At 44.4% G+C, this 112,411-nt stretch carries 71 protein-coding genes (1 of these 71 running past the window's edge); 49 read left to right on the top strand and 22 right to left on the bottom strand.

Translation table 11 applies throughout. The features are described from left to right. The first annotated feature begins 253 nt into the window (after positions 1-253). Both rfbA and rfbB read left to right on the top strand, forming a co-directional pair. Positions 254-1,126, top strand: a complete 873-nt coding sequence (rfbA, locus tag DXD78_RS10650) for a glucose-1-phosphate thymidylyltransferase RfbA (RefSeq protein ID WP_009037988.1) — start codon at positions 254-256, stop codon at positions 1,124-1,126. 87 nt (positions 1,127-1,213) lie between these two features. Beyond that, positions 1,214-2,356, top strand: a complete 1,143-nt coding sequence (rfbB, locus tag DXD78_RS10645; RefSeq protein ID WP_005827045.1) for a dTDP-glucose 4,6-dehydratase — start codon at positions 1,214-1,216, stop codon at positions 2,354-2,356. 46 nt (positions 2,357-2,402) lie between these two features. Here the strand turns inward: rfbB and menA are convergent, their stop codons facing one another. Then, positions 2,403-3,314 (bottom strand): 1,4-dihydroxy-2-naphthoate octaprenyltransferase, encoded by a 912-nt coding sequence (gene menA / locus DXD78_RS10640; protein ID WP_005827044.1) that lies wholly within the window; start codon positions 3,312-3,314, stop codon positions 2,403-2,405. A 70-nt stretch (positions 3,315-3,384) separates the two neighbouring features. On the opposite strand from menA, the gene DXD78_RS10635 reads away from it, so the two are divergent. Further along, positions 3,385-4,452 (top strand): metallophosphoesterase, encoded by a 1,068-nt coding sequence (locus DXD78_RS10635; protein WP_034529640.1) that lies wholly within the window; start codon positions 3,385-3,387, stop codon positions 4,450-4,452. A 1-nt stretch (position 4,453) separates the two neighbouring features. Here the strand turns inward: DXD78_RS10635 and DXD78_RS10630 are convergent, their stop codons facing one another. Beyond that, on the bottom strand, positions 4,454-7,423 hold the full coding sequence (locus DXD78_RS10630; RefSeq protein WP_009037990.1) for a PEP/pyruvate-binding domain-containing protein: 2,970 nt from the start codon (positions 7,421-7,423) through the stop codon (positions 4,454-4,456). A gap of 125 nt (positions 7,424-7,548) precedes the next feature. Here DXD78_RS10630 and DXD78_RS10625 point away from each other — a divergent pair, with 125 nt between their 5' ends. The 7 genes from DXD78_RS10625 (at position 7,549) to DXD78_RS10595 (ending at position 21,314) form a co-directional block, all read left to right on the top strand. Next, complete coding sequence (locus DXD78_RS10625; RefSeq protein ID WP_009037991.1) at positions 7,549-11,481, top strand: hybrid sensor histidine kinase/response regulator transcription factor; 3,933 nt, start codon at positions 7,549-7,551, stop codon at positions 11,479-11,481. A gap of 130 nt (positions 11,482-11,611) precedes the next feature. After that, a complete protein-coding gene (locus DXD78_RS10620; RefSeq protein ID WP_005833057.1) occupies positions 11,612-12,553 on the top strand; it encodes an ROK family protein in 942 nt (313 codons plus the stop codon). A 22-nt stretch (positions 12,554-12,575) separates the two neighbouring features. Continuing rightward, complete coding sequence (locus DXD78_RS10615; protein ID WP_005833056.1) at positions 12,576-13,307, top strand: 6-phosphogluconolactonase; 732 nt, start codon at positions 12,576-12,578, stop codon at positions 13,305-13,307. A gap of 53 nt (positions 13,308-13,360) precedes the next feature. Next, positions 13,361-14,626 (top strand): MFS transporter, encoded by a 1,266-nt coding sequence (locus DXD78_RS10610; RefSeq protein WP_008665144.1) that lies wholly within the window; start codon positions 13,361-13,363, stop codon positions 14,624-14,626. Positions 14,627-14,641: 15 nt separating this feature from the next. Then, on the top strand, positions 14,642-16,366 hold the full coding sequence (locus DXD78_RS10605) for a glycosyl hydrolase family 18 protein (protein WP_034529528.1): 1,725 nt from the start codon (positions 14,642-14,644) through the stop codon (positions 16,364-16,366). A 253-nt stretch (positions 16,367-16,619) separates the two neighbouring features. After that, positions 16,620-19,730 carry a TonB-dependent receptor gene (locus DXD78_RS10600; protein ID WP_009037993.1) on the top strand — a complete coding sequence of 1,037 codons (3,111 nt, stop codon included), beginning with the start codon at positions 16,620-16,622 and terminating at the stop codon, positions 19,728-19,730. 21 nt (positions 19,731-19,751) lie between these two features. Beyond that, a complete protein-coding gene (locus DXD78_RS10595; protein WP_005827028.1) occupies positions 19,752-21,314 on the top strand; it encodes a RagB/SusD family nutrient uptake outer membrane protein in 1,563 nt (520 codons plus the stop codon). 584 nt (positions 21,315-21,898) lie between these two features. On the opposite strand, the gene DXD78_RS10590 is transcribed toward DXD78_RS10595, so the two are convergent. Both DXD78_RS10590 and DXD78_RS10585 read right to left on the bottom strand, forming a co-directional pair. Further along, positions 21,899-22,702: a ThuA domain-containing protein gene (locus DXD78_RS10590; protein ID WP_008665150.1), complete on the bottom strand. Its 804-nt coding sequence runs from the start codon at positions 22,700-22,702 to the stop codon at positions 21,899-21,901. Between the two features lie 41 nt (positions 22,703-22,743). After that, positions 22,744-25,209, bottom strand: a complete 2,466-nt coding sequence (locus tag DXD78_RS10585; protein ID WP_009037996.1) for a glycoside hydrolase family 9 protein — start codon at positions 25,207-25,209, stop codon at positions 22,744-22,746. A gap of 231 nt (positions 25,210-25,440) precedes the next feature. Between DXD78_RS10585 and DXD78_RS10580 the strand changes: the two genes are divergently transcribed. From DXD78_RS10580 to DXD78_RS10545, 8 genes are all read left to right on the top strand, one after another. Next, a complete protein-coding gene (locus tag DXD78_RS10580; RefSeq protein WP_005827019.1) occupies positions 25,441-27,105 on the top strand; it encodes a DUF6377 domain-containing protein in 1,665 nt (554 codons plus the stop codon). Positions 27,106-27,311: 206 nt separating this feature from the next. After that, positions 27,312-30,272 (top strand): SusC/RagA family TonB-linked outer membrane protein, encoded by a 2,961-nt coding sequence (locus DXD78_RS10575; protein ID WP_005827017.1) that lies wholly within the window; start codon positions 27,312-27,314, stop codon positions 30,270-30,272. Positions 30,273-30,304: 32 nt separating this feature from the next. Further along, on the top strand, positions 30,305-32,098 hold the full coding sequence (locus DXD78_RS10570; protein ID WP_005833034.1) for a RagB/SusD family nutrient uptake outer membrane protein: 1,794 nt from the start codon (positions 30,305-30,307) through the stop codon (positions 32,096-32,098). 22 nt (positions 32,099-32,120) lie between these two features. Then, positions 32,121-33,299, top strand: coding sequence for a hypothetical protein (locus DXD78_RS10565; protein WP_005833032.1), 1,179 nt, complete (start codon positions 32,121-32,123; stop codon positions 33,297-33,299). Positions 33,300-33,609: 310 nt separating this feature from the next. Next, positions 33,610-34,947 carry an alpha-amylase family glycosyl hydrolase gene (locus DXD78_RS10560; protein ID WP_008665154.1) on the top strand — a complete coding sequence of 446 codons (1,338 nt, stop codon included), beginning with the start codon at positions 33,610-33,612 and terminating at the stop codon, positions 34,945-34,947. Positions 34,948-34,950: 3 nt separating this feature from the next. Beyond that, positions 34,951-37,098 (top strand): glycoside hydrolase family 97 protein, encoded by a 2,148-nt coding sequence (locus DXD78_RS10555; protein WP_008665155.1) that lies wholly within the window; start codon positions 34,951-34,953, stop codon positions 37,096-37,098. Positions 37,099-37,476: 378 nt separating this feature from the next. Continuing rightward, the gene (gdhA, locus tag DXD78_RS10550; RefSeq protein ID WP_005827003.1) at positions 37,477-38,814 is read left to right on the top strand and encodes an NADP-specific glutamate dehydrogenase; all 1,338 of its coding nucleotides are present in this window, start codon (positions 37,477-37,479) and stop codon (positions 38,812-38,814) included. Between the two features lie 138 nt (positions 38,815-38,952). Beyond that, on the top strand, positions 38,953-40,116 hold the full coding sequence (locus tag DXD78_RS10545) for a Xaa-Pro peptidase family protein (protein ID WP_117652724.1): 1,164 nt from the start codon (positions 38,953-38,955) through the stop codon (positions 40,114-40,116). Positions 40,117-40,318: 202 nt separating this feature from the next. On the opposite strand, the gene DXD78_RS10540 is transcribed toward DXD78_RS10545, so the two are convergent. Both DXD78_RS10540 and ruvA read right to left on the bottom strand, forming a co-directional pair. After that, positions 40,319-41,311, bottom strand: coding sequence for a DUF3843 family protein (locus DXD78_RS10540; RefSeq protein WP_117652720.1), 993 nt, complete (start codon positions 41,309-41,311; stop codon positions 40,319-40,321). A 19-nt stretch (positions 41,312-41,330) separates the two neighbouring features. Continuing rightward, positions 41,331-41,933, bottom strand: a complete 603-nt coding sequence (gene ruvA, locus DXD78_RS10535) for a Holliday junction branch migration protein RuvA (protein WP_117652719.1) — start codon at positions 41,931-41,933, stop codon at positions 41,331-41,333. A 196-nt stretch (positions 41,934-42,129) separates the two neighbouring features. On the opposite strand from ruvA, the gene DXD78_RS10525 reads away from it, so the two are divergent. Beyond that, positions 42,130-43,029: a diaminopimelate dehydrogenase gene (locus DXD78_RS10525; protein ID WP_009038003.1), complete on the top strand. Its 900-nt coding sequence runs from the start codon at positions 42,130-42,132 to the stop codon at positions 43,027-43,029. Between the two features lie 132 nt (positions 43,030-43,161). On the opposite strand, the gene rseP is transcribed toward DXD78_RS10525, so the two are convergent. The 7 genes from rseP to tsaB all read right to left on the bottom strand — a co-directional run bounded on the left by rseP (position 43,162) and on the right by tsaB (position 49,985). Further along, positions 43,162-44,493 carry an RIP metalloprotease RseP gene (rseP, locus tag DXD78_RS10520; RefSeq protein ID WP_117652718.1) on the bottom strand — a complete coding sequence of 444 codons (1,332 nt, stop codon included), beginning with the start codon at positions 44,491-44,493 and terminating at the stop codon, positions 43,162-43,164. A 112-nt stretch (positions 44,494-44,605) separates the two neighbouring features. Then, positions 44,606-45,751: a 1-deoxy-D-xylulose-5-phosphate reductoisomerase gene (locus DXD78_RS10515; RefSeq protein ID WP_005826984.1), complete on the bottom strand. Its 1,146-nt coding sequence runs from the start codon at positions 45,749-45,751 to the stop codon at positions 44,606-44,608. A gap of 36 nt (positions 45,752-45,787) precedes the next feature. Beyond that, entirely contained in the window at positions 45,788-46,645 is an 858-nt protein-coding gene (locus tag DXD78_RS10510) for a M23 family metallopeptidase (RefSeq protein WP_117652717.1), read from the bottom strand. After that, complete coding sequence (gene rimM / locus DXD78_RS10505; protein ID WP_005826980.1) at positions 46,642-47,178, bottom strand: ribosome maturation factor RimM; 537 nt, start codon at positions 47,176-47,178, stop codon at positions 46,642-46,644. Before rimM ends, DXD78_RS10510 begins: the two co-directional genes overlap by 4 nt. A 1-nt stretch (position 47,179) precedes the next feature. Continuing rightward, the gene (murA, locus tag DXD78_RS10500; RefSeq protein ID WP_005833020.1) at positions 47,180-48,487 is read right to left on the bottom strand and encodes a UDP-N-acetylglucosamine 1-carboxyvinyltransferase; all 1,308 of its coding nucleotides are present in this window, start codon (positions 48,485-48,487) and stop codon (positions 47,180-47,182) included. Positions 48,488-48,578: 91 nt separating this feature from the next. After that, positions 48,579-49,199 carry a DUF4290 domain-containing protein gene (locus DXD78_RS10495; protein ID WP_005826977.1) on the bottom strand — a complete coding sequence of 207 codons (621 nt, stop codon included), beginning with the start codon at positions 49,197-49,199 and terminating at the stop codon, positions 48,579-48,581. A gap of 93 nt (positions 49,200-49,292) precedes the next feature. Beyond that, entirely contained in the window at positions 49,293-49,985 is a 693-nt protein-coding gene (gene tsaB / locus DXD78_RS10490) for a tRNA (adenosine(37)-N6)-threonylcarbamoyltransferase complex dimerization subunit type 1 TsaB (RefSeq protein WP_117652716.1), read from the bottom strand. Positions 49,986-50,076: 91 nt separating this feature from the next. Here tsaB and DXD78_RS10485 point away from each other — a divergent pair, with 91 nt between their 5' ends. The 5 genes from DXD78_RS10485 (at position 50,077) to DXD78_RS10465 (ending at position 54,720) form a co-directional block, all read left to right on the top strand. Further along, entirely contained in the window at positions 50,077-50,961 is an 885-nt protein-coding gene (locus DXD78_RS10485; protein ID WP_117652715.1) for a YicC/YloC family endoribonuclease, read from the top strand. Positions 50,962-50,997: 36 nt separating this feature from the next. Then, positions 50,998-51,561, top strand: a complete 564-nt coding sequence (gmk, locus tag DXD78_RS10480; protein WP_016272958.1) for a guanylate kinase — start codon at positions 50,998-51,000, stop codon at positions 51,559-51,561. Then, positions 51,558-51,794: a hypothetical protein gene (locus tag DXD78_RS10475; protein WP_005826972.1), complete on the top strand. Its 237-nt coding sequence runs from the start codon at positions 51,558-51,560 to the stop codon at positions 51,792-51,794. Before gmk ends, DXD78_RS10475 begins: the two co-directional genes overlap by 4 nt. A gap of 22 nt (positions 51,795-51,816) precedes the next feature. Beyond that, positions 51,817-52,395 carry a nicotinate (nicotinamide) nucleotide adenylyltransferase gene (gene nadD, locus DXD78_RS10470; protein ID WP_117652714.1) on the top strand — a complete coding sequence of 193 codons (579 nt, stop codon included), beginning with the start codon at positions 51,817-51,819 and terminating at the stop codon, positions 52,393-52,395. A gap of 120 nt (positions 52,396-52,515) precedes the next feature. After that, entirely contained in the window at positions 52,516-54,720 is a 2,205-nt protein-coding gene (locus DXD78_RS10465; RefSeq protein ID WP_117652713.1) for a beta-N-acetylglucosaminidase, read from the top strand. A 95-nt stretch (positions 54,721-54,815) separates the two neighbouring features. On the opposite strand, the gene DXD78_RS10460 is transcribed toward DXD78_RS10465, so the two are convergent. Next, positions 54,816-56,030 (bottom strand): GTP-binding protein, encoded by a 1,215-nt coding sequence (locus DXD78_RS10460; RefSeq protein WP_117652723.1) that lies wholly within the window; start codon positions 56,028-56,030, stop codon positions 54,816-54,818. A 36-nt stretch (positions 56,031-56,066) separates the two neighbouring features. Then, positions 56,067-56,795, bottom strand: a complete 729-nt coding sequence (locus DXD78_RS10455; protein WP_009038010.1) for a GntR family transcriptional regulator — start codon at positions 56,793-56,795, stop codon at positions 56,067-56,069. 158 nt (positions 56,796-56,953) lie between these two features. Here DXD78_RS10455 and DXD78_RS10450 point away from each other — a divergent pair, with 158 nt between their 5' ends. The 11 genes from DXD78_RS10450 (at position 56,954) to DXD78_RS10400 (ending at position 78,985) form a co-directional block, all read left to right on the top strand. Further along, complete coding sequence (locus tag DXD78_RS10450; protein ID WP_009038011.1) at positions 56,954-58,681, top strand: class I mannose-6-phosphate isomerase; 1,728 nt, start codon at positions 56,954-56,956, stop codon at positions 58,679-58,681. A 33-nt stretch (positions 58,682-58,714) separates the two neighbouring features. After that, entirely contained in the window at positions 58,715-59,818 is a 1,104-nt protein-coding gene (locus tag DXD78_RS10445) for an ROK family protein (RefSeq protein WP_117588442.1), read from the top strand. Positions 59,819-59,890: 72 nt separating this feature from the next. Next, entirely contained in the window at positions 59,891-63,028 is a 3,138-nt protein-coding gene (locus DXD78_RS10440) for a GH92 family glycosyl hydrolase (RefSeq protein WP_199600412.1), read from the top strand. A gap of 33 nt (positions 63,029-63,061) precedes the next feature. Next, positions 63,062-65,413, top strand: a complete 2,352-nt coding sequence (locus tag DXD78_RS10435; RefSeq protein ID WP_009038014.1) for a GH92 family glycosyl hydrolase — start codon at positions 63,062-63,064, stop codon at positions 65,411-65,413. Positions 65,414-65,423: 10 nt separating this feature from the next. Next, entirely contained in the window at positions 65,424-67,013 is a 1,590-nt protein-coding gene (locus tag DXD78_RS10430; protein ID WP_117652711.1) for a sulfatase, read from the top strand. Positions 67,014-67,038: 25 nt separating this feature from the next. Continuing rightward, on the top strand, positions 67,039-68,214 hold the full coding sequence (locus DXD78_RS10425; RefSeq protein ID WP_117652722.1) for a sugar MFS transporter: 1,176 nt from the start codon (positions 67,039-67,041) through the stop codon (positions 68,212-68,214). Positions 68,215-68,724: 510 nt separating this feature from the next. Then, positions 68,725-72,210 carry a glycoside hydrolase family 38 C-terminal domain-containing protein gene (locus DXD78_RS10420; protein WP_117652710.1) on the top strand — a complete coding sequence of 1,162 codons (3,486 nt, stop codon included), beginning with the start codon at positions 68,725-68,727 and terminating at the stop codon, positions 72,208-72,210. Between the two features lie 31 nt (positions 72,211-72,241). After that, positions 72,242-75,325 (top strand): TonB-dependent receptor, encoded by a 3,084-nt coding sequence (locus DXD78_RS10415; RefSeq protein WP_117652709.1) that lies wholly within the window; start codon positions 72,242-72,244, stop codon positions 75,323-75,325. Positions 75,326-75,337: 12 nt separating this feature from the next. Beyond that, the gene (locus DXD78_RS10410; protein WP_227740927.1) at positions 75,338-77,296 is read left to right on the top strand and encodes a RagB/SusD family nutrient uptake outer membrane protein; all 1,959 of its coding nucleotides are present in this window, start codon (positions 75,338-75,340) and stop codon (positions 77,294-77,296) included. Between the two features lie 24 nt (positions 77,297-77,320). Continuing rightward, positions 77,321-78,052 (top strand): DUF3823 domain-containing protein, encoded by a 732-nt coding sequence (locus DXD78_RS10405; RefSeq protein ID WP_009038031.1) that lies wholly within the window; start codon positions 77,321-77,323, stop codon positions 78,050-78,052. A 90-nt stretch (positions 78,053-78,142) separates the two neighbouring features. Then, positions 78,143-78,985: an endonuclease/exonuclease/phosphatase family protein gene (locus DXD78_RS10400; protein WP_034529535.1), complete on the top strand. Its 843-nt coding sequence runs from the start codon at positions 78,143-78,145 to the stop codon at positions 78,983-78,985. 214 nt (positions 78,986-79,199) lie between these two features. Here DXD78_RS10400 and DXD78_RS10395 read toward each other — a convergent pair whose 3' ends face one another. After that, complete coding sequence (locus tag DXD78_RS10395) at positions 79,200-80,537, bottom strand: NADP-specific glutamate dehydrogenase (protein WP_009038033.1); 1,338 nt, start codon at positions 80,535-80,537, stop codon at positions 79,200-79,202. 363 nt (positions 80,538-80,900) lie between these two features. Further along, entirely contained in the window at positions 80,901-83,189 is a 2,289-nt protein-coding gene (locus DXD78_RS10380; RefSeq protein WP_117652706.1) for an NADP-dependent malic enzyme, read from the bottom strand. A 175-nt stretch (positions 83,190-83,364) separates the two neighbouring features. On the opposite strand from DXD78_RS10380, the gene DXD78_RS10375 reads away from it, so the two are divergent. Continuing rightward, positions 83,365-85,869 (top strand): family 20 glycosylhydrolase, encoded by a 2,505-nt coding sequence (locus DXD78_RS10375; RefSeq protein ID WP_009038037.1) that lies wholly within the window; start codon positions 83,365-83,367, stop codon positions 85,867-85,869. A gap of 64 nt (positions 85,870-85,933) precedes the next feature. On the opposite strand, the gene DXD78_RS10370 is transcribed toward DXD78_RS10375, so the two are convergent. Next, positions 85,934-87,214: an O-acetylhomoserine aminocarboxypropyltransferase/cysteine synthase family protein gene (locus DXD78_RS10370; RefSeq protein ID WP_009038038.1), complete on the bottom strand. Its 1,281-nt coding sequence runs from the start codon at positions 87,212-87,214 to the stop codon at positions 85,934-85,936. A 137-nt stretch (positions 87,215-87,351) separates the two neighbouring features. Here DXD78_RS10370 and DXD78_RS10365 point away from each other — a divergent pair, with 137 nt between their 5' ends. Beyond that, positions 87,352-88,368, top strand: coding sequence for an N-acetylmuramoyl-L-alanine amidase (locus tag DXD78_RS10365; protein ID WP_009038039.1), 1,017 nt, complete (start codon positions 87,352-87,354; stop codon positions 88,366-88,368). Between the two features lie 6 nt (positions 88,369-88,374). Here the strand turns inward: DXD78_RS10365 and DXD78_RS10360 are convergent, their stop codons facing one another. Then, positions 88,375-89,271: a DMT family transporter gene (locus DXD78_RS10360; RefSeq protein ID WP_009038040.1), complete on the bottom strand. Its 897-nt coding sequence runs from the start codon at positions 89,269-89,271 to the stop codon at positions 88,375-88,377. Positions 89,272-89,613: 342 nt separating this feature from the next. Then, a complete protein-coding gene (locus DXD78_RS10355) occupies positions 89,614-90,471 on the bottom strand; it encodes a GyrI-like domain-containing protein (protein ID WP_034529538.1) in 858 nt (285 codons plus the stop codon). A 193-nt stretch (positions 90,472-90,664) separates the two neighbouring features. Here DXD78_RS10355 and DXD78_RS10345 point away from each other — a divergent pair, with 193 nt between their 5' ends. Further along, a complete protein-coding gene (locus tag DXD78_RS10345) occupies positions 90,665-91,372 on the top strand; it encodes a TIGR02757 family protein (RefSeq protein ID WP_009038042.1) in 708 nt (235 codons plus the stop codon). A gap of 4 nt (positions 91,373-91,376) precedes the next feature. Here DXD78_RS10345 and ung read toward each other — a convergent pair whose 3' ends face one another. Further along, entirely contained in the window at positions 91,377-92,039 is a 663-nt protein-coding gene (ung, locus tag DXD78_RS10340; RefSeq protein WP_009038043.1) for a uracil-DNA glycosylase, read from the bottom strand. A gap of 213 nt (positions 92,040-92,252) precedes the next feature. On the opposite strand from ung, the gene DXD78_RS10335 reads away from it, so the two are divergent. Then, positions 92,253-92,603, top strand: a complete 351-nt coding sequence (locus tag DXD78_RS10335; RefSeq protein WP_009038044.1) for a helix-turn-helix domain-containing protein — start codon at positions 92,253-92,255, stop codon at positions 92,601-92,603. A 169-nt stretch (positions 92,604-92,772) separates the two neighbouring features. Here the strand turns inward: DXD78_RS10335 and DXD78_RS10330 are convergent, their stop codons facing one another. After that, positions 92,773-93,066 (bottom strand): YtxH domain-containing protein, encoded by a 294-nt coding sequence (locus tag DXD78_RS10330; protein ID WP_009038045.1) that lies wholly within the window; start codon positions 93,064-93,066, stop codon positions 92,773-92,775. Positions 93,067-93,232: 166 nt separating this feature from the next. Between DXD78_RS10330 and DXD78_RS10325 the strand changes: the two genes are divergently transcribed. The 10 genes from DXD78_RS10325 to DXD78_RS10280 form a co-directional block, all read left to right on the top strand. After that, positions 93,233-93,508, top strand: coding sequence for a putative quinol monooxygenase (locus DXD78_RS10325; protein WP_005826936.1), 276 nt, complete (start codon positions 93,233-93,235; stop codon positions 93,506-93,508). A gap of 78 nt (positions 93,509-93,586) precedes the next feature. Beyond that, entirely contained in the window at positions 93,587-95,446 is a 1,860-nt protein-coding gene (locus DXD78_RS10320) for an SLC13 family permease (protein WP_005832990.1), read from the top strand. Positions 95,447-95,534: 88 nt separating this feature from the next. After that, positions 95,535-98,276 (top strand): heparinase II/III family protein, encoded by a 2,742-nt coding sequence (locus DXD78_RS10315; protein ID WP_009038046.1) that lies wholly within the window; start codon positions 95,535-95,537, stop codon positions 98,274-98,276. Between the two features lie 91 nt (positions 98,277-98,367). Continuing rightward, a complete protein-coding gene (locus tag DXD78_RS10310) occupies positions 98,368-101,160 on the top strand; it encodes a two-component regulator propeller domain-containing protein (RefSeq protein WP_009038047.1) in 2,793 nt (930 codons plus the stop codon). A 191-nt stretch (positions 101,161-101,351) separates the two neighbouring features. Next, positions 101,352-101,867, top strand: coding sequence for a sigma-70 family RNA polymerase sigma factor (locus DXD78_RS10305; RefSeq protein WP_009038048.1), 516 nt, complete (start codon positions 101,352-101,354; stop codon positions 101,865-101,867). A gap of 46 nt (positions 101,868-101,913) precedes the next feature. Beyond that, entirely contained in the window at positions 101,914-105,000 is a 3,087-nt protein-coding gene (locus tag DXD78_RS10300; RefSeq protein ID WP_005832982.1) for a TonB-dependent receptor, read from the top strand. Positions 105,001-105,026: 26 nt separating this feature from the next. Then, on the top strand, positions 105,027-106,865 hold the full coding sequence (locus tag DXD78_RS10295; RefSeq protein WP_005832980.1) for a RagB/SusD family nutrient uptake outer membrane protein: 1,839 nt from the start codon (positions 105,027-105,029) through the stop codon (positions 106,863-106,865). A 99-nt stretch (positions 106,866-106,964) separates the two neighbouring features. Beyond that, positions 106,965-108,563 carry an alginate lyase family protein gene (locus tag DXD78_RS10290; RefSeq protein WP_005832978.1) on the top strand — a complete coding sequence of 533 codons (1,599 nt, stop codon included), beginning with the start codon at positions 106,965-106,967 and terminating at the stop codon, positions 108,561-108,563. Positions 108,564-108,623: 60 nt separating this feature from the next. After that, entirely contained in the window at positions 108,624-110,555 is a 1,932-nt protein-coding gene (locus tag DXD78_RS10285; protein WP_005832976.1) for a glycoside hydrolase family 97 protein, read from the top strand. A 26-nt stretch (positions 110,556-110,581) separates the two neighbouring features. Beyond that, positions 110,582-112,411 carry the 5' portion of a GH92 family glycosyl hydrolase gene (locus DXD78_RS10280; RefSeq protein ID WP_034529654.1) on the top strand. The gene runs 537 nt beyond the window's last position, so the window shows 1,830 of its 2,367 coding nt (coding positions 1-1,830); the start codon lies at positions 110,582-110,584; its stop codon lies off the right edge, out of view.

Below are 112,411 nucleotides of genomic sequence, written 5' to 3'. Positions count from 1 at the left end.
TAGTAACACATTTATTAGTTTGTAAATGTGTCTACCTATATCAGGATAAGACATGACGGCCGTTACGCACTGAAGTAAGCAAAACAATGTACCGGAGTAAGCAAAGCAATGAAGTAAAAAGATGAAACCAAGCCTTCACTTAATCGAATTTTTCCATTATCTTTGTACCCGAATAGCAAGTAGAGCCGTGGGGCATCGTCCTCCTTCTTATTTTATTCTCCATTTTGAAGTATCACCGAAAAAGAACTGAAATATGAAAGGAATTATTCTTGCAGGTGGCAGTGCCACTCGTCTCTATCCGTTGTCCAAGGCTATCTCCAAGCAGATAATGCCCGTCTACGACAAGCCGATGATATACTACCCGCTCTCTACACTGATGTTGGCGGGAATTCGCGAAGTGCTTATTATCTCTACTCCACGTGACTTACCCATGTTCCGCGAGCTGCTGGGAACCGGCGAAGAACTCGGTATGTCCTTTTCCTATAAGATACAAGAGAATCCCAACGGACTGGCACAAGCCTTTGTGCTGGGTGCAGAGTTCTTGGACGGCGGACCGGGCTGCCTTATTCTGGGCGACAACATGTTCTACGGTCAAGGCTTCTCCGCCATGCTGAAGCGTGCCGCTTCCATAGACAAGGGTGCCTGCATCTTTGGTTATTACGTCAAGGACCCCCGTGCCTACGGTGTAGTGGAGTTTGATGCCAACGGCAAAGCCGTCTCGCTGGAAGAAAAGCCTGTCAATCCTAAAAGCAACTATGCCGTCCCCGGACTGTACTTCTACGACTCCACCGTGACAGAGAAAGCCGCCTCCTTGAAGCCCTCTGCTCGCGGCGAATACGAAATTACCGACCTCAACCGTCTCTATCTGGACGAGGGCACGCTGAAAGTGGAGCTCTTCGGCCGTGGCTTTGCCTGGCTCGACACCGGCAATTGCGACAGCCTGCTGGAAGCCAGCAATTTTGTCGCCACCATCCAGAACCGTCAAGGCTTCCGCGTGAGCTGTATCGAAGAGATTGCCTGGCGCAAGGGCTGGATAGATGTAGACCAGCTGTATCGCTTGGGTGAACAGCTTGGCAAGACCGAATATGGCAAATACCTGATGGAACTGGCTGAATCGAAGCGATGAACTCTTTGTTCCCCAAAAAGAGAAGGAGAATAGTTCTCCTATAAAGGCCCGCTGACTTTAATTTTTAATTTATAATTTTTAATTCTCATGAAGACTTATCTCGTAACCGGTGCCGCCGGTTTTATCGGCGCCAACTATATTAAATATATCCTGGCAAAACATAATGATATTAAAGTGGTGATACTGGATGCCTTGACCTACGCAGGCAATCTGGGCACCATTGCCAATGACATTGACGATGAACGTTGCTTTTTTGTAAAAGGTGACATCTGCGACCGCGTGCTTGCCGACGAACTGTTTGCCAAGTATAAATTCGATTACGTAGTGAATTTTGCTGCCGAGAGCCACGTAGACCGTAGCATAGAGAATCCCCAGCTTTTCCTGATGACCAACATCCTGGGTACACAAAACCTGCTCGATGCCGCCCGCCGTGCCTGGGTCACGGGTAAGGACGAGTCCGGTTATCCCACTTGGCGCAAAGGCGTTCGTTACCATCAAGTGTCTACCGACGAAGTTTACGGCTCACTTGGTGCCGAAGGCTACTTCACAGAGCAAACCCCGCTCTGCCCGCACAGCCCTTACAGCGCCAGCAAGACGAGTGCCGATATGGTAGTGATGGCCTATCACGATACCTATAAGATGCCCGTCACTATCACCCGCTGTTCCAACAACTACGGTCCTTATCACTTCCCCGAAAAGCTGATTCCGCTTATCATCAAGAATATTCTCGAAGGCAAGAACCTCCCCGTCTATGGCGACGGCAGTAACGTGCGTGACTGGCTCTACGTGGAAGACCACTGCAAAGCTATCGACCTGGTTGTCCGCGAGGGTGTGGAAGGCGAAGTCTACAACGTAGGCGGTCACAACGAAAAGACCAATCTTGAAATCGTGAAGCTGACTATTGCCACCGTCCGCCGCTTGATGGAGGAAGAACCCCGTTACCGTGCAGTGCTGAAGAAACAAGTAAAAGCCGCCGACGGCACGATTGACATCAGCTGGATAAACGAAGACCTTATCACCTTCGTCAAAGACCGCCTAGGTCACGACCAGCGTTATGCCATCGACCCCACAAAGATTACCAATGCCCTGGGCTGGTATCCGGAGACGAAGTTCGAGGTCGGCATCGTCAAGACCATTGAATGGTACCTGAACAACCAGCCGTGGGTGGAAGAAGTGACCAGCGGTGATTATCAGAAGTATTACGAACAGATGTATGGAGGTAGAGGTTAAGGTTTAGGGATTAGGGTCTAACCGCTAATCCTTAACCTCTAACCTCTCAATTCAGCGCCACCGCTAACAGTAATCCTAAGAACAGCATATTGCGCGACGTCTCGCCCAGTATGCTGTTCAGCTTTTTACCGCTACCTATCTGTATCATTTTGCGCCACGTCAGTGCGTGCATATAGAGATAGACGCAGGGAGCCCAGATAAATTCCAGCGGAGTCAGCTTGCCCGTGTAGACAAACCAGAAGCAGAGCAGCACGGCGGCGATGCCCAGTGCCAGATACATATTCTCACCGAACTTCTTGCCGTAGCGTACCACCAGCGTACACTTGCCGCTCACGGCATCCTGCTCGCGGTCGCGATAGTTGTTCACCATCAGCAAGGTGTCTATGGCGAGGCCACTGACGAGCGACAGCACCACCACATCCATATTCAGCGTATAGGCCTGCACGTAGTAGGTGCCGCATACGGGCACGAAGCCGAAGAACACCAGCACCAGTACGTCGCCCCAGCCCCGATAGGAGAGCAGCGTGGTATAGAGGAAAGCAAACAGTATGCACACCACGCCCAGCACCACCAGTTCCCAGCCTCCGTGGGGCAGCTGCCCCCAGACGGTGAACAGCACTGCCAGCCCTGCCAGGCACGACAGTGTCAGTGCGATGCCGATGCCGGTTTTCATGGCTGCCGGCGTAATCCAACCTTCGGCGCAGGCGCGCTGCGGCCCCAGCCGGTCTTCCCGACGGTCGGTCCCTTTCTGGAAGTCGAAGAGGTCGTTGATAAAGTTGGCGGCAATCTGCATGCCGCAGGCAAAGAGGGCGCACAGCAGGGCGGGTGCGGTCTTGAACTGTCCGTCGCTGAAGGCAAGGGCACTGCCCAGCAATACCGGGATGATGGCTCCCGTCAACGTCTTGGGGCGGGCGGCGAGAAACCATGCGTAGGGTGAATTCTGTTTAATCTCGTTCATCGTAGTTCCAATTTAGTTCGGCATCTGCCAGCAAAAATACTGAAAATCCCTATATTTGTACCCACTTATGATGAAGAAGTTAGTCTACATATCCATTCTTTCTCTGCTGCTCTTGTCTTCCTGCCGTTCCAAGCGGATGATTACCGTGTCGTTGCCGCAGCCAGTCATGCAGGCAGACAGCACGCAGCTTGGCGATACTATCGGGTTGCCTGCCCGCCTTTCGCCGATGTTCACCTTTGACCAGTCTGATTTGCGTAATGTCCGCCGCCAGCCGGCGAAGGGCGAGGTAAAGAAACAGCAGATAAAGAAAACGGCACCGGTACAAAAGGTAATTGTGCAGCGAGGTACAAGAATCACATCGAAAACCACCCACGTAGGCTCGGCCTATAAGGGCGTCAGCCGCATTAAGACGTACGACTTCACGCATCGCGACGTGCCTGCCGCCTTCGAGGGCTTCCGCATCGCCTTTGTCTCCGACCTGCACTACAAAAGCCTGCTGAAGGAGGAGGGATTGAAGGACCTGGTCCGCCTGCTCATAGACCAGAAGGCCGACGTGCTGCTGATTGGCGGTGACTTTCACGAAGGCTGCCAGTACGTGCCGCCCGTCATGGCTGCCCTGGCGCAAGTGAAGACGCCGTTGGGCACCTATGCCGTGCTTGGCAACAATGACTACGAGGCTTGCTATGACGACATCGTGCGCGAAATGAGGCATTATGGCATGCATCTGCTGGAGCATAAGGTGGACACCCTGCGGCGTGGCGGTGAGCGGATTCTTGTGGCGGGCGTGCGCAATCCTTTCGACTTGGGCAAGAACGGCACATCGCCCACACTCGGCCTTTCGCCCGACGATTTCGTAATCCTGCTGACGCATACGCCGGACTATGCCGAGGACGTCCCGGTGACAAACTCCGACCTCATCCTGGCCGGACACATGCATGGCGGGCAGGTGACGCTGTTCGGGCTTTATGCACCGATAGTCCCCTCGCACTACGGGCAGCGGTTCCTCTCCGGGCTGAAGTACAACTCAAAGAATATCCCGATGATTGTCACCAACGGCATCGGCACTTCGCAGAAGGCCATCCGCATGTTTGCCCCCGCAGAGGTGGTGATGATTGTGCTGCACCGGCTGACGGACTGATTTATTCTTCGGGCATCAGCACCACTCCCAGTTTCTTCTTGCCATCCATCTTTACCACCATCGGCTGGCGGAAATGTACATGCCGCAGGTACCTCGTCTCGTGTACGGCAGGCTGTGCATTCAGGAATTCCTGGTTGTATACGCCGTCATTCATAAAGGCGTTGATGGTAAAGTATCCCACTCCAAAGGAGGTCAGGTTCTGGAAGAAGTGGGTTCCCTGGCTGGGGTCTACCCGGTAGTTGGTCAGTCCGGCTTCCACTATCACGCGGGCAGCGCTGATGTGCGGCCACTTCACGGGGATGCCGAGCCAGGTGTCACTGCTACCCCAGCGTCCGGGACCTACAAGGACATAGTTGCGGCCTTCGTCCAGGAACTGCTGGTTCAGCTTCTCTATCTCCCAGGCAATCTCCTGGTTGTGGGAGGCACTATAGTCGTCTGTCTTCACATAGATAATGTCATGTATCTCGTTCATGATGCCATGTCCCAATGAGTTGTTGGAACGGAGCAGTACCTGGTCGTCCGGAATGGCGGTAAGGTCTTCATCCAGCATCTCCTTGGTGTCGACTATCGGGCGGATTTGCAGCAGGTAGAAGGTGCCGGTTTTGTCCTTCTCACGGCTCATGGTGGCGGCAAACTCTATCTCTACGGGACGGCGCATCTCCTGCTCTCCGTATTTCAAAGCCAGTTGCAGGATGCGTGGCAGGGGGAATACGTCGTGTTGCAGGATGTTGGCAAAGGTGATGACTTTGCGTCCACCGGGATAAAGCCCGTCGCGGATAATCTGGTCGTAAGGGTCGTAGGTGGAGGCTATGTAGTTCAGTGCTCCGTCCTTTTCCGCTTCTTTGACGTGCAGTTTCAGCAGGTTGAAGCCGTCGTCGATGGAGAAGTCGTGACCGGCATTGCGCAGGTCGAGGGCATAGAAGCGGGTCTGAGTCTCTTTGAGGGCAATCTCCATTTCGCTGGTTTGCAGCACCTGGTTGGGGTGATAGGGCGAGAAGCGGAGCGTCATGCCGCCGTCCACAATATATTTGCCCAAGCCGAGTGCCAGATTGACGATACCTTCTTCCGCCTTCTCGTCGCCGATGGGGTAGTAGTTGAGCGAACGTGCCACGCCGGACATGCTGGGGTAGTAGCGGTCACCATACTGGTTGCCCACTACCTCTTGTAGGATGACAGCCATCTTTTCCTGGTCGATAACATTGCTCGTTGCCTGCATGTATGCCTTCGAGTCGCGGAAGTAGACCGAAGCATATACTCCCTTGATGGCATCGCTCAGCATGCGCAGCATCTCGTACTTGTCGTCCAGATAGGGAATCATATAGGTGTTGTAGATACCGGCGAAGGGTTGGTAGTGCGAGTCTTCCAACAACGAGGACGAACGGATGGCAAGGGGCGACTTCACCACGTCGAAGAAGGTGAAGAAGTCCTCCACCAGGCGGTCGGGCAGCTTTGCTTTGAGGAAGTAGCGCAGGATGACGTCATCGTCGGCATCGGACAAGGCTATCTGATACAGATTGTTGGTATCCATAAACTCGTCGAACACATCGGTACAGAGCACGATGGTCTTGGGGATGGCGACACGGGCATTCTCAAACTCTTCGAACTCGGGGTGATGCTTCACCAGGTTGTCGATGAAAGCCAGTCCGCGCCCCTTGCCTCCCAGCGAACCGTCGCCAATACGGGCAAAGTTGGAGTATCGGTCAAAGCGGTCGCGCCTGAAGACTGCCACTACTCCCTGGTTTTTCATCTTGCGGTATTTCACGATAGCCTCGAAGATAATTTTACGGTGGGCATCCACGTCTTGCAAGCTATTCCAGGTGATGGGCCGCAGGAACTCTGCCACGGGAAACATGGCACGCGAGTAGAGCCAGCGGCTGACGTGGTTGCGGCTGATGTGGTAAAGGAATGATTCTGCCGGAACAGCAAAAAGAATGTTCTGCAGCTCTTTGAGATTCTTTACGCGGGCAATCTCTTCCAGCGTGTCCGGGTTGCGGAAGATAAAGTCGCCGAAGCCGAAATTGTCTGATACAATACGGCGCAGGTCCACATCCATCTTTTTGGAATTCTTGTCGATGAAGGCGGCATCGTATTTGGCTGCATACGCTACGTTGTCCGATTCGCTGGACTGTATGATAAGGGGTACAAACGGGTCTTCCTTGCGGATGGCGGCACAGAGCTTGATACCGGCCAGTCCGTCCTTCTCGCCCCGTTCTACGCGGGGGAAGCGTACGTCGGTGATGACACCTAATATATTATTCTTATATTTTTGGTAGATGCCAAAGGCTTCTTCATAGGTACGTGCCAGTACAATTTTGGGACGTCCCCTCATGCGCAGTGTGCGCTGGTGGGCATTCAGTGCTTCAGTAGAGAATTCCTGGCTCTGCTTCAATACGAATTTATACAGATTGGGCAGGATGGAGGAGTAAAAGCGGATGCCGTCTTCCACCAGCAGGATGAGCTGCACACCCACTTCGTTGACGTCGTGCTCCAGGTTCATCTTGTCCTCTATCAGCTTGATGATGGAAACCAGCAAGTCGGTGTTTCCCAGCCAGCAGAACACATACTCAAAGGGACTGAGGTCTTCATTGGCAATACGCTTGGTGATGCCGTGGCTGAAAGGGGTAAGTATCACCATCGGAATCTGTTCATACAGGTTTTTGATGTATCGTGCCACGTCGAAGCTGTCGTTGTCTCCCGTGCCCGGCATGCAGATGATGAGGTCGAAAGAGATGGAGGACAGCTGTGTCAGCGCCTCCTCGCAAGTGGAAACCTGCGTGAAACGGGGAGGGTAGCGCAAGGAGAGCGAAGTGTATTCATTGAATATCTTTTCGTCGATGCGGCCGTCATCTTCCAGCATGAAAGCATCGTAAGGATTGGCTATCAGAAGGACGTTGAAAATGCGCCGTGTCATGAGGTTGGCAAACTGTGTGTCCTTGAAATAGAGCTGGTTTAATTTGAACTTACTGAGCATGGCTTCTCATGATTTGTTGGTTTCGGAAGGCAAAAGTAATAGAAATCGAACCTATTCGGATAGTTTTTCGACCGTTTTTTTTATATTTATGCGTAATATTGCATCCGAAAAACAATATATGACCTATGTCTGCTCCATATCCGTTTCCATATAAATCCGTTACATGTACATTTTTGCTGTTATGGGTGTTCGTTTTTTTGTCCGCTGACTTGTTTGCCGGTTCATTCCGCACCTTGGGTATCAAGGAGGGATTGGGCAGTCGGCAAGTATTCCAGATAAACAAGGATTCAGCCGGATTTGTCTGGGTGTATACTCATGTCGGGATAGATCGTTATGACGGGAATGAAATCAAGCATTACAAGCTGGACGGAATGATTGATTCCAGGGACAATATCCAGTCTTCCACTACCATGATGTGTGATAAGGAGGGTATTGTCTGGGTTGCATTGAAGAATGGAAAAATCTATGCATACAACAAACTGACGGACTCTTTCCAATTGCGTGTGGACTTGGCCGATTACCTGCCTTCTCCGGTATTGTATAATATGCTGTTTGATGACGAAAACCGTTTGTGGTTGTGTATGTCGAAGGGGCTTTATTCTTGGGAAGAAAGTGCAGGACTGTCTTTTGCCGGATTGAAGGGGCAATCTGTCCGTTGCATGGTCCAAATGGAAGATGAAGTGTTTTTTGCAGGCACCGACAAGGGTGTCTTCCGGCTGACGAAGGCAGGAGCGGCAGGTTCTTCGTCTTTTGAGACGAGGCCGGTTGACCTGCATACAGAGATGCATGTGGAATCGCTCTATGTCTTCGGAGCGAAGCTGTTCATCGGTACCTTTTCAAACGGCGTATTTGTGCTTGACGGTCCCGAAGGGCAAATACATTCCTTGAATGACCGGATTCCTCATGTACCTATCCGTTCGTTTGCAAAGACAAAGGATAATTTGCTGCTGGTGGGAGCCGACGGTGCAGGTGTTTTTTGCATGGATGTCGCTACCGGAGAACTTTTGAACCATTATATGAATAACGGGGATGATGACAAAAGCTTGAGTGGTAATACGGTATCCGATATTTGTGTGGATGAATCCGGAGTTGTATGGATTGGCACTTCTACGAATGGCATCAGCTATCTGGATCTGGAGATGCCGGATGTCTATAGAATCAGGCACGAACGCAATAATGATAATTCCCTGAAGTCGGACCATGTAAATGTGATGTTTCAGGACTCGGAGGGAGATTATTGGTATGGTACAAACAACGGCGTCAGCCTCTATCAACCTCGGTCACGCAAATGGACCCACTATCTGGACGGTACGGAATATAGTGGCAAAGTGGTATTGGCACTTGCCGAAGACTCCGGGGGAAACATCTGGGTAGGTGGCTATGGTATCGGTGTCTATTGTATTCATAAACAGACCGGACGGGTACAGAAGAAAGAGAAAAGAAATGCACATCCGGAGAAGGGAATGGCCACCGACTATGTTTATGCCATTTATGCGGAAGGGGATTATGTCTGGTTCGGTGGTATTGAAGGAGAGTTTACCCGTTACGATATACGGACGGATACTTATACATATTACCCGATTGATTGCATAGGTGACATAAAGCCGGGTAAGGGGGGCTCATTACTGATTGCCGGTTGCAGCGGGTTGGCCGTCTTTGATAAGAAGTCGGGAGACACGCAGTGGCATCAGACGTTTGGAGACATCTCTCTGCATTATCCTGTCCGTTGCCTGATGCAGTCCTCATCCGGCGATACCTGGCTGGCTACAGACGGGGAAGGCCTTATACGTGTTGGGCCGGATGGGAAAGAGGCGCATGCCTATACCGTAGATGACAATCTGGTTTCCAATTCCATCAACAGCCTGCTGGAGGATAACGAAGGGCGTATCTGGTTCAGTACGGAGAAGGAATTGTATTGCTTGGACTGCTCCCGGGATATTATCATCAGTGCCAATGATTTTTTGGATGTCAGCTGGGGATATTACAATCCGAATGCTGCCCTTAAGTTGAAGAATGGATGTCTTGCTTTCGGCACCGCAGAAGGGGTTCTTTCCTTTCTCCCGTCTTTGGACTTGGGGACTCATGCACCCGTTGAGCTGATTCTGACAGACTTTAAACTGCTTTACGAATCGGTCAAAGCGGGAATGAAAGGCTCTCTTTTGCAAACGAATATCAATGATACCCGGAAAATAGATTTGAAGTATAATCAAAACTCCTTCTCAATTTCCTTCTCTGCCATCAACTTTGCAGTCCCGCATCGTATTAGGTATGAGTATAGGCTCGAAAATCACAATGAAGAGTGGGAACACTCCAATTCAGTGCGGAACGTGAGCTATATGAATCTCTCGTCCGGTAAGTATGTATTCCGCTTGCGGGCATTTGATAAATACACCGGGCAGCAGGTGGGAGAAAGAAGTCTGGACATTGTCATTCATAACCCTTACTGGGTTTCGTGGTGGGCGCTGCTCATCTATTTCATCTTGTTGTCTGTCTTTGTGTACATGTTTGTGCAGTATAGGAGGCATAAGGTGAACGAGGGGCGTATAAGGGACAAGATACGTTCCTTTATCAGTATAGCCCATGATATCCGTACACCGGTTACTTTAATAAAGGCTCCGCTGAGCGAGCTCGAAGCGCAGGAGGGACTTCCGGAGCAGGGTAAGAAAACCGTTGCGGTGGCTATGAAGAATGTGGAAAAACTGATGGGAATGATTACTCAACTGCTTGAGTTGCAGAAAACGGAACTGCATGCCGAGGAGTGTCTGAAGGTTTCTCCATACGACATTAAGGCTTATCTGGAGGAAAAAATGGCGGAGTTTCACTTAGCTGCCATGCAGAAGAGCGTCGGGATAGAGTTGGAGGTGGAGCCGGATATGCCCAAGGTTTGGATTGACCGGGAGAAGATGGATCATATCATAGACAATCTGCTCTCCAATGCCTTGAAGTATACAGAGAAGGGGGTCATTCACATACTGGTGAAGACTGCAAGAAAGAAGTGGACTATTGAAGTGAAGGATACGGGTATCGGCATTCCGAAAGAGGAGCAGGGCAATATTTTTCACGAATATTATAGAGCCCAGAATGCCATGAACTTTGAGGAAACCGGTTCGGGTATCGGTCTGATGATTACGCGCCGCATTGTGAAACAGCATCACGGCACCATCTCTTTCAGTAGCGTGGAAGGGCAGGGAACTACGTTTACGGTAACTTTCCCGCAGAGGATAAAGGCGAGCGTGGCGGTGGAAGCGAAGGCTGACGGCCAGGAAGAAGCTCAGGCCGCTACCGGGGCTGTGCATGAAGAAACGGAACGTGCCAGGAAGAATGTCCTTCTTCTGGCGGAGGACGATGCGGATATGAGGGAGTATCTGGTGGACAGCTTGTCTTCCGAATATAAGGTAGTTGCCGTGCCCGACGGCGGAAAGGCATTGGAGACGGCAAGGGAAATCAATCCTGATATCATTATCTCGGACATTGTGATGCCGGTACTGGAAGGTGATGAATTGTGCCGGATTCTGAAATCATCGGTAGAAACAAGCCATATACCTATTATATTACTGACCGCACTGAGTGAGAGGGAAAATATCATCTTCGGACTGGAGGCCGGTGCCAATGACTACATCATCAAGCCTTTCGACTTGTCTGTGCTGAAAGTGCGTATCAGGAATATTCTTCAGAATAGGCAGCATTTGCGCGAAACCGTGTTGGCGATGGATGCGCAGCCCGAAGAGACAGACTATACCAGCCAGTTGGACAAGGAGTTCCTGGACAAGGTTATGAAAGTGATTGAGGAGGAGTTGTCCGATTCGGAATTCTCCATCAATGACTTCTGCCGGATGCTGGGCATGAGCCGCACTTCTGTCTACAATAAGATAAAGACGCTGACCGGGCAGGGACCGAATGACTTCATCCGCATTGTCCGTTTGAACAAGGCAAAAGAGCTGCTGGTTTCCCGGAAATATTCGATAGGGGAAGTGGCGAATATGGTCGGATTTTCTGACCCGAAATATTTCAGTACATGCTTCAAAAAGCAGTTTGGCACCAGTCCCAGCAAAATTTAGAGCCATGAAGACTGCTTTTGAACCACCGCTGACAAGTATTAAACCTTTTTTGTCAGAGAATAAACCCTTGTCTCCCTGATAGTGCGTAATATTGTGGACAGTAAACAATATTAAAAAACGCATATAAAAAATGGAAACGTATTTAGGTCTTGATTTAGGAGGCACGAAGTTGCTGATTGGCGAAATGGATAGCCGTGGCAACATTTTGAGGTATAAGAAATATGACTCCGGTTACTTTAATCAGCAGGCTGCACTGGAAATCATCAAGTCGTCGCTCGATGATTATATCCGTACCGTGGGCTGGTATGACCAGAAACCGGTAGCGATGGGTGTTGGGCTGATAGGGCGTGTAGATCCCAACGAAGGTGTCTGGCTGCAGATTGACCCGAGCAGGACACAGCGGATTGAGTTGGCAAAGGAACTGTCGGACATATATGGCATGCCTTGCCATATAGACAATGATGTGAAGAGCGCTACAAGAGCCGAACGTGTCTGGGGATTCGGACAAATTTCCAAAAACTTCATATACGTAAATGTAGGTACAGGCATTGCCGTGGGTACGGTGATAAATGGGAGACAAATCCGTGGCAGCCATTTCAATGCCGGCGAAGTGGGACACGTGCGTGTAGGTGTGAACATAGGCATTAAATGCGGTTGTGGACGGATGGACTGTGTGGAGGCGATTGCTGCCGGCATAGGTTTTGACAATTGTGCCCGTCTGCTCCGCAACCAGTATGAGACCGGCCTGCATATTCCGGCTGAAAAAGGGGAACGGGTGATTGTGAGTGAGGTGTTTGCACTTAGTCAGAAAGGTGACCCTCTCTGTACGGTGCTGGTGGAGAATGCAGCTGAGGCGCTTGCCAATCTTATCATGAATCTGGTACGTGTGATTGACCCGGACACGGTGGTGTTGGGTGGAGGTATTGTGGCCGACGGGTATATGCACGAGAAGATTCTGGAGAAACTTCATCCTACGACCATGCGTTTTGTCAGCAACGGGGTTGTCATTACGAAACTGAATCCCGGATTTATCGGGCTTCTGGGGGCCGGTGCGGTGGCGATGAATATGTGATTAGGAATTAATGATTAAGAATATGAAAATAACAATAACAAAGAATGAAAAGGAGTTTGACTGCACGGCTGCATGGCGCATCATCGGGCAGATGTTGAATGAACCGGAGAGTGTGATAGGACTTTCGACGGGACGTACTACCGGCAATCTTCATCGGTTGGTGGGAGAAATCTATACTAAATATCCGTTTAAGGTGGATACCGTTACTTTCTTCGGATTGGATGAGGTAACGAATGTGCCGCGCGAATATGCCGGAGCATGCTACACGATGCTGAAAACGGAGTTGATGGATACATTGGGCATCAAGGAAGAGAATTTTTTGATGCTGCCTACCATTTCTGGTGATTTTGAACAGTCATGCAGGGATTTCCAGCAAGAAATTGCGAACCGTGGCGGCATTGATTTGCTGATTTTAGGGTTGGGTGAGAACGGACACTTGGGATTCAACCAGCCGGAATCTCCCTTTGGCGGTGAAGCATGGGTGACCCGGATGAATGTGGAACTGGAAGAACGCATCCGTAGAGAAACGGGTACTCCTCCCGATAAAGAGTTGGGAGGGGCTACTTTGGGAATAAAGAACATTATGCAGGCACGCCGGATTGTACTGGTTGCCAAAGGGACTAATAAAGCGGATATTGTCAAGCGGATGCTTGAAGGGCCTGTGACAACAGATGTTCCTGCTTCCATCCTTCAGCTTCATCCCAACTGTGAATTTCTGCTGGATGAGGCGGCGGCAAGCATGCTTAACTGCTAAGTCGCCTTGCAGGCGGCTGATAACTAATTATTTGAATTAATAATCAAAATACTATGACACAACAAGAAAAACAAATAAACTATATGGGGCCATTCATCACGATGGTGTTCTTGTTCTTTATTGTAGGTTTCCTTACGACTGCCAATACTCAGTTTCAGGGTCCTCTGAAAGAAACTTTTCTTTCGGAAGTGGGCGGGTTGAAAAATACTTTTGCTACTTTGATTACTTTCTCCTGGTTCCTTGCTTATCCGGTTTGTGGAGGGGTAGGCTCGTCGTGGATTAGCAAATACGGATATAAAGGAACATTGATGCGTGGATTGCTGGTGATGATTGTGGGGCTTGGTTTGTTCTTTGCCTCTTCCTATTTCACAGTACACTTTCCTGAAGCGAATTGGCATGCAGGAAATAATGTTATCCCTGGAGGGTTCTTGATTTTCTTACTGGGTTCTTTCGTGGTAGGGGCTTCGGCCACCATTCTGCAAGTGGTTATAAATCCTTATCTGACGGCTTGCCATGTCAAGGGTACCCAGTCCATTCAGCGTTTGGCTATAGGCGGTTCCGCCAATTCTGTGGGAACTACGCTTGCTCCTTATTTCGTGACTGGTGTCGTGTTTGGCGGTCTGTCTATGGAGGACATTCAGATTGACCAGCTGATGGTTCCGTTCCTGGCATTGATGGCTGTTATTTCTTTGATTGTATTGTTGTTGATGAAATTGTCTTTGCCCGATATCCAAGGAACCAGGGTAGAGAAGGGAGAAAAGCTGGAAAAAAGTGTATGGTCCTTCCGTCATCTGACATTGGGCGTGGTGGCTATCTTCTTTTATGTAGGAGTGGAAGTCTGTATCGGGGCCAATATCAATCTGTATGCCATCGAGATGGATTATGCTTCTCCGGCACTGATGGCTACGCTCTATTGGGGTGGTATGCTTGTGGGCCGCCTGGTGGGGAGCAGCCTGAGCAGGATTTCTCCCCGCGTGCAGTTGACGGTTACTACGGTATCGGCAGGACTACTCGCCCTACTGGCCATTCTTCTGAATAATCCGTGGCTGCTCACGGCAGTAGGTCTGTTCCATTCCATCATGTGGGGAGCTATCTTTACTTTGTCCGTTGCCCATTTGGGAAAATACACTTCGGTGGCTTCGGGTGTGTTCATGATTGGAGTGGTAGGCGGTGCCATATTGCCCTTGTTGCAAGGAGTGCTTGCCGATGTTCTTGGAGGCTGGAGATGGTCATGGCTCATCGTTCTTTTTGGAGAAGCGTTTATGCTGTATTATGCATTGATAGGTTCACGGGTCCGTCAGACCTGCGATAATTTGTAATTAAAGATAGTACTTATGAAAAAAATTAGAATGATGATGGCTGCCGCTTTGGGCGTATTGGTTTCATGCGGTAGCGTTAAGTCGGGAGAAGAGGTCGTTGCGGCTTCTCGCGATTCAAAGGTTGTGGTTGCTTATGTCACTTCGTGGAGTGAGGTGATGCCCGACCCGCAGTACATGACGCATATCAACTATGCGTTCGGTCATGTAAACGAGAGCTTTAACGGTGTCAAGATTGATAATGAGGAACGTTTGAGACAGATTGTTGATTTGAGGAAACAGAAGCCGGAGCTGAAAGTGCTGCTTTCCATCGGCGGCTGGGGAAGCGGACGTTTCAGTGAGATGGCTGCCAATGATGAATATCGCCGTGCTTTTGCCGCGGACTGTGACCGTGTGGTGAAGGAGTTCGCTTTGGATGGCATTGACATCGATTGGGAATATCCCACCAGCTCTATGGCAAATATATCCTCGTCACCGGACGATACGGAGAATTTTACACTTCTGATGCAGGATATCAGAGCTGCCATCGGCAATGAAAAGGAACTGACACTTGCCACCGTAGCTTCTGCCCGTTACATTGACTTCAAGGCTATCTTGCCTTCCGTCGATTTTGTGAATATCATGGCTTATGACATGGCTTCTGCTCCCAAGCACCATTCGGCGCTTTATCCGTCAGGACATAGCGGTGACATTACTTCGGACGGTGCCGTTACTGCACACTTGAAAGCGGGCGTACCGCCTTCCAAGCTGGTGATGGGTATGCCCTTCTATGGTCGTGGAGGTGACGGTTATCCCAGCTTCCAAGACTATAATAAGGTAGGGAATACGGATACCCAATATACTGAAAAGTGGGATGAGGTGGCTCAAGTGCCTTATCTGGCCGATAAGAATGATACGTTGGTATTTGGTTTTGAGAATCCCCGTTCACTTGCCATCAAGTGTCAGTATATTCTGGATAAAGATTTGCTGGGAGGCATGTATTGGGATTATAGCGGAGACAATGAGCAGGGTGATTTGCGCCGTACGGTAGCAGAAAACCTATTGGGCAAGCCGCACAAGGCGAAGGTACTGGTGTTGACGGAACGTGGCGGACAGCACGGAGGATTTACGGATGCCGGTTTGAGGTGGTTGGCGGCCGAAGGTGTAAAGGGGAATTTCAGTATTACCGAGATAAACAATGCCAGGAACATAACGGAGGCTTACTTGTCGCAGTTCAGCCTGGTTATTCAATTGGATTTCCCGCCTTATACTTGGCCGAAGGAAGCGGAAGATGCGTTCGTCAAGTATATAGAAGAAGGCCGTGGCGGCTGGATAGGTTTCCATCATGCTACTTTGCTGGGCGAGTTTGACGGTTATCCCATGTGGCAATGGTTCTCTGATTTCATGGGTGGTGTACGTTTCAAGAACTACATAGCTCCGCTGGCCAACGGTACGCTGATTGTGGAAGATAAACAGCATCCGGTAATGAAAGATGTTCCGGCCTCTTTCGTGGTGCCCGATGACGAGTGGTATACTTATGACAAGAGCCCGCGCCCCAATGTACATGTACTGGCCAATGTAGACGAATCGAGCTACACGCCTGCATCGGACATCAAGATGGGCGATCATCCGGTGGTTTGGGTCAATGAAAGCAAAAAGGCACGCAATGTTTATTTCCAGATAGGGCATAGCAGCAAATTGTACGAAACGGAAGGGTTTACGACCATGTTCAGAAATGCCATTAACTGGACTTTAGAAAGGTAATACTTTTTATAATCAATGGATTTGGAAGAAAACGGGTACGTACAGAAACGTATCCGTTTTTTTATGGGTTTAAACTTTATCACTTTAAGTTTAAAATAAAACGTTTTTTATGGATGTGTTAGTAAATGAACTCCTTATGAGAAATATTCAACTTCCATTTCTTGTTTAGTACGTAATTTCGCTTATCGAAGTATTGGAATTTGTATCAATACAATATGAATAACTTCCTATTTTATAAACTAATACTATTATCATGAAAAGAAAAAGAGTCCTTTTGCTGCTTTGCATTCTCAGTTGCACTTTGCAGCTCTTCGCACAACAAATTAATGTGCAGGGTGTCGTTTATGACCCTTCCGGAGAAACGGTTCCGGGTGCTAATGTCAGTATGAAAAGTAATCCGGCTGTGGGTACTGTGACGGACATTGATGGGAATTTCAGTCTGAAAGCTTCTGTGGGTGATGTGTTGGTCTTCACTTTTATTGGTTATGAGCCTATTGAGTATAAACTGACTGCTGCAGATACAAATCTGAAAGTCCGTTTTACTGATTCTTCTGAGTTGCTGGACGAGGTAGTTGTAGTAGGCTATGGTGTACAAAAGAAGAGTGTACTTTCGTCTGCTGTGAGCCGTGTTACCAGTGAAGAGTTGGATAAAGGTAATCCTACAAATATTCAGAATGCCTTGAAAGGTAAAGTTTCCGGTGTACAGATTATCTCTAATTCAGGTCAGCCCGGTGCGGAATCAAAGATTCGTATTCGGGGTACCGGTACGGTCAACAACTCCGATCCGCTTTATATAGTAGACGGCATGCCGTCTGAAAGTGGTATCAGTCATTTGAATCCTTCTGATATTGAGTCTATTGAAGTGTTGAAAGACGCAGCTTCCGCCGCTATTTACGGAGCCCGTGGTGCTAATGGTGTTGTACTGATTACTACGAAGAAGGGTACTAAAGGAAAGGCTACTTTGAACTATGAATTTACGTATGGTATTCAGAATCCTTCCAAGAAGGTGGATTTGCTGGGTAGTGCGGATTATCAGATGTTGATGAATGAAATGGCTGCCAATGCAGGTAAGGACCCTTATTTCCCGACTGTTTCCAGCGTCAATACCGACTGGCAAAAGGAACTACAGAACAAGAATGCTCCTATTATGAACCACAAGGTTTCGTTGAGTGGAGGTACGGACAACTCTACCTATTATGCTTCTTTCGGTTATGTAAAGCAAGAAGGTATTTATGCTAAAGGACATGCTGATTATGAACGCTACAATGTACGCTTGAATTACAATAATGTATTACTGGACACGAAATCACGAAATTGGTTGAATAAGATTAGTTTTGGTGCAATTGCAAGCTATTCCAAGTCAATCCAGACTGGTAATACTATTGGCAATAGTGAAGCAGCAGGCTTGATTACTTCCATGAATATGTTGCCTCCTACCGAGCCGGTTTATCAGACCGACCCTGCTATACTGGAGCAATATGCCGTAACTTATCCAAATCATGTCATTGCTCCCAACGGCTTGGCATACAATATCATTGAGATGCGTGAAATAAACAATCCCCTGGCTGCCATGCAGGTCAACCACAACCAGAGGACTATGCCGCAGAATTTCGGTGCGAACTTTAACCTTGATGTCGACTTGTTGCCGGGCTTGAAGTTCAAGACTACCTATGGTGCGGAATGGGTATTCAATTCCATCAAGAATGTAACTCCGGTTTACGAGCTGAATGCTACCAGTAAGAATGCTACTTCCAAAGTAGAGGATAAGAAAAGGGAGTCTTCCTACTGGCAGTGGGAAAATGTGCTGTCGTATACGAAGTCTTTCGGCCGTCATAATATAGGTGCACTGTTCGGTACGAGTATGTCTTCCTACCATTACTCCAATTTGGAAGCGGAAGATTATAATCTGCTGGTGGTGGATATAGACAAGGGATATATAGACACGGCCACAGCGCCCGAAGAACAGTCCAAAGTATGGGGTGGGGCGGAAGATCACCGCATTGCATCCATATTCGGACGTATCAATTATAATTATGATGAAAAGTATTTGTTCGAAGCGGTAGTGAGACGGGACGGTTCGTCAAACTTCAGTCGCGAGCACCAATATGCTACATTCCCTTCGGTTTCTTTGGGTTGGGTGTTGACTCGTGAGAAGTTCATGGAGAACAGACCTTCCTGGTTGGATTTTGCCAAGATACGTCTAAGCTGGGGACAGAATGGTAACGAACGTATTGGCTCCTTTGCCTATACAAGTATGATGAGTCAGGGTAAGAATGCAGTCATAAATGGAAAGGTATATACGGGCATGCTGCCCAGTGGCTATGCCAATGCCGATTTGAAATGGGAGACCTCCGAACAGACCGACTTGGGTATTGACTTGCGTTTCTTCAACAGTGCATTGACATTCTCTGCCGACTATTTCGTGAAGAAGACGAAGGACATGCTGCTTTCCATGCCGATTCCTCTTTATACCAGTTATGGCAGTATGACGGTCAATTCGGGTACAGTGAAGAACGAAGGTATCGAGTTCGAAGCGTCCTATCGCTTTAAGGTGGGTGAAGTGAATCTGGGTATCAATGGAAATGCTTCTTATGTGAAGAATACCGTAACAGACCAGGGCCCCGACCGTGTCGGTCTCAATAATATCGGCGGTGGTATGGGCGGCCAGGTCAGTTGGAGAGAGAACGGGCGTCCGTACGGCTTCTTCTACGGTTACTTGCATGATGGTATTTTCCAGAATCAGCAGGAGATAGATAGCTATACCTACGTAGATTCTAACGGAAAGACTCAGTTGATACAACCGAATGCCAAGCCCGGAGATATCCGTTTTAAAGATTTGGACGGTAAAAATGGTCTTAATGGCGATGACCGTACTATGATAGGTAAGCCGAATCCCGACTGGACATATGGATTTACGCTCTCTGCCGATTGGAAGGGGCTGGATTTCAGTGCATTCTTTCAAGGAAGTATCGGAAACGATATTTATAAACTGTACAGACGTTCCAACGTGACTTTTGGTAACTACGACAAATCCTGGTTGAACCGTTGGCACGGTGAAGGAACTTCCAATTGGGTACCACGTGTGATAGATGGTGACAACAATAACTATCAGGTTTCAAACTTTTTTGTGGAAGATGGTTCGTATATGCGTTTGAAAGTGTTGCAGATTGGCTATAGTCTGCCCGGACAGATGTTGCAGCGTGTCGGCGTCAAGGGGCTGCGTTTCTTTGTGCAGGGCGAAAATCTGTTTACAATTACCAACTACAGCGGTTATGATCCTGAAGTGGGAACACGTGATGGATTTGACGGGGGAACATATCCGCAAGCACGTACTTATACTATCGGTGCGAATATTACATTTTGATTAACCTAAAAATTAGATACAATGAATAAGATATTAAAGGTATTGGCTTTGGGTGCGATGGCTTTGTCGACCACAGCTTGTTCAGATTTTCTGGAAGTGAATCCGAGAACTCAGGTGTCGGAAACCGAATTCTATAAGACGGAAGACGATATGATGAAGGGCTTGTATGCCGTGATGAATGAAATGCAGACCCGTATGCCGGAGGTTTGGTCTTACTCTTCTTTGCTGGGTGATGAGTCCGAAACCGGCGGTGGTATCGGTGAGGGGTCTTACAAGACGAAATGGGATACTTTTACCTATGACGCGACTTCTTGTTTCGGTGCATGGGGATATGGTTCTTGGTGGAATGAGTGGGATTTTGGCTTGTTCAATGGAGTCATTGCTGCCAATCTGTTGATTGACAAATTGGCCGGATGCAACCTCAGTGCAGACTTTGTCAATTCCATTTCTGCCGAAGCGCGCTTTTACCGTGCCATTTTCTATTACCATCTGTTTATGGGGTATGAGCAATTCCCGCTTATCAAACATTATCTGGCAGCCAGTGAAATGTATAGCGTTGCCAAAGGAACCCGTGAAGAAATTTATGAGTTTATGATGGGTGACTTGGATGACGAAGTGACTAAGTATCTGCCCCAGCGCAGTGCTACACAGCAGGGACGCGTTTGCCGGGATGCTGCCAAGCTGCTTCGTGCCAAAATTATTTTGTTCCATCGTGATGAGACTAAATATCAGGTGGCATTGAATGACATGAAAGAAATAATCACCAGTGGAAGATACCGGTTGAACCCTGATTATCAAAACTTATGGGTGAAAGACGGAGAATGGTGTGCGGAATCTATCTTTGAGGTATGTTATGCCGGCAATAACTCCGGTGAAGGGTTTGGGCTTGCACGTTCTTTGGGCGGTCGTAACATTGTTGACCCGAGAAGTGCCGAGCAGGGCGGCTTGGGCGAAGGTTATGGGCAGAATACCATGCCGAGTACTGTTTACAACATGTTTAAGGAAGGTGATACGCGCCGTGAGGGAACAGTCATTGTCTATGCGGACGAGGCTAAAAAAGTGGCAGAAATGGTGGCCAAAGGTGAACTACCGGCAGGAAGTGCTTTCCAAGTCAGTGACCAGCAGGAAAATTACGAGGGTCTGGGGCACTATAAGATTCATCCGAGAAAGGAGACGACGTCTACGGTGAATCCTACGGATAACTATTATAACTCTTGGCGTATTTACCGTTATGCCGATGTTTTGCTGCTGGCTGTGGAGCTTGATGTACGCATCAACGGAACTGCCAGTGCCGATGCGCAAGGCTGGTTCGACCAGGTCAGAGACCGCGCTTTCAAAGACAAAGAGCATCGTATCAACTTGGCCGGAAAGAGCAAGCAGGAGCTGTTGGATATTCTTTTTGAAGAGCGTGGGTATGAGTTTATGGATGAAATGCAGCGTTGGTTTGATATTCTGCGTTTCGATAAAGGAACAGAGATTTTAGGTAACAAAGGTTGGACGGAGAAGTTCAGATACTTTCCAATTGACCAGTCGGAAATGGATAGAGCTAAAGGTGGCTTGACACAGAACCCTGGCTGGTTATAAGTTTTGATTGTTTTTTTCTGAAGAGTCCCCGGTATTTCCTTGTGAATAATACCGGGGATTTTTTGTTCCTTCACAAAGTTTGTTTTGGCAAAACATCTGTCATGCTATCACGCAAATGGGTGTATTGTTTTGATTATAAATCAATTAAAGCGTGATAGATACCCGTGACAGATAAAAAACGTTACAACCATCTATCACGCTTTCCAATCTTTCTAAAAGATGATGCCTCCTATTTATTGGGTGAATCGTAAAAGTGGCTATTGTCTTAGTTCTCAACATGAAACTTTTAGTTTTGAGACTAAATACGAGAAGTTTTGATTGGGAAAATAATTGGTTTCATTAAGGGAAACCTTTAGTTTCCTTTCGTAAAACTAAAAGTTTCAGCAAGTGAAACTTTTGGTTTCAACGATATGAAACTGTCATTCCGACCCGTTGGGAACCGGCAAGGGTATCTATATAAAACGACCGAAACAGATACTTTTCGAAGGAAAAGTATCTGTTTCGGCATAAAAACGTAGTGTTAACATAGGAAATAGGGGAATTATCCCCTATTTATTCTCTTGATTGCTGTTATGGAAACCGTTTTATTTGAGGAACGGGTTGCCGCTTTTGTCTTTGCTCACTACCCAGCGGAAAGCATTAACCAATAGCAGGTTCTGTGTACCGTCGATAAACTCTTCGTCACCATGCCCCATATTCAGGTAAATCATTCTGTAATTCTTGTTGGACCATACGATGGGGAAGTCGCCAAAATTCACTACATCCTTGATACCCAGTGGATAGTTCTTGGGAGATAGGGACAAGAGTACCTCTACGTCCTTGTTCTGGCGGGGGCTGGGAGTCCATTGGTACCATTCGCTGGCGGGAGCCACGAATGATGCAGGCAGATTCTTGGTAACGGGATGTTCTTCGTTGTCGACTTCGACCAATACCGGCTGGGGAGGCCAGTTGTTGCAATAGAACACCCCACCACCAAGAAACTTAACGAACCAGGGCCAATGCGTGTTTTTGTCGTTGTAGGCAGCTGCGTGGAAACCTACCCAACCGCCTCCGTTTTCCATGTATTGCTCAAAAGCATCGCGTTCGGCCTTGGTGTTGGGGGATGTGTTAAGCATGATAATGACATTGTATTCTTTCAGTTTCTCGTATGGGTATTTTGAAAAATCGGTAGTAATATCCAGAACAAAGCCGTCACCGTAATTGAGCTTCTTGAAGAAAGTGGTTGCTTGTTCTGCAAATTGTACGTGTGCTTCTTCCGCATGTTGCGTGTAATAAATCAAGGCCTTGAAGCGAGGAGCTTTGGCATAGTTTGCCGGATAACCTTCGGGGACTTGTGCGTACGTCAGCAGGGTGCAAGCCGTAAACAATAAAATAAACAGATGTTTCATAATTTGTAATTTATAATTTATAAGTATTAATTCTTCATTATCTAATATTCCGCAATCAGAGACAGCCATTTGCCTGCCGAGGTAACCCATACCTCTTTATAACAGGCATTGTTGGTTTGCGGCCAATAGGGGACATCGTCGTTGCCCAGGGTACGGATACCGACGGGCATCTCTCCTGTCATTTCTCCCGAAGAGAAGGTGTTCAGTTGCGGATAGTTGTGTCCTTCTCCATAAATCAAGGATTGTCCGAAAGGATTCTTGCCTACGGTCCAGTACAACTGTTCCAGACCGATGTTGAGCAGTTCCTTGTCCTTCAGGAAGTTTCCGCAGATGGCGGCGGACTTTCCGTTGGAAAGATGGATGGCGGTATTGCCGTTGAAAATGTTGAACCACACGGGGAAACGTTTCATGTAGTGCTCTTTGTCCAGTTGTACTCCTCGTTTAATCTGTTCCGTGTACAGTTCCTTGGCATTGGCAGGGGGAAACAGATGGAGGGCGTAGAAGTTGGTGGTATCCTTATATTCCTCTGCATGGTAAACACCGCTTGGAATCATACCGTAGGGATGGGTATACTTCATCATTCCTTTCAGATAGTCTCCATATAGTTGTATGGAATTCACCCATTTAGGGTAATCGGGGTGCTCCTTCTGGGTTTCGCAAAGCATCACCATAGCCTGCATATAGACCTGCTCGCGCGACTGGTGTATGTAATGTACGATGGATTTGCGGGATTTGTCCCGGTAGAAGAATCCGCGTGTCCCGTCTTTGTCTTTCAGCGGTTCCGTGCGCTGGCAGTCGAGGGTGTAGCGGATGTATTCGGCGGCGATGTCCGCATAAGAAGGTTTTCCGGTCAGCTTGTATAATTGGCTTGCCGACCAGGAGATGGTAGCCATATACTGACTTTTCGAAGTGTTGTAACTGTGTTCGTAAGGCTGGACGAACTGGTCGAAACCGTCTTTCTTGAATTTCTCCATGGCGAAAGCGAAATCTTCTTCGGCCACGCGCAGAAGATATTCCTGCTGCATCGGGTCGTTGTCCAGCGTCATGGAGGCATACGCCTCATATCCGGCATAGAGGAAATTGTCGAATGCCATGTTCTGCACGCGTACAGAAGATATGTCGTCCAGTGTGTTGAATACACCATCCTGCCAGATTAGCAATCCCATGCTGCTGGCGCGGTAGCCGTCTCCATAGCGGTTCTTTAGTATAAACTCCACTCCCCATTCCGCTTCTTCGCGCAGGCGGGCGGCGAGGGTGGGGTTGGTGTTTCTTTGTTTATTATAGGCTTCGAGCAGGGCAAAAGCCACATCTCCCGTCTGCAGGGTCTGCTGGGACAAGTCGCCCGCATCGTGCCATCCACCAGAGTAGGAGATACTGCGTCCGTCATGCCGGGACATCAGGTCTGCGTGGCAGGAGGCATGCTTGCCGGGAACCGGATGTCCACAGCGCTGGCAAAAGATGAAATTCAGAACTTTCCATTGTGAATCTTCCCAAAGTCTTTCTCCAATCCGGAAGGTGGGAGTTAGCGATGTTCCGACCTTCAGCTGATACTCTCCGGGATTATTGAAGGAGGTGAAATCAATAAGGCCAAATTCTCCGAGAGTGGTTTTCTCTTTTCGGATGTCTCCTTCGTAAGCTATTTCTCCGGTTGGGGTAAGCAGTTGGAAGCGCTTTCCGGCGTCTATGGTGAGGTTTGTGTTGATGAGGGCGGTTTTGGGGTGGTTGACGGCATAGCCGGTTGTCGAGTAGGAGATTTTTCCATCGGCAGGTATCCATCCGCTGACTTTCTCAGGGGCTTTCACCGTTTGCAGTTGTAGATTGTCCAGGTAGTAGATAGCTGAATCTCCTGTAGTCCGGTCTTTGCCTTTGAGGGCTGTGCTGAAGGTGATGGATATCACCTTGTCGCGCTGATACTCGTCTATTTCGAGGAAGCATTGGTTCCACTTCTTATTAATAAGGTTAATGAGGTGTGAACCCGAAGGCTGATTATATCCTTTCTTGGCAGGAGTATCTGCATTGCGAAACGTGAGGTTCATGTTGACGATGCGCGCGCCGTCGCAATCGGGATAGATGGAGAATACGATGCGGTTGTACTTCTCCAGATTGGCGCCGTCTAGATGATAGGTAACACTGCTGTTTCCGTAGGTGGCATAGTCTGGGTCGGAAGGAGAGCCGGTCGCCCTTTTCCCGGTGAATGTGGGGAATTGCAGTTTGATGCTGCCTTTGCCGGAAACGGTCTTTTCCGTACTGAAGGACATGCTTCCTGCGCCGGAATGACTCCATCCCTCTGTACCTGCCGAGCGGGTGAGAGGAGCGCTTTGCAAGACCTCCTTTTTCCATCCGTTGGTTTCGAAAGAGTTTTCAATATCCAGGGGGAGGGGTTGATGTATCAGTCCGCTTTCGTGGAGTTGTCGTTCCAGTTTGGGGTCTTGGGTCAGACGTGTCTGACCGTATGCGGCAATACTGCCGAGAGATAAAAGGTATAAAAATAATAATGTCTTTCTCATGTTGATGTCAACCTTTGGTTTCGGTTGCAATGTTAGCCATTATTAGGCAGAAGGAGGTTTGAAAACTGCCATAAAAGCTTTAAAAGCTATCCGAAGTAGAGGAAATATGAATTTCGGTAGATGTATAATCCCTATGATGTACGACTTATAATGCCAAAGAAAATACTAAAATCGTATTTTCATAACAGAAGAAAATTGTAACTTTGCGAAGTTATGTCACAATGTTAACCTATGATGCGTATCTTGATTTTAATAATAATGCTGTTGCCATGTTCGCTTGGTATGTATGCATCTGCAATAGATAGCCTTTTGTCTGTTCTGGATAAGACTATCGTAATGCGTAGACAATACGAGGAAGAAAAAGAACGGTATATTTCTTTGATAAAGGATGAGTTGAAGCAAGGGAGGCTTACTGACATGGAGCGTTATCTGATACAAAATCGTCTTTTTGCCGAATATAATTCTTATATTAGTGATTCTGCATTACATTATATAAATGAAAATATTCTTATTGCCACACGGCTAAATAATAGGCAATGGATAAATAGTTCTATATTAAATAAAGTACATATTCTAAATACTTCGGGCCTTTTTGTTGAAGCAATGGAATTGCTGAAATCGCTTCCTCGTAACACGTTGGAGGGTGAAAATATAGTGGACTATTATGTATGTTTTGAAAACCTATATCTCTATCAGGCAGAGTACGCCACTGATCGGAACTACGTGAACAATTATCTTCGGATAGCAAATTTGTATAGGGATTCTATAATCAGCCTAGTACCGGAAGATACTTATAGATATGTAGTCGTGCATGCACCTCAGCTCATTGACCAGGGAAAAAGTCAGGAGGCTATATGTTTATTGAAGAATTTTTTACCTCGGTTGAAATCCAATACGCGTGAGTATGCAGTAGCTACTTCAATTCTGGCTTTTGCTTATCATGTCGTGGGGAACAAGCAGAAAGAAATGGAAGCACGTATTAGCAGTGCCATTGCTGACATTAGGGCAGTGGTGAAAGAAAATTATTCTTTGTGCGCATTAGCGGAATTACTTTATGGAATGGGCGATTTGGAACGTGCTAATCACTATATCAAGATTAGTATGGAAGATGCTAATTATTATACTACTCGGTTGCGTAGTTCGCAGAATTCCAAGATGCTTCCGCTCATAGATCGTGCTTATCAGCAAGAAAAGGAAATACAGCAACAGCGGCAGAGAATGTTTATTACAGGCATATGTATCCTTTCTGTTTTCCTTCTATTGACAGTACTGTGTGTGCTATGGCAAATGAAAAAATTGTCTTATGCCCGTAAAAAAGTTGTTGCTGCCAATTCCCAATTGAGTATATTGAATAGTGAATTGAAGAAGCTGAACAAGTCTCAACATGAGGCTAATGAACGATTATTGCATACTAATCAGACTCTTACGGAAGCCAATCATATTAAGGAAGAGTATTTGGGACGTTTCCTCAGTTTAAGTTCCTCTTATATAAGTAAGATGGAAGAATATCGCCGCATATTGAACAAGCAGGCTGCTGCCGGTAAACTTGAGGAGTTATATCGTACATTGAAGTCCGACCGTTTCATAAATCAAGAGTTGAAAGAGTTCTATCACAATTTCGATGTATCTTTTCTTAAGATATTCCCTAACTTTGTAGAAGAATTTAATCGTTTGTTGCCAGTTGAAGAACAATTGCATCCTAAAAATGAAGAATTGCTTGTTACCGAACTGCGCATATTTGCACTGATTCGTTTAGGTATTACAGACAGTGCGCGTATTGCAGAATTTTTGCGTTATTCCATAACTACCATCTATACTTATCGTTCCAAGCTAAAAAACAAGTCTCTTTGTAAAGAGGACTTTGAAGAACGAGTGATGAAAATAACTTCTTTTTGATTTTATCCTCCTTTTGAGGCTTTCTTCTGCCTTAAAAAGTTTAGAAATGATTTAGAAATTAGTAGCAATAGCATTTTTGTAATGCGTTGTATTATAGTTGATTGCCTGTTGCAGGACTTTAGATTTTTATCTCAGCCCAAATCGTGCGTTTGTTTTGATAATACATTTGCATCAATCTATTTATTGTTTAACTAATTTCTAATAAGATGAAAAAGAAAAGTCTAAAGAGATGCCTTAAAAAGCGCATGATCCTTTTACTGGGTTTTCTTATGATGACTGGTGTTGCTGTTGCGCAACAACTTCAGGTACAAGGAAAGGTGACCGATGCAACGGGTGAAGGTCTTATCGGTGCAAGTGTATTGGTAAAGGGTACAACTTCGGGGGTGATAACTGACATTGACGGTAACTATGTGTTATTGAATGTCAATCCTGATGCAATACTTATTTTTTCTTATGTAGGTTACCAAACGCAGGAACTGAACGTATCCGGTAGAAACAAGATTGATGTTGTCTTGCATGATGACCAGCAGGTGTTGGAAGAAGTTGTAGTAGTGGGTTACGGTTCATTGAGTAAAAAAGAAGTTTCCAGTTCCATTGTACAAGTGGATAAGAAAAATTTTAATTTGGGGGCTATGAATAACCCGATGGAAATGGTATCGGGAAAAGTCGCGGGCTTGAATGTCAATACGCAGGCAGCTGCCAATCCTAACTCCAGTTCTTCATTACAAGTACGTGGTGCAACATCTGTTTCTGCAAGTAATAGTCCTTTGATTGTCATAGATGGTGTGGCAGGTGGCGATATCCGTAACATCGCTGCACAGGATATTGAATCTATTACGGTATTGAAAGATGCGGGTTCAGCTGCTATTTACGGAACGCGAGGTGCTAATGGTGTGATTTTAGTTACAACGAAACGTGGCTCGGGTGAAGCTGGAAAAACGGTAGTCACATATGACAGTTACATCGCTTTTAATGTAGCCAAGCCCTCTCCGGATATTCTGTCGGCTGATGAATTCCGTCGTTCGAGACGAGGTACAGACTATGGAGCCGACACTGACTGGTATGGACTGATTACTCGTGATGTAGCATACGACACAAACCAATATATATCTATTGATGGTAGCACAAAGAATGGTTTCTATGGTGCTTCCTTCAATTACAAAAGTGCCAATGGACTTGACATCGTGAGTGGTCGTGAAGAATTTGGAGGTCGTTTTTCTATGGAACAGCGTGTACTGGAGAATCGCTTACAATTCAACGGTTCGTTGAGTGCACGTCGTGTAAATGAAACCTGGGGAAATGATGGTTTCTTCGATAGGGCACTCACAATGAATCCTACAATGCCGGTATATAATGCAGACGGTTCGTATTATCAGCCTACTTCTCCTACGGGTGCAACCAATCCGGTTGCGGAGCTTGCTTTGAGAGATAACAACGGCCAGCGTATGTATTTGTTGGGTACGGCTGAGGCTAAACTGAATATTTTGCAGACAGAAAAGCATTTGTTGAATACAACATTAAGTTACTCATTGCATTACAATGACATGAAGCAACAATATTATGCTTCGTCTGCCGGTTCGGAGTCCTATTGGAATGGTTATAAAGGACGTGCGGAAATGAAGTATCAGAAATGGTACACCAATCGATTGGAGTGGTTGGGAAATTATGCACTGAACTTGGGCGACCACAATATTAAGGCTGTAGTGGGCTATACTTATGAGAAGTCTATCTGGGAACAGATTGGTGGTAGTAACAACGACTTCTCTTTTGATAATACGAAATATTGGGATTTGGGCAGTGGCTCTTATCTGAAGGATGGTTTGGCAAGTTTATATAGCGGTCGCTCTGAATCGACACTTATTGGCTTCTTTGGTCGGTTGAACTATAATTGGAAGGATATGCTTTTTGCATCGGCTTCGTTGCGCTATGAAGGCTCTTCCAAATTTGGTGCTAACCAAAAGTGGGGGTACTTCCCAGCAGCTTCTTTGGCTTGGGAAATGATGGAGATGGGCTTTATGAAGAATACCCGGAAAGTGTTGACCAGTTTGAAACCGCGTGTTTCTTTCGGAATTACCGGTCGTTCGGATTTTGATGCTTATAAATCACTTTCTACTTACAATACCAATGGTAGTTATCTCTTTGACGGGCGTTGGGTAACGGGCTATGCTCCCTCTAGTAATGCTAATCCGGATTTGGCTTGGGAAAAGAGCGTTGCGATTAATCTGGGTGTTGATTTTGTTCTATGGAATCGTTTACGTGGTTCAGTGGAGTATTTTGACCGTAGTTCTAAAGACTTGCTTTATACGTACACGGCACCTCAACCGCCTTTTGTCTATTCCACTATTTTGGTTAACGTTGGAACAACGAAAAATACCGGTATAGAAGTATCTTTGGATGGTGACATCCTTACTAAAACAGCAGTGAAGTGGACGAGCGGAATCAATTATTCTTATGGGAAGACTAAGTTGACCAAACTTTCTAACGATATTTACAAGGCATCTTATCTCGACCTTTACTTAAAACCGGGTACTGGCTCCAGCGAATATTTCTTCCGTGTGCAGGAAGGGGGAGAGATAGGGCAGTTCTACGGTTATGAATATGCAGGTGTTGACGAAAATGGCAATATGCTTATTTTGAATGATAAAGATGAGCAAATACCGATTTCTCAGGCTGATGCCAAGTATAAACGTTATATTGGCAATGGTGCTCCCAAGCACTTCTTGTCTTGGAGTAACAACCTGACTTGGAGAAATTTTGATTTGAGTGTATTCTTCCGCGGTACATTCGGTTTTGATGTATTCAATATGCGTAAATATGGTATGGGGCTTCAGGGATGTGGTACAGATAATGTTCTTCGCTCTGCGTATCTGGAAGATAAGAATATCCGTACCGGTGGTGGAGTAATATCTTCCTATTTCCTGGAGGATGGTAGCTTCATAAAACTGGAAAATGTAACCTTGGGATATAATTTTACTCCTAAGAACCGTAAGTTACTGGATAATATGCGCATATATCTGTCTGCCAAGAATCTGTTTACCTTGACCGGATATTCTGGTAATGACCCTTCAATTATAGACGTGAATGGTATCCAGCCGGGAGTAGATAGTAATAGTGCTTATCCTACAGCAACTCAATTGAGTTTAGGTGTGACTCTTCGCTTCAAATAAATGAGAAACAAATTATTAAAAATATGAAAGATATGAAATATATAAAATGTCGTTGGTTATTGGCGATGATTATGTCATGTTCACTTTTCTCTTGTACTAATTTGGACGAGGAAGTGTTCGATCGTGTGGATGCCGGAATTTATTATCAAGATGAGACGAGTGTTCAGGGGGCAGTGGCAGCCATCTATTCGAAAGCTGCATATAGTTATTTGGAATACTTCTGGTATTTGCAGGAGTTTTCTGCCGACCAGGTGGCATGGCGCAGTTGGAACGGTGGACTTTGGGGATGGGATGAGGCATTGAAGTTTGCTTTGTCTTCACATACCTGGACGTCAGAATCAACCATTATTCGCCAAACTTGGGAGAATGCGTGGACCACTATTGGGCTTTGCAATACGCTTATTACAGATTTGCAGGCAATCAGCCCCGCATCTATACGCATGACTGAGGATGCTTTGAATAGTTATATTGCCGAAGTACGTACCCTGCGTGCTTGGGCATACTACAATATCTTTGAGATTTGGGGTGGAGCACTTCCCTTGAACATTTCTTCGGGTGCGGAAATCCCTGGTTCTGCAGATACTGATTTTGATAAGGGGTGCAAGATTATCTACGATTTTATCAGTCAGGAATTAGATGAGTCAGTTACAGATCTTATGAAAGAAGATGGTTCTGGAAAGACTCGCAACCGCATGAACCAAGCTGCCAATCGTATGATTAAGATGCGCTTGTTGCTGAATTCTGAGGTGTTTATCAAACAAAACAGTTATAATGAGTGTGCCACTCTTTGCCAAAAAATTCTGAATGGCGATTATGGTACTTACAGCATTACCGATGACTATCGCGATATTTATTCGATAAACAATGTAGAATGTCCGGAAGTTGTAATGGCATTGGCGATGGAAGTCGGTCAGGTCAATACCGGTTGGATGCGTAACATGCCTTTCATGCCTTACAATTGTTGGGATTACTTTGGAGGTACATACAGCCAGAGCGGATGGAATTGTGTATGCTTGGCACCTTCATGGGATAATTCTGGAAATGTACAGCCGTATGGTGGTACTGACAATCCTAAGAGCTTTCTTACCGACTACGGTGATAAGTTAGGAGCAGTTTATGAACGTTTCCACGATAAAGATATCCGTAAGCAGAACTATGTGTATAATGAAACAACAGGAAACTATCAAGGCATTTTTTTGAAAGGGGCTATTAAAGCCAACTATGGTAAGGGTGCGGCTTTGAAAGCAGATGCCGACCGTGACGGTCAGGATTTGGTTTATGTGGATCAGGTGGGTACATTCCTTAATTTAGGACGTAATCTGGAGACTGTCATGTCACCTCGCTGGGGTGAAACGAATTCAGGTGTCCGTTTGGTAAGATATCCGGTTTATCCGGAGAGTGCAGGCATTGATTTCCAAAACATCGATGAGGTGGAATTCCGTTTGAGTGAAGTGGTCTATACTCTTGCTGAATGTAAAATGCGTGCAGGTGATACGGAAGGTGCTAAAGAACTGGTATATAGAGTTAAAACACGCTATTTTACAGATAAATCGGCTCTCGAACAGCCCGGTCCTGGTTTTACATCCTTTGATATGGATTGGATGTTGAGTGAATGGGGACTTGAATTCTTGGGAGAGGGGCGTCGTCGTCGTACAGACTTGCGTCGTTTCGATAAGTTTACGCAAGGGCAATGGTGGTTCTTTGGCCGTGCCACGGACGACGGTTTAAGCTATCCGGCTAAACGTGACCGCAAATACGAGTGGTATCCCTTGCCCCAGTCTGCCCTTATGGTAAATCCGGGACTGGTACAGAATCCTAATTATTAATCATCCTATAATAATAGTAACAATGAAAAAATATATATGTAATCCGCTATGGCTTTTGTTGCTTTTTGTAGCTTTCATCAGTAGTTGTGACAAGGAGGAAATTGTGTTTGACCATGAGTTGCCGCAATTTGAACTTCGTAGCGATGCTATCTTGCTGGAGGTGATTATGCCCCAAGGAACTGGTGCCGATGAAATAATTTATATTGCAGGCGATTTCAATGGAGGTCAGGATGCTGCTTCCGGAGACCTTAAGTGGCAGATGGAGAAAGCTGCAAACAATGATGTTAAATGGGGCATATACCTCTATCCGGAAGATTTTGTTAATGGAAAGACACTTGCCGATGGCTTTTATTTCGTTTCTAAGACACAAGGTATAGAGCGTACTTTGCAGAATGGGGATGCTTTACATCAAATTTCGGCTAAGGTAGGTACTCGCACTGATATAACGGTAACCCGCTGGAATGCTTATTTTGAGGAGCCGGAAGACCCAAGTGAAGTGACCCATGACGGTTATGCTGTGTTCGTGATGGACAATACAGGTTGGGATGCACTGACACTTTATGCGTGGGGAAATGATTTGCCGGAACTTTTTGGAGGTTGGCCCGGTATTTCACCTACTGGTAGCGTTGAGATAAAAGGAATTACCTATAAATACTTTGATACAGGTGAAGCAAATAAGGGATTGGTTTACAATTTGATATTTAACGATAATGGAGTAGGTTCACAATTTGATGGACCACAGAACTTTACTCTTGACCGTGACATATATTTGGAAATCACAGAAAGCGGTTGGACGGAAATAGATCCGGATGCAGTGGTCATCCATGATGGTTATACCATTTTTATTGAAGACCAGTCCGGATGGGCAGAAACAACCATATATGCGTGGGGAAATGATATACCGGAACTCTTTGGCAGTTGGCCAGGAATATTACCAACCGGTAGTGTTGAGATAAAAGGTGTCACGTATAATTATTACGATACAGGTGAAGCAAATAAGGGATTGACTTACAATCTGATAATGAATAATAACAATGGAGGCTCACAATTTGACCTCGCAGCAGTGACGCTTGATCGAGATTATTATTTCCGTATTACGGACATAGCTGGTGAGGAGATTGACCCTAACAATCCGGACGGAGACTCTGAACCGGAATCTGAAGCGGCTTTTGTTTCTAATCAGAATAATTTCTTGAAATGAGTTTTGTATAGTAATGAAGATGTTAAATGACCTATTGGTGGAATGAGATTGGGGATAGGATATCTCTTTTCAATCTTGCGGATATATGTCCCAAGGCTTGGTTTTTCTATCCCAAGTCTTGGGATAGAAAAACCAAGCCTTGGGAAAAAGTTATCTCTTAGCTCTTTTGTTTTTTAGTATTGGCTTCCGGGATTTTTAGTATTAAGGCTTAGTATCTTTTCTGCCAATGCCCATTACTGGAGAGTTTGGATGCTCCTTTTGCAGATATCAGTTCCGCCAATGAGTATAAGTATAGATAAAAAGTAGAAATATGAAAAAAGTAATAATTGCGACACTGCTCTTTACGATGCTACATTCTTGTATGGGGTGTAGTGATAGTCAGAGTGACATGGAACCGATTCCCGTCCCACAGGAAGAATACATGGCTTCGGATATGGTGATTTATGAGGCAAATCCCCGCATTTTTGCCGAAGAAAATGCGTTCTCTGCCATCAAAGCAGAGCTTGACCGTATTCAAAGCCTGGGAACTACCGTGCTTTGGCTGATGCCTGTAAATGAGCCGGGAGTACTGAAAAGTGTGAATTCACCTTATTGTATAAAGGATTATAAAAAGCTGAATACACGTTACGGAACAAAAAAAGACTTGAAAGAACTGGTAGATGCTGCCCATGCCAAAGGAATGAAAGTGATTCTTGACTGGGTTGCCAACCATACTTCGTGGGACAATGCTTGGGTGACTGAGCATCCGGATTGGTATACACAGGATGCAAATGGCAATGTGGTACAACCTCAAGAACAGCCTTGGGCGGATGTTGCTGACTTGAATTTTGACAACGAAACCATGCAGCAAGCCATGATTGATGCCATGAAGTATTGGGTAACAGAAATTGGTATTGATGGATACCGTTGTGATTATGCCGAGGGGGTACCAGATGCTTTCTGGAAGAAAGCAATCGCCGAGCTCCGTACACTTGACAATAATTTGCTGATGCTTGCCGAAGGCGGAAAAACGTCTTTAATGAACAATGGTTTCAATCTGCTCTACGGCTGGAACTTCCATAGTAAACTGAAAGACTATTATGCCGGTAAATGCTCACTTACTGACCTTTATGCTATGAATACTTCCGAATTGGAGGGAATGCCGAAGGGTACGTTACGGTTACGCTATTCTACTAATCATGACCAGGCAAGTGAGGCTTCACCGATAGAATGTTATGGCGGTGAGCGTGGTGCCATGTCTGCTTTTGTATTGACGACTATGCTCGAGGGGATACCTCTTATTTATAGTTCGCAGGAAGTAGCCTATCCGCGGTCACTTAACTTTTTCAATTACGGAGTTATAGACTTGAAGTCCAATGAAGTCTTTGCGCAAGAGATGGCAGAAATCATCAGAGCCTATAAAGCTACGAGCAGTGTACGTGGTGGTGAACTGGAAGTTTATACTACCGGAGATGTCGCTTCATTTTATCGGGCAGCAGGCAGTCATGGCATGTTGGTCATGGTGAATACTGCCAATGAGTCTGTACAAGTGAAAGTACCTATGGAGCATGCTGGCAAGACCATGACCGATGTGATTGCCGGTGTGGATGTGGAGTTGCCTACAGTAATGACGATGGAACCTTATCAATATTTTATATATCAACAATAACGGATGTATATGAAACATGTATTATTAACAGTTGTATTTCTGGGAATTGCTTGTGTGGCGATGGCACACGAATTGTCATCTCCCAATGGGAATCTGAAACTCAATGTTGTGCTTGATTCCGAGGGGGGGCCGGTCTATAGCTTATATTACAAAGGAGAGCCGGTTGTAGAACCTTCTGCCTTGGGAATACTTATGGAAGAAGCGGATTTGTCAAATGGCTTCCGGATTCTTGATGCAACAAATTCTACTTTTGATGAAACTTGGATGCCTGTATGGGGAGAGTATGAAAAAGTCCGTAACCATTACAATGAACTTACTGTCACTCTCTCACAACCGGCAAAGCACGACCGTATGATGATTGTACGTTTTCGATTGTTTGACGATGGACTCGGATTCCGTTATGAGTTGCCGGAGCAGAAAACCATGAATTATCTGACGGTAAAAGACGAACTGACGGAATTCAATCTGACCGGTAATCATACACTCTATTGCATTCCCGGTGATTATGATACGAATGAGTTTGCCTATACTACTGCGGCCATTTCCGAAGTGCGCGAAGCTATGGAACGTAATCTACGTAAAAAAGGATATGAAGCTAAAGCGACTTCATTCACAGTACAAACACCCCTTATGATAAAGACTACCGAAGGACTTTATATCAATATTCATGAAGCTGCCTTGGTAGATTATTCTGCCATGTTGCTGAATGTGGATGATAAAGAGTTTAACTTTTCTGCTCATCTTACTCCCGATAAATTAGGAAAGAAAGGATATCTGCAATTACCGTTGCATACCCCGTGGCGTACAATTATGGTTAGTGACGATGCACGTAGCATCCTTGCTTCTCAGTTGATTCTTAATCTGAATGAACCTTGTAAGCTGGAAGATACTTCTTGGATTAAGCCACAGAAATTTATCGGTGTCTGGTGGGAGATGTTTACTGGTGGAGGAGGTACATGGGCATATAGCGACTATTATAAGGCTAAACCCGGCATAACCGACTATTCAAAGTTAACTCCTAATGGACATCATCCGGCCAATACTGAACATGTGAAAGAGTACATAGACTTTGCGGCGGAGAATGGTATTGATGCGGTATTGGTTGAGGGCTGGAATGAAGGTTGGGAAGATTGGGCATCCTATCGTAAGGATCGTCAGTTCCTTTTTGACAAACCTTATCCGGACTTTGATGTTGCGGTACTACATGCCTATGCCAAATCAAAGGGAGTAAAGATTATCATGCATCATGAGACGGCTGCTAATGCTGCCGACTATGAGCGGCAGCTGGATGTAGCCTTTCAATTTATGGTAGATAATGGCTATAATTCTGTAAAGACCGGATATGTGGGCTCAATCATTCCCCGTAGTGAATATCATTCCTCACAATGGATGAACAATCATTATATACATGTGGTGAAGCGTGCTGCTGATTATAAGATTATGGTAGATAGTCACGAGGCTGTTCGTCCCACCGGCTTGTGCCGTACCTGGCCCAACTGGGTAGCGCAAGAATCTGCCCGTGGTGGTGAGTTTGAATCTATGGGGGGCAATGATCCGGATCATACTTGTATCTTGCCGTTTACTCGGTTGAAGGGTGGTCCGATGGATTACACTCCTGGTATTTTCCAGACAAAACTTTCGTATTATAATGGTTCGAAACCTAAAGGTCAGGCGGGTACTACATTGGTAAAACAATTGGCTCTATATGTAACGATGCCCTCTCCGTTACAGATGGCAGCAGACCTGCCGGATAATTATCGCCGTTTTCCCGATGCGTTTCAATTTATTAAGGATGTAGCGGTGGATTGGAGCAATTCTTGGTATCTGGAAGCCGAACCGGGTGATTATATCACAGTGGCTCGTCAAGCCAAAGGAAAACAAGAGTGGTATGTAGGTGCTATTACCGACGAACATCCTCGTACGGCAACTATTCCTTTCTCTTTCTTACCCGAAGGAAGGAAATATATTGTTACCGTTTATGCAGATGGTCGGGATGCAGACTGGAAAGATAATCCGCAGAGCTATGACATCCGTCGTGGCATAGTAACGTCAAAGAGTGTGCTGCGTCAACCTCTGGCAAGTAGTGGAGGGGTGGCTATCAGTGTTCGAGAAGCAACAAAAGAAGAGGTAAAAGGATTGAAGAAATTATGAAGCTTGTCCGTACATAGTAATTATTATGTTGCGGATTTAATACAAGCATTTAAGAATTAAAGTTAGCAATTGGAAAGGCATAGTCCGTGAGGATTGTGTCTTTTTTCGTAAATTATTCGTCATTTCTTATTTTCTTTATTATAATTTTTTCTATATTTATGCCGTTATGGCGAATTGTTGACAGAATAGGAAAAGAATAGACCATTTAGGTATGAATAGAGAATGCCGGGGATTTGACATTTTATCATTCTTTAATCAAAATATAACCGTAAAATTTAGCTGTTTTGAAAAGTTTTCTTATATTTGCGGTGTTATTCATTGACATTTTGTTTGAATAGCGTGAAGTCAACAAGGTAATAACCTTTAAAACGTAATATTATGAATATCGAACGTATCATGGCCTCTTTAGAGGCAAAGCACCCCGGCGAGTCTGAGTATCTTCAAGCCGTAAAGGAAGTTCTTCTTTCCATCGAAGATATCTATAACCAACATCCTGAGTTCGAGAAAGCGAAAATTATAGAACGTCTGGTTGAACCTGACCGTATCTTTACTTTCCGCGTAACGTGGGTGGATGATAAGGGTGAAGTTCAGACGAACCTTGGTTATCGTGTGCAGTTCAACAATGCCATTGGCCCGTACAAAGGCGGTATTCGTTTCCATGCTTCCGTAAATCTTTCTATCCTCAAATTCCTGGGATTTGAGCAGACTTTCAAGAATGCTTTGACTACATTGCCTATGGGCGGTGGTAAGGGTGGTTCCGACTTCTCTCCGCGCGGAAAGAGCGATGCTGAAATCATGCGTTTCTGTCAGGCCTTCATGCTGGAATTGTGGCGTCACCTCGGTCCGGATATGGATGTTCCTGCCGGTGATATCGGTGTAGGCGGTCGCGAAGTGGGCTATATGTTCGGTATGTATAAGAAGTTGACTCGCGAATTTACGGGCACATTTACCGGTAAAGGATTGGAATTTGGCGGTTCGCTGATTCGTCCTGAAGCAACAGGATTTGGTGGCTTGTATTTCGTAAACCAAATGTTACAGACAAAAGGCATTGACATCAAGGGCAAGACCGTGGCTATCTCCGGTTTTGGAAATGTGGCTTGGGGTGCTGCTACCAAGGCTACCGAATTGGGTGCCAAGGTGGTTACCATCTCCGGTCCCGACGGTTACATTTACGACCCGAACGGTATCAGTGGCGAAAAGATAGATTATATGCTGGAACTCCGGTCATCGGGCAACGATATCGTAGCACCGTATGCCGACGAATTCCCCGGCTCTACTTTCGTGGCAGGCAAACGCCCGTGGGAAGTGAAAGCGGACATCGCTCTGCCTTGCGCTACCCAGAACGAGCTGAACGGCGAAGATGCACAACACCTCATTGACAACAAGGTGACATGTGTAGGCGAAATCTCCAATATGGGATGTACGCCCGAAGCTATCGACCTTTTCATTGACAACAAGATTATGTATGCACCGGGTAAGGCTGTCAATGCAGGTGGTGTGGCTACCAGCGGACTGGAAATGTCGCAGAACGCCATGCACCTCAGCTGGAGTGCAGCCGAAGTGGATGAAAAACTCCACGCCATCATGCACGGAATTCATGCTCAATGCGTAAAATATGGGACAGAACCTGATGGCTACATCAACTACGTGAAGGGAGCGAATATCGCCGGCTTCATGAAGGTGGCTCATGCCATGATGGGTCAGGGAATTATCTAAGAGAGAAACTTTGTTTAGTTGTATTTGTATTTGTGGTTTGTGCTGCCCTACGCCTGTGAAGGTATGGGGCAGTACTTTTTTTATTCTCAATTAAAAAAGTTGTATCTTTGTATCCGAGAAACCATAAATGACAAAGAGATGTTACTACCTGAATTGAAACTGAGACGTGATAAAATACGCTCTCTCATGGCTCAACAAGAGATTGATGCCGCTCTTATCGCTTGCAATGTAAACTTAATCTATACGTACGGACGTGTCGTCAGCGGTTACTTGTATCTGCCGTTGAATGCTCCCGCCCGTTTATTCATCAAACGTCCTAACAATATTGAAGGGGAACATATTCATCCTATCCGTAAACCGGAACAACTGCCTGACTTACTAAAGGAATGTGGTTTGCCCATACCTGCGAGGTTGATGCTGGAGGGAGATGAGTTGTCTTTTACGGAATATAACCGTTTGGCTGCGTGTTTCCCTGAAACGGAGGTGCTTCCTTGTGGTACGGCACTTATCCGGAAGGCCCGAAGTGTCAAGACTGAAATAGAGATTGAGATGTTCCGTCGTTCCAGCATTGCACATGCTAAAGCTTACGAACAAATACCCTCGGTTTATAGACCGGGAATGACAGACCGCCAGTTATCCATCGAAATAGAGCGCCTGATGCGTCTGGAAGGTTGTCTGGGTATTTTTCGTACCTTCGGACAAAGTATGGAGATTTTTATGGGAAGTCTGCTGGCAGGAGACAATGCCACTGCGCCTGCCCCCTATGATTTTGCTCTGGGAGGCGAAGGACTTGACCCGTCACTGCCTATCAGTGTGAACGGTGCACTGTTGCAACCCGGCCAGAGCTTTATGGTTGATATGGGGGGTAACTTCTATGGCTATATGGGAGACATGAGCCGTGTATTCTCTATCGGAAAGTTGCCGGAAAAGGCATATGTTGCCCATCAGGTTTGCCTGGACATACAAGAGGCTGTTGTAGAAAAAGCGAAACCGGGTGCTGTTTGTGAGGACCTTTACAATCTCGCTATCGATATTGTCACCAAAGCGGGCTTTGCCGACAACTTTATGGGAGCCACTCAAAAAGCCAAGTTTATCGGTCATGGCATCGGACTGGAAATCAATGAAATGCCGGTGCTGGCTCCACGCATGAAGCAGGAGCTGGAACCGGGCATGGTCTTTGCTTTGGAACCGAAGATTGTTTTGCCAGGCATTGGTCCCGTCGGTATCGAAAACTCTTGGGTTGTAACAGCGGAAGGAGTGGAGAAACTGACGTTGTGTAAGGAAGAGATTGTGGAACTTTGAAAATTGATAATGGATAATGGATAATGGAAAATTGCCATGCGGTTTCAATAAATACGCTGCACTGTTTGTTTTTCCATTATCCATTTTCCATTATTTCACCCTTCTGTTAAGCTGATTATTCGCTTTCGAAGGTTTGGATTTACCAATCCGTTTTCCGGTTGGCTTGGCCTTGTTGCTCCGTTTGGGCTTTATGCCGGAATGGTTACTCGCCTTCATAATATTCACATAAGTAGTAGCGGGCTATAAAGTCCCAATATTGATGCAGTGTTTCTTTTCCTTTCAGGAAGGGAAGTTCCACATCGGGTAGAATTCCTTTGGCCATTCCGTATTTCAGCAGGTCGAACGGACACTCTCCAGGTTGGCAGAACATCTTGTAACCCTCTGCAGCAGCGCGTTTGGCATCGTACATCGGGTTATGTTCTTCACAGAAATAGGCGGCCACGTTGTGGGCTACGAGCATACCTTTGGCGTTGGCATAAATCACGAACTCTTTTTTGTATTCCAGGTCGGGCAATAATGCGGACCGTTTGTTTTCCCATCCCAAGACATCGACAAAGAAAGTGCAAAGCTCCTTGTAATCGGTGAAGTATAGCAGCGGTTTCCCCTGGCTGTATTCCAGACAGCGGGCGGCATCTTTGCTCAGTTTGGTTTCCGGAGTGACTTCCGGCAGCGGAGTAATGGGCATATCCAGTAAATCAAGTCCCATTACCCAAAGGAAGGAAGATTCTTCCTCGCTGATGGGAGCTTCTTCGAAACGTGCATCCATCAGTTCATAGGCGCTTTGGCTTAATGCAAGCAGGTCTTTGTCATAAGGACTGAACAAGGTGTATTCCTTGTCAAAAATACTGAATTGTGATTTCAATGTCCACAGTACGAATGCAATGTCTTCCTGATTTATTTCATCGGGCGTATAATCGTCACCCAGTGGATAGAACGGTAGGTAAGTTCCGTATACTCCCTGAAAGGCTTCGGAGAAAAGTTTCCAGCCTCCGCTTTGGGCAATGGCGTCTTGAAAGTACATGCCGAGGGAGATGGCTGCGTCAATTTGGGTACGCAGGTCTTCCTTGTTGAACAAGGGAGAGGTCTTGACGAGGGGCAGGATGCTTGTGGCAAAGTCGAGGTACCATTTGTCCGTTGGCAGTACGTGGGTGCGTTCATTGGCCCCCAACCAATATTGCATGTTGATTGTTGTCATGATTTGTTTTAGATAAATATTATAGTCTTTTTAATGCCAATTTGATGACTTGTTCCACCGGTGCGCTTGGTTCTTCCTTCAAAATGGCAAGCACTACTTTTTGTGAGGGGGCTTGTGCAAAGCCCAGCATGGTAAGGGCGGCTACGGCTTCTTCTTGTACTTGTACGTTGGCTGCCGATACCAGTGTACCTATGGTCCCTGCGTTGCCGGTGGCAACGCTGCCGGTCTTGATTTTGTCTTTCAAATCCACAATCACCCGTTGTGCTGTTTTTAGCCCGATACCCTTGACTGTTTTCAGTAGAGTGGCGTTTTCCGTGCTGATGACATTTATCAGTTCGGATGGCGAGAGTGCCGAGAGAATCATGCGGGCTGTATTTCCGCCGATGCCTGACACGGAGATGAGCAGCAGGAATAGTTCGCGTTCCTGCTTGTCGGCGAATCCGTAGAGGACATAGGCGTCTTCACGGATAGCTTCGTATACATATAATTTGCATTCTTTTTTACCCTGGATGGCAGCATACGTGTTCAATGAAATATTGACACCGTATCCCAGTCCGTTACAGTCTATTATTGCAGTTGCCGGACTTAGTTCGGCAATTCCGCCTCTGATGTATTCTATCATAATTCTTTTACTTGTTGGCCCAAAATGCACCTTGCGCACATATCATCTGCGAATGTATGAATTATTATTGGACTTTCACTCACTAAAAAAAGAAAAAACTGTGTAAAACAGCAGTGAGTTCTGCCGGTATAATAAATTAAAATGCTTACTTTTGCGCCGATAAAGTAGAAAACTGATAAATAAACTCATAAAAAGAATGAAAAAAGTAAGAGCAGCCATTGTTGGCTATGGCAATATCGGGCACTATGTGTTCGAAGCCCTGCAAGCAGCTCCCGATTTCGAAATTGCCGGTGTAGTGCGCCGTGCCGGAGCTGAAAACTGTCCTGCGGAACTGGGTGCATATCCCGTTGTGAAGAATATCAAGGAACTGAAAGACGTGGATGTTGCTATCCTTTGTACGCCTACCCGCAAAGTGGAAGAGTATGCAAAGGAGATCCTTGCTTTAGGCATTCATACTGTGGACAGTTTCGATATCCATACGGGTATCACTGCCTTGCGCCGCACACTGGATGCAGAGGCTAAAAAGCATAATACGGTATCCATCATTTCTGCCGGCTGGGACCCGGGTAGTGACTCCATTGTCCGCACCATGCTGGAAGCCATTGCTCCGAAGGGCATTACCTATACTAATTTTGGTCCGGGCATGAGCATGGGACATACGGTGGCTGTAAAGGCCATCGAAGGTGTGAAAGCCGCCCTTTCCATGACTATTCCCACGGGAACCGGTATTCACCGTCGTATGGTGTACATCGAGTTGAAGGATGGCTACGAATTTGACAAGGTGGCTGCAGCCATCAAAGCCGACCCGTACTTCGTGAATGACGAAACACATGTAAAATTGGTTCCGAGTGTGGATGCACTGCTCGATATGGGTCATGGGGTAAACTTGACCCGTAAGGGTGTGTCCGGCAAGACGCAGAACCAGCTATTTGAGTTCAACATGCGTATTAACAATCCTGCCCTCACGGCACAAGTGCTGGTATGTGTGGCGCGTGCCGCTATGCGTCAGCAGCCGGGTTGCTATACAATGGTTGAAGTTCCGGTAATAGACCTGCTTCCGGGCGATAGAGAAGAGTGGATCGGCCATTTGGTATAAGACACAGAAAAAACAGATGATGTGTTTGGCTCAAACGCATCGTCTGCTTGCCCCGAACACATCATCTGTTTGATGTAAATGCATCATCCGTTCTACTGCGAATGGATGATGCGTTTTTTTATGTCTTGTTCTTTAAAAGAAATACCTCAGTATATCGTTGAAGTTTGCCCAAATCAGCAAACCGAACAAGAGGAACATGCCCACCATCTGCGCACGTTCCATAAACTTGTCGCTGGGCTTGCGGCGTGCAATGATTTCGTAAATGAGGAATAACACATGTCCGCCGTCCAGTGCGGGGATGGGCAGAATATTCATAAAGGCAAGGATGATGGAGAGGAATGCCGTCATGTACCAGAACTGGTGCCAGTCCCACGTGGCGGGGAAAATACTGCCGATGGTTCCGAAACCTCCGAGTTGCTTGGCTCCTTCCTTGGAGAAGAGATATTTCATCTGGCCTACGTAGCCTTTCAGAGTCTTTACCCCCAAAGATACGCCGGCAGGGAAAGAGGAAAGGAAACTGTATTCCTTGCGGACAACGGGCAGCAGTTTGTCGGTTGCCGTACGTGCTGCTACGCCTATTTCATAGTCGGCATTGGTCATCATGCTCAAGGTGTCTGTCACACCGTTACGGACGTATGTTAAGGTTACCTCATGGGATGCATTGGCTTTCTTGCGCTTCAGCATCTCTTCTTTGAAGTCGTAGTAGCTTATTGACTTTCCATCCAAGTGGGTGATGCTGTCGCCCACTTGCAGACCGGCGGAAGCGGCAGGGTATCCTACAATCAGGCTGTCGACTACATAAGGGAAACGGAAACTGGCGAAACGCACGCTGTCTGCCAGCAAGCGGTTCATCATGTCTTCGGGGATGTAGACTGAAGCAGCTTCCCCATCACGCAATACGCTTACCTGGCGAGCATCGACAATACTGGTCAGCAGGTCGCCATCATAGCGTTCGAACGGTACCCCGTCGGCAGATATTAGGATATCGCCGTCGCGGAAGCCTATGGCTTTGGCTGTTTCGTTAAAATCCATACCCAATGGGGCTTTTTGTACTGGTATATATTCGTCGCCCCAAGTAAAAAGTATCATGGAATAGATGAACAATGCGAGCAGGAAGTTGAACAATACACCGCCTACCATAATCAGCAGGCGTTGCCATGCCGGTTTGGCACGGAACTCCCATGGCTGCATGGGTTGCTTCATCTGTTCGGTATCCATAGATTCGTCTATCATACCTGCTATTTTTACATAACCACCTAAGGGTAGCCACCCGATACCATATTCCGTGTCACTGTGTTTGGGCTTGAACTTGAATAATGTGAACCAAGGGTCAAAGAATAAGCAGAACTTTTCTACCCGCGTCTTGAACAGACGCGCAAAAAGGAAGTGCCCCCCCTCATGAACAATAACGAGCAACGAGAGGCTCATAATGAGTTGCAGGGCACGAATCAAGAATGTTTCCATCTAATTATTTGCTGTTTTACGATTTTTATAATTTTCGCAAAGGTACGTTTTCTTATTTAACGTATCAAATGAGTAGATGTTTTTTATAATTCTTTTCATTCCGGTGTATCTATCAAATCAGCTCTTCTGCTATCCGTCGGGCTTCGGCATCCGTAGCCACATAGTCTTCATAGGTGGGCTTCTGTAAGTAGGATACGCGCGACATGGTCTTTTCTATTACTTCACTCATGCCAAGGAACGAAATTTTGTCCTGCAGGAAGGCAGCTACCACCACTTCATTGGCGGCATTGACAATGCAAGGCATATTGCCTGCACGATGTAGCGCTTCGTAGGCCAGGGCGAGGTTACGGAAACGGGTGGTATCCGGTTGCTCGAACGTCAGTTCCGTGCACAGCTTGAAGTCCAGGCGCGGGAAAGAGGCTTTCAACCGGTCGGGATAGGAGAAGGCATATTGGATGGGCAGGCGCATGTCCGGCATTCCCAGTTGTGCTTTCACGGCACCGTCCTCAAACTGTACCATGGAGTGGATGACGGATTGCGGGTGTACCACGACTTCTATCTGGTCGGGACGTACACCGAACAGCCATTTGGCTTCGATTACCTCGAACCCTTTGTTCATCATGGAAGCAGAGTCTATCGTGATTTTGGCGCCCATGTCCCAGTTGGGGTGTTTCAGTGCTTGCGCTTTGGTGACGGTTGTTAGTTGCTCCATAGTGCAGGTGCGGAACGGACCTCCGGAGGCAGTCAGTATCACTTTTTCTATTTGGTTGCCTATCTCACCGGCCAGGCACTGGAAAACGGCGGAGTGCTCGGAGTCGACGGGTAGGATGGGGACACCGCTGAAGCGTGCCAGGTCATTGATGAGCTCTCCCGCCACCACCAGCGTCTCTTTGTTGGCAAGGGCTATCGGCTTACGGGCTCGGATGGCATTCATGGTGGGCTTCAGCCCTGCATATCCCACCATGGCGGTCAATACCATATCAATGGGATTTTCGGTCACAATCTGGCAGAGGGCATCTGCGCCGGCATATACCTTGATAGGTAGGTCGGCAAGCGCTTCTTTCAGTTGCGTGTATTTCGATTCGTTGGCTATTACCACTGCCTCAGGCTTGAATCTGCGTGCCTGGGCTATGAGTTCCTCTACGCGGTTATTGGCGGTCAATACGTATGCTTCGTACTGGTCGGGATGTTCTTCGATGACCTGCAACGCTTGTGTACCGATGGAACCGGTAGAACCGAGTATGGCAATCTGTTTCATTTACTATTATGCTATTTACAATTTACTATTTGGAGACTAAAATACGATGTAAAGCTCGGGATTTACGGCCCTGCCCTTATGCCACAGCTCGAAGTGAAGGTGGGGACCGGTGGACAGCTCGCCGGTGTTTCCTACCAGTGCGATGGCTTCACCCCCTTTCACCGCATCGCCTTCCCGTTTCAGCAGAGAGCCGCAATGCTTGTAGACTGACACGAAGTCCTGGTTGTGCTGTATTTCTATCAGATAACCCGTCTCGGCAGTGTAGGTACTCAGTATGACGGTACCGTCTAAGGTGGCCAATACGCTTTCGCCCGGATTGGCGGCAATGTCCGTGCCGAAGTGTTTTGTTTCGGCATTGAAGGGAGATGAAATCATGCCGCGTGTGGGGCGGTAGAAAATCAGTCCGTCTATTTCGGGGCGGGCGGTGATGCTCGTCAGGTTGTACTTTTCTGTCTCCTCGTACTGCTTGCGGAATTCGGCTTCCCGTTGTGTACGTTCCATGAGCGAATCTTCGCGCAGGTGGGTCAACGAGTCGATGGAATGTATGGTATCTGCCTTTATCTTGCCCCGGAAGATGTCCTGGATATTCATGATATAGAGGTTCTGTCTGTTCACCAGTTGCTGGAGGGAATCTACGCGCAAGGCATTCTCCACTACCTGGGCACGGATTTCACTGTTCATATATCCCGGCAGGTAGTTGCGCAGTGGGGTAAAGGCTACGATCAGGGAGGCGATGAGAAACAATACGAACAGCACGGAGAGCAATACGGACAGCCCGTTCAGCTTGGATACGCGCAACGTGATGATATCCTCAAGGGTATTCTCGTTCGTAATCGTCAGTCTGTACTTGAACTTGATGTTACTCCAAAATGCTTTTCTTCGTTTCTTTTTCATACCTCTTCTGTTTCGTCCAAAGCTATCAAACCTTCCGGCAGGTCTACGGTGATGACCTTGTGCTTCTGGTCAATGTCTATGATAAACTCTTCTTGTGCCGGCACCAGCAGTTCTTCTCCCTGATAATCTACCACAAACAGTGTGTTGATGGTCGATGTGTCCACGTCCGTCACTTCTCCCAGCGTGCCGTGATGTACTTCCTCCATACGAAAACCGACGAAGAAGTCCCAACTCAGTTCACCTGGTCCTGCCTCTTCTGCATGTTTTACGGGGAAGTAGACCTCAATATTAGTGAACATGCGGGCGCGTTCTGCTGTGTCCACGCCTTCCAGTTTGACAAGGGCGGTGGTGTCGGAGCGGAAACGGTATTCTTCCAAGAAGAAAGGCACAAGTATACCATCCAGCAGGCAGATTAGGTATTCGGCTTCCACCCGGTCGAAGATGTCATCCGTAAAAGTGAACGATAGTTCTCCGTGAATGCCGTGGGGCTTGTTGAATATACCTATCTTATATACTTCTTCTCTCTTTATCATCTTATTCTATTCTTGTTATTCTTGCTCCGAGCGCATTCAGTCGCCCTTCGATGTTCTGATACCCACGGTCTATCTGCTCTATGTTGTGGATGCGGCTGATGCCGTCCGCACTCATGGCAGCTATCAGCAGGGCGATGCCCGCACGGATATCGGGCGAGGTCATGTTGCCGCCACGTAGTTTAAAGCCGTGGTCATGACCGATGACAACGGCGCGGTGCGGGTCGCAGAGGATAATTTGCGCTCCCATATCTATCAGCTTGTCCACAAAGAACAAACGGCTTTCGAACATTTTCTGATGAATGAGTACACTGCCTTTTGCCTGGGTGGCAACCACCAGCAGCACACTGAGCAAGTCTGGTGTCAGTCCGGGCCAGGGTGCGTCGGCAATGGTCATGATGGAGCCGTCGATAAAGGACTCTATCTGGTACGTCTCTTGTGCGGGCACGTAAATGTCGTCTTCCCACTGCTCCATCTTGATGCCGAGTCGACGGAAACTGTCGGGGATAATTCCCAAGTTCTCGTAGGAGACATTCTTGATGGTCAGTTCGCTACGGGTCATGGCTGCCATGCCAATGAAACTGCCCACTTCAATCATGTCGGGGAGGATGGTATGCTCGGTTCCGTGCAGCTCGTCTACTCCTTCGATAGTCAGGAGGTTGGAGGCGATGCCTTCTATCTTAGCTCCCATCCGGTTCAGCATTCTGCAAAGTTGCTGCACGTAGGGTTCGCAGGCGGCGTTGTAGATGGTGGTCTTGCCTTTGGCAAGGACGGCTGCCATTACGATATTGGCAGTTCCCGTAACAGATGCCTCGTCGAGTAGCATATAACTGCCATGCAGTTGTTTGGCTGAGATTTCGTAGATGCCACGCTCCTCATTATAGACAAAGTCGGCTCCTAAATTCTGGATACCGATAAAGTGTGTATCCAGACGGCGGCGTCCTATCTTGTCTCCGCCCGGCTTGGAAATCATGGCCTTGCCGAAACGTGCCACCATCGGCCCCACCAGCATGACGGAACCGCGCAGGCTGGAACATTTTTTCAGGAACGCGTCACTTTCCAGATAGGCGAAATCAATGTTGGCAGCTTGAAAGCTGTAAGTGTCAATGCCTTTTTTAGATACGCTGACTCCCATATCCCGCATCAATTGGATAAGGTTGTTGACGTCCAGTATGTCCGGGATATTGTGCACAGTCACCTCTTCGGCAGTGAGCAATGTGGCGCAGATAATTTGCAACACCTCGTTTTTTGCTCCTTGGGGGTAAATGTCACCGGAAAGTCTGTGTCCTCCTTCGATTACAAATGATGCCATGAAATTAGTGATTAGGGGTTGGTGATTAGTGATTAGTGGTCTGCATGGTGATGCCGCATGGCATTAATCACTAACCACTAATCATTCAATTTTAGTATTTCCGTTTATTGTTCCGGTTGTTGTTCCGGTTATTCTGGTTGTTCACTTTCGGACGGTAGTTCTGGTCAATACGTTCGGCCATGAGACGGACGATACTGTCTGTCATTTGCAGTTTTCCGTCAGAGAGTTCGGTGAGATCATCTGAAATCTTACGGTCATCGACGGTATCTTTGTTCCATGCCATGTAGTCTTTCTTCATGTGGTTACAAATGAGCGCTATCAAGTTCTGCTTCTCTTCTCCTTCCGGAAATTCGATGGCTTTCTTTATCAGTACTTCCAGTGTACGGCCATAGTGGCGGTAGCGGATTTTGGTACTGGGGTAGGGGATGCTCTCCGGCTTGGTATTCAGATTGTCCTTGCGGATAATTTCGTACGGATAATCTATATCCAATTGGAAGTTGGCCATGATGGCAAGGTGGTCCCATAGCTTATGTTTGAAGTCGGGCACATCGCGCAGATGGGGAAACATGTTTCCCATGATGTTGATGATTGTGTTTGCGCAACGCTGGCGTTCTGCACGGTCTTCGATTGTCAGCGCGTGGTCTACCATATTCTGGATGCTGCGACCATATTCGGGCAGGGGCATCCGTTTTTGTTGAGTGTTATATTGCATCTTTAATTAGTGATTAATGTTCAACGATTAGTGGTTAGTGATTAATGGGCTACGTAGTGATACCGCATGGTATTCATCCCTAATCGCTAAACCCTAAATAAGTTTCTTTGGCGTGCCGGCTACGAATTCCTTCAAATAGAAGGGTTCGAAATAGGCCACATCCTTGAAATCTTGTTCGGCTATTGCCTTTTCTGCCAACGGGAACATCATGCCGGCAAGCGGGCGGATGCCGTCGATGAAGTGTGCATTGGGATGCGTGATTTTCTCTTTGCATTTGGCTGCACCGTCACCGAAGAAATAGACGGGATGTTGCTCTAAAAATTCCAGGTAGGAGTTTTCGTCCACAATATCGGCTGCAATGTCGCGCACCGATTTCAAGGCACGGTCGTAGATGGCAGCATAGACTTCCATACGGCGGGCGTCAATCATCGGGCAGAGTAATGCGTCGTTGGGCAACTCATCGTGGTAGAGCAATACCGGTACACACTGAACTTTCAGGGTTTCCAGCCCGATAAGTGGTAGGTTACGTCCATAGCAGACACCTTTTGCCATCGACACGCCGATACGCAACCCGGTATACGAACCAGGGCCGCAGCTCACGGCGACTGCATCCAACGGCATGGCATGGCTATCGGCAAAGGATAGCGCCTCGTCCACAAAGACTCCCAATGAAACGGCGTGTGAAGGGCCATTCAGGTCCTCTTTCTTGAAAACGTTCTGTCCGTCCTCGCTCACGGCTACGGAGCAGGCAGAAGTGGACGTTTCAATATGCAAGATACATGACATAACTTTTATTCTTGATTTTATTGTGGCAAATTTACGTGATTATTTTCACTAATTAAAATAATCGTGTAATTTTGCGCAAAACTATAACATTATGATACAATCCATGACAGGCTACGGCAAAGCAACCGTCGAACTGCCTGATAAGAAAATCAACGTTGAAATAAAGTCGCTCAATAGTAAGGCAATGGACCTATCTGCCCGCATTGCTCCGCTTTATCGTGAGAAGGAGATGGAAATCCGTAATGAAATATCACGGAAACTGGAGCGCGGAAAGGTGGATTTCAGCCTTTGGATAGAAAAGAAAGAGAGTGCGGAAAGCGTCACTCCCATCAACCAGACATTGGTGGAGGGATATTACAAGCAGATTTGTGCTATATCAGAAAATCTAGGAATACCTGTGCCGGATGCGACGGACTGGTTTGCCACGTTACTCCGTATGCCGGATGTGATGACTAAGAATGATACGCAGGAACTGAGTGAGGAGGAATGGGCTGTGGTTTATTCGGCTGTGGAAAAGGCTGTCGGTGCGCTGGTGGACTTCCGTAAGCAGGAAGGAGCTGCCCTTGAAAAGAAGTTCCGTGAGAAGATCGCCAATATCTCCCATTTGTTGGAGACTATCGCTCCCTACGAGAAAGAGCGTGTGACCAAAGTGAAGGAGCGTATTACCGATGCACTGGAAAAGACCTTGAGCGTGGATTATGACAAGAACCGTCTGGAGCAGGAACTCATCTACTACATCGAAAAGCTGGATGTGAACGAAGAGAAACAGCGTCTTGGCAATCATCTGAAATATTTTATCAATACGCTGGAAACCGGAACCGGACAAGGCAAGAAGTTAGGGTTCATCGCCCAGGAGATGGGACGCGAAATCAATACCTTGGGCAGTAAGTCCAATCATGCGGAGATGCAGAAGATTGTCGTTCAGATGAAAGATGAATTGGAGCAAATCAAGGAACAAGTATTGAACGTCATGTAGTATCAAATAGTAAATCGTCAAATCGTAAATAATTCGATGGCAAAACTTATCATATTTTCAGCCCCTTCGGGCTCTGGCAAGTCAACGATTATCAACTATCTGCTGACTCAAAATCTGAACTTGGCATTTTCCATCTCAGCGACCAGCCGTCCGCCCCGCGGAACGGAGAAAGATGGAGTGGAGTACTTCTTTCTGACTCCTGACGAGTTCCGTCGTCGCATAGCCAATGATGAATTCCTGGAGTATGAAGAGGTATATCAGGACCGTTTTTACGGAACACTGAAGGAGCAGGTGGAAAAGCAATTGGCTGCCGGACAGAATGTAGTGTTCGATGTGGATGTAGTGGGTGGTTGCAATATCAAGAAATTCTATGGTGAGCGTGCTTTGTCTGTTTTCATTCAGCCACCTTCAGTGGAGGAATTGCGCAAACGCTTGGTGGGGCGCGGAACAGATGCTCCCGAAGTGATAGAGAACCGCGTGGCGAAAGCCGAATACGAACTGGGCTTTGCACCGAAGTTCGATACCGTGATTGTGAACGATGACCTGGAGACAGCCAAAGCGGAAGCATTGAAAGTAATCTCTCAATTCTTGAACGAATGAAACAACGTGGAGGAGTGTACAACCAGTTGGCACCGAGGAGGAAGAATAGCCCGAAGCTGAACAAGGCATTGCTAATTATTAATAGCGTTCTGTTCGTCTGCTCCCTTGTTGTGGGTGTATTGTATATACATCATGGCGAGCCTCGTTCCAGTATTTCAATGTTTCTTATCTCTGTAGTGACGATTTTCAATGCTTGGGCTGCCTGGCGTGCGTTGCAAAGACGTCCTTTGTAAGGTTGTATATGAATAAGAATAAATGAATATAGGAATCTTCAGCGGCTCGTTCAACCCGATACACATCGGACATTTGGCCCTCGCCAACTATCTTTGCGAATACGGGGACCTGGACGAAGTGTGGTTTATGGTCACCCCCCACAATCCGCTGAAGGAAGAAAACGAACTGATGGATGACAAGTTACGTTTGAAGCTGGTGCAGCTAGCCACTGAGGGTTATCCCAAGTTTCGCACTTCCGATTTTGAATTCCATCTGCCTCGGCCTTCTTATACTGTTCATACGTTGGACGCACTGAAACGGACTTATCCCCAACACACTTTCCATCTTGTCATTGGTTCGGACAACTGGAGGCTGTTCCACCGTTGGTACGAGTCGGAACGCATTATTGCCGAAAATCATCTTCTGGTTTATCCCCGTCCCGGCTATCCGGTAGAGGCCACCTTTTTACCGCAGAATGTGCGGACAGTTTCTTCTCCGGTATTCGAAATCAGCTCCACTTTTATCCGTCGGGCCATAGAGGAGGGAAAAGACGTACGCTACTTCCTGCATCCGGCTGTGTGCGATGAACTCAAACGGATGCAGAATGAATCTTTAAACTGAAATAAATGTCTGTATTTGTACGTGTTTTCATATTTATTTCTTATTTTTGAACGTATCAACCTTGAATGCATGGAAGAGTTTTCTTAATACATAGATATTCCTTAATTTAATAATCCGCTTATGAGAAAAGAACTACTGTTACTGGGAGCATTCGGTATGCTGACGACAGCGACGCTTTGTGCGCAAGAGTTTCATTTGCAACCTACTCCCCAAGAATATATTACGCAAAAAGATTCTGTTGATATTCCCCGACAATACCAGATCCTTTCCGGCAATTCCGTGCAGGACGGACCTGCGTTGCCTTTACTCCGTTCATTGATGCCGGAAGAGGTGCTTGGCGCTTCTTTCCGTGTATATATAGGAGTGAAAGGAGATAAGATTATTAAGAAATACCAACATCGGATTCCACGCAAATCCGAAGGTTATTTCCTGAAAATAGAAAAAGACTGCATCGTCATAGCCGGTGCTGACGAACGGGGAGCGTACTATGGTGTACAGACTCTTGCGCAGTTGCTTGCTTTAGACAAGCTGCCTTTGGTTGAAGTGACGGACTATCCTGATGTTCCCTATCGGGGTGTGGTAGAAGGTTTTTACGGTGCTCCCTGGAGTCAGGAGGCGCGTATACGCCAGCTTGATTTTTATGGTCGGAACAAAATGAATGTCTATATCTATGGACCAAAAGACGATCCTTATCACCGGACTCCCAACTGGCGCAAGCCTTATCCTGCTCGAGAAGGAGAAGAGTTGAAAGTATTGGTGAATAGGGCGAAGGAGAACAATGTTATTTTCTATTGGGCCATTCATCCGGGTCAGGATATTCGCTGGAATGAAGAAGACCGCTCGTTATTGTTGCAGAAGTTCGAAAGCATGTACCAGTTGGGTGTGCGTGGTTTTGCCGTTTTCTTTGATGATATTTCGGGTGAAGGGACAAAGGCGGACAAGCAGGCTGAACTGTTGAACTATATTGATGACCATTTTGTAAAAGTCAAGCGGGATGTTGCGCCGTTAATACTGTGTCCCACGGAGTATAACAAGTCATGGACTGATGTGGAGGGGGGCTATCTCACTACGCTTGGTGATAAGTTGAACGAGGGTATCAAGGTGATGTGGACCGGTGATATGGTAGTTGCTACTATAGATAAGTCTACGCTGGACTTCGTCAATCCGCTGCTGAAACGTAAGGCGTACATTTGGTGGAATTTCCCCGTTTCGGATTATGTACAAGACCATTTGCTGCTAGGGCCGGTTTATGGAAACGGGCTTGATATAAAAGATGATATGTCTGCTTTTGTTTCCAATCCGATGGAACATGCCGAGGCTTCCAAAATCTCTCTGTACAGTGTAGCTGATTATACTTGGAATATGGAGAATTATGATAGTGAAACTTCTTGGAAACATGCAGTCAGAGACCTTATGCCACTTCATGCCGAATATTTGGAAATCTTCGCTGCTCATAATTCCGACCCGGGACAGAATGGACATCGCTTCCGTCGTGAAGAGTCCGTTGCCATTCAGCCTGCTCTCTCTGCCTTGTTGAAAGCCTATCAAGAGAAAAACGAGATAGATGAAGATGCCTATCGGCAGGTAGCTGAGGAATGCCGGAAGATAATCGTTGCCGCTGATGGATTGCTTGCGTCGGGAAATGAGAATCGTCCATTGATAACTGAAATAAGGCCTTGGCTCATTCAGTTCAAACAAGTGGGAGAGTATGGTGCGGAGGTGCTGAACATGATACGCCTGCGCCAGCAGAAGGATGCATTTATAGGTAGCTACGAACACGCCCGCGCCCTGCTGGTGCTGATGGGTGAGACGGATGCCCAATATAAAGCGGGCATAAAGAGCGGCAGCCTGCATCTGATGCCTACTTTCAATGCTTTGTTCGAAGCGGCGACAACGGGCTATAATGCAGCGTTCCATGCCGGGCTTGATACAAAGGCTGTTTATTCTCCCTACACGTTGAAGAGCGACGTGAATCAGTTGGCTTCGCTTCCTATTCAGCAGAAGGGAAAGGTGAATACAATTATTCCGTCCAATGAAGTCATCAACTGGCAGGCAGGCGGTGTGCTGACCATTTCGATGGATTATGCCCGCCAGTTGAGTTCGGTGCTTATCGATTTGGGAGATGCGGAGGTTGCTGATTCGAAGTTTAAACTGGAAGTAACTTCGGATGGCACAAACTGGCAGGCGGTGGATTTGAAGCCGGGATACAGAACGCAGGTGAAGGCATCTCTCAAAGATTTGAGCGTTGCGAAGATGAGGCTGGTGAATGTATCCGACACAGAGCAGAAGGTGTATTTCAAAATGTTCCGTTTTACGGAGAATTGATATGGTTCTTGATTCTTAAAATAGAGTTACGCGTCTGGGACGATGCTCCCCGTTGTTCTTAAGATCGGAATGACGGGGAGCACTTTTTTAGGAAGTTATTCAAGGCATTTGTCCAAGTCGCGGATGATTTGCTCTTTATCCATATTTTGTCCGATGAATACTATCTTCAGCATGCGGTCGCCGTATTGTTCGTCCCAGTCTCTTAGCAATCCCGGTTCTTGGCGCATCAGTTCTATCATGTCTTCTTCGGGAGCGGTGGCATACCATTGTCCGGCTTCAGTTATTTTCTTCTGTATACCTGCTTGTTCAAAGAGGAAGGACATGTCGCGGTTGTGGCTGAAGTAGCAGACACCCTTGGCGCGGATAACGCTGCGGGGCCATTTGGTAGCGACATAGTGGTCGAACTTATGAATGTCGAATGCAGGACGGCGGTAGTAGACAAATGTGCCAATACCGTATTCTTCTACTTCACCTCCTTCGTGATGGTGGTGATGACATTTCTCGTGATGATGTTCGCTTTCATGATGATGTTCATCTTCGTGATGGTAATGCGCCCCTTTTTCCTCCTCTTCGCTTACTTGTTGCTCTATGCCACGAATCCATCCGGCGGAAGTTGCGGCACGTTCAAAGTTAAAGAGGTGGGTATGGATAATCTTATCCAGGTCTACATCTGCATAGTTGCACTCTATAATTTGGGCACCGGGTTGCAAGGTGTGGATAATCTGCCTGATACGTTTTAATTCCTCGGGCTGTACTTCTGCTGCTTTGTTCAGCAGGATAATATTGCAGAACTCAATCTGCTGAATGATGAGGTTTTCTATATCTTCCTCATCAATGCCTTTGCGTGTCAAATCATCTCCGCAAGAAAATTCACTTTGCAGACGTAAGGCGTCCACCACGGTGGTAATGCAGTCTAAGCGGCAAATACCGTATTTAGTATACGCTCCTCCCATATGAGGAATGGAGCAGAGTGTTTGGGCAATAGGCTCCGGTTCACAGATGCCACTCGCTTCAATCACGATGTAGTCGAAGCGTTGCATCTTCATGATTTCGAACATCTGCTCTATCAAGTCTGTCTTCAGCGTACAGCAGATACAGCCATTCTGCAGAGCTACCAGGCTGTCGTCTTTCTTTCCCACCACGCCACCTTTCTGTATAAGGTCTGCATCAATGTTCACTTCGCCTATGTCATTGACGATAACGGCAAACTTAATGCCACGTTTATTAGAAAGGATGTGATTTACCAACGTCGTTTTGCCACTACCCAGATAACCGGTCAACAGCAGTACGGGGATTTCTGTTGTATTCATAGTCATTTCTGTTATAGATTAAACTTTCTTGTATATTTATCTTTCTGCCTCTATGGTGTAGGTAAAGCTGTCTGCACGATAGTATCCTATATTGTATTCAATGGGAGTTCCATTGATATCATAAACAAATCTTTTCCTTATTAATATAGGGTCGCTGGATTTGATATCCAGTTTTTCTGCGATATATTCTCCGGCCAACCGTGCGGATACTTCCTCTTTACTGGTTTTTACGATGATGTCATATTTATTTTCAAGTATTCCATAAAGAGGTTGGGTGAAGTCCTCATCACCGGTCAGTGGTATACTCGGATTGAAATAAGAGATGAAGGAGACAAAAGGATATTCTTTATTACCGCGTACTCTTTCCAATACCATACATTTTGTTCCCTTTTCAGGGTCTATATTGAAAAAGGTACATATTTCTTCGGATGCTTTCTTAAAACTGACATGCAATTCGAAGTTTTTAATTTCGATACCTAGCATTTTCATTTCTTGTGAGAAGCTCAACCAGTTCTTTACTCCTCCTATAATACCTTTTTTTACAACCTTTGTACCATGCCCTTTTTTTCTGACCAATAATCCCTCGAATACCAGTTTGTTGATTGCTTGGCGAAGTGTATTTCTCGATATGTTTAATTGTTCAGACAATAAAACTTCATTGGGAAGAAGTTTCCCATTTTTGTATTCCTCTGATTCTATAAGTTTTCTCAGCACTTCTTCTGCTTGAATGTGAAGAGGTTTTTCTGAGTTTGGGTCTAATTTCATGGTTATACTTTTTCTGTTATTTTTTTTAATATTGCAAAGATAATTCTTTTTTTATCAAAAAAATATGAGAAGATTCTTTTATTTTATTTTTAAAGAGTATATATTTGCACAAAATACTAATATGTTCATACATATAATAAAATCAAGTATATATAATTATGAGAAAAGTAAATTACGACAAGTTCCCTTCTACAAAGATTTCGGGAACGATTCTTCGGGGATGGAATGATATTCATACCTTACTGATGGAGTGTTTTAAGAGTAGAAAGGTACTAGCTGTTGAACTCTATGCAGGAGTGCGTGAAGATGAAGTTATAAATGAATTGAAATCGCTGTCACCTACCTTACTTATTAATACACGTGACTTGATGAAGCCGGAGAATGAGATTAAGGAAATGACAGAGCGTTTTATGACAAAGGATGTTCTTTTTGGTTATGTGACGAACCTATCTCTGAAAGACTACTTTGATGCAGGTAAGCTGGAGGTAGCCCGGAAGCAGGTAGCGGCAAATGATAGAGTGATTGTGGTCGGTTCGGGTGCTGCTATGATAGCTCAGGCAGAAGCAACGCTGGTGTATGTTGATATGGCCCGTTGGGAGATACAACAGCGTTTTCGTGCTCACGAAGTAAAGGCTTTGGGAGTGGATAATCGTGAAGATGCTGTGTCTTTACAATATAAGAGAGGGTATTTTAATGATTGGAGAGTTCTTGATAAGTATAAGGAAGGCTTGTTTGATAAAGCCGATTTCTGGTTGGATACGCACATTGCAAACGATCCGAGAATGATTGATAGGGAGACTTTCTTTAAAGGAATAGAAGAAACAATTAAGACTCCTTTTCGCGTAGTGCCTTTCTTTGACCCGGCACCATGGGGCGGACAATGGATGAAAGAAGTGTGTGGATTAAATCCTGAAAAAGAAAATTATGGTTGGTGTTTCGATTGTGTGCCCGAAGAGAATAGTCTTTATTTTGAGGTGAACGGTGTACGTTTTGAATTGCCGTCGGTAGATTTGGTTTTGTTGAAATCTAGAGAGCTTTTAGGTGAACCGGTAGAAGCGCGTTTTGGTAAGGATTTCCCGATTCGTTTCGATTTCCTAGATACAGTAGGTGGTGGAAATTTGAGTGTACAAGTGCATCCTACCACACAGTTTATCCGTGAAAACTTTGGTATGTATTATACTCAGGACGAAAGCTATTATCTGCTGGATGCTAAAGAAGGAGCTTCGGTCTATCTTGGTTTGAAGAATGGTATTAATAAAGATGACATGATTCGTGATTTGCGTGAGGCTCAGAAAGGTGAAATCGTTTTCGATACAGAAAAGTATGTAAATAAACTGCCTGCTAAAAAACATGATCATTATTTGATTCCGGGAGGTACGGTGCATTGCTCAGGTTCGGAGGCACTTGTATTGGAAATCAGCTCAACACCCAATTTGTTTACATTCAAACTCTGGGATTGGCAACGTTTGGGGTTGGATGGCAAACCGCGCCCCATTAATGTGGAAAGAGGTAAAGAAGTAATAGACTGGAAACGTAATACGGAATATGTAAAAGAATATCTGGCAAATCATTTCACTCAGATTGCCGAAGGAGAAGGATGGAGCGAGGAGCGTACTGGATTACACCCGAATGAATTCATTGAAACACGCCGTCACTGGTTTTCCAAATCTGTTACACATCATACGAATAATAGTGTGAATGTACTGAATTTGGTGGAAGGTGAAGAAGTGGTTGTTGAAAGTCCGACAAGCGCTTTTAAACCATTTGTGGTACATTATGCTGAAACCTTCATAGTTCCGGCAAGTGTGGGTGAATATACAATAACTCCTTGTGGCAAGTCTGTGGGAAAAGAGTGTGGAACCATCAAGGCTTATGTGAGGTTTTAACCGGAAAATGGTATTAATTAAATCTGATATAATATGTATAGACATGACCAACGTACAGTAATGACCTTGGATGCAGGAGGCACGAATTTCGTTTTTTCAGCTATCCGGGGAAATCAGGATATTGTGGAAACTATTTGTTTGCCAGCGGTTTCGGACAATTTGAATGGATGTCTGACTGTTTTGAAAAAAGGCTTTTCTGCAGTGAAAAGACAATTGGAAAATGAGCCGGTAGCTATCAGTTTTGCATTTCCTGGTCCAGCAGACTATAAGAATGGTGTGATAGGCGATTTACCGAACTTTCCGGTTTTTCGTGGAGGTGTGGCTTTGGGAGCTTTTCTGGAAGAAGAATTTGGTATTCCGGTATATATAAATAACGATGGTAACTTGTTTGCTTACGGTGAAGCGTTGGCCGGAATATTACCTTCCATTAATGAGGAACTTAAGGCTGTCGGTAATCCTAAACGTTATAAAAACTTGTTAGGCATTACGTTGGGAACCGGTTTTGGAGCAGGAGTGGTGATTGATAATTGCTTGCTGACCGGTGATAACGGCTGTGGTGGTGATGTCTGGATTATGAGAAATAAAAAATATACCGACTTGATAGCCGAAGAAAGTGTCAGTATCCGTGCAGTACGCCGTGTGTACGGAGAACTGAGCGGTGAGGCGGTTGATAATCTGACTCCAAAGGATATATATGACATTGCCGAGGGCATACTCACGGGGAATCGTGAAGCGGCTGTGCGGAGTTTTGATGAATTAGGTGAAATGGCGGGTGCTGCCATTGTCAGTGCACTTCATATTGTAGATGGTATGGTGGTTATAGGAGGAGGAGTTGCTGGTGCAGCTAAATATATTCTGCCAGGTATGATGCGTGAAATGCGTCGTTCCATATCGACTTTCTCCGGACGGGATTTCGATTGTCTGCAGATGGAAGTTTGTAATTTGATGGAGCCGGACGAATATAAGAAGTTTTTAGAAGATACAAGTTCTTGGGTTGAGGTACCTTTTACTGACAAGAAAGTATCCTATGATTGTACTAAACGTATAGGGGTGGCGATTTCAACTTTAGGAGCAAACAAGGCTATTGCACTGGGAGCATATGCTTTTGCTTTACAACAGATAGACAAGAAGATATAAGGGTTAGTTTGCTTTTTAAGTAGATAAGATTGTTTTCACGGATAACAAAAAATAATAAGACTCATTATGAATATGAAAAAAATAATATCTTTTTTTATCGTTGCTTGTTGCGCTATGTGTGCAACTGCTGCAAAAGTGGTATGGCAAATTGGCGTTGCGGATAATTCCGGAACAGAACTGGCTTTGGGCCCTTCTGAGTATAAAAAGTTCCTGGCTCATGATTTTGGTTATGAAGATCGTTACTTTTTAGTGGGGACTTCTGTTGACAAAAATGATTTCCCTTATGTGTTGCCAGGGCCTGATGATACTTGGGGAGGTACATGGAGTACTTCCGGTTGGAGAACTCATGATGCAAATATATTGTTTGGCATTAAAAAATTGCCGAAACATGGCAAATGGAAATTGGTGGTAGACTTGGTGGATGCCAATCCGAGCCGTTCGGTGGTTAAAGTTATGGTGAATTCTGCCGAAAAGAAGTTTGAAATTAAAGGGCATTCGAAAGGAGTACTGGAGGGTAATCTTCAAGATGCCAAGGAACAAATTCTTGAATTTCCAATTTCAGCCAATGATTTGAAAAAAGGTGGAAATATGGTCACTGTTTCTGTTCTTGAAGGGGGCTGGATTGTTTTCGATCAGATACGTTTGGAAGGTGCTGACGAACTTGTTCTGGAAAAGAATAATGAATATGCTTTCTTGCGCAATGTGGCTCCGGCAGAATATGAAATGGAAATGGATGGAGCAAAAATACAGCCTTTATTGGTTGATGTAGAGCATCTATCCGGTAACCCGAAATTGAGTGTAAAATTAGACGGTATAGATGTTTTTTCTGCGCAGTTGGACACGGCACGTTATGTATTTGAAGTACCTATGCCTGCTGTGAAAAAAAGTAGAAAGAGTGAATATCAAGTGTTTGTAGATGGACAATTGCTGGAAAAGGGTATTATTATACGTTCTCCGCAAAAGATACAGACATTTGCTGACTATGTAGATACCAAAATAGGTACGGCACATTCTCGATGGATGATTGCACCGGGACCTTGGATGCCTTTCAGTATGGTGAAGCTGAGTCCGGACAATCAAAATATGGGCTGGCAGGCCGGTTATCAACCAACTTTTGAAACTTTGGGTTGTTTCAGTCATATCCATGAGTGGACAATGGGCGGATTAGGGTTAATGCCTACTAACGGCAAGTTGTTTACTCAGGTTGGCGATCAGTTCCGTCCAGATGAAGGTTACCGTTCGCGTATTGACAAGAGGACAGAAGAAGCTCCGTTAGGATATTATAAGGTCTTCTTGACCGATACAGAAATCTGGGCGGAGGTGACAGCTACAGAAAGAGCAAGTTTCCAGAAATATACCTTCCCGAAAGATAAAGATGGACGTGTAATGATTGACCTTCATGTGCAAGCTGAATATGATTATAATCTGCTGGATGTAGATATTAAGAAGGTAAGTGATTATAGAATTGAGGGACGCTCTCATCAGATTTCTCCTCGTCCTTATGTGTGGAGTAATGACGCTGATCAGGAATATGTAGTGAACTTCGTAATAGAGTTTGATGCACCGATTAAGAAAGTAGGTGGCTGGAAGAATAAGCAAATATTGGATGGAGGCCATATATTTGGTAAGAACTTGAAAGATGCAGGACTTTATGTCGAATTTGATACGAAAAAGCATCCGGTGGTGCAGGCTCGTGCCGGTATTTCGTTGGTGAGTATTTCAAATGCTTCTGAAAATCTGCAAAAGGAAATCTCTGATAGATTTGGTTGGGATTTTGATGCGGTAGTGCAAAATCAGAAAGATGTATGGAATGGTATTTTCAACCGTCTGGATATAACTACCAATGACCGTCTGGAGAAGGTGCGCTTTTACACTAATATGTATCGTGCACTTTGCCGAAATTTGTGGAGTGATGTGAATGGCGAATGGGTGTCTCCGGACGAAAAGGTACGTAAATTTACAAATCCTGAACATGTAGCTTTAGGATGTGATGCTTTTTGGAACACTTTCTGGAATTTGAATCAGTTCTGGAATTTAGTGACACCCGAATGGAGCTCCAAATGGGTGAACTCTCAGTTGGCATTGTACGATGCAAACGGGTGGTTGGCAAAAGGTCCTGCCGGAATGGAATATATTCCGGTAATGGTGGCCGAACACGAAATTCCACAGATGGTATCTACCTATCAGATGGGTATTCGTGATTATGATGTGGAAAAGGCATTTGAAGCCATGAAAAAAATGCAGACTACTCCAGCTACACATGTTGCAGGTGGTTTTGCCGGTAATCGCGATTTGGTGTCTTATATGAAATATAAATACGTACCTATTGAATTGGGACGTTTTTCTAATACATTGGAGTATTCTTACGATGATTGGACTGTGGGACAGATGGCGAAAGCATTAGGTAAATTCTCGGAATATGCTACATTCAATGATCGCGGATATTGGTGGAAAAATGCTATTAATCCGGAAAATGGATATGCTCACATGCGTGATTCGGTCGGTAACTTTATCCCTGATTTTGATGCATTTCAAACCGGACGTAATCACCACTATGTAGAAGGTAATTCTTGGCAGCTTAGCTACTTTGTGCCTCAGGATGTACCGGCCTTGATTGACATAATGGGAGAAAAATCATTTGTGGATCGTCTGAACTGGGGTTTTGAAGTAAGTGAACCTTGGAGATACAATGCTCCCAATGACCAATATTGGGATTATCCGGTGGTTCAGGGCAACCAGCAGTCCATGCATTTTGCTTTCTTGTTCAATTGGGCCAATAAACCTTGGCTGACACAAAAATGGTCCCGTTCCATTATTGATAGATATTATGGTTGTGGCGTTGCCAATGCCTATTTGGGTGACGAAGATCAGGGCCAGATGAGTGCTTGGTTTGTGATGGCGGCTTTGGGACTGTTTCAGACTGATGGCGGTTGCAGTGTCGAACCTATTTATGAAATTGCCAGTCCATTGTATGAGAAAGTGGTTATTGATTTGGGCAAACGCTATAATCGTGGTGAAACATTTACAATTGAGGCTAAAAATGTATCCAGAAAAAATAAGTACGTTCAGAGTGCCACTCTGAATGGTGAGAAGTTGGAACGTTTCTATTTCCCCGCTGCAGAATTGCTAAAAGGTGGAGAATTGATACTGGAAATGGGTGATAAACCGAATAAGTCATGGGGGATTGCTCCATGCTCGGAAAATAAATAATGTTAGTGTCTACCGTCTTAATAAATTAATATCATGAAACGACTTTGTTTTTTGGTGATATGTATGAGTATCATTATGGGGTGTTCAACAAGTACTTCAAGCACTAAAGCTTTGGTGGACTATGTAGACCCAAACATTGGAACTGCGCATTGTCGTTGGTTCTTTTATACACCGGCTGCTATTCCGTTTGGCATGGCAAAACTGGCTCCTTCTACCGATGCGCATTTGGGAAATCCCGGTGGTTGGCAAGCAGTGGGGTATGATTTTCGTCATACTTCCATCGAAGGCTTTGCCAATTTTCACGAGTTCCAGGTAGGCGGTGTCGTATTTGCACCGACTGTCGGAGAATTGCAGACAGTACCGGGTGAGTTGGAAAATCCGGATGGCGGTTATCGTTCACGTTTCGATAAGAAAGATGAAGTGGCAGCTCCCGGGTACTATTCTGTTTTGTTGAAGGACTATGGAGTAAAGGCTGAATTGACTGCTATGAAACGAGTGGGATTTCATCGTTATACCTATCCCAAAACAGAACTGGCAAACCTTATCTTCGATATAGGTAACAAGCAAGGAGAAAGTGGTGAGGTGAAAGATGCCGAAGTACAATATTTTGAAGATGGCCGGGTGGAAGGTTATGTAATCACTTCCCCCGTATATGTTAATATTTATCAGAAAGGGGCAGATGTACGTATGTATTTCTCGGCTGTTCTTAATAAGAAGCCGGTTCAGGTAGGTACTTTTGTAAAAGATGTGGTTAATCCGGGTAAACATCAGGAAAAAGGACCAGGCGCGGGTCTTTACATGACATTCTCTACAGAAGAACAAGAGGCTGTGGAAGTCAAAGTGGGCCTATCCTATACTTCCATAGAGAATGCTCGTTTCAACCGGGAAACCGAGGCTGCGGATGTTACCTTTGACCAAGCCAAGAAGAATGCAACAGATGTGTGGAATGAATCTCTGAGCAGGATTTATGTGGAAGGAGGGAAGGAAACTGATAAAGTGAAGTTTTACACCGGATTGTTCCATGCGCTTTTGGGGCGTGGATTGGCTAGTGATGCAAATGGATATTATCCTAAAAATAATGGAACGGTCGGTCGTATTGCTCTTGATGAAGAAGGTAATCCGGTACATCAGCATTATAATACGGATGCCATTTGGGGTGGTTTCTGGAATCTGACGCAATTATGGTCATTGGCTTATCCCGAATATTATTCTGATTGGATAAAAAGTCAGTTGTTGGTTTATCAGGATGCCGGTTGGTTGGGTGATGGCATCGCATGCAGTAAATATGTGTCTGGAGTAGGGACGAATTTTACTAGCTTGGCTATTGCTGCTGCATATAATTGCGGTATTCGTGATTTTGACGTACAGCAGGGATATGAAGCTGCTTTGAAGAATGAAGTGGAATGGCGTGGAAGACTTGAAGGTGCAGGTAAGATGGATGTACGTCAGTTTGTGGAACGTGGATATTCTCCTTATGAAAAACGGTTTGATATGGTGACTCGTGAGGAAGGATCTGGGTTTGGTGCTTCACATACAATGGAATACAGTTTCAGTAGTTTTGCTGTGTCCCAATTTGCCAAACATTTGGGTAAAGAGGATGACTATAAGTTACTCTCTGATTTGTCGAATGGCTGGAAGAATCTTTATGATCCGGAGACCCGTTTGATTCGTCCCAAGGATACTAAAGGAAATTTTCTGGAAGATTTTAATCCATTGGCTCCTTGGAAGGGATTTCAAGAAGGAAATGCCGTGCAATATACATTTTATGTTCCTCACCAGATAGACGAATTGGTAGATTTGGTAGGGCAAGAAACGTTTAATAATCGTCTGGATAGTATCTTTTTGCTTTCACAGAAAAATATTTTTGGAGGTGGGAAAGAAGTGGATGCGTTCGCCGGATTGAAGACGGTGTATAATCATGGTAATCAGCCTAATTTGCATATTTCTTGGTTGTTTAACTTTTCGGGTAAACCATATCTGTCTCAAAAGTGGGTACGTGCTATTTTGGATGAGTTCTATGGCCTCGAAGGTATACATGGCTATGGTTATGGACAGGATGAGGATCAAGGACAATTGGGGGCTTGGTACGTAATGTCTGCATTGGGCTTATTTGATGTAAAGGGATTGACGGAGATTGATCCGAAATTCCAGATAGGTGCCCCTTTGTTTGACAAAGTCACTGTCCGTTTGAATAAAGATTATTATCCGGGAGAGAAATTTGTAATCGAAGCTAAGAAGCAGGCGGTAGGTGATTGTTATTTGCAGGATATATCTTTGAACAACCGTCCGCAAGATACTGTACAATTGCCCTTTAGTGAGGTCGTAAAAGGAGGAAAATTGGTTTTAGGTTTGGGAGCTTCACCTAATGAGGAATTGACTCACTGAGAAATATGTTATGAAAAATAATCTGTTTTCCACTTCTATGGTTGTACTGCCGATAATATCGGCAGTACAACCTATTTGGGCCCAGAAAGTGTCCAATAAACCGTTGAATATTGTTTGTATTTTTACGGATGACCATGCTTTCCAGACCATAAGTGCTTACGGACATCCTATTTCAAAGTTGGCTCCGACACCTAACATTGATCGTTTGGCTGGGAATGGCATGCTTTTTACGCAATCTTTTGTAGAGAATTCCATTTCAGCTCCAAGCCGGGCGACCCTTTTAACGGGCTTGTATAGTCATCAGCACGGACAGACGAGGTTGGGGTGCTGTTTGAATCCACAGAAACAATGGTTTACCGAGCTGCTACAAAAAAAAGGATATGTAACTTCAGTCTTTGGAAAGTGGCATTTGAATGTTGAGCCGAAGGGGTTTGACCATTATGACATTCTTTTTGATCAGGGTGAATACTATAATCCCAAGTTCCGTCGTCCTGATACAAACGGAGAATATATAAAAGAAAAAGGATATGCTACCACGTTGATAACCGATCATGCCATAGAGTGGTTGGAGAAAAACATCTCCGATGAGAAGCCTTTCTGTGTCCTTGTAAATCACAAGGCACCTCATCGTAATTGGATGCCTGACTTTCCCAATATGCATTTATTTGAGGATGTGGATTTTCCAGAACCTGAAACGCTATTTGATGACTATACGACACGTGGTCCGCAGATGAAAACTCAGGAGCTGACAATTGATCGGCACATGGGGTATGCGTTCGATTTTAAGGTGAGAGAATTGAAGAACGAACCTACATTGCAATATATTAGAGACAGTTGGCTGATGGCAATGGCTGAGATGGATAGCAAACAGCGTGCCACATGGGAAGCTATTTATGACAAGAAAAATGAAGAATTCCTGAAAAATCCTCCGGTTGGAAAGGATTTGCTTCGGTGGAAATATCAACGGTATGTAAAAGAGTATTGTCGGACTATCCGTTCGGTAGATGAACAAGTGGGCCGTTTGCTTGATTATTTGGAAGAAAAAGGAGTTCTGGATAATACAGTGATAGTTTATACCTCTGATCAAGGTTTTCTGTTGGGAGAGCATGGACTGTATGACAAGCGCTTTATGTATGAGGAGTCTTTCCGTACACCTCTGATTATTTCGTGCCCTTCTTTAGTCAAGAAACATTCGGTATGCAAAGAGCTGGTGCAGAATATTGATTTGGCACCGACTTTCCTGAGCCTTGCAGGAGTGGAGGTGCCGAAAGAGATGTCTGGGCGCTCTTTATTACCGTTGTTTAAAAATGGAAAGGCGGAAAATTGGCGAAATGAGTTATACTATCATTTTTACGATTATCCGGCAGTGGGTAGTGTACGCAAACATGATGGCATTCGCACTAAACGCTACAAATTGATTCATTGGTATGGAGAGGGTAGTGGGAATGATGAAGCTATTGACTTTTGGGAATTGTATGATTTGAAAAAAGATGTGATGGAGGTCAATAATGTATATGATAACCCGAAGTATGTAAAAGTACGGGAAGCACTGACTGTTCAATTGGAAAAACTGCGTAAAGACGTGGGAGTGACAGAATAGATATTTTATATAAAAATCCATGAAAATGAAAAAACAAAACTCTATAATGACAGCCTTTCCGGTACTTTTCGGTTTCTTTGTGATGGGCTTCTGTGATATTGTCGGTATTTCATCAGACTATGTTCAGCGTAGTTTTAACTGGTCACCTATGATGACCGGGTTTGTACCTTCAATGGTGTTTGTTTGGTTCTTGTTTTTAGGAATTCCGATAGGTAATCGGATGAATAAATGGGGACGTAAGAATACCGTACTTGTTAGTATGGTGATTACAATTGTAGGTATGATTCTGCCATTATTGGCGTATGATGGTGTAACTTGCATGGTGGCTTATGCCTTGTTGGGTATAGGAAATGCTATTTTACAAGTTTCTTTAAATCCGTTGCTTAATAATGTTATAACTAACAAAGCTTTCCTGACAAGTAGTTTGACAGTTGGGCAGGTAATAAAAGCGGCTTCTTCTTTAGTCGGTCCGGAGATTGTATTGCTGGCTGTCCATTATTGGGGGATGGATAAATGGTATTATTGCTTCCCCATTCTTGGCTTCATCACTTTATTGTCGACAGTTTGGCTGATTGCAACCCCTATTGAACGGGAAAGAAATGTTGTGTCGAACAGTGATCTTTCCATGAGGAATACGTTTGCTTTGTTGAAAGACCGGACTATTCTATTACTGTTTTTAGGAATTTTCTTTATTGTAGGCGTGGATGTGGCGACAAACTTTATTAGTTCGAAACTTATGTCTATCCGTTTTGGATGGTCTGATGAGCAAGTAAAATTTGCTCCTCAAGTCTATTTCCTTAGTCGTACGATTGGTGCTTTGTTAGGGGCGTTCTTGTTGACCCGTATTGCAGAAATGAAATATTTCCGTATAAATATTGTAGCTTGTGTCGTTTCGCTGTTAGTTTTAATGGGAGTGGAAAAGGATGTGGTGAATATAGTTTGTATTGGTGCAGTAGGCTTTTTTGCTTCATCTGTTTTCTCTATTATTTATTCAATGGCTTTGCAGGCGCGTCCGGAGAAGGCAAATCAGATTTCCGGTCTGATGATTACAGCGGTTGCCGGAGGTGGAGTGGTAACTCCAGTTATCGGTTTTGCCATCGGTACTGTAGGTATTATCGGTGGTGTTGTGGTGACGTTGGCCTGCGTATTATATCTAACGTATTGCGCTTTTGGTATAAAAGTAACTTCTTGTGTAAAGTGATTCGTTTTTTGATACTATTAATACATCATCATTTTTATTTTTTAAGCGTCTTCGAAAACGAAGACGCTTTTTTGTGTTGTATGGTTTCTTTGGTATGATGATTTAATGAAAATATAATTTTATACCTTATAATTAATGTGTGAACATTGAAGTGTGTTGTGTAATCATTTTGATAAATACGGGCTTTGCTGGGATGTTATTCTTTGAAATGTTTGTTTTTTAATATTGTAGTTAAAGATGTTTTTAAACATAATTAGTTAATTATTAGTAGTTTAAGTTTTAATATGTATTCTTTTATAAATAATTTAGTGATAAATTAATTTAAGTTTAGTTTGACTTTTAATTTATTACATCTCATTTTTTTATAAAAAAAACTTTGTTTTACTTTTGCTTTTTGAATTTATTATATATATTTGCTGCATCTATATGTTCATACATATAATGAGGTTTGTTTTTGTTGAGACTACTTTATATGTTTAGCAGTTTTATTAAAAACTAATATTTTGTGGAATGAAAAAAATCATTACCGTTATTTTGTTATTAATGATGTTCATTACCGGATATGCACAACGTATTGTTGTGTATAAACAGTTGGATGAGAGCTTAATTAAAGTATCTGCCAGTAGCGAATTGAATAAAGGAACTATTTGTTCCGTAGTTAATGGAGATGGAATGCAGGGGTGCTATCATGTGGCTAATAACCTGGGACATGGCATGTGGTTGTCTGAAGTTTCTAAAAAGCCAGTTCGTTACAATAAGTCTACTCATGAAGGAGTTGTCTGGTTTTTGTGTGATTTTGGTAAAAGTAGAAAATGTCCTGAAGTAGATTTGATTCAGATATGGAACTATAATCAGAATGAGCATACTCGGCGTGGACTCAATAAGGTATATATAGAGTACTCAGAGGATGGGAATAAATGGCAATTACTAAAGAATGGTGATTTGGAATATTATTTAATTCCTGAATCGGTAGGACGTAATCCTGGATCCGTGGATTTTTCTTTGGATACTAAAGGTATAAAAGCACGTTATATATGCTTTACGGCTGCGTTGGATGGAGAAGGTAATCATTATGATCGTAAGAATCCGGTTGTGATACAGGAAGCTGCTGATATGCATCAGAATGTGGATTACTATGGTTTGAGCGAAATTCGTTTTTATAAAAAAACAGTGGTTTCAGTACAATCATTGGGAAAGCTTGATGATATTTCTTTTGTGGCTGGGCAAGGCTATCTAAAGAGTGCTGAAGGTCCTAAACGAGAATTCTTATTACGTTTTAATACTCCATTGTATGCTGGGGCTACCTTAACGTGTCAATTAGGTGATAAAATATGGAATGCTGAAATAGAGGCTTCAAAGACTGGGGTGGATGAGTACAAAGGATATTTCCCTGCTGGATATATGGAAGAGACCTCTTCTTTGGAGATAAAGGTGAATAGCCGTCAAGGTTGTGTGAAACGTAAATATGAAGTGCCAGGAGCAAGAAAGTGGACTGTTTGCTTTTTTCCGCATTCTCATTTGGATATCGGATATACACATCGCCAGGATGATGTGATGAAACTTCAATGGCGTAATTTGGAACGCGCACTCGATTTAGCTGAGCGTACTAAAGAATATCCGGAAGGTTCACGTTACTGTTGGAATACGGAGGCTACATGGGCAGTTGCTGCATATTTGAAAAAATATGCAGCAACTGAAAAGGCTGAACGTTTGAAGCAGGCCATTCGCGATGGTATTATTAATGTTGATATGTCTTTGGGAAGTATTTTGACTGGGATTAGCCGACAAGAAGAATTGATGCATATTTTTGATGATGCACATTGGATTAGTGATGAAGTGGGAGTAGAGCTGAATACTGCAATGATGAGTGATGTGCCTGGGCAAGCTTGGGGATTGGTCACTGCAATGGCTAAGAATGGAGTGAAATATTATTCACCCGGACCAAATTATGTACCTTTTTATGGGAGGATAGGAAATGACCGTGCTGCTGCTTTACATGTCAGATGGGGTGATAGACCTTTTTATTGGCAATCTCAATCAGGTACTGATAAAGTACTTGTATGGCAGGCAGGGCGCGGTTACTCATGGTTTCATGGCTGGTTGGCTAACCGTATCGGAGTTTGTGGACTTGAGCCAATCTGGGACTATTTAACAGAATTAGAAACTGAGGAGTTTCCATATCAAACTTGTTATTTACGTTATACAGTTCATGGTGATAACGGCCCTCCCGATCAATCAATGTCTGATGTAATCCGTGAGTGGAATGAACGTTATGAGTCTCCTCAATTCCGTATATCAACTGCCCGTGAGTTCTTTATGAAATTCGAAGAACAATATGGCGCTGAATTACCCGTCTTTGCTGGTGACATGACTCCCACTTGGGAAGACGGAGCGGCTTCTACTGCTTGTGAGACAGCAATGAATCGTACTACTGCTGCACGCTTGGCACAGACTGAAACTATTTGGAGTATGCTTCATAAAACAGACGCTTTCCCAGATAAAGCTTTTAAAGAAGCATGGAAAAATGTGATACTGTTTTCTGAGCACACTTGGGGGGCTTCTGCTAGTGGAACTGACCCGCATTCTAAATTTACAAAAGATTTGTGGGAAGGGAAAAAAGCTTATGCTGATAATGCAAGTAATCAGTCTCAAATATTATATAAACAGGCTTTAAGCCCATTGCATGTCGACAAAGGTGGGGATTTTGTACATGTGCTGAATACAAATCTTTGGAATCGTACGGATGTAGTGTTTTTGGATTCAATGGTCAATTTGAATGAAAAAGAATTGATAACCAGGACTGGTGAAAAAGTAGAGACACAGCGTCTGTATGATGGCCGTTGGGCTTTTGTTGCTGAAAATATACCAGCACTTTCTTCTGAGGTATATCAAATCGTCTCGAAGAAAAAGAGTTCAAGACGTTTCGTTTCCATGATTGCAGAGAATAAAATATTAAATAATGGAATTGTACGCGTTGAAATTGATGAGGTGAAAGGTACAATTAGTTCTTTCAAAAGAGTTGGTGACTCTTATGAATATGCTTCGAATAGCGGTTTGAATGATTATTTATATACTGGAAGATATGCTTCTGACCCACAGGGAATCGAACAGATATTAAATATAAGAGTGTTGGATGATGGAGCGGTTGCTGCTACACTGCGTATAGAGTCTAAAGCTCCAGGATGTAATACTTTATGGCGTGATGTGACAGTTTACAAAGGGATAGATAGGGTAGATATTTGTAATACGTTGGATAAGCAGGATATTTTAGATTTTGAAAATGTGCGTTTTGTTTTTCCATTCAATATTCAGCAACCTGAAATTACAATGGATCTTGCCATGAGTGAAATTCATCCTGAGCGTGAGCAACTGGAGGGAGTAAACAAACATTATTATTCATTGCAAAACGGATTGGCTGTGGGAGATTTGGAGCATGCAGTCTGCCTGACCACCGTTGATGCGCCTTTTGTTGAACTGGGTTCGCCCTCAGGGCTTGATTATCGCCTGAATCCCCGTCATGGATATGGCTGGTGGCAGTCTGCCAAGATATCGCCGATTGTCTATTCATGGGTAATGACGAATACATGGAGGACTAATTATAAAGCATCACAAGGAGGCACAGCGAAGTTTCGCTATTCTTTGCAGCCTTGTAATCCGCTTGACCTGAAATTGAAACAGCGAGGAGCTGAACGTGAGATGGAATTGGTGGCTGTAGCCAGTCGTTCTTCTCAGAATATAGAGCAGTTGTTTCGGTTGAAAGGACGCCATCGTATTGCATTATCCAGTATCAAACCTGCTGACGATGGAAAGGGGTATATTGTCTGCCTGCACAATATGGGTAAGCAGAGTGTTTGTTCATCATTTGTTTGGGGTAGTATAAGGCCGCGTGAAGTAAGTGTATGTGATTATCGTCAGAAGGCCTTAAGACCTTTTAATGACGAGATGTTTTGGATGAAGCCTTATGAATATATCATGTTGAAAGTAATAATAGAATAATCATCAAATTGCAATTTTAAATTTAATAAGTATGAAAAAGTTAGTGGTACAGAATCTTTTAAAGGTTTGGTTGTGTGCAATGGTGTCGTTCATGACAGTGACGTTGTATGCACAAGGGAACTCTTTTAAGGTATCGGGTACAGTAAAGGACAACACCGGTGAGCTGGTGATTGGCGCGACTGTCATTGATACCAAGACAAAAAATGGATGTGTGACGGACGTTGATGGAAACTTTTCTTTAGAGGTGACGTCAAATTCGTCGATTAAAGTAAGTTTTATCGGATATAAGTCACAGACGATTGCCATCAAGGCAGAACAGAAGGTTTATAATGTCATCCTTCAAAGTGACAATGTTTTGATTGATGAACTGGTAGTGGTAGGCTATGGAGTGAAAAAGAAACAGACATTGACCGGTGCTGTGTCTGCCGTAAACACGAAGGACATTGTTTCTACAAAAAATGAAAGTTTACAGAATATGCTGACTGGTAAGATTGCCGGTTTACGTGTGGTTCAAAATTCAAGTGAGCCGGGAGCTTTCAATACATCGATGGATATCCGTGGACTGGGGAATCCACTGGTGATAATTGATGGTATTCCTCGCGATAATATGGCACGCGTTGATCCGGAAGATGTTGAGAGTATTTCTGTTTTGAAGGATGCCTCTGCTTCTATCTATGGTGTGCGTGCTGCCAATGGCGTGATTCTTATTACCACCAAAAAAGGTGCGCAAGGGAAACCGGAAATTAATTATTCGGGTAGCTTTACTTGGCAAATGCCTTCCAATTTCCCAGATTTGGTTACTTCACAAGAATGGATGACATTGGCTAATGAAAAGGGACGTCATAATGTAGATGGTGGGGGAGCTTCTTATTCTGATGAAGAAATAGCCGCTGCACAGACTACAGATTGGAAATCAGCAGTATTACGTGGTTCTGCGCCTCAGACACAACATTCCATCAATATTTCAGGTGGGACGGAACGTGTAAATTATTATGCGAGTGTTGGCTATCAAGCGCAACAAAGTTTCTTGCAGACAGATGATATGAATTACGATAAATGGACAATGCGTAGTAATCTTTCTGCCAATATTACTAAGAATCTGAAATTGGATGTTAATCTTTCAGGTTTGATGGATGAGCGTAATACACCGCATTATGGTGCTTATGATATTATTCGTGGTCTTTGGTTGATGCAGCCGATGGATCCCATTTATCAGGAGAATGGCGGTTTTACCCAGCCTTCAAACTCTACTTTGATGAATCCGGTGGCGATGATGGATAAGGATGTTGTAGGATATAAAACTTATAAGAGCAAATGGTTTCAGTCAAGTTTTTCATTGAGTTATGATGTACCTTGGGTAGAAGGATTGAAACTAAAGGGGTTATATAGTTACGATTATATAATGAATGATAATAAGGAGTTTGAAAATACTTGGAAATCATATCGAGATAATCAGGTATGGACGCGTAATGATCCTCCTAAAGTAGGTCGTACATTCTATTCAAAAGATAATACTTTATGGCAAGTACAAGCTAATTACTCTCGTGAGTTTAATGGGCATAATATTGATGCGATGCTGCTGTTTGAGGAATCGACTTATAAGGGGGATAACTTTAATGGTAAAAAGGAACTTTCTATTCCTATAGATCAAGTTTTTGCCGGAAATGCTGATAACCAGCAATTTGGACAGAGTACTGCTGCTTCTGCCTTGTTTGATAATGCCAATCAAGCATTGGTAGGGCGTGTAGCTTACGATTATAAGTCCAAATATCTTATTGAATTTGCTTTCCGTTATGAAGGTTCTTCAAAATTCCCTGCAAATTCACGTTGGGCTATGTTTCCTTCAGTGTCAGGGGGATGGCGTGTCTCTGAAGAAAAGTTTTGGAAAGAATCTTCTTTGAATTTCATTAATAACCTTAAAATACGTGCTTCTTGGGGTAAGATGGGTGACGATGGTGCTTTAGCGTATCAGTTCCTTAATGGTTATACGTATCCGGTAGGTGGGGCAGCATATGCGATGCCGGGTGGTGCCATTTTTGATGGCTCATTTGTCAATGCTTCTGCAACAAAGGGATTGGCTAATCAAAGCATCTCATGGATTGAAGCTAAAACTTTTGATATAGGTTTTGATTTGGAAGCATGGGATGGTCTATTGGGATTGACTGTTGATTATTTCCGACGTGATCGTGATGGATTACTGACCACTCGGGCAGCGAGTCTTCCGGGAGTAGTGGGAGCCGCATTGCCACAAGAGAATCTGAATGGAGATATGACCCGTGGATATGAAATAGAAATAAGCCACCGTAATACCATCAATGAGTTCAGTTATGAGATAAAAGGAAATTTTGCGTATGCCCGTTCAGAAAATAAACATGTGGAAGGTGCGCGGAAAGGTAATTCTTATTTGAATTGGAAACAAAATTCAAACGATCGTTTTACAGATCTTTGGTGGGGATATGGGGCCGGCGAACGTTTTACTTCATGGGATCAAATTTATTACAATTCTATTTATATAGGACGTGGTTCTGTACTCGGTGATTATAACTATGAGGATTGGAACGGTGATGGTTGGATTAATGAATTGGACGAACATCCTTTGACGAACACGGGAGACCGTCCTTTGATAAATTTCGGTTTGACGTTTAATGCAAGTTGGAAAGGTTTTGATGTAAGTCTGTTGTTGCAAGGAGCTGCCAAACGTCATATCTCTTATGATGAGTTGCTTTACAATCCATTGTGGGCTAATACAAATGCTTTGGATCAATTTATGGATCGTTGGCGTCCTGCTGATAGTCATGCAGATCCTTACGATCCGGCAACTAAATGGATTAGCGGTCATTATGCTTACACTGGTTCACTGCCGAACCGGAATTCAGAATTCAATATGCAAAATGCTGCTTATCTGCGTTTGAAAACAATTGAAGTGGGATATAGTCTTCCTAAATCATGGTTGACTAAAATTGGTGTACAAGGGCTGCGTGTTTATTTAAGCGGTTATAACTTGTTTACCATTACCGGATTGAAATATTGTGATCCTGAATTCCCGTCAGGAAATTATGGATATAACTATCCTTTAAATAAAACAGTTACTATTGGAGCAAATCTTAAATTTTAAATGAATATCAACATGAAAATTAAAAAATATATCTTCGCATTTGCATTATGCATGGGGTCATTGACTTCTTGTGTAGATCTGGACATCCCACCAATGAATATTGTTGGTGATAATGATATTTTTGGAAGTACGGCGGGGGTTACAAGCTATATGGCCCGTTTGTATAGTACGTTGCCTGTAGAAGACTTCCGCTATTCGCATGTAAACATGTTCTTTTCGGGAGGTTCTAATTTTGCGCAACCTTCTTGTTTGACTGGTGAAGCTATTAGCCGTGACACGAAGGGGGCAGAGGTTGAAACAGCAAACTATTGGGATGCTGCGTATGCCTTAATACGTGAAACGAACTATTTTATAGAAACACTTCCCAAATATGCTGATTCACATTCTGCTGCTGAAATTGAAAGTTTGTTGGGCGAAGCGTATTTCATTCGTGCTTATACTTATTTTGCATTAGTAAAGCGTTATGGTGGTGTACCTATTGTTAACACAGTAATTGATTATCCGGCTACAGTAAGCATTCCTGAAACACAATTGTTCCGTGATTCGGAAGAGGCTGTCTGGGATTTTATTTCCAGTGATTTGGACTACGCTATTGCGCATTTGTCTGCAAAGAACCAAAAAGGACGTGCCAATAAATATGCAGCTGCAGCTTTTAAATCGCGTACTATGCTTTATGCCGGAAGTATTGCCAAATATAATGATGTGAATGAAGTTTATAATGATGCGCGTATTTGCGGAATTCCAGCAAATCGTGCTGCCGATTATTTTAAACAGGCTTATGAAGCATCGAAGATTGTTGATGAAGGAGGTTATGCTCTTTACAAAGGGGACTGGGCAACTAATAATAAAGATGCACAATATACTAATTTCGTGAATATTTTCTTGAAAGATACGGAAGAGAATATTTTCGTGAAATATTTTGATTACCCGGACTGTGTACATTCATATGATTGTTTTGCACAGCCTACGCAAACCTCTACCGGTGGTAGCAACACAGAAATTTGTCCTACATTGGATTTTGTAGAAATGTTTGAAGGTTTTGAGAAAGATGCCGATGGGCATTTTGCCAACATGAACACGGAAGGTTATTATAAATTGTATGAAACAACAATGGAACCTTTCAAGAATGCCGAACCTCGTTTGCGTGCTACTGTATTGCTGCCGGGTGACGAGTTCAAGGGTGAATCCATTGAAATCCGTCGTGGTATTTGGGTTGGAGAAGGTGATAAAATTTCTCCTCTTCTTCCTTCAGAAGATACCTATGGCTTTTATGATGATTATAGTGCTTATGCTAACGATGCGACGAGTTTGCTGAAATTGGCCAGTCGCGAATCGCAAAATACGGATGCTAATGCAATTCAGTTAAAGGATGGTACAATGATGAAGCGTGCAGGGAAAAGTGGTACAGTGAAGAATCAGGAGATAGGCTGTACGGTTTCCGGTTTCCTTATTCGTAAGTATCTGAATCCTGAACAGAAGAATACAACTTGGAATCAGTCTGTTACAGATTGGATTGATATCCGTTATGCAGAAGTATTGCTCAATCGTGCCGAGGCGGCTATGGAACTTGCAGCTGCGGGTAGTGTTACCGATGATGCCGGTAAGAATTATGTAGAGGAGGCTTTCCGCTGTGTGAATCTTATTCGTGAACGTGCAGGTGCTACGTTGCTTGCTTCTTCTGCAGAAACTTCAATTGATGTAGTGCGTATAGAGCGTCGTAAAGAGCTTGCTTTCGAAAATAAAACTTATTGGGATTTGAAGCGTTGGCGTATTATTGATGATGAGCAGTCTACACGCAGATATCGCACTCTGCAGCCATTCTTTGCAGCAGATGCCATGAAGTATTTCATGGATATCAAGGAGCAGGAATATGGATATACTTATACTTATGATACACGTAATTATTATCAGCAGATTCCGACTGGTGAAATCACCAAGAATCCGAACTGTAAACAAAATCCAGGTTATTAATTATAAGAAACGAAACATTCAATTATGAAAAAGTTAACATATATTTTGTTGTCCTTATGCTTATTGGTAAATTTTACCTCTTGCGATGTGGATAATTATGGAGAACCTGAAGAAACTTTCCGTGGTGCTTTTATTGATAAGGAAACCAAAGAACCTTTCCAAACAGCTATTGGTAATACCGGCATTCGTATCCGTATGATGGAGTATAGCTGGAGTGATACTCCGGAACCTTATGATTTTAATTGTATGCAGGATGGTACTTTCCAGAATACCAAAATATTTGCAGGCAATTATGGTATTATTCCTGAAGGTGCTTTTGTACCATTGGATGAAGAGATTATTGATATAAAAGGTACTGTAGAGAAAACTTATGAGATTGAGCCGCTGTTGCGCGTGAAATGGGTAGGCGAACCTCAGGTCAATGCAGATGGTACTGTGGAGGTGAAGGTTATAATTACTCGTGGTACAAATAATCCGGATTACCAACAACCGCTTACCGAAGCTTGGCTATTTGTGAGCGAAACGAGTTATGTCGGAGATTTCAGCTTCAGTCCGCGTTTTTCTACTCAGTTGTTAGGGGCAGCTTTAACCGATGTTTTAGGTAAAGAAATTACTATTAAGACAAAAGGACAATTCCCTGATTATTCGCGTAAATTCTTTTTGCGTGTAGGTGCTCGTACTACAAAAAGCTTTAGCGGTACCAATCGTTATAACTATACAACAATTAAAGAAATCACAACTATAGCACGTAATTAGTAATAATCTGGATGAGAGTGTATTGGAACCTTGATAAGCACATTGTTTGGTCTGGTTTTTTACACTCTCATCTCTTTTATAGATATTAATATGAAACAGTCCTTTTTTATTTTTATGGTAATTACCCTTATGTTACCTCAGTTCGTTTCTGCAAAAAGGGGGAAAAATAGTTCACAACTTACTGTTATTTCTTATAATATGCGGTATGGTACGGCAGAGGACGGTGTTAATGCATGGGAATTCAGAAAGCCAGCTACTATAAAAATGATTAAAAAGCATAAACCCGATATTTTGGGAGTTCAGGAAGCTTTGGATTTTCAGCTGGCGTTTATTCTTGAGAATTGCACGAACTATGAGGCTGTAGGTGTTGGACGCATTGATGGTAAGCACGACGGAGAGCATGCTTCAATAATGTATAATAAGAAAAAAATAGAATTGTTGGAGTGGGGTAATTTTTGGCTTTCTTCAACTCCTGAAATTCCTTCTATAGGATGGGATGCTGCATGTACCCGTACTGCTACATGGGCACTTTTGAAGGATAAAAAGACAATGGAGAAATTTTATTACGTTAATACTCATTTGGACCATGTCGGAAGAGTGGCACGGAAGGAAGGTCTGAATCTCATCTTAGAAAAGATACAGAAGATTAATCCTGATAATTTTCCATTAATTTTGACCGGAGATTTTAATATGGAGCATACAGATTCTTCCATACAAAAACTGAATGAAAAAATGATAGATGCTAGAACTTCTGCTAAAAAAACGGATTCTTTTGGTACTTTCAATGGATGGGGGACCCGTAGCTCCATTATAGATTATATTTATTATAAAGGGTTTAAAATGTGTACGGAATACGTTACAATTCGAGAAAAATATGCAGGAAAAACTTTTATTTCTGATCACTATCCGATTAAGGGGGTACTGAAGTTTTAATTATGTGAAAAATCATGATGTATTCTGGTTTTCTCACGATGTGTTTGCTAATGGAGGGTTGTTAGAATTATGGATGAGTCCGAAACCGAATAAAAAATGAGGGAAAGACAAGGAAATTCTTAATATGTCCCTACTGAATAGGTTGCTATTATGAAGAAAGGCGAAGAGGTGCAACTCCCTTCGCCTTTCTTCATAACAACTATGGCTTTTATTCTTACAGAATCCCTTGTGCCATCATAGCCTTCGCCACCTTCATAAATCCGGCCACATTGGCACCCTTCACGTAATTTACATAACCGTCGGCTTCTGTACCATATTGCACGCAAGCTTCGTGAATGTTCTTCATAATGCTCTTCAGTTTCTCGTCCACTTCCTCTGCACTCCAGCTCAACTTGATGGAGTTCTGAGTCATTTCGAGACCAGATACTGATACACCGCCAGCATTGGCTGCCTTACCCGGAGCATACAGAATCTTTGCATCCTGAAATACTTTGATGGCTTCCGGTGTAGAGGGCATGTTGGCGCCTTCGGATACTGCCATTACCCCATTAGCTATCAACTGACGGGCATGGTCGCCATTCAATTCATTCTGAGTGGCAGAAGGCAAAGCGATATCAGCCTTTTCGCCCCAAGGCTTGGCTCCTTCCACATATTTCACACCCGGATATTGTTCAGCATATTCGCGGATACGTCCACGATAGAGGTTTTTCAGTTCCATGATGTAATCCAACTTTTCGCGGTCAATGCCGTCCGGATCGTATACATAACCGTCAGAATCAGACATGGTCAATACCTTACCACCCAATTCCAATACTTTCTCGGCCGTATATTGAGCTACGTTACCGGAACCGGAAATCAGACAAGTTTTGCCTTTCAGGTCAGTACCCTTAGTCTTCAACATTTCCATCAAGAAGTAGATGTTACCGTAGCCGGTAGCTTCCGGACGAATCAGCGAACCGCCGAACTCACGGCCCTTACCGGTGAAAGTACCCGTAAATTCATGAGCCAGCTTCTTATACATACCGAACATGAAACCTACTTCGCGACCACCTACACCGATATCACCGGCAGGTACGTCTGTTTCAGGGCCGATATGACGCCACAACTCCAGCATGAAAGCCTGAACGAAACGCATAACCTCAGCATTCGACTTGCCGCGCGGAGAGAAGTCCGAACCGCCTTTACCGCCACCCATGGGCAGAGTTGTCAATGAGTTTTTAAATGTCTGCTCGAAAGCAAGGAATTTCAGGATGCTCAGGTTTACAGAAGCGTGGAAACGAACACCGCCTTTATAAGGGCCGATAGCGTTGTTGTGCTGCACACGATAGCCCATGTTGGTTTGTACGTTACCTTTATCGTCTACCCAAGTAACACGGAATTGGTAAACGCGATCGGGGATGCAAAGACGTTCAATCAGATTGGCTTTGTCAAACTCCGGATGCTTGTTATACTCTTCTTCAATCGTAGAAAGAACTTCTTCTACTGCTTGATGATACTCCGGTTCGTTGGGGAACCGTCTTTTCAGGTCTTCTAATACCTTAGCTGCATTCATAATCTATTTCTTTTATTGGTTGCTACTATATGTTACCTAAAACAATTCGATTTTCGGTTTGTTTCCTTTTCCTCTCATTGCGGTTGCAAAAGTACACATAAAAATGAAACGAGCAAACATTTTATAAAGAAAATGCGGTATAAGACAACATTTTTATTGTTTTATACCGCAAAATGGAATAAAAAGATATTATTTATCCTCTTTTTAGAGACTTTATGACGGGAATAAATACTAAAGCCGCCGAAATGGCAAGCGTTAGAATGATTGGACCGTCAATTCGTTCGATAGATATCAAAACAATGTAGCAAAGTGCTGCCCAAAGCAGCACAATGCAAACTATTTGGAATTTTGATAACGGTCGTCTCATTTGACTGCCTTCTTTTTGTCTACGATAGCATCGATAACTGCTACTGCAGTGATGTTAACGATATCGCGCACAGAGCTCTCAAAATCGGTAAAGTGGATAGGCTTGTTCAATCCCATTTGGATAGGACCAATCAGTTCGGCATCTGTATCCATGGCCTGCAACAGTTTGTAAGCAGAGTTTGCAGAACTCAAGTTCGGGAAAATCAGTGTGTTTACGTCTTTTCCTTTCAGGCGTGTAAACGGGTACTTGGCATCACGCATTTCGCGGTTCATGGCGAAATTCACCTGCATTTCTCCGTCAATGGCAAGGTCAGGATAGTTTTGTTGCATATAATCCACTGCTTCGTGTACACTTACCGGACTTCCTTCCTTATCCGCACCGAAGTTGGAGTAACTCAACATGCCCATTACCGGTGTATGATTGAAGAAGCGGACGGTATATTCCGACAGCTTGGCAATGTCAATCAGCGTTTCGGCATTGGGATGACGGTTAATCAGCGTATCTGCCAGGAAGTATGTGCCTTTCTTGGAGTTCAGAATATGCATGGTGCCGAAATGTTTGTATTCTGGACGGATGCCGATGACTTCCTTGGCGACCTTGATGGTATTGCTGTATTTGGTGTAAAGGCCTGTGATGAAAGCGTCTGCTTCACCCGTCTCCACCATCATCATACCAAAGTAGTTACGTTCGAACATTTTGTCGTTGGCTTCTTCGTAAGTGACGCCTTCGCGGGCACGTTTTTCAGATAGAATGCGGGCATAGCGTTCACGGCGCGGCGCTTCATCCGGATGGCGCAGATTTACTATCTCAATACCTTCAAGGCTAAGGTCTAGTTCTTTTGCCAGCTTCTCGATGGCTTCGTCGTTGCCCAATATTATAGGATGGCAGATACCTTCAGCCTTGGCTTCCACAGCAGCTTTCAGCATATTGGGGTGGATGCCTTCGGCAAATACCACACGTTGCGGGTTGCGGCGGGCGGTGTCGTAGAGCTGGCGGGTCAGTTTGCTCTCGTAACCCATCAGCTCACGCAGTTGCAGGCGGTAGGCATCCCAATCTTCGATGTCTTTGCGGGCTACACCGCTTTCCATGGCAGCTTTGGCCACAGCGCAGGACACTTCGGTGATGAGGCGCGGGTCAACCGGTTTCGGGATGAAGTATTCGGGACCAAAAGTGAAGTTGTTTACGTGGTATGCCTCGTTCACCACATCAGGCACGGGCTGCTTGGCAAGGTTGGCAATGGCGTGTACGGCAGCAATTTTCATTGTTTCGTTGATGGCTTTTGCCTGCGTGTCGAGGGCACCGCGGAAGATGTAGGGGAAACCGATTACATTATTAATCTGGTTAGGATAGTCGGAACGACCGGTGGACATCAGTACGTCCGGACGTGCTGCCATGGCGTCTTCGTAAGAGATTTCCGGAGTAGGGTTGGCAAGGGCAAACACGATGGGATGGTCTGCCATGCTGCGAACCATGTCCTGGGTCAACACATTACCTTTTGACAGTCCAAGGAATACATCGGCGCCTTTGATGGCTTCTGCCAGAGTATGTACATCGCGACGGTCGGTGGCAAAGTAACGTTTCTGCTCGGTCAGATTCTCGCGGTCGCTGGTGATGACTCCCTTACTGTCCAGCATCAGGATATTCTCACGGCGTGCACCGAGCGCTTCATACAGTTTGGTACATGAGGTGGCGGAAGCCCCGGCACCGTTTACGACGATTTTCACTTCCTCTATCTTCTTGCCTGCCACTTCCAGGGCGTTCAGCAATCCTGCGCTGGAGATGATGGCGGTGCCGTGCTGGTCGTCGTGCATCACGGGGATGTCCAATTCCTCTTTCAGGCGGCGTTCTATTTCGAAACATTCGGGTGCTTTGATGTCTTCCAAGTTGATACCTCCGAATGTTGGGGCAATAGCCTTGACAGCTTCGATGAACTTGTCGGGGTCTTTTTCATTTACTTCGATGTCGAATACGTCGATACCTGCATAAATTTTGAACAACAGACCTTTACCCTCCATGACGGGTTTGCCGCTGAGGGCGCCAATATCGCCCAGGCCGAGCACGGCGGTTCCGTTGGAGATGACAGCTACCAGATTGCCTTTTGCTGTATATTTATATGCATCTTGCGGGTTTTTCTCAATTTCGAGGCACGGTTCTGCAACGCCCGGAGAGTAGGCGAGAGAAAGATCGGTTTGTGTACTGTAAGGCTTGGTGGGTACTACTTCAATCTTACCCGGTTTGCCTTGCGAATGGTAGAGCAAGGCTGCTTCTTTGGTTATTTTAGCCATGGTAGAATAGTTAAATTGGTTATAATTTGGCTGCAAATGTAGGTATAAAAGTTCTAAATTGTAGCTCGCTGTCAATAAAATCTATTACTTTTATCAGTTAATTAGCTTAAAATGCTTATTTTTGGCATCAGATTTTAGAAATTACCCCCATTTATTAACTTAACACATGAGTTGCATGAGAATTTTGAAACTTCCTCTGGCAGGATTATTATTTTGTGTAATGGCACTATTTGCTGGATGTAAAACGAGTAATGAACCTAAGGCACCGGTTGCTCTGACCTGGGAAATGGGTGCAAGTGACATCGAACCCGGATATTATGAGAATACCTTTATTCTCAAGAATATCTCTCAAAAACCTCTAAAAAAGAACTGGACGATTTACTATTCACAGCTTCCCCGAGGGGTGAAGCAGGAAGGAGCCTCTGAAGTGAAGGTAGAGGTAGTGAACGGTAATTTTTTCAAAATGTATCCGACAGACGAATTTGCTTCGCTGGCTCCCGGTGATTCCATGCGGATTACTTTCCTTTGCACTTACAAGCTGGACCGGAACTCCCATGTACCGGAAGGAACTTATTGGGTGGAGACTGTGGATGGTAAAGAGGGCAGTCCGTTGCCCGTGGCTTTGAAGGCGCTGCCGCTTCCTTCTCCCGAGTCAATGAGCGGCTATCCGGATGCGACTAAGATTTATGAATCCAATCTTCGCTTGGCTGGTGCTCCTGCTTTGGTGCAGTCAGACATTCTTCCGTCTGTAAAGAAAGTGGTAGCCATTGAAGGCGATAATGTCGTATTGGAAGGTAAGGTAGCTTTGGCATTTCCGGAGAACTTTGCCGGTGAAGCCAAGTTGCTGAAAGAGAAACTGACTGGTTTGTATGGTTTGGAAGTTGTCGGAAATGCTTCCGTGAAGATTGTGCTGGAAGAACTGCTTGATAGGAAGGAGGCCGTAAATGATGAATATTATACTATCAATATAGGTGACAACCTGATAAAAATCAGTGCTGCCACTCCTCATGGCATTTTTAATGGTACACAGACACTTTTGTCAATGTTGAAGGGCAAGCAGACACCTTATTTGCTGGAGGCAGTCTCCATTCGGGATTATCCGGACTTGGCATATCGTGGACAAATGATAGATATTGCCCGTAATTTCACCGCTCCGGAGAACTTGAAGAAACTGGTGGATATTTTTGCATCTTATAAATTGAATGTCCTGCATTTCCATTTTTGTGATGATGAAGCCTGGCGTTTGGAGATTCCCGGTTTGGAGGAACTGACTGCTGTGGGTAGCCGTCGCGGGCATACCACTGACGAAAGCCAGTGCCTCTACCCATGTTATGACGGTGGCTATGACCCTGATGCAAAGACTGTAGGCAATGGATATTATAGCCGCGAGGAATTTATTGATTTGCTGAAGTATGCTGCCGAAAGACATGTCCGCATTGTTCCGGAAATAGAATCTCCGGGGCATGCCCGCGCTGCCATTGTCTCCATGAAGGCACGCTATAACAAATATTTTGAAACTGATCCGGGAAAAGCTACAGAATATATATTGAGTGAACCGGAAGATACTTCACGTTATGTTTCTGTACAATATTATACGGACAATGTGATGAATGTCGCCTTGCCTTCTACCTACCGTTTTATGGAGAAGGTGATTCAGGAACTTAATGCGATGTATCAGGAAGCCGGTCTTTCATTGTCCACAGTGCATTTGGGTGGTGACGAAGTGCCTCGCGGCGTGTGGATGGGCTCTCCGAAATGCCAAGAGCTGATGAAGGAAAAAGGCATGACGAAAGCTCATGATTTGTCGGAGTATTTCATTACGCAAATGGCGGATGTGATGCAGAAGAACGGACTGAAATTCAGTGGTTGGCAGGAAGTTGCTTTGGGGCATACCGAAGAGGCTCATCAACAGTTGAGGGGCCAGGCTGCCGGTGTGTATTGCTGGAATACTGTACCGGGCTCTGATGAAGTGGTTTATCAGACAGCCAATAACGGTTACCCGGTCATCCTTTGCAACGTGGGCAATTTCTATATGGATATGGCTTACAATGGTCATCCGGACGAGCGTGGACTCGATTGGGGAGGTTATGTGGATGAGTCTGTCTCTTTCTCTATGCTTCCTTTCAGCATTTATCGTTCGCTGCGTGTGGATATGGCAGGCAATCCCATTGATTTGGATAATGCGGAAAAGGGGAAGACTGCTTTGACAGAGATAGGCAAGAAGCATATTATGGGTGTACAAGGGCAATTGTTTGCCGAAACTATCCGTAGTTTTGATGGCGTGGAATATCTTCTTTTCCCCAAAATCTTAGGGCTGGCAGAACGTGGCTGGAATGCTCATCCGGTATGGGAAAACCTGTCCGGCGTGCGGGAGCAGCAGGCTTTCAATCAGGCTTTGGCACTTTATTATGAGAAAATCAGCAAGAGTGAAATGCCTTATTGGGCAAAGAATGGGATTAACTTCCGCTTGCCTCAGCCGGGATTATTGGTAAAAGATGGAAATCTGTATGCTAATGTGGCCATTGATGGTGCTGAAGTACGTTACACAACTGATGGTTCGGAACCTACTGCCCAGTCAACCTTATGGAAAGAACCGGTGAAGTGTGGTTCCCTGGTAGTGAAAGCAAAGACCTTCTACCAAGGCAAGGAAAGTTTGACGATTATATTGAATGTTGAGTAATAGAGAATATTGAAATGAAAAGGGAGTGCATTTTCGGACAATGCACTCCCTTTTGTTTATTCCTTTAGGCGTTCAGCGCTTGTTCGATGTCGGCAATAATATCCTCTGCATTCTCTATACCTACCGAGAAGCGAATCAGGTCGGGGCGTACACCTGCCTCCATCAGCTGCTCGTCTGTCAACTGGCGGTGTGTATGGCTGGCTGGGTGCAGCACGCAAGTACGTGCATCGGCCACATGAGTCACGATGGCCGCCAGTTTCAGTGAATCCATAAACTTGATAGACTCTTCCCGTCCGCCCTTCAAGCCGAAGGTGACAACGCCGCAAGAGCCGTTCGGCATGTACTTCTGTGCCTGCTCGTAGTATTTGTCGCCCGGCAGACCACAATAATTCACCCAAGCCACTTTATCGTTCTGGGCAAGATACTCGGCTACCGCTTGTGCATTCTTGCAATGTTGGGGCATACGCAGGTGTAGTGTTTCCAGACCCAGGTTCAGCAGGAATGCGTTTTGTGGAGACTGGATGCTGCCCAGGTCGCGCATCAGTTGGGCTGTAGCCTTGGTGATGTAAGCCATTTTGCCGAAGGCTTTCGTATAAGTCAGTCCGTGGTAAGACTCGTCCGGTGTGCACAGTCCGGGGAATTTGTCGGCGTGTGCATCCCAATCGAAGTTACCGCTGTCTACAATGGCTCCACCTACACTGGTGGCATGTCCGTCCATGTATTTGGTAGTAGAGTGTACTACGATGTCGGCACCCCACTCAAACGGGCGGCAGTTGATAGGGGTAGGGAAGGTGTTGTCCACAATCAAGGGCACGCCGTGGCTGTGGGCAATGCGTGCAAACTTCTCTATATCGAGCACTTCGAGCGTAGGGTTGGAGATGGTTTCGCCGAATAGGGCCTTGGTATTGGGGCGGAAAGCAGCGGAAATTTCTTTCTCGCTGGCATCTGGGTTGACGAAAGTGACGTCGATGCCCAATTTCTTCAAAGTTACTCCGAAGAGGTTGAATGTTCCGCCATAGATGGTAGAGGAGCAAACAAAATGGTCTCCTGCCTGGCAGATATTGAAAATGGCATAGAAGTTGGCTGCTTGTCCGCTGGATGTCAGCATAGCGGCCACACCACCTTCGAGGGCGGCAATCTTGGCGGCTACTGCATCGTTCGTAGGGTTCTGCAGGCGGGTATAGAAATAGCCGCTGTCTTCAAGGTCGAACAAGCGTGCCATCTGTTCGCTGGTATCATATTTGAAAGTTGTACTTTGATAGATGGGGAGTACACGGGGCTCGCCCTTTTTAGGAGTCCATCCGGCTTGTACGCACAGCGTCTCCGGCTTGAATTGCTTTGCCATAATGTTATCTGTTTTAAAAGTTTCTTATCTATTATCGCGTAAGTTGTCGCAAAAGTAGGGAAAAAATTATAATTTTGTGCTTAAGTATGGTAAAATGCTATAAATTAGCGGCTGGAAATTTGTAGCGAACCGAATAAATGATGAATAATTGGAATATGAAACGCATATTTTGTTTACTGACCATCTTCTTTTGTACTTTGTTTGCTTTTAATGCTTCGGCTCAGGAAGAGCGGGATAGTCCGAGACGTGGAGAAGGAATCTCTGTTTTCCTGGAACGTAACAAGCGCCCGGGGAGAGCCTATTATAAGGAGTTTTTGGAGCTGAACAAGAAACTTCTTAAAGGGAAGGAGGAATTGCGGCTGGGAGTGAAGTATGTACTGCCCCCATTATCAAAGCCGGTTGGCAATGGGAAGAAGACAATCAATGAACCTTTGTTCGGGAAAGCGCTTGCCAGTGTAAAAGTGACATCCAACCGTTTGCAGGGCGCTTGTTTTTATGTAGTGAGCGGGCATGGAGGCCCCGACCCCGGAGCTATCGGCAGAATCGGCAAAATAGAACTGCATGAAGATGAGTATGCGTATGATGTGGCTTTGCGCCTTGCCCGTAACTTGATGCAAGAGGGGGCGGAAGTCCGTATCATTATCCAGGATGCTAAAGACGGAATCCGTGATGACAAGTACCTTTCCAACAGCAAACGTGAGACGTGCATGGGAGCTCCCATACCCTTGAACCAAGTGGCACGTCTCCGGCAACGTTGCGCCAAAATCAATGAGTTTTACAAGAAGGACCGCAAGAACTATAAATATTGCCGTGCCATTTTTCTTCATGTGGACAGTCGCAGTAAGAGCCATCAGACCGATGTGTTCTTTTACCACTCTAAAAGCAAGCCCGACAGCAAGCGTCTGGCTAAGACCATGAAGAAAACTTTCGAATCGAAATATGACAAGCACCAGCCCAACCGTGGGTTTACCGGAACTGTCAGCGCACGCAATCTTTATGTGTTAGCCAATACTTCTCCCGCTTCCGTATTCGTGGAATTGGGAAATATCCAGAACACTTTTGACCAGCGCCGTTTTGTAATCAGTTCGAACCGCCAGGCCTTGGCCAAGTGGATGATGGAGGGTTTCATCACGGATTATAAAAAGGCGAAATAAGGACAATCAACTCTCACTCTCCTTTTTCTTTTCGTGTACCACCACGACTGTAACGGCCGTTATTATCAGCGCCATGCCGATGGCGCTGGCCGGTGTGAAGCTTTCATTGAATATCAGGCAACCGATAACTACGGCTGTCAGAGGTTCCAAGGCCCCGAAAATGGAAGTCAGTGTAGGCCCTATGTATTTAATGGCTTTTACCAGGGTGATGTTGGATATAGCTGTTGCCGGCAGCGCCAGTCCGAGAATATTCAGCCATGTGTAGGTATCATTGGCCAGCCGGATGCCTCCGGTCAGATATCCTCCTATAATAAAGAACAAGGCTCCCAGCCCCATTACGTAGCATGTCAATGCAGTGGAGGGAATCTGCACGGCACGGCTCTTCCTTACTCCTACGATATATCCTCCATAAAAGAATACGGACAGACCGGCAGCAATCAGCCCGATGGTCGTGTTTCCTCCTTCAAAGTCTATTTTGCCGGATGACAAAAGTCCAGCTCCGCTTAGTGACACCAACACGGCAAACAGAATGGCGAATGACCTCTTTTCTCCGAAAAAGCCCATCATGGCCAGTGCCACGGCCAGCGGATACATGAAATGAATGGTGGATGCCACTCCGCTGGATATGTTCTGATAGGCGATGACCAGACTGAAGGAGGTAGCTGCTCGGAGCAGGCTGAGGATGAACACCGTTCCCCAGTCTTTCCTGCTGATGCGGAATGTCTCGCCCAGCATAATGCCGAAAACGACCAAGGTAAGTGAAGCTATTCCCCATCGGTAGGCCAATACTTCGAAAGAGGAGAAGCCCGCAAGGAGTAATGAAATGGTGAAGAAAGGAGCCAGCCCGAAGGTGGCAGAGGAGAGAGCCGCATATATAAACCCTTTTATGGAAACATTTTGCATTTTTTATCTTGATTTTAATGGAGATTTTAAAATTATCTGTTTGCGTCAATTGCTTGATTCGCATTGCGTCGTGCAAAATTAATGAATAAAAACAAGCATACAGACAAGGGAGTGTCCCTTTTTTACAATACAGTATAGATATGGGTATCTAATATAGTATCGACCGGCTTGCCTGATATTTATTCGTTCCATCATGAGGTAAAAATCATTCCACCGCGGAGTAAAAATCGTTCCACCATGGTGGAACGATTTTTACTCCATGGAGGAACGAATACTTGTTCGCTGTCCGGCTCCTAAACTCTTCCGGGGAGAAAGTCTGATAGCTCCGGCAGAACAGTTTGCCTACTCTACCGGAATATAAATCTCTGTCAACAGTTCCTCCGGCGCCGTATCTGCGGGGTTGTTCAGGTAACGTTCCGCACTGGACTCATCCCGTAAGCTACATTCCATTTCGGGGATATACTTCCCGTAGATGGTATCGTATACGGCCTGCAGATGTTCGTATGGACCTTTGTATAGGAATATGGCATAGCGGCCTGCCGCGAGCTGTTTAAATCCGATGTCTCCTTTGGCCGTTGCAAATGAGGGTAGGACCATACATACATCGGTACGCAGCTTTTCAGCGGGTGTCACTTTGGGGTCATCGTGATAGATACAGTAGGGCATCACTTCTCCCATAGGCAGTTTTTCTTCCTGGATGAACTGGCAAAGGCGCATCCATGCGCTGCAATAGTCGTTCAGTTTATAGTCGCCAAAGAGGCGGATGTAAATCACATTTCTGGCAGGAACTTCTTTGATTTCGTGTTTCAGTTCCAGTTCCGGACGAATAATGGCTGGTTTCATAATTACAAAGTTTTTATTGTTACGGTATTCTAATGGTGAAATGCCGTAGAACTGCTTGAATACTTTCGACAGTGACGAAGGCGAAGAGTAGCCTATACGGTAGGCTATGTCCGCTATCGGCATGTCCGAGTAACGAAGCAACCGGGCAGCGGCTTCGGTACGCGTCCGGACAATGAACGTACCGACGGGTTCACCCAGGAAAGCTTTCATGATGCGGTGGAAGTAGAAGGGAGAGAAATGGGAAATCCTGGCCAAAGATTTCAGGTCAATTTCTTCTCCGAGGTGCAGATTTATATAATCCACTACTGCGTTCACACACTTTTGGTATTCCTCCTGGGTTGTCTTTTTCTGCTGCATGGCTCTATTGGGCTTTTTCATGTTGCAAAAATAGGAGGAAAAGAAATAGGTTACTTGTCCGATGTTGCTATAAATGCAATATCTTTAAATAAGATAAGCTATATCCCGGCACAACTTTTTCGTGCAAGCATGAAAGTTTTGCATTCGATTTGCAATATCTTTGCATTTCAGATGAAAAAACAAATGCTTGCAGATGACCGAGGAGATTAAAAGACAACTTTGGGAGTGGGCGGCGGCCTATCATTGCGCCGGCTTCATTCAGAACGACCCCGTACAGTTTCCACATCGCTATGAACGGAAGCAGGATATTGAAATCAGTGGGCTGCTGACTGCCATCATGAGTTTCGGCAACCGTAAACAGATATTGAAAAAGGCTGAAGAGTTGCATAGGTTGATGGGGGTATCACCTCATCAATACGTGTTGTCCTGCCGATGGAAGAATGACTTCCCTGCTACGGACAGAAGCAGTTTTTACCGAATGCTTTCTTATGCTGACTTTCATTCCTATTTCAGGCGTTTGCATGCTGCCTATTCTGCTTTTGACAGTCTGGAGGATGCCTTATGTACGTATGCAGGTAATCCGATGGAAAGGTTATGCGCATTTTTGGAAGTCTCGGCAAAGAGCCCCCAGAAGAAACTGAACATGTTTCTGCGCTGGATGATAAGGAAAGGTCCGGAAGTGGATTTTGGTATTTGGGAGAGATTTGATTGCAGGGACCTGATTGTGCCTTTGGACACGCATGTCTGCCGTGTGGCCTATGCTTTGGGACTCACCGAGACAGAAACATTTTCTTTGAAGAATGCCCGCCGGATTACTGAAGCTCTGGCAGAGGCCTTTCCGGACGACCCGTGCCTGGGGGACTTTGCTTTGTTTGGAAGCGGAGTCAGCGGAGTATTGTAGCGTGTTACCAGTCTATTTCTTGTATCCCTCTGCTCCGTAAGAAATCGTTGGCTTTACTGAAGTGCCTGCAACCGAAGAATCCGTATTCGGCAGAACGTGGGGACGGATGGACGGTAGTCAGAATCAAGTGTCTGCTGCTATTGATTAAAGCGGCTTTTTCTTTGGCGTACGCTCCCCAAAGCATGAATACAAGATTCTCCCGTTCTTCACTCAGTTTCTTGATAACAGCGTCTGTGAAGATTTCCCATCCCATGTTCCGGTGCGAGCCGGTTTCGTGGGCACGTACTGTGAGGACGGAATTCATAGGAAACACGCCTTGCGCTACCCAACGGTCCAGATTTCCGGAAGTCGGAATGGGCTTTCCCAAGTCCTGATGTATTTCCTTGAATATGTTTGCCAGAGAACCGGGAATGGCTATTCCTTTCGGTACGGAAAAGCAGACTCCATAATACTGACCGGGATTAGGATAAGGGTCTTGTCCGAGTATGACGACTTTCACTTTCTCGAACGGGCAAGAGTTGAAGACGTGGAAAATTTGATGGCCGGGAGGTAGCACGTTGGCATGTCCATACTCACTTTTTACAAATGCTACCAGCTTCTCAAAATAAGGTTTGTCAAACTCCTCTTGCAGGCGTTTTCTCCAGCTTTCTTCTATTTTTACGTTCATAAGAGTCTTGCAGTTACATATGAATAGGAAACGATGTTGCAAAAATACAAATAATCCGGATGAGGCAGATGCATTTACGAGTATAAAGAATGTTTTAATTATCGTATGAAACGATAGTTATTTTGAGTAAGTTTATTACTTTTGTGGTGCAATGCCGGACACTAAGCATAAAGCCGTCATTGTTGAGGTTGAACTGATTGGTAAAATAAAGGAATGGAAAATTTTCATCGTATGGATGCTTGTCCGGTACGGGATGTACTGAGCAGGTTGGGAGACAAATGGACAATGCTTGTGCTGGTCACACTGAAAGCGAATGGAACGATGCGCTTTTGCGATATACAGAAAACCATAGGGGATATTTCCCAGCGGATGCTGACGGTTACATTGCGCTCATTGGAGACGGACGGGCTGATTGTCAGGAAAGTCTATGCGGAAGTTCCTCCTCGTGTGGAGTATAACCTTACAGAAACCGGATGTAGCCTGATGCCGCATATCGAATCTTTGGTAGGATGGGCATTGGAGCATATGAATGATATTTTGAATCGGCGCAGTCTGCAGAACTGATGGGTCGATATGCAAAGAGGGTGTGTCGAAACTGGTATTCACCACAGATTACACAGATTTGCACAGATAAGCATCTTTGATTATCAGTAGATTAAGCTCATTCTGTGTTAATCCGTGTAATCTGTGGTGAATTTTGACACACCCCTTCAGAAGTTTCCAAGTGCTTGTTTTATTTCTTAGCATCGGCAAAATTGTGAACCTTGTTTTTCAGATTGTCAGCTTTCTCTGCGGCCTCATGGGCCTCATGGGCCATCTTGTCTGCTACTTTGGTGCCAACGTGCAATGCTTCTTCTTCAGCAGTGTTAATGAACTCCTTGGCTTCGCCATTTGCTTTGTGGATGGCACGGCATATGGCATCTTCCAGCTTTTTAGCTTTCTCCGTACGGGAGAAGTGGTAGGTCAATGCACCGGCAACCGAACCTATTCCCAGTCCGATCCAGAAATTAGAATCTTTACATTTCATAATCAAGTCAGTTTTTAATAGTTAAAGTTAGAATCAATTCTGATGAGACAACATACTTGCCAAAGATTGGTTCATCCGGCGGGAAAGGAATTAATAACAATTTACTTTTGTTGGTGGAGATATTTATTCTGCTTAAATTTGCGATGCACTTAAAATTTATACAAGTATGATTAGATTAAATGTTTTTATTCAGGTAAGTGCGGAGAACCGTGCCGCAGTATTGGAATCTGCCAAAGAACTGGTCGCATATTCCTTGAAGGACAATGGATGCATTGCTTATGATGTGTTTGAGAGCGCCACTCGCAGCGATGTTCTTATGATTTGTGAAACATGGAAAGATGCAGAGTCATTGTCTGCCCATGAAAAAGCAGACCATTTTGTGGCCCTGGTGCCCAAAATCCAGGGGCTGGCTGCCATGAAGTTGGAAAAATTCGAGTTCTGAATCAGTAATTTGAGGTAGTAAGGGGTTGTGTGATCATGCGTAAATAAGTATATTTGTGCATTCTTAATATACATATTTATGCTGATTACCCTTATTATCCTTGTTCTCTCCGCTGCCTTTTTTGTAGCAGGCAAAGTCCGTTCGGACATTGTGGCGCTTTGTGCGCTGATTGGTTTATTGATATTTCAGATTCTTACTCCTGAAGAGGCCCTTTCCGGCTTCTCCAACTCGGTGGTGATTATGATGGTGGGCTTGTTCGTTGTGGGCGGCGCCATTTTTCAGACCGGGCTGGCTAAAATGATAAGTTCGCGCATTTTAAAGCTGGCAGGCAAAAGCGAGCTGAAACTCTTCTTGCTGGTGATGCTGGTTACCTCTGCCATTGGTGCTTTTGTGAGCAATACGGGAACGGTGGCTTTGATGCTGCCTATCGTGGTGAGCTTGGCACTGAGTGCCGGAATGAATCCTAGCCGTCTATTGATGCCTTTGGCTTTTGCCAGCAGCATGGGCGGTATGATGACACTTATCGGTACGCCTCCTAACTTGGTCATTCAGAATACATTGACGGGAGCGGGCTTTGAACCGCTGTCTTTCTTCTCCTTCTTGCCGGTGGGCATTGTGTGCGTGATAGTGGGAACTTTGGTTTTAATGCCTCTGACCAAATGGTTTCTCTCCAAGAAAGGCAAAAAGAATGACGGAACATTGTCGGGTAAATCATTGGACCAACTGGTACAGGAGTACGGACTTTCCAGCAACCTGTTCCGTTTGAGGGCTGTCAATGACTCCCGTCTGATAGGAAAAACCATCATAGACCTGGATGTACGCCGCAAGTATGGTCTGAATATCATTGAAGTACGGCGTGTAGACTCTTCCCAACATAGATTCCTGAAAACTATTACCCAGAAATTGGCATCACCCGATACGACTATTTGGGTGGGCGACGTGCTTTATATTACGGGAGAGGTATCGAACGTAAATCGTTTTGCTGAAGACTTTTTAATGGAAATGCTCGACGGGCATACCACTGAAGAAGCCTCTAAAGCCGACAAGTCCCTTGACTTTTATGACATCGGAATTGCCGAAATCGTGTTGATGCCCTCTTCCAATATTGTGAACCGGACGGTGAAGGAAGCGGGGTTCCGTGATAAATTTAATGTAAATGTATTGGGCATCCGTCGTAAGAAGGAATATATATTACGTGAATTGGGACGTGAGCGTATGCATAGTGGCGATGTTTTGCTGGTGCAGGGTGCGTGGCAGGACATCGCACGGATAAGCAGGGAAGATTCCGATTGGGTGGTATTGGGGCAGCCTTTGGCAGAAGCCGCCAAAGTGACGCTGGATTATAAAGCGCCCATAGCTGCCGCTATCATGGTGCTGATGGTTGCCATGATGGTCTTCGACTTTATTCCCGTGGCCCCGGTGACAGCGGTGATGATTGCCGGCTTGCTGATGGTGCTGACGGGATGTTTCAGGAATGTGGAAGCCGCCTATAAAACGATAAACTGGGAAACAATTGTACTCTTTGCAGCCATGCTCCCCATGTCTCTTGCACTCGAAAAAACCGGTGCCTCGGAATATATATCCAACAGTCTTGTGAGCGGATTGGGCAGTTATGGTCCTATTGTGTTGATGGCAGGTATCTATTTCACCACTTCATTGATGACCATGTTCATCAGCAATACGGTGACGGCAGTGCTGATGGCCCCTATTGCTCTTCAAAGTGCGATTCAGATTGGAGTAAGTCCCGTTCCGTTCTTGTTTGCCGTGACGGTTGCGGCAAGCATGTGTTTCGCTTCTCCGTTCTCTACACCGCCCAATGCACTGGTGATGCCGGCAGGACAATATACATTCATGGATTATATAAAAGTGGGGCTCCCGTTGCAGATTATTATGGGAGTGGTGATGGTATTTGTGTTGCCGTTGCTGTTTCCTTTTTAGATATATTCTTATTAATTGGAAAAAACACACTTATTGGTTGAGTGTAAAGAGGAGATTGTACGTATTAAAAGGAAAAAAGATAGATACTATGAAAAAGATTCTTTTATTAATGGCAATTTTCTTTTCTGTATTATTGCAGGCACAGCTCAACACTCTGTCTATGAATCTTCCCCAAGGGCATCCGCGTTATCTGACTGATGCCGGTGGAAAAGAGACTACTTTGAAGTTGATAAGTAATGAACCGTGGGCGGAAGAAGTGTTCGGAAAGCTGAAAAGCAAGACGGATGTTTATGTCCGGTTGACAGAAGCACAGCCGGAATGGTTGCTTTCGCGACTTGCCATGTATTGGGAATCGCATGCCACGGATGTATATGTAAAAGGTGAAACCTTTGATTATGCCGGTGGAGAAAAAGCTCCAGTTCCAACCGTACGCTATACGGGGACACGAGGGACCTTTGCTACACACAGTCGTCCGAAGTTGGAAGATGTCGTTCCTTACGATGACGTCGGTGGCAATGTTACGTTTTGCAACAACTCTTTGCCGGGACGCCCCATGGAAAGTGTGCACCCTTCCAAAACCGGTCGTAACATAGAAAGCCTGAACCGTGAAATTATGGGCATTGCCCGTGATGCAGCTTTCCTTTACTGGCTGACGGATGATGAGAAATATGCAAAATTGGCAGCCGGAGTTTTTGATACCTACATGCAGGGCATCTATTATCGGAATGTCCCCGTTGACCTGAATCATGGGCACCAGCAAACTTTGGTGGGCATGACTTCTTTCGAGGTAATCCACGAAGATATTCTTAAAGATATAGTTCCTCTTTATGATTTTCTTTACGGCTATTTACATAGCAATTATGCCGATAAACTGGAAATCTATGCCGGAGCTTTCAAGAAATGGGCAGACAATATCATAGCAAACGGAGTGCCTCATAACAACTGGAACCTGATGCAGGCGCGTTATGTCATGGACATTGGCATGATTTTGGAAGATAATAGATGTTATGCCGACGGTAAGGGGCGTGAGTACTACATTGATTATGTGCTCAACCGTTCCAGTATCCGTCAATGGAGCCTGAAGAAACTGGCGGATTATGGCTATGACTCAAATACCGGTATTTGGGCGGAGTGTCCCGGTTACAGTGGTGTTGTACTTAATGACTATGCCAACTTCACCAATCTGTTCGACCGTAATTTGGGATATGATTTGACTCTGGATTTGCCGGTTATTCCGAAAGCAGTAGCCGCTACTCCCCAATATCTGTTCCCCAACCGGATGATGTGCGGATTTGGTGATACCCATCCCGGTTATTTGAATACTTCTCCAATAATCCGCATGATAGGGAATGCCCAGGTCAATGGCAAGAAAGAGCAGGAGGATTATTTCACGGCTTTGTTGAAGTGCTTGAAGCCAGATATGGGTGAGGCGAACGGGAAACGGAATGCCCGTGTCTCCATCAATTCTTTTTTTGACGATAAACCATTGGTGCTGAATCCTGATATTAAGGCTGGCAAGATAGAAGATTATGTATCACCGTTGTTCTATGCTCCGAATGTGTCATGGTTGGTGCAGCGCAACGGGATGCATCCACGCCACAGCCTTATGGTATCGCTGAATGGCAGTGAAGGCAATCACATGCACGCCAACGGAATCTCTATGGAGCTTTATGGCAAAGGCTATGTTTTGGGTCCCGATGCCGGTATCGGCTTGTATCTGTATAGCGGATTGGATTACTTGGAATATTATTCCCAGTTTCCCAGTCATAATACGGTTTGTGTAGACGGTATATCGAGCTATCCGGTAATGAAGAGTAACCATGCTTTCCGTGTGAACTCTTGCTTTCCGGCACCGGTATCAAAGAAAGGAGAATTTTATCCGATTACATATAGTGAAGTTTACTTCCGCGAACCGGAGAGTTGTGCCGACCAGACCCGTCTGACGAGCATCGTCACCACGGGACCGGAAACCGGTTACTATGTTGACATATTCCGTAGCCGTAAAGTGCAGGGTGGAGACAAAATGCATGATTATTTTTATCACAATCTTGGGCAGACGCTTTCACTGACCGGTACAGACGGTACCGATTTGGGGTTACAGCCTACCGAAGAACTCTCTTTTGCCGGCGCACATTTGTATGCCTATTCTTATATCTACAACAAGAAAGCAGTGCAGACGGCTAAGGATGTAAAGGCCTCTTTCACTATCGACATGAAAGACGGAGATGATATTTCCATGAACTTGTGGATGAAAGGGGAAAAAGACCGTAAAGTCTTTACCGCTTTGTCTCCCATGACTGAAGGTTATAGCCGTACTCCGGGGATGCCCTACAATATCAAGGAACAGCCTACCCTGACATTTGTTGCCAGACAGTCAGGAGAGGCATGGAGCCGTCCGTTTGTGGCAATCTATGAGCCGTCTTCGGTAAACGAACCGGGACAGATTGAGTCTGTCACTTTTCCGGAGGTGGAATGTAAGGACAAAGGGAGCCATGTCGCAGTTTGCGTTGAACAGAGGAATGGTCGTAAGGATTGTATTTTATCCTCAGACAACGCGTCGCACCTTTGCGGCATGGGGGATATGAAGGCAAAAGCTGTTTATGCTTTATGCGGAAACAAGGCGGGAAAAGAAACTACATTGTTTTTGGGAAACGGTACTTTGCTGCAAACTCCTCGGGTTACTATAAAATCTGAAAAAACTGCAAATGTTTTGTTGGAACATCAACTGGATGGGTGGTATTATGAAGCCTCTGCCGATTGTACGATTACAATAAAGGGACAGACATACAAAGCTAAGGCTACAAAAGGATTGGAATATTTGGGAAGATAGTTATATCATTCCCTCTATTTTTAAGCTTGAGGTAGCTATACAGTTGATGTTTTTCGTTATATTTGCACCATAGAGTAAAGACTACAGTGTAATGAAAAACATAATAAAATACATTTTTCTTTTTCACTTGTTAATGTTCTGTGCATGGGCCTATCCAAGTACATATACCTTGCGTGGCTTGTCGGTATCCGACGGACTGTCTGATTTGCTGGTCAATGCCATTTATAAAGACTCTTTGGGATTTGTCTGGATAGGTACGGGTAATTCTTTGGAGCGTTTTGACGGAAGCCATATCAAACACTATCCGATAACCGGTTCCAATGAGAAATTGAAACGTGTCAATGTTATTGCCGAAATGGAAGATAACCAATTGTGGATGGGGAATGGCATGGGATTGTGGCGTTTGAACAAAGAATTGGATGCTTTGGAACTTATTGTCCCCGATATGATAAATTGTGCAGTCCACTCTTTGCTTCATGATGGAAAAGGGACACTCTATATCGGTAGTGCGAAAGGGCTCTTTTTATACAAGAAAGGAAACTTGGAGCAAATATTACTGGATAAAAATGCCCTTTCTGCTTCGAATGTTGTAACCGGACTTTCATTGAATGAGCAGGGCATGCTATGGATGGCAACCGAGAAGGGACTGTATTCGTTACGATTGTCCGACAGAAAAGTGAAAGCCTATCATAATGTAAAAGACGGCAAGCATGTGTGTGCTTTTAACAATATCACCCGTATCGGTTCTACCATTTATCTGGGTACTATGGACCAAGGGATTATTTCCTTTGACACCCGTTCCGGAGAATTTGAGCATTTTGTGGAGGTGGGGTGCAACATCATCTCTTCCCTTTCCAGCGACGGCAAAAATATGTTGTATGTAGGAACGGATGGCAATGGAGTGCATTTCATAGCCACAGACCGGCGGAAGGTGGTCCGTACCATGCGGCATGAGACGGGTGACAATGAAAGCTTGCGTTCCAATTCCGTTTATTCGCTTTTGGTAGACCGGAACGGAATGATTTGGATAGGGTTCTACCAGTTGGGACTTGATTATACTTTATATCAGAGTGATTTGTTTACTACTTATGCTTTCCCTCCTTATTTCAATTCCAGAGACATGCCTATCCGTGCCCTTGCCATCAATGGGCATGAAAAGCTGGTAGGTTCGCGTGACGGCTTATTCTATATTGATGAGAAAAGGAATCGTTTCAAAAGTTTCCAGTCGCCCGAAATGCGCTCCGGCATGATATTCTGTATTTTATTTTATGAAGGAGAATATTATGTAGGAACTTACGGCGGAGGAATGTACATCTTCAATCCGGAAAGGTTGACCATACGTGACTTTGCACCTGACGGTGAACAGCAACCTTTTGTAAAAGGACATATCTTCTGTATCAAGCAGGATGCGGAAGGAAATTTATGGATAGGAACTTCTCAAGGCGTTTATTGTTATAAAGACGGCAGGCAGGTGGCTCACTATACCAGTTCCAATTCCAGGCTTCCTGAAGGCAATGTCTACGAAATCTATTTTGACTCTACCCGTAAAGGATGGATTTGTACGGAAAATGGCGTATGTATCTGGGACCCTTCTTCTGAAAAGCTTCGTACGGATATATTTCCTGAGGGATTTATCCATAAGGAGAAAATCAGGGTCGTTTATGAGGACTCCGGGCATAATCTTTATTTTTTTCCGGACAAAGGCTCTCTGTTCATATCCGATTTGTCTATGAACAGCTTCCGGCGTTTGCATCCCGGTACTCCTTTGGAGGGGCGAGACGGGATGTTCATTATAGAAGATCGTAAAAAATGGCTGTGGATGGGGACGAGTGACGGTTTGTTCCATTATGACAAGAATGACAATTTTATCCCTTATAACTTTGTAGACGGTATTCCGAGTTCCATTTTTACCCTATGCCCGCCGGTTTGTGACGCGGAAGGAAATCTCTGGTTTGGAAATTCTAAAGGATTGGTCTCTTTGGATGTTGCTCACATGAATCAGAAGAAGCATGATTTTTATCCGGTCAAGGTAACCGATGTGCATATCAATGGTAAGCCGTCTACTTATCCGATGGTCACCGTTGGAAGTGGTATTTCGAGAATCGGGTTGGAGCCTTCGGAGAAAAATGTCACTTTCTGTTTTTCCGACTTTTCCTATACTTCTCCTGCTTTTATGTCCTATGAATACCAGTTGGAGGGTAGGGATGACGGTTGGATAGCAATTACAGGGCGTTCGGAAGTGACTTATTATGATTTGCCTTCCGGTTCTTATGTGTTTAAGGTGCGCCGTATGGGGGAACCGGATTCGGAAACTCTGCTGAAGGTGGAAATCGCTTCTGTTTTCAGTGGTTGGCTTGCTTGGGGGATTGTTGTAGCAGTACTGTTGGCCGGTGGAGGCTATTATTTCTTCGGGCGTGGAAAAAGACAAGCCCCTGAGCAGGTACAGGTCGTGAAAGAAGAACAATCTGTTGCGGTGGAGACAAAATCGGTATCTGAAGAAAAGTATAAAAGCGTAAAGGTCAGCTCGGAAGAGTGCAGGCGACTGACGGACAAGCTGGAAAAAATCATGCATAAAGACAAGCTTTATAAGCATTCTGATTTGAAGATAGCCGATTTGGCTGCTGCCATTGATACGTCTGCCCATACACTTTCTTATCTTTTCAATCAATACTTGGAACGCAATTATTATGATTATATCAACGATTACCGCATTGCCGAGTTTAAACGTTTAGTCAATACGGAAGAGTATTCCAAATATACGCTGAGTGCTCTTGCCGAACTTTGTGGCTTCAGTTCCCGCGCTTCTTTCTTCCGTTATTTCAAGAAAGCTACGGGAATTACTCCGAATGAATATATCCGAAGCATAGGAGGGAACAACGAATAGTCTCAAATTATTAATTGATACTGTGAGTCTCATATTCTTAAGTCGCTATATATTAGCGACTTTCTTTGTTTTTAGTCTAACCGTATTAGTTGAGATTTGTATGCCCTTCAGAAGTGTTGTTTTTATTGAAATAGAAGTTATTTTTGCATTGTTCAATCGAACGGAAAACATGAATCGTAATCTAATTTATTATGGAAAACTGCATGATGACATCCCCCCAATTGATAGCTGATTCTTATGAGCGTTATCATTTTTCGGTTTACCTGTATATATATAATAAGGTGAATAATAAGGAAGAGGCGGAAGACCTTTCTCAAGATGTATTTGTCCGTCTGATGGACTATAAACAAATGCTCCGTCCCGATACTGTCAAGTTTTTCATTTATACCATTTCGCGTAATTTGGTGAACGACTATTTGCGTCGCTATTATAAGAAACAAGAGATTACCTCTTATATGTATGATAGGACGGAGGTTGGTCATAATGAGGTGGAGTCTTGTGTGGTAGCCGATGATTTATTGGCTTGCGAGAAACGGCGGGTAGAATTTCTTCCGTCGCAGCGTCGTAAGATTTATGTCATGAACCGTTTTGAAGACAAGTCTGTCACAGATATTTCGGAAGAATTGAATCTTTCGCGCCGCACGGTGGAGAACCATCTTTTCATCAGCCGTAAAGAGGTACGCGAATACTTGAAGCAATGTATCTAATTAGGTATTGATAATAATATAGTGTTAATTTTAAATTTATAAATTTATGAAGAATGAATTTCTAAAGTTCTCATCGAGAAGAATTTTATTCTCAGCGGCAATGGTATCAGCTTTGTTGGCGGGGAGTCCGCAGATGGCATTTGCCGAAGCGAACGATGTTCAGGCTGTTATGCAGACGAGTGTAGTTAAAGGTAGGATTCTTGACTCTACTGGTGAACCGATTATTGGTGCAAGTATTATAGAAAAAGGTACTACCAATGGAACAATTACTGATATTGATGGAAACTTTTCATTGAGCGTTTCTTCATCTAAAGCTATTTTAGTTGTTTCTTATTTAGGTTATAAATCTGTGGAATTATCAGCTTCAGATAAAAAATTAAATGAGATAGTGTTGAAAGAAGATACAGAAATGCTTGATGAAGTTGTTGTAGTGGGTTATGGCGCAGTTAAGAAATCTGATTTGACGGGTGCCGTAGCTTCTGTTTCTACAAAAGAATTGACGGCTGCTGGTATCTCCAGTGCAGCTGGTGCTATGCAAGGCGTAGTGCCTGGTGTCAATATTCAACGCTCATCTAATAAGCCTGGTAGTGGGTATAATATCTTGATTCGTGGTTTGAATACAGTTAGTGGTAGTACCAAACCATTGATTGTAATTGATGGTGTTCCTGGTGCTGAATTGGAAAACATCAATCCTGATGACATTGAAAAGATTGATATATTGAAGGATGCCTCTTCTACAGCTATTTATGGTTCCAGAGCTACGAATGGAGTTGTAATCGTGACTACCAAAAGAGGAAAAGCCGGAGCTCCTAAAGTCAGTTATGATGGTTCCGTTGGATTTAAAAATTATATGAATGCTCCCGATATGATGGATGGACAGCAATATGTCCAACTTGCACGGGAATACTCTCGAGCTACTAAAGGTAACGGAGAATATGTTTCGGATGATAAAATATTTTCAGCATCAGAATTGGTTGCTATTGAAAATAATAATTATATGGATTGGTTTGATGCTCTTACTTCTACTGCGTGGATGAACAGTCATACACTTTCAGTTTCTGGAGGAACAGAGAAATCATCCTATGTGGCGTCTGCGGGTTATCATAATGAAGATGGTTGTCTTCAACCTCAGTTTTATAAGCGATATAATCTGCGTGCTGCCGTTGACGTAACGCCTAATGATTACTTTAAGTTCGGGGTAAGCCTTTATGGAACTTTTTCTGACCAAGAAACTGGTAATGAAGATGGTTTGCAGACTATTTATCGTTTACGTCCTACTTATCATCCTACTAATCTTGTGACAGGTGAGCAGGAATTCAAATATGGTAGCGGACAGTTCAATCCTTTTGTAACTCAGAAAAACCAGTCATGGAGATATAAGAAATATGATGTTCTGAGTAATTTATTTGTAGAGTTTAATCCTATTAAGAATTTGGCGTTACGCTCTACATTTTCTCCCGATCTTCAATTTATTGACTATGGTATGTATGCAGGTGCTTATACTAAGCGTAATCAAGGTTCACAAGCTACTGCATGGTATGAGAAAACTACCATTTTGAATTGGGTTTGGGATAATATGGTTACTTATAATTTTGACTTGATGAAGGACCATCATTTTGATTTGACAGGTGTTTATTCAATGACCGAATATCAGAATGAATTTATGCGTGGTGACGGTGCCGGTCTTTCTTATAATTCTTTATGGTATGCTTTGCAAAATGGTGCAAAAACGAATAAGACTCAATCTAAGTACACTAAAACATCATTGATGTCGTATTTGGCACGTTTGAACTACAATTATAAAGGCAAGTATTATGTGACTGCAAGTATGCGTTATGACGGTTCTTCCAAATTGGCTGAAGGACATAAATGGGGAGGTTTCTTCGCTGGTGCATTGGCTTGGAGAATCACTGAAGAAGAATTTATGAAAGATATTGATTGGCTGAATAACTTGAAATTGCGTGTAAGTTTCGGTCAGTCTGGTAATGATAATGTAGGTGCTTATCAGACACAAGGTTCTATCAGTGGCGCTCAGTACTATTCTTTTGGAACGAATGATGTAATTGGCTACGTGCCTAACAATTTGCGTAATATGGAATTAGGTTGGGAGAGAACAACAGAATATAATATCGGTGTTGATTTTGGTTTCTTGAACAACCGTATATCAGGTTCTTTTGAGTACTATAACCGTTTGACAGAAGATTTGATTATGAACAAAACTCTTCCCATTACTCTTGGTTATTCTTCAGTAAAGGCTAATGTTGGTTCTGTTCGTAATAAAGGTTTTGAATTTGTATTGAATACGGAAAATATCCGTACAGAAGACTTTTCATGGAGAACTTCATTCAATATAGCTTATAATAATAATAAGATTGAAAAGCTGCAATATATAGAAGATCTGACTTCAAGAGGTAAGTCATTCGAAGGAATGAAGGGTGATTATAGCAATCTTTGGGTGGTAGGACAACCTATTGACATCAACTATAATTTGATGACTATTGGCGTATGGCAGTTGGACGAAGCAGAAGAGGCTGCTAAATATGGATGTAAACCTGGCCAATATAAAGTACTGGATCTAGATAAAAATGGTAAAATAGATGATGCTGACCGCGTAATTGATGGTAAGCGCACCCCGGATTGGACCGGTGGTATGGTTAATACTTTTAATTATAAGAATTTTGATTTATCGGTAGGTACTTCTTTCCAATTGGGCGGTCGTATGCGTAATCAATTCTATGTGTCTTATGCACTTGAGAACAATAATATGAACTTAAATAATATGGTGAAAGATTATTGGACCCCAGAGAATCCTACTAATGAATCGGCTCAACCCGGTAATATGGGAACTTATCGTAGCAAAGCAGGTTCGTGGGGAAATCAGAAGTCGGACGTTTCACATACAATGTCATCATCAGATTTCTTTAAAATAACTCATGTTAGTTTGGGATATACATTTGATAAGAAATTGATTTCTAAATCATTCTTGACCAATTTGAGATTGTATTGTACGGTTCAAAATCCGATGATTATTTGTGCTGATAATGTTATTGTTCCCGAACAGTTACCTACAAATGTATCTAGCACAGACCTTATGACACGCAATGTGATGTTTGGAGTGAATGTTTCTTTTTAACAAATCGAAATTAAAGAAAGAATAAAATGAAAACTAAGAATATAATTAAAAAGGGCTTATTGCTTATTTCCGTAGCTACTTTCGCAAGTTGTTCGTCTTTTCTTGAAGAAGAAAATTGGACTAGTCAGTCAGCTGAAGACTATTACAAAACAGCCAAAGGTTATGAATCATTAGTTAATGGTGCGTATGCCTCTTTGAAGTCTGTATATAATAATTATAGTTACCATAAACTTACTCAATTGGGTACTGATATTGGCACACAGCCTAACGGTACTGTTACTAGCGACTTGAATCAGTATGTAGTGACTTATGATAAATCAAACGGAACTGTATATGAGCAGTGGTCTAAACTTTATGTAGCATTAAAAGATGTAAATGCTGCTATCGGCCGTGCTACAAATGTGACTCTTAAAACAGAAGACCCTATTGAAGGAATTGATCCGAATCAACGTGACTTGAGGGTGGCAGAAGTCAAATTTCTTCGTGCGCTTTATTTGTTTGAAATTGTGAAGAATTGGGGGCAAGCTCCTTTGGTACTGGAAGAAGCTCAATCAACAGCAACAACTTCTAAACTGAACAGTGGCGCGGAATTTTATACTCAGATTCTGAAAGACTTGCAAGATGTGTTATCTTCTTCATTGCCCGAAAAACAAGGAGCTTCCGATTTTGGACGTGCTTCAAAAGCAGCAGCTCGCCATTTGCGTGCTTTGGTTTATTTGACTCGTGGATATCAGGACTATGCAGATGTGAATGACTTTAAAAATGCATATGATGATGCGATGTATGTAATTGAAAAGACGGGGCATAGTTTACTTGAAGACTATGCTATGGTTCACCGTCAGTCTAATGAGGCTAATGATGAGGTTATTTTTGCTGTAAACTATAACAATAGTACAAATAATAATAATAATCAACAGAGTACTTATTATCTATTCTCTTACCGTGAAGGTTGGGAAGGTTTGGCCAAATCAAATTTCTACGCCAATGACTACGGAGATGTGATGCCCTCAAAGTATCTTTATACCTCTTTCGATTGGAAAAAAGACCGTCGTGCGGAAGTTACTTTTATGAGTCCGCTTAATGGAGATCCTGCTACTTCGGTGGATGGACGTACTTATGGACGTAATGCCTTTATGAATACTACTCAGCTAGGGTCTTCAAGTACAGGTGTTGCCGATACGGTGATTCATTTTCCTGTACCTACAGAAGAAGGCTTTAGAGTGTATTCAAAAGCTGAGCAAGATGCGGCAAATGCTGCTTCTCCGATGAAGTTTATTTATAATTATCCTTCCGGTTCTTACAAAGATTGCTCTGAAGATGATTACTTTATTACCGGTTTGCAAGGCAATAGTTCAACCACTCGTGCTTGGTTGCCGGTATATAAGTTCAAGGATGCAGGTACTCTTTATGGCGAAAGTGGTGGTAGCCAGTATGGAAGTCGTGACATCGTGTTGTTTCGATTGGCTGAAACTTACTTGATTGCAGCCGAAGCAGCTGTAATGAAAAAAGACAATGTGAATGCTTTGCTTTGTATCAATGCGGTTCGTGAGCGTGCAATGCATAATGCGAAGGAACAAGGTTTGGCTAAATATGAAGGTACAGTCACTATTGATGACGTATTGGATGAAAGAGCACTTGAATTATTTGGTGAAGCACCTCGTTGGAATGATTTGACTCGAACTGGTAAGTTGGCCGAAAGAGTTTTAGAGTATAACTGGGACGTAACCCATATTACAGGTGGTTTAATCCAAACTCAATTAAGTGCAGCCACCAATGCCAAATATAGTCTTCGTCCTATTCCGGTGAATTGGCTGAATACCCTATCTAACGGACAAGAATTGGGAAACAACCCTGGATGGGAATAATAGTAAATTGAAACTATAAATTAATAGGGCTTGCCAGTTTGTTATTTGCAATAAATTGTGCAAGCTCTTTGTTCTTTTAATCTTAAAAGAGTATTTGTTATGGATATATATGAAAAACTACTTAAATGTGCAAGCGTTTTAGTGATGCTATGTTCGATATTTTCTGCTGCTGCCCGAAACTTTATTCATCCCGGTTTGCTTCATTCTCAAGACGATTTAAAACGTATTACTCGACTTGTGAAAGAGAATTCCTATCCGGCTATGGGTTCGTATGATTTATTGAGAAAAGTGCCGGGTGCATCCTTTGAGTATGAAATGAAGGGGCCGTTTGAGAATATCAGTCGTGCCGGAAAATATGGATACACCAAAGCTCCTTGTGAAAGCGATTGTAATGCGGCTTATTATAATGCTCTGATGTGGAACATTACCGGTGATGTACGTCATGCCGATAAAGCTATGGAAATTCTTCGAGGATATGCATCCACATTACAGAAAATATATGGACCTGATGATCCTCTTTGTGCAGGTCTTCAGGGATTCATGCTTATAAATGCAGCTGAAATAATGCGTTACACTTATCAAGATAATCAATATGTGAAAGGTTGGAGCGAAGCTGATACAAAGAGTATAGAAGGTATGTTCCGTAATGTATTTCTTCCAGTACTTACCACTTTTGTTCAAGCCAAACCTTATGCAAATGGTAATTGGGGAGGATCGGTTAACAAAATGGTGATGGCAATTGGTATTTTCTGTAATGATGAACCTCTTTACAATCAGGCTGTAGACTTCTTTTATAATAGTCGGGATAATGGAAGTTTGCCTAATTACATTGCAGAAACTGGCCAATTGCAAGAATCGGGACGTGATCAAGCTCACTGTATGCTTGGAGTAGGTGTTTTGGCTGAATTGGCAGAATGCGCTTGGAAACAAGGGGATAATCTTTATGCGGCTTTAGATAATCGTATTATGAAAGGATATGAATATCTTTCTAAAGTTAACTTGGGCTATACGGATGTTCCTTTTGAAGTTTGGAAAGATGCTACAGGTAAATATTGTAACTGGCAAAATATGGGAGAAGCAGAATTGGGCAAATTCAGGGCTGTTTTTGAAATTGCATATAATCATTATGTGGAACGAAGGGGAATTGCAATGCCTTATACGGAAAAGGTGCTAAAGCGTATTCGCCCTGAAGGCATAGGATGGACGTGTGATAATCCGGGTTTTGGAACATTACTCTTTTACTTAGGAAAAAACGAACCGGTTCCTCTTGAAGGGCAAATTTCAGAACAACTTAAATATGGCTGGAAAGGGTGGCAAATTGCAGCACCTGATTTAGAGCCTGTCGGCAATGAATTCTTATTGGTGAACAAAGGTATCTCAATGCAGAAAAACCGGATACACTATAATCCTTCAGAATTCCCTTATATAAAAGTGACATTCAGCCATAAACCCGAAGAGGTTAAAGATGGATGGCTTCGGTTGAGCTATAGCGTACAGAGTGCTCCTGAATTTTGGACTTTTTATGAGAAGGATGCGGTGAAAGTGGATGGTAATACTTATTGGTTTGCTGTGAAAGACGCACGTTCCAATAATGGAACATTATTTGGTACACGTGACAGGCATATTTCGTTGTTGCTCGATTTTGGAGACATAAAGGCTGTCGGTGTTGAAAGTATCGTTTCCGAGAGTCATTTATAAATGTGTGTGACGGATAGGTGTGGAGCTAAACAAAATAACAATATTGTAATTAGAATTGATATGAAGAAGAGATTAACACTGACGTTTTGGGGTATGTTGGTTGCGTTTTCTGTTATGGCAGAAGCGGTGAAGGTTACATCGCCCGACGGCGAATATGAGTTTACGGTGAGCGATGACGGACAATTGAGCTATTCGCTTTTCTATCAACAGAAAGAGGTGATAGAACCTTCTCGGTTAGGAATCGAATGGAACGAAAATTGGTATGATGGAATCCGAATAGTCACTTCGCGTAACAGCCGGATAGATAAGAATTGGAAACCTGTCTACGGTGAACGTGCCGTTGTGAAGGAATTATATAATGCTTGCGAGATAGAGTTGGCTAAAACTGGTTCGCGGAAGAGAATGGTGCTGGATGTGCGAGCTTATAACGAAGGCGTTGCATTCCGTTATCGTTTTGTAGGAGGTGAATATTTGAAGATTGAAAATGAGTTTACCCAATTTACACTTCCTAAAGGCACTCTTGCTTGGCATACCGAACGGGCACAGACCCCTTATAATCTTTTGCCACTCGAAGGGTGGGAAAATGAGTCGGATCGTCCGTTGATGCTTCAATTGCCAGAAGGCCAATATGCTTGTCTTGCCGAGGCTCAGGTCGTGGATTATGTGCGTACCAAATTTAAACTTTCGGATGAGAAACCTTATACTTTGCTTACTTCAATGTATGGAATAGTGGAGGATATAGCTCCATATCATACGCCTTGGAGAATTGTGATGTGCGCTTCCCGGCCAGGAGATATTCTCGCTAACAATGACTTGTTGCTTAATCTGAATCCTGATTGTAAAATCGCTGATACATCCTGGATTAAACCGGGGAAGGTAATGCGGGAGGTTACACTTACCACTGAAGGTGGTAAGGCTTTAGTGGATTTTGCAGTGAAGCGCCGCTTGCAGTATATTCATTTTGATGCAGGTTGGTATGGTTTTGAATATGACAAGTCTTCTGATGCTACTACCGTAACGCTCGACCCACGGCGCAATGAGCAGATTGATGCGCTTAATCTGCAAGAAGTGATTAGTTATGCCAAGTCGAAAGGAATAGGTGTTATCCTTTATGTAAATCAACGTGCTCTTCAACAACAACTGGACGAGATACTTCCTCTTTACAAATCATGGGGTATAGCGGGTATTAAGTTCGGTTTTGTACAGGTCGGCTCTCAAATATGGACAAGGTGGATGCACGAAGCGGTGAAGAAATGTGCGCAATATGGCCTTATGGTGGACATTCATGATGAATATCGTCCAACGGGTTTTAGTCGTACTTATCCCAATCTGATGACCCAAGAAGGTATTCGAGGAAATGAAGAATTCCCTGATGCGACTCATAATACCATTCTTCCCTTTACGCGTTTTGTTGCAGGTGCCGCAGACTATACTATCTGTTATTATCGTCAGGACTTCGGGCGTTTGCATACGGATAAAGATAGTTATGGGGTACCTCGTTCTCGTACTATTCAAACAACTCCTGCTCATCAGTTGGCTCTTTCTGTAATCTATTACAGCCCTCTTCAGTATATGTATTGGTATGATAAACCCTCTGATTCACAAGATGAACCTGAATTGAAATTCTTTGATGATGTTTATACTACTTGGGATGATACGCAGGTGCTTCAAGGTAAGATAGGCGAATTCGTTACCATAGCTCGCCGCAAAGGTGAAGAGTGGTTTGTTGGTGCCATAACCAATAATGATGCTCGCGAACAGGAGATTAGTCTCGATTTTTTGCCGCAAGGAAAGTCTTATATAGCTGAGATTTATACAGATGGAGATAAATCAGTAAAAACCCGTACTCGTGTGCGATGTCAGCGGTATCTTGTGAATGCCCAGTCGGTGCTTCGTTTCTCTCTTCGTGCTTCCGGTGGTGCCGCTATTCGGTTGGTGCTTGATACAGGTGATAACCGAAATGTTCGCAACTATAGGAAGCAGAAATTATAAAGATTTAATTTTTAAAATCCAGTATGATGAAATGTGATAAGAAGAAGTGTTTATTGGCTTTAGTATTTCTGTCATCATTGTTAATGTCGTTAAAGGTTTATTCTAATGAGCCCGAAACAAATTGGAAGTATGTAGAACTGGTAAATCCATTCGTGGACAGCCATCGTTCTCGTTGGTTCTTTTTTAGTTCTGCTTGTCGCCCATTTGGTATGGTCAGTCTGAGTCCTGATACAGATACGGAACATTCATGGGGATCGGGTTATATGTATGGCTCTAAGTATATACGATGTTTTAGCCATATTCATAATTGGCAGATGTCCGGTGTTGCTGTAATGCCTACGGTTGGTCCATTTAAAGGGCATTTGGGCATGGACTCCTATCAGTCTGAATTTACTCATGAGGGTGAGATTGCCAAACCTGGGTTTCATAAGGTGAAACTTACAAATTATGATGTGACTGCTGAATTAACGTCGACAATGCGGGTAGGCTTCCATCGTTATACGTTCCCCCAAAGCGATTCGAGCTATGTCCTTTTTGATACTGGCGCTTTTTTGGCTCACAGTCCTACCGCTTATTCGGAAGTCTGGAAGATTAGTGATACGGAAATAGCTGGTTGGGAAATAATGGAGCGTACAGGGCGTCGTCCTAAGGATACACCTGTCTATTTTTATGCACAGTTGAGCAAGCCGGTGGAGCAGATAGTGACTTGGCGTGAAGGGAAAATAGTGCCTAATACCAAACCTGAGCGAATTTCAGGAAAGAATGTGGGATTGGCTGTGAAGTTTCGTACCAAGGCCAATGAAAAAGTACTACTGAAGGTTGCCATTTCATACGTTAGTGTAGAGCAGGCTCGTAAGAATCTTTATGCGGAACTGGAATCATGGAATTTTGAAGAGGTAAAACATGCTTCGTTTGATGAGTGGAATACTTGGCTTGGTAAGATAGAAGTGGAGGGCGGTAGCCGTGAGCAACAGATAAAGTTCTATACAGATCTTTGGCACGCATTATTGGGACGTAAGGTAGTGAGTGATGTTGATGGGTGTTATCTTGACCAAACGTCTGACTTTCCCCGTATTTGCCGTATTCCTTTGTCTGCAAGTGGTAAACCTCTCTACAATCATCATAATTTTGATGCGTGGTGGGGGAGCCATTGGTCGCTTGATATTCTTTGGTCTATGGCTTATCCGCATCTGATGGATGATTTTTGCAATACAATGTTGGATATGTATCGTAATGGGGGACTTATTCCTCGCGGACCTTCGGGGGGGAATTATACCTATGTAATGATAGGCGATCCTGCTGTGTCTTTCTTTGCAACTGCTTATAACAAAGGTATTCGTAATTATGATGCTGATTTGGCCTATGAAGGGCTACGCAAGAATGCATTTCCTGGAGGTATTCGTGACCATGCCGGTTACGAACATAGTAAGGATGCTCATTCAGGTGGAATGGAATATTATATTAAAATGGGATATGTGCCTGATGGACGTGCGAATGTGGTAGGTATGCATACTACAGGTGCATCTATGACCTTGGAGTACGCATATCAAGACTGGTGTCTTGCCCAAATGGCCAAGGCAATGGGCAAGCAAGCTGATTATGAATTGTTCTTTGAACGCTCAAAAAATTATAAGAACCTTTGGAATAAAGCATCAGGATTCATGCAACCTAAAGGGACGGATGGAGAATGGTTACCTGATTTCGATCCACTTGAGTTGACGGAGAAAGGTGGTTTTTGTGAAAGCAATTCGGCTATATATTCTCATTATGTTCCCCACGATATGCAAGGTTTAATAGCACTTTATGGTGGTCATAAGAAATATGCCGAGCGTTTGAATGAGAACTTTGTCAAGAGT

The sequence above is a fragment of the Bacteroides sp. D20 genome (genome assembly GCF_003436255.1).
Classification (GTDB): Bacteria; Bacteroidota; Bacteroidia; order Bacteroidales; family Bacteroidaceae; genus Bacteroides; species Bacteroides uniformis.
The sequence above is the reverse complement of the archived record's forward strand: the minus strand, read 5'-3'. Positions and strand labels throughout refer to the sequence as shown.

What these genes read in the sequence shown, in the direction of transcription:
- rfbA (WP_009037988.1), top strand. Translation starts at nt 254, where the DNA reads ATGAAAGGAATTATTCTTGCAGGTGGCAGTGCCACTCGTCTCTATCCG.
- rfbB (WP_005827045.1), top strand. Translation starts at nt 1,214, where the DNA reads ATGAAGACTTATCTCGTAACCGGTGCCGCCGGTTTTATCGGCGCCAAC.
- menA (WP_005827044.1), bottom strand. Translation starts at nt 3,314, where the DNA reads ATGAACGAGATTAAACAGAATTCACCCTACGCATGGTTTCTCGCCGCC.
- DXD78_RS10635 (WP_034529640.1), top strand. Translation starts at nt 3,385, where the DNA reads ATGAAGAAGTTAGTCTACATATCCATTCTTTCTCTGCTGCTCTTGTCT.
- DXD78_RS10630 (WP_009037990.1), bottom strand. Translation starts at nt 7,423, where the DNA reads ATGCTCAGTAAGTTCAAATTAAACCAGCTCTATTTCAAGGACACACAG.
- DXD78_RS10625 (WP_009037991.1), top strand. Translation starts at nt 7,549, where the DNA reads ATGTCTGCTCCATATCCGTTTCCATATAAATCCGTTACATGTACATTT.
- DXD78_RS10620 (WP_005833057.1), top strand. Translation starts at nt 11,612, where the DNA reads ATGGAAACGTATTTAGGTCTTGATTTAGGAGGCACGAAGTTGCTGATT.
- DXD78_RS10615 (WP_005833056.1), top strand. Translation starts at nt 12,576, where the DNA reads ATGAAAATAACAATAACAAAGAATGAAAAGGAGTTTGACTGCACGGCT.
- DXD78_RS10610 (WP_008665144.1), top strand. Translation starts at nt 13,361, where the DNA reads ATGACACAACAAGAAAAACAAATAAACTATATGGGGCCATTCATCACG.
- DXD78_RS10605 (WP_034529528.1), top strand. Translation starts at nt 14,642, where the DNA reads ATGAAAAAAATTAGAATGATGATGGCTGCCGCTTTGGGCGTATTGGTT.
- DXD78_RS10600 (WP_009037993.1), top strand. Translation starts at nt 16,620, where the DNA reads ATGAAAAGAAAAAGAGTCCTTTTGCTGCTTTGCATTCTCAGTTGCACT.
- DXD78_RS10595 (WP_005827028.1), top strand. Translation starts at nt 19,752, where the DNA reads ATGAATAAGATATTAAAGGTATTGGCTTTGGGTGCGATGGCTTTGTCG.
- DXD78_RS10590 (WP_008665150.1), bottom strand. Translation starts at nt 22,702, where the DNA reads ATGAAACATCTGTTTATTTTATTGTTTACGGCTTGCACCCTGCTGACG.
- DXD78_RS10585 (WP_009037996.1), bottom strand. Translation starts at nt 25,209, where the DNA reads ATGAGAAAGACATTATTATTTTTATACCTTTTATCTCTCGGCAGTATT.
- DXD78_RS10580 (WP_005827019.1), top strand. Translation starts at nt 25,441, where the DNA reads ATGATGCGTATCTTGATTTTAATAATAATGCTGTTGCCATGTTCGCTT.
- DXD78_RS10575 (WP_005827017.1), top strand. Translation starts at nt 27,312, where the DNA reads ATGAAAAAGAAAAGTCTAAAGAGATGCCTTAAAAAGCGCATGATCCTT.
- DXD78_RS10570 (WP_005833034.1), top strand. Translation starts at nt 30,305, where the DNA reads ATGAAATATATAAAATGTCGTTGGTTATTGGCGATGATTATGTCATGT.
- DXD78_RS10565 (WP_005833032.1), top strand. Translation starts at nt 32,121, where the DNA reads ATGAAAAAATATATATGTAATCCGCTATGGCTTTTGTTGCTTTTTGTA.
- DXD78_RS10560 (WP_008665154.1), top strand. Translation starts at nt 33,610, where the DNA reads ATGAAAAAAGTAATAATTGCGACACTGCTCTTTACGATGCTACATTCT.
- DXD78_RS10555 (WP_008665155.1), top strand. Translation starts at nt 34,951, where the DNA reads ATGTATATGAAACATGTATTATTAACAGTTGTATTTCTGGGAATTGCT.
- gdhA (WP_005827003.1), top strand. Translation starts at nt 37,477, where the DNA reads ATGAATATCGAACGTATCATGGCCTCTTTAGAGGCAAAGCACCCCGGC.
- DXD78_RS10545 (WP_117652724.1), top strand. Translation starts at nt 38,953, where the DNA reads ATGTTACTACCTGAATTGAAACTGAGACGTGATAAAATACGCTCTCTC.
- DXD78_RS10540 (WP_117652720.1), bottom strand. Translation starts at nt 41,311, where the DNA reads ATGACAACAATCAACATGCAATATTGGTTGGGGGCCAATGAACGCACC.
- ruvA (WP_117652719.1), bottom strand. Translation starts at nt 41,933, where the DNA reads ATGATAGAATACATCAGAGGCGGAATTGCCGAACTAAGTCCGGCAACT.
- DXD78_RS10525 (WP_009038003.1), top strand. Translation starts at nt 42,130, where the DNA reads ATGAAAAAAGTAAGAGCAGCCATTGTTGGCTATGGCAATATCGGGCAC.
- rseP (WP_117652718.1), bottom strand. Translation starts at nt 44,493, where the DNA reads ATGGAAACATTCTTGATTCGTGCCCTGCAACTCATTATGAGCCTCTCG.
- DXD78_RS10515 (WP_005826984.1), bottom strand. Translation starts at nt 45,751, where the DNA reads ATGAAACAGATTGCCATACTCGGTTCTACCGGTTCCATCGGTACACAA.
- DXD78_RS10510 (WP_117652717.1), bottom strand. Translation starts at nt 46,645, where the DNA reads ATGAAAAAGAAACGAAGAAAAGCATTTTGGAGTAACATCAAGTTCAAG.
- rimM (WP_005826980.1), bottom strand. Translation starts at nt 47,178, where the DNA reads ATGATAAAGAGAGAAGAAGTATATAAGATAGGTATATTCAACAAGCCC.
- murA (WP_005833020.1), bottom strand. Translation starts at nt 48,487, where the DNA reads ATGGCATCATTTGTAATCGAAGGAGGACACAGACTTTCCGGTGACATT.
- DXD78_RS10495 (WP_005826977.1), bottom strand. Translation starts at nt 49,199, where the DNA reads ATGCAATATAACACTCAACAAAAACGGATGCCCCTGCCCGAATATGGT.
- tsaB (WP_117652716.1), bottom strand. Translation starts at nt 49,985, where the DNA reads ATGTCATGTATCTTGCATATTGAAACGTCCACTTCTGCCTGCTCCGTA.
- DXD78_RS10485 (WP_117652715.1), top strand. Translation starts at nt 50,077, where the DNA reads ATGATACAATCCATGACAGGCTACGGCAAAGCAACCGTCGAACTGCCT.
- gmk (WP_016272958.1), top strand. Translation starts at nt 50,998, where the DNA reads ATGGCAAAACTTATCATATTTTCAGCCCCTTCGGGCTCTGGCAAGTCA.
- DXD78_RS10475 (WP_005826972.1), top strand. Translation starts at nt 51,558, where the DNA reads ATGAAACAACGTGGAGGAGTGTACAACCAGTTGGCACCGAGGAGGAAG.
- nadD (WP_117652714.1), top strand. Translation starts at nt 51,817, where the DNA reads ATGAATATAGGAATCTTCAGCGGCTCGTTCAACCCGATACACATCGGA.
- DXD78_RS10465 (WP_117652713.1), top strand. Translation starts at nt 52,516, where the DNA reads ATGAGAAAAGAACTACTGTTACTGGGAGCATTCGGTATGCTGACGACA.
- DXD78_RS10460 (WP_117652723.1), bottom strand. Translation starts at nt 56,030, where the DNA reads ATGAATACAACAGAAATCCCCGTACTGCTGTTGACCGGTTATCTGGGT.
- DXD78_RS10455 (WP_009038010.1), bottom strand. Translation starts at nt 56,795, where the DNA reads ATGAAATTAGACCCAAACTCAGAAAAACCTCTTCACATTCAAGCAGAA.
- DXD78_RS10450 (WP_009038011.1), top strand. Translation starts at nt 56,954, where the DNA reads ATGAGAAAAGTAAATTACGACAAGTTCCCTTCTACAAAGATTTCGGGA.
- DXD78_RS10445 (WP_117588442.1), top strand. Translation starts at nt 58,715, where the DNA reads ATGTATAGACATGACCAACGTACAGTAATGACCTTGGATGCAGGAGGC.
- DXD78_RS10440 (WP_199600412.1), top strand. Translation starts at nt 59,891, where the DNA reads ATGAAAAAAATAATATCTTTTTTTATCGTTGCTTGTTGCGCTATGTGT.
- DXD78_RS10435 (WP_009038014.1), top strand. Translation starts at nt 63,062, where the DNA reads ATGAAACGACTTTGTTTTTTGGTGATATGTATGAGTATCATTATGGGG.
- DXD78_RS10430 (WP_117652711.1), top strand. Translation starts at nt 65,424, where the DNA reads ATGAAAAATAATCTGTTTTCCACTTCTATGGTTGTACTGCCGATAATA.
- DXD78_RS10425 (WP_117652722.1), top strand. Translation starts at nt 67,039, where the DNA reads ATGAAAAAACAAAACTCTATAATGACAGCCTTTCCGGTACTTTTCGGT.
- DXD78_RS10420 (WP_117652710.1), top strand. Translation starts at nt 68,725, where the DNA reads ATGAAAAAAATCATTACCGTTATTTTGTTATTAATGATGTTCATTACC.
- DXD78_RS10415 (WP_117652709.1), top strand. Translation starts at nt 72,242, where the DNA reads ATGAAAAAGTTAGTGGTACAGAATCTTTTAAAGGTTTGGTTGTGTGCA.
- DXD78_RS10410 (WP_227740927.1), top strand. Translation starts at nt 75,338, where the DNA reads ATGAAAATTAAAAAATATATCTTCGCATTTGCATTATGCATGGGGTCA.
- DXD78_RS10405 (WP_009038031.1), top strand. Translation starts at nt 77,321, where the DNA reads ATGAAAAAGTTAACATATATTTTGTTGTCCTTATGCTTATTGGTAAAT.
- DXD78_RS10400 (WP_034529535.1), top strand. Translation starts at nt 78,143, where the DNA reads ATGAAACAGTCCTTTTTTATTTTTATGGTAATTACCCTTATGTTACCT.
- DXD78_RS10395 (WP_009038033.1), bottom strand. Translation starts at nt 80,537, where the DNA reads ATGAATGCAGCTAAGGTATTAGAAGACCTGAAAAGACGGTTCCCCAAC.
- DXD78_RS10380 (WP_117652706.1), bottom strand. Translation starts at nt 83,189, where the DNA reads ATGGCTAAAATAACCAAAGAAGCAGCCTTGCTCTACCATTCGCAAGGC.
- DXD78_RS10375 (WP_009038037.1), top strand. Translation starts at nt 83,365, where the DNA reads ATGAGAATTTTGAAACTTCCTCTGGCAGGATTATTATTTTGTGTAATG.
- DXD78_RS10370 (WP_009038038.1), bottom strand. Translation starts at nt 87,214, where the DNA reads ATGGCAAAGCAATTCAAGCCGGAGACGCTGTGCGTACAAGCCGGATGG.
- DXD78_RS10365 (WP_009038039.1), top strand. Translation starts at nt 87,352, where the DNA reads ATGATGAATAATTGGAATATGAAACGCATATTTTGTTTACTGACCATC.
- DXD78_RS10360 (WP_009038040.1), bottom strand. Translation starts at nt 89,271, where the DNA reads ATGCAAAATGTTTCCATAAAAGGGTTTATATATGCGGCTCTCTCCTCT.
- DXD78_RS10355 (WP_034529538.1), bottom strand. Translation starts at nt 90,471, where the DNA reads ATGCAGCAGAAAAAGACAACCCAGGAGGAATACCAAAAGTGTGTGAAC.
- DXD78_RS10345 (WP_009038042.1), top strand. Translation starts at nt 90,665, where the DNA reads ATGACCGAGGAGATTAAAAGACAACTTTGGGAGTGGGCGGCGGCCTAT.
- ung (WP_009038043.1), bottom strand. Translation starts at nt 92,039, where the DNA reads ATGAACGTAAAAATAGAAGAAAGCTGGAGAAAACGCCTGCAAGAGGAG.
- DXD78_RS10335 (WP_009038044.1), top strand. Translation starts at nt 92,253, where the DNA reads ATGGAAAATTTTCATCGTATGGATGCTTGTCCGGTACGGGATGTACTG.
- DXD78_RS10330 (WP_009038045.1), bottom strand. Translation starts at nt 93,066, where the DNA reads ATGAAATGTAAAGATTCTAATTTCTGGATCGGACTGGGAATAGGTTCG.
- DXD78_RS10325 (WP_005826936.1), top strand. Translation starts at nt 93,233, where the DNA reads ATGATTAGATTAAATGTTTTTATTCAGGTAAGTGCGGAGAACCGTGCC.
- DXD78_RS10320 (WP_005832990.1), top strand. Translation starts at nt 93,587, where the DNA reads ATGCTGATTACCCTTATTATCCTTGTTCTCTCCGCTGCCTTTTTTGTA.
- DXD78_RS10315 (WP_009038046.1), top strand. Translation starts at nt 95,535, where the DNA reads ATGAAAAAGATTCTTTTATTAATGGCAATTTTCTTTTCTGTATTATTG.
- DXD78_RS10310 (WP_009038047.1), top strand. Translation starts at nt 98,368, where the DNA reads ATGAAAAACATAATAAAATACATTTTTCTTTTTCACTTGTTAATGTTC.
- DXD78_RS10305 (WP_009038048.1), top strand. Translation starts at nt 101,352, where the DNA reads ATGGAAAACTGCATGATGACATCCCCCCAATTGATAGCTGATTCTTAT.
- DXD78_RS10300 (WP_005832982.1), top strand. Translation starts at nt 101,914, where the DNA reads ATGAAGAATGAATTTCTAAAGTTCTCATCGAGAAGAATTTTATTCTCA.
- DXD78_RS10295 (WP_005832980.1), top strand. Translation starts at nt 105,027, where the DNA reads ATGAAAACTAAGAATATAATTAAAAAGGGCTTATTGCTTATTTCCGTA.
- DXD78_RS10290 (WP_005832978.1), top strand. Translation starts at nt 106,965, where the DNA reads ATGGATATATATGAAAAACTACTTAAATGTGCAAGCGTTTTAGTGATG.
- DXD78_RS10285 (WP_005832976.1), top strand. Translation starts at nt 108,624, where the DNA reads ATGAAGAAGAGATTAACACTGACGTTTTGGGGTATGTTGGTTGCGTTT.